Origin of the sequence: Virgibacillus necropolis (genome assembly GCF_044793635.1) — a bacterium.
In the GTDB taxonomy this organism is placed as follows: domain Bacteria; phylum Bacillota; class Bacilli; order Bacillales; family Amphibacillaceae; genus Virgibacillus_F; species Virgibacillus_F necropolis_A.
Genome location: NZ_CP084992.1, coordinates 2710560 through 2825902 on the forward strand (window position 1 = coordinate 2710560; position 115343 = coordinate 2825902).

Here is a 115343-nt window from a genome sequence, read left to right on the forward strand (position 1 = left end):
CATGATTACTTTTCTGGTATGCTGTCGCTAAAGCACAAAGGTGCACAGTATCCAACCATTGTAGGTAAATACTTGGGGAAAAGTGTACAGTCAGTTATTAATGTTGTATCTATCATATTAATGATTCTCGTTGCGGCAGCCTTTACAGCAGGACCTGCACAGCTAATGGCAGAGATAACACCACTAAGTTTTATGGCGTGTATACTTATTGTATTTGCCTATTTAGTGATTGCCGCTGTATTACCAATTAATAAGGTGATAGGAAAAATCTACCCAATTTTTGGAGCAATCTTAATTTTTATGGCTGTCTCGATTGGTGTCGGTTTGTTCTTTTTCGATAATCCTGTTCCAAATGTAACCTTAAGTAATCTTCATCCTGATAATTTGCCAATGTGGCCTCTTTTAATGGTTACAATTTCTTGTGGGGCTATATCTGGGTTTCATAGTACCCAAAGCCCAATCCTTGCCCGAACACTTAAAAAAGAAAGTGAAGGAAGGAAAGTCTTCTATGGCGCTATGATTGCTGAAGGTGTCATTGCCCTAATCTGGGCTGCTGCAGGAATGGCGTTTTTCGGTGGGACTGGGGGTCTTCAAGAAGCACTCAATGCTGGCGGTCCTGCTGGAGTAGTAAATGAAATCAGTATATCAACACTTGGTTCATTCGGTGGTATTCTTGCAATTCTGGGTGTGATTATTCTCCCTATCACTACAGGAGATACTGCACTTCGGTCATCCAGAATGATGCTTGCAGATTTAATAAAGCAGTTTACGAAAAAAGATGTAGTAGGCAAGTGGCCACTAGCTCTATTAATAATACCGGTGGCAGTGCCAACGTTTTTACTCACACAAATGGATTATAGCTTTCTATGGCGCTATGTTGGTTGGACTAACCAGGTTGTAGCAACGGTAATGCTGTGGACAGGGGCAATGTATCTGTTAAAACAGCATAAATTTCACTGGATTTGTAGTGTACCAGCATTATTTATGACGGCTGTTACCAGCACCTATATTTTTTATGCTCCAGAAGGCTTTAGTTTAGCGTACTCAACCTCTATGATTATTGGCTCAATTATTTGGCTTATAGTTGCACTGTGGTTTGTCAGACAACTTATCACACACAGAGCAGAGAAAGATGAGCAGCTGATTCATAAAAAGGCAGGGTAACGTCGTTATTCATATTTGTTTTAGTAAAAAGGTTTTGGAAGGAAGACGAGTTGATGATTAAAGCAATTCTATTTGACTTAGATGACACCCTGTTGTGGGATGAAAAAAGTGTAAAAGAAGCTTTTAAGGCTACTTGCGAACTTGCCAAGGCGAAGTATGCGATCAATCCTGAAATGTTAGAAGAAAGGGTACGGGAAAATGCGCGAAAGTTATACGCTTCCTATGAGACATACCCGTTTACGCAGATGATTGGAATAAATCCTTTTGAGGGACTTTGGGGTAATTTTTTCGATGAAGGTGAAGATTTTCGTAAAATGAAAAAAGTGGTTCCAACTTATCGAAAAGAAGCTTGGACAAAAGGGTTAAGTGATGTAGGGGTTAATGATTCTGAATTCGGAAATGAGCTAGCAGAAACATTTCCGATCGAACGTAAAAGAAATGCTTATATTTATAAGGAAACCTTTACCGTCCTGGAGCAGCTTAAAGGAAAATATCAATTATTATTGCTCACGAATGGTTCTCCTGCTCTACAACACACAAAATTGAATATAACACCAGAACTCAAGCCGTATTTTGATCATGTTGTGATTTCAGGTGGTTTTGGAAAAGGAAAGCCAGATCCGGCTATTTTTGAGCATGCACTTGAGCTTCTCTCTGTAAAGAGGGATGAAGCAGTGATGGTGGGAGATAATTTGATGACAGATATTCTTGGTGCATCCAGGGTGGGAATAACATCCATATGGGTGAATCGTCATGATAAAGCAAAAAGTGAAGTCATACCGACCTATGAAATAGCACACCTTAATGAGCTTTTACCGATTGTTGAAGAGATTGATCGTTCGTGAAAATATAGTGAAAGCACACAGCCGATGCTGTGTGCTTTTTATAGGGAATTTAATCGGCGGATAAATTATCATATCGGCCGATATATTTTGATATTGGCGGTTATTTTTCAATATTGGCAGTTATATTTTAAAAATGGCGGTTAAAGCCACTTCGACATAGATAGCTTTACCCATGTTTGACGTGCAGAAAAACCCTCACTGACCGAATTCTTACTTATAAATCTATTGCTGTTACGTCAAAAATTTCGTTCAAAGCTTTTAACTCTTCTAATCCGTCATTTTCTAAATGTTTGTCAATTTTGAGCATCATGATGGCTTCTCCGCCTTCATTTGATCGATCCACCTGCATTGTTGCAATATTGATGTTATGTCGTGCTAATAGACTTCCCATTCTACCAATTACACCTGGTTGGTCTTTATGATGAATGACTACTATATGGCCTTCTGGAGTAACATCAACACTATAATTGTCCACTTTCACTATTCTCGGACCTAAGCCGTTTAATAGAGTTCCTGATACGCGCCTCTTGCCTGACTTTGTTTTTATCTCCACTGTAAGTAGATTGGTAAAGCCCCTCGCCCTGGAGGTTTTATTTTCGTTCACTGTTATTCCTTTTCTTTCGGCTAGATAAAGGGCATTCACATCGTTTACATGGTCACCCAGGTGGCGCTTTAGTATTCCTTTTACCGTATTTCTGGTCAAGGGTGCTACGTCTACTTCTGATAAGGTACCAGAGTACGAGATGTTTACCTCTTCAACTACTTCTTGCGTAGAATCAATAAGAAACAATCCCAGCTTTTCTGCCATATTAAAATACGGTTCAATCCTGTTCATAATATCCTTTGGTACGGATGGAAGATTAACGGGATTTTGTACTAATCCCCCTGACAAAAAGCTGACGACATCGTGGCTGACATCAACAGCAACACTTTCCTGGGCCTCAAATGTGCTTGCTCCTAGGTGAGGAGTAGCGATCACTTCGGGTAATTCCAATAGTTTATTGTCGTGAAAGGGTTCTTCCTCAAAAACGTCCAGTGCAGCACCAGCTACCTTTTTGGAGATAATAGCATCGTATAATGCTTCCTCATCGATGATTCCTCCCCGGGCACAATTAATAATTTGCACACCTGTTTTCATGAGCTGGAATGCTTCGGAATTAATCAAATGCCTCGTTTCCTTCAACAAAGGAGTATGTACCGTAATGAAGTCTGCTTTTGTTAATACCTCCTCGATTGTACCGTAGCCAATTCCCATTTTATCCGCTTTTTCTTCGGTTAAAAAAGGGTCATATGCAATGACGTTCATCCGTTGTCCTTTCGCTCGGACAGTAACTTCTGTACCAATTCTACCCAAACCTATAACGCCTAGTGTTTTGTTCTTTAATTCAACGCCTACATACTTTTTTCGATCCCATTTGTGGTTTTTTAGGGCATGGTAGGCCTGTGGTATGTTTCTGGATAAAGACATGATCATGGCCATCGTGTGTTCGGCTGCAGAATTGGTATTTCCGTTGGGTGCATTGACTACGATGATTCCATGCTCTGTCGCTGCATCAAGGTCAATATTATCAACCCCAACACCAGCACGGCCGATAATTTTTAACCTAGAAGCTTTGCTGATGATTTCGCGTGTTACCTGGGTCTGGCTTCTTACCAATAAGGCATCGAACTCTTCAATTCGGTCAGCTAATTCTTCTGGGATCAAATCTGTGTCGATTACAATTTTCATATTTTCAGCATTCTGAAGTGGTTGTATACCTTCCTCGCTAAGTGGATCACTTATTAAAATATTAAACGCCATTAGTCAACCTCCTGTGATTAGAAAAACGCATCACGCATCTCGTGTATAGTAATTCTTCCATTGTTAAAAATTCAGGTGCAAATATGCTTCTTGAGCTGCCCGAGTTCCTGAACCAAGTTCAATCGGATTACCTATTTTTTTTAAGCCAATTTCAATTATACTTACAATTTGCAGCACATCTGCTGGCGAACAATAACCCATATGTCCAATACGAAAAATTTCGCCCTTCATATGCTGTTGTCCACCGGCCACAGCTAAGCCAAAATCTTCTTTTAGTATTTTTCTTAAATCCTCTGCTTGAAAATCTACCGGTTTAATTGCTGTTACGGTTGGGGAAGCAGCACGATCACTAGTAAGTAAAGGGATGTCCAGTCCGCTGAAAGCCGCTCTGGTCATTTTCGTCATTAACTGATGACGTGCGTATACCTGTTCTAGACCTTCTTCATCTAAAAGTTTAAGAACTTGCTCTAACCCAAACAAGAGTGACACAGCTGGAGTAAAGGGGGTAGAATCTTTTACTAAATTATCTCGATACTTTTTTAAATCTAAGTAGAAACGCGGTTGCTCGTTCTCCTCGATAACTTTCCAAGCCCGTTCACTTGCTGCAACAAAGGTTAAACCAGGAGGGAGCATCATAGCTTTTTGCGAGCCAGTCACCAATACGTCAATTCCCCATTCATCCATTTCTGTTTCAACAGCCCCAACACAAGAAACACCATCAACAACCACTAAAGCATCAGAGTTTTGGTGAACAACTTGCGCCAGCTCTTGAACTGGATTTAGTACACCCGTCGAAGTCTCGCAATAGGTAGAAAAGACAACTTTAATTTCTGGATGCTCTATAAGGTATTTTTTTATATTGTCGGGAGATATAGCTGCTCCCCAATCGACATCATACCGATGCGTTTTGATTCCATAAGCATTACATATTTTGACAAAACGATCGCCAAACGCACCTGTTACGATAATTAACACTTCATCTCCAGGCTTAACAGTGTTAACAACAGCTGTTTCCAATCCAGATGTCCCGCTCCCGGTAATAATCAGGACATCTTGCTCCGTTCCGAATATTGGCTTTAGTTTGGGCTTAATCCTATGTAACAAATCTTTCGTTTCCTGACCTCTATGTCCAATCATGGGTTGACTCATTGCCCGCTGTACACTTGGAGGAATTGGACTAGGGCCAGGAATACGTAGTAACTGGTGATCTGGTAGCATGATTGTATCTCCTTTTCCGAAGGGGGAACAGGTCACGTTCTGCAGATGCCTGACACCACCCAGAATTTGTTATAGTTGTATGTAAAAAAATACTTCTGCTTGGCTCATCATCTTTCGCTGATAGAGTTGAATTTTATTTAGCATAGCAGGTCTGTATTAGTTGTCAATATATACTGTGAATATTTTGAAAGTATTGTAAACGCTTAACCGACTAAGGATATTGACTTTTTATTATTACTCCGAAAAATTCACAAAATTCTAAGGAAACAGTATTAGATAAACTTCGCTATTCGTTATAGCTAATGCCGAGTTTGTCTTAAAAAAATAAATACATTGAACAATAAGAAAATTAGTCATATAATTGTTCGAAAGAAAGGTGGGATCCTAGATGAAAAAAGATTTACGTATAAAAAGTAATGTGTTTGAGGGGACTATGAAGGCTCCGAACCGTGCCATGCTTAGAGCGGTTGGCGTTTCTGACGAAGATTTTAAGAAACCAATGATTGGTATTGCAAGTACTTGGAGCGAGGTCACACCTTGTAATATACATATTGATGATTTAGCGATTAATGCAAAGGAAGGCGCACGTGAAGCAGGTGGGGTACCGCTAATATTTAATACGATAACTGTTTCAGATGGTATTTCTATGGGGACACAGGGAATGCGTTACTCACTTCCAAGCCGGGATGTAATTGCTGATTCGATTGAAACAGTGGTAGGTGCAGAAAACTTGGATGGCTTTGTTGCCATTGGTGCCTGTGATAAGAATATTCCTGGTTGTATGATTGCGATTGCGAACGCCGAAGTTCCAGCTGTTTTTGTTTACGGTGGGACAATTGCACCTGGTTCTCACAATGGCAAAGACATCGATATTGTATCTGTGTTCGAGGGTGTAGGTAAACATAATAATGGCGATATAAATGACGGTGAATTAAGGTCAATTGAATGCAGTGCATGTCCAGGTGCTGGAGCTTGTGGAGGCATGTACACGGCGAATACAATGGCATCAGCAGTTGAAGCTATGGGAATGAGTTTGCCCGGAAGTTCATCCAATCCAGCAGAATCAAGCGACAAATCAGCTGATTGTGTTGAAGCGGGTCAAGCTGTTTATCAGTTACTTGAAGAAGGTATTTATCCGAAAGATATCATGACGAAGGAAGCTTTTGAAAATGCGATCACGGTTGTAATGGCACTTGGAGGATCTACGAATGCTATCCTTCATTTGTTGTCCATTGCTCATGCAATTGAAGTTGATTTATCGATCGATGACTTTAATCGGATTCAAGAAAAAACGCCACATCTTGCTGATTTAAAACCGAGTGGTAAATTTGTTATGCAAGACCTTCACCGCGTCGGAGGAGTTCAGGCTGTTATGAAACTTCTTTATGAGGCAGGCTATCTTCATGGAGACTGTTTAACTGTAACAGGAAAAACTGTTGCTGAGAATTTAGCAGAGGCACCGTCACTTGAGGATGGTCAAAAAATAATTATGCCATTCGATAATCCTAAACGGGCGGACGGGCCATTAATTGTTTTAAAAGGTAATTTAGCGCCAAGTGGTGCAGTAGCGAAAGTTTCGGGCGTGAAAGTAAAACGCCATACTGGCCCAGCACGTGTATTTAACACGGAAAAGGAAGCGACTGCGGCTGTTATGGATAATAAGATTAATGATGGTGATGTGTTGGTCATTCGCTATGTTGGACCAAAAGGTGGTCCGGGAATGCCTGAAATGCTGTCGATTTCGGCTATATTGGTTGGAAAAGGATTGGATGAAAAGGTTGCCTTATTGACCGATGGCAGATTCTCAGGAGGAACACATGGATTAGTTGTTGGTCACCTTGCACCAGAAGCACAAGTTGGTGGTCCAATTGCATTATTAAAAGAAGGCGATAGCGTTACAATTGATTCTAGTGAAAAAGTAATATCTTTCGATGTTTCGGAAGAAGAATTGGAAATCCGTCGTAAAGATTGGGTTGCCCCAGCACTTTACAAAAAAGGTATTTTAGGAAAATATGCACATAATGTTTCCTGCTCATCAAAAGGTGCTGTAACAGACTTTTTAGACTAATTGATTATAAAAAATAACTCCGGTTACATACTGGAGTTATTTTTTTGTGGAAACTTTCATACACATAGCGAAATAAGATCCTAACATGATTTGAAATGTCTTGAAAATGTAATATTATTTTTTAATTTACAACTTTCCTTAAGCTATAGCCAATGTAAGCGTATTCAACTGTTTTGATTAATCTAAAGTATCAAAAAACTTTCAAAAAACCTGTTGACCGTTCCTTAAAAAAGTTATATGATTGTCGGCAATATCAAAAAACTTAAACAACTCGAAAGGAAAGAAATTCGAGGGAACGAAAAGTGTAAGTACAATTATTGAAATTTTGAAAATTAATATGATTAACTCGATGACGGGAAAAAAGGAACATGTTACATGTATTTACAGAGAGCTAGGGTTGCTGGAAGCCTAGTAATACATATTGTTCTGACATCATCCCTGAGTGCTAAGTTGAACGGACTTCTCTAATTAGACTTAGCCAGGTGCATTGACGTGTACCTGTTATCCATGCAGGCTGATTGTTAGCCTCAAAAGGTAGTATTCGTAAGAGTGCTATAAACCTGGGTGGTACCGTGAAAAGATAACTCTTTTCTCCCCAATAATTCTGGAAATATGCAGATTTATGGGAGAGAAGGGTCTTTTTTTATTAGTTTTTAATTTAGTTTTAATAAAAGGAGGTATAAAAAGTGAAAGTAGAGCTAAAGCATGAAATGAAAGGTACGAAAGATTTGACAACCGGTGCGGATCTACTAATTGAAACATTAGTTGATGCGGGAGTAGATACGTTATTTGGTTATCCAGGTGGAGCTGTCTTACCGATTTATGATGCGTTGTATCGCAAGAAAACTCCTTTTAAACATATACTTTCCCGACATGAACAAGGTTCTATTCATGCAGCGGAAGGGTATGCACGTGTTACTGGAAAACCTGGTGTGGTACTCGCAACCTCAGGTCCTGGGGCGACCAATTTAATTACTGGAATAACGGATGCAATGATGGATTCCTTGCCATTGGTAGTATTTACTGGTCAAGTAGCAAATAGCGTAATTGGAACAGACGCATTTCAAGAAGCGGATGTGATGGGGATCACTACCCCAATTACGAAATACAATTATCAGGTGAAAAACTTATCGGAATTACCAAGGGTAGTAAAAGAGGCGTTTCATATTGCTTCAACTGGACGGCCCGGACCAGTTGTTGTTGATATTCCAAAAAACATATCGGCAGAGGTTTCCTTGGAGAAATTTGAAAATGATTTTTATTTACCCGGATATCAACCGACTAAAATACCTAACCCATTACAGATTGTTAAGCTTGCTGAAGCTTTAAGTCGTTCAAAAAAACCATTACTACTAGCGGGTGCAGGGGTGTTATTTGCAAAAGGATCTGAAGAGCTGAAAGATTTCGCTGAAAAGTATCAGCTCCCAGTGGTAAATACTTTGCTCGGATTAGGAAGTTTTCCAGGGTCAAATTCACTTTCTTTAGGAATGGCTGGCATGCATGGAACGTACGCAGCAAATATGGCAATTTATGAATGTGATTTGTTAATAAACATCGGTGCAAGATTTGATGATCGTCTAACTGGTAACTTAGAACATTTTGCACCACACGCGAAGGTTGCCCATATTGATATTGACCCAGCGGAAATCGGGAAAAATATTTCAACCAATATTCCCGTTGTGGCCGATGCAAAAGAGGCATTACTGGCTTTATTAAAAAGCTCGATTGAAATTCCTGATCATCAAATGTGGAGTGAAAAATTACAGAGTAATAAAACAAACTATCCACTTTGGTACGACAGATCAAATGAAGTTGTTTCTCCTCAATGGTTACTTGAACAGGTTTATCGTGTGTCAGAGGGAGAAGCGATTGTTACAACAGACGTTGGACAGCATCAGATGTGGGCAGCGCAGTACTATACATTTGATAAACCACATCGATGGGTAACATCTGGGGGACTTGGAACAATGGGATTTGGTTTTCCAGCTGCAATTGGCGCTCAACTTGGCGCCCCACAGGATCTAGTTGTTTCTGTTGTTGGTGATGGTGGGTTTCAAATGACTTTTCAGGAGTTAGCCGTTATTAAAGAACGGAATCTCCCAGTTAAAGTAATTATTGTTAATAACCAGGCGCTTGGGATGGTGAGGCAGTGGCAGGAAAGTTTTTATGAAGAAAGGTATTCGGAATCTATTTTTCCAACAAATCCTGATTTTGTAAAGCTTGCCGAAAGCTATGGAATTCGTGGATTAAAAGTTGAAGATGAGGCTGATGTAGTTGGAATTCTGGAGGACGTATTTGCCTATAATGGTCCCGTTGTTGTAGATTGCCGTGTTGTTCAACTATCAAGTGTTTATCCGATGATTGCCCCTGGTAAAGGGATTCATGAAATGATAGGGGTGACAAAATGAAGCGCATTATAACGGCAACTGTTCAAGATCGAAGTGGGGTTCTTAATCGGATTACCGGAATGTTGCATAAGCGTCAGTTCAACATCGACAGCATTTCTGTCGGAAATTCAGAAACAGAAGGGCTGTCCAAAATGACATTTGTTGTGGATGTCAGTGACCATCAAAAGTTAGAGCAACTGACAAAACAATTAAACAAGCAAATTGATGTAATAAAGGTATCGGATATAACGGATAAGGCAATCGTTGCACGGGAGTTAGCACTTATCAAGGTCGGTGGCAGTGGTCATTTCCATGCGGAAATTCAAGGGATAATAGCACCGTTTCGAGCATCAGTAATAGATGTTAGCAAGGACAGCCTAACGATACAAATAACAGGTAAACCAGATAAAATTGAAGCTTTAATTTTATTGCTTAGACCATACGGGATCAAGGAACTGACCAGAACCGGTATTACAGCATTTTTAAGAGGAAAACAGCCCCACCATGTTACCGAGATAAACTCATCATCAGTTTAGAACATGAGTTAGCTATGTTAGATCTGTAGTACTGATAATGGAACCAAGTTACTTAGGCAGCCGCAGCCCGTATACACTAGGTTTTCCGCGGGCGGCTGGTATAATATTTGCCAATAACAGCATTCGTTAGTTGGAGGAATTGTCCAAAAATTCTTACGTAAATAGCTTTACCAGTCCAGGTGAGAGGAGGGCGGTGACTCCTGCGGGAACAGCACGTGTCCGAAGACCCCGCAGAGTGGTTTTCTCGAGGAGGCTGAGGCCGTGCCCGCGGAAAGCATCCGCCCGGAGCGATCCTGGACGGCAGCAATAGCACATGTCTTTGGAAATAAACCTAAAGTTACGTCGTAGTTTATTGATTTTGTGGTAGAAATAAAATTTTATAGAAAATCGCCAAAATAAAAAATACGGAGAGGAAGTTTATTATGTCAAAAGTACTTTATGAAAAGGATATTCAAAAAGAGGTTTTGCAAGAGAAGAAAATTGCGGTTGTAGGTTATGGATCACAAGGGCATGCACATGCATTGAATCTTCGTGAGAGTGGTTACGATGTAGTTGTCGGACTTAGACCTGGTAAATCACAGGAAAAAGCAGAAGATGACGGTTTTACAGTTTTATCAGTAGCTGAAGCTGTAAGTGAAGCAGAAGTAGTAATGGTGCTTTTACCAGATGAACTTCAACCCTCTGTCTATCATGAAAGTATCAAGCCCAATTTAAAAGCAGGTAATGCGATTGCTTTTGCCCATGGATTTAATGTTCATTTTAATCAAATCGTCCCTCCGTCAGATGTGGATGTATTCCTTGTAGCACCAAAGGGTCCTGGACATTTAGTGCGTCGGACTTATGAGGAAGGTGCAGGAGTTCCCGCATTGTATGGCGTTTATCAAGATGTTACTGGAAATGCGAAGGAGTTGAGCCTTGCATATTCACAAGGAATTGGTGCAGCTAGAGCAGGTGTCCTTGAAACAAGTTTTCAAGAAGAAACGGAAACCGATTTGTTTGGAGAGCAAGCCGTACTATGCGGTGGGGTTACAAGTTTAATTAAAGCAGGCTTTGAAACTTTAACAGAAGCTGGCTACCAGCCGGAAGTAGCTTACTTCGAATGTATGCATGAAATGAAGCTAATTGTTGATTTGTTATATGAGGGTGGACTCGAAAACATGCGTTATTCAGTATCAGATACAGCGCAATGGGGAGATTTTGTATCTGGACCTCGTGTAATCAACAATGAAACAAAAGATCGTATGAAAGAAATCCTTGCAGATGTGCAATCAGGTGAATTTGCAAAAGGATGGATCCTAGAAAATCAAGCCAACCGTCCTAAATTCAATGCTACTAATGCTAGAGAAAATCAACATCAAATTGAAAAAGTAGGAAGGGAGTTACGTGAGTTAATGCCTTTTGTAAAACAACCATTAAAATCTAAACAAAAGGATGTGAAAGTACATGTCCCAAATTAAGATTTTCGATACAACGTTAAGAGACGGTGAGCAATCACCTGGAGTTAATCTAAATCAACTAGAAAAATTGGAAATCGCAAAACAGCTCGAACGCTTTGGTGTAGACAGAATGGAGGCAGGCTTTCCTGCTTCCTCCAAAGGAGATTTTAATGCTGTAAAAACGATAGCAGATACAATAAAAGATACCTCTGTTACAGGATTGGCCAGAACAGTGAAGTCGGATGTTGATACTGCATGGGAAGCGTTAAAAGGTGCTGCAGAACCACGCTTACATCTTTTTTTGGCAACATCACCAATTCACATGACCTATAAGTTGAAGAAGACACCAGAGCAAGTTATTGATACTGCAGTAGATATGGTTCAATATGCGAGGCAAAAGTTTCCGCAAGTTGAATGGTCTGCAGAAGATGCAACAAGGTCTGATTGGAACTTTCTAGCACAAATTATCGAAAAGGTAATTGACGCAGGTGCAACAGTTATCAATCTACCTGATACGGTTGGGTATACTACACCAGTCGAATATGGAAAATTGTTCCGATTTATTAAAGAAACCGTACCAAACATTGATCGTGTTAGCCTCTCTTGTCATTGTCATAATGACCTAGGTATGGCCGTAGCTAATTCGATTGCTGCAGTGGAAAATGGTGCAACACAAGTGGAAGGGACAATTAATGGAATTGGTGAACGAGCTGGAAATGCTTCGCTTGAGGAGATTGCGGTAGCATTAAAAATTCGTTCTGATTACTACCCATTTACTACCAATTTAAGATTGAATGAGATTAAACGGACGAGTGACCTTGTCTCAAAATTAACTGGTATGTATGTGCAAGCAAATAAGGCAATCACTGGCCGCAATGCATTTGCACATGAAGCGGGTATCCATCAAGACGGGGTATTGAAAAATAAAGCTACCTATGAAATTATCACACCGGAAATGGTTGGTGTAACGTCAAACACATTATTCCTAGGAAAGCATTCTGGGCGTCATGCATTCAAAAACAAAGTAGAAGAACTTGGGTATGAACTTTCTGAAGAAAAAATTAAGGAAGCTTTCAATCTATTTAAGCTATTAACAGATCGCAAAAAAGAAGTTACAGATGATGACTTATTTACAATTTTAACAGAAATACAAACAGACACAGCTTCCGTTAATAAATACAAGTTGGAAATGTTCCAGGTGCAATATGGAACAGCAAATATACCAACTGCTACTGTGTTGTTGAAAACACCTGAGGGAGAAACGGTGCAAACGGCTTGTACTGGCCAAGGTAGTGTAGAAGCCTTGTACAAAACGTTAGATTCATTAATAACAGAGGAACTTCAGCTAGTAGATTACCAGCTTAATTCGGTTGGTCGTGGGAAAGATGCCCTCGCAGAATCACATGTGCAGCTTGTTATTAATGGGGTACCAATGAACGGCAGAGGAACGGCCCAGGATGTGATTGAGGCTTCCGCAAATGCATTTTTAAATGCGGTGAATCGCTATATTGTTCAGCAGGAAACTTCCAAAAAGAAACAGGTAGGAACAAAATCGTAAGCGCCTGCGTAGCGACAAAGGGGTCATATCTGTAGTTCAGTTAGCATAGATTAAGATTTTGTAAAAGAAGTAAAATCACAAAACAATTGAGGAGGGGAGATTATGAATAAACAAATTATTCTACTTCCAGGTGATGGTGTAGGAAAAGAAATTATGGAATCGGCGAAAATCGTATTAAATACGGTAGCTAGTGAGTTTGGTCATAGTTTTGCATTTCATCAGCATGCTATCGGTGGTGATGCCATTGATCAATTTGGTACACCTTTACCAGAAGATACCATTAAAGCATGTCAACAGGCAGATGCCATTTTGTTGGGTGCTGTAGGAGGGAATAAATGGGACTCCCTTCCAGGACATATGCGACCAGAAAAAGGCTTACTAGGGATTCGAAAAAACCTGGGACTGTTTGCCAATCTGCGTCCAGTTAAAGGCTTTGCTTCTTTACTCCATGCTTCCCCATTGAAAGAAGATGTAATTAAAGGTAGTGATATTTTAATCATTCGTGAGCTTACGGGAGGGCTTTATTTTGGTAAGCCAAGTGAACGTATCGCGAATGGGGATGCTGTTGTAGATACACTCTCCTATCATCGTAGCGAAATGGAACGTATTATTGAAAAAGCTTTTCAAAGTGCCCGATTAAGGAACAAACACTTAACATCGGTTGATAAAGCGAATGTCCTAGAATCAAGTCGACTTTGGCGTGAAATTGTTAACGAAAAAAGTAAAGATTATCCAGATGTGAAAGTAGAGCATTTACTTGTTGATGCCGCAGCAATGAAGCTTATTACTCAGCCTAACAGTTTTGATGTAATGGTTACTGAAAATTTATTCGGTGATATTTTAAGTGATGAGGCTTCTGTGTTAACAGGGTCACTCGGAATGCTACCGTCAGCAAGTATACGCTCAGATGGTGTTGGACTATATGAACCTGTACATGGGTCAGCCCCTGACATTGCGGGTAAAGGAATTGCTAATCCATTAGGCATGATCCTGTCTGTAGCATTAATGCTTAAGCACTCGTTTCAATTGGAAGAAGAAGCAGCTCAAATTGAGGATGCTGTAAATGAATGTCTAGAACAAGGTTATCATACACCGGATCTGCATATTAAGAATGGTAAGCTGGTGACCACGAAGGAAATGACAGAACTTGTAGTGGAAAACTTAACAACAAAAAGTGTTTCAAACAGCATTTGTAGTATGTATGTCTAAGTGTAGGGGTGTGATGAAATGGTAAAAGCTGAAACAATCATTACTAAAATTTGGAATAAACATATTGTCCACGCGGAAGCAGGAACACCGGATTTACTCTATATTGATTTGCATTTAGTTCATGAAGTAACCTCTCCTCAAGCATTTGAGGGGTTACGATTGAACAATCGAAAAGTACGACGCCCAGACCTAACCTATGCAACGATGGATCATAATGTTCCGACACGAGATCGGGAAGTTATTAAGGATCAAGTTTCCCAAAAACAAATGGAAACATTGAAAAAGAATTGTGTAGAGAATGGTATTACGTTAGCTGATATGTATCATCCAGACCAAGGAATTGTTCATGTAATTGGTCCGGAGCTTGGATTAACACAACCAGGAAAAACAATAGTTTGTGGAGATAGTCATACATCCACACATGGGGCATTCGGTGCACTCGCTTTTGGAATCGGTACAAGTGAAGTTGAGCATGTATTGGCTACCCAATCATTATGGCAGGAACGTCCAAAAACATTAAATGTACAGGTGGAAGGCGATCTAGGAACAGGGGTAACAGCTAAAGACTTAATCTTAGCTGTAATTGCAAAGTTTGGTGTACGCTTCGGAACTGGATATGTGATGGAATATACGGGCGAAGCGATTCGGAACTTATCTATTGAAGAGCGCATGACCGTTTGTAACATGTCAATTGAAGCAGGTGCCAGGGCTGGATTAATTAGTCCTGATGAGAAAACCATTGATTATCTAAAGGGCAGAGCCCATGTGCCAGAGGGCGATGCGTTTACAAAACTAGCTGATGAGTGGCTGGATCTCGCAACCGACGATGGTGCAACCTACGATAAAACAGTAACAATCAGAGCAGAGGAAATTGAACCACAAGTATCATGGGGTACAAATCCTGGTATGTGTGTACCAATTAGCGGGAGTACACCAGATTTAAATCAAGTAGATTATAAGGAAGATGTCGGGCGGGCATTGGAATATATGGGGCTGGAAGAAAATCAGCCAATTACATCGATTGAGATTGACCATGTATTTATTGGATCTTGCACAAATTCACGATTAAGCGATTTACAAAAAGCAGCGTCAGTTGTTGAAGGAAAGCAAGTTAACAAAAAAGTGAGAGCGATTGTCGTGCCTGGTTCATTCAGTATAAAAATGCAGGCTGAAAAAGAAGGATTGGATAAAACATTTACGGATGCCGGTTTTGAATGGCGTGAAGCTGGATGTAGCATGTGCTTAGCTATGAATGATGATATTGTTCCACCAGGTGGAAGATGTGCATCAACATCCAATCGGAATTTTGAGGGAAGACAAGGAAACGGATCACGCACACATTTAGTTAGTCCCGAAATGGCGGCAGCTGCTGCAATAGAAGGTCGCTTTGTGGATGTTCGTCAAATTGCAGGAGTGCTTAATTAGGAGGTGATATGTAATGGAAGCTATCAAAAAGCATAAGGGACTTGTTTATCCGTTAAATCGAACAAATGTTGATACAGATCAAATTATACCAAAGCAATTTTTAAAACGAATCGAACGAACCGGGTTTGGTCAATTTTTATTTTACCATTGGCGTTTTGACGATGAAGGCAATAAGCGAACTGAATTTAGTTTAAATAAAGAAGCCTATAACGATGCTTCAATATTATTAGCAGGCGAAAATTTCGGTTGCGGTTCCTCTAGGGAGCATGCACCATGGGCGCTGTTGGACTATGGTTTTAAAGTTGTAATAGCACCTAGCTTCGCGGATATATTTTATAATAATGCATTGAAAAACGGGATTATCCCAGTTCAAATGGAGCAAACACAAGTAAATCAATGGATGCAGCAAGCAGAAGAATCAACATTTGTAATAACTGTAGATTTAGAAGATCAATATATTGTTGATGCCAATCAAAATATAGTGCATTTTGATATCCCAGCATATCACAAGGAAAAATTGTTAAATGGTTGGGATGAAATAGCTTTAACATTGAAGCACCAGGATAAGATTAGCGCATATGAAATGTAGGGGGGTGCCTGTCACTTCCCGAATTTTGTTGTAATTTGTCGAAAAACGAGAGGTTACTGCATATGAAAAAGCTTAAACTATTAAAATGAGGAGAGTGAGTTAATTGGGGATTGCTTAACAGGTGAAACAGTTCATACTGCCATGGAGCGTTTAGCTCCTATCGTACACCGTACACCATTAATAACATCCGAGACAACAAATAAATTAGTTGGAAAGCACGTCTATTTTAAGATGGAAAACCAACAAAAAACTGGAGCATTTAAGTACAGAGGTGCAAGCTTTAAGCTCATGCAATTATCAAACGATCAATTAAAAAAAGGTGTTATAACTGCTTCAGCCGGAAATCATGCACAAGGAGTCGCCCATGCTGCCGCAAAATTAGGCACAAAAGCAACTATATTTATGGCAGAACAAACACCACTGGCAAAAGTAAACGCAACAAGAGCATATGGAGCAGACGTTGTTCTTAAAGGGGAAAGTTTTCAAGAAGCATATGAAGCTTCGTTAAAAAAACAACTTCAAAGTGGGGCAACCTATATTCATCCATTTGATGATTATGATGTTATGGCTGGCCAGGGCACAATTTCAATGGAAATGCTGAGGCAAGAAGATCGTATCGATACAATTATTGTACCAATTGGCGGTGGTGGCCTCATTAGCGGTATAGCAGTTGCTGCTAAACATGTGAACCGTAATATGAAGGTTATAGGAGTTCAGGCAAGTGGAGCGTCAGCTATGTATGAAAGCTACCATAATAATAGAGTGAAGAACCTTAAATCAGTATCCACAATTGCGGAGGGTATAGCGGTTAAACAGCCTGGAAAACACACCTTACCACTTATAAATAAATATGTAGATGACATCCTAACAGTTACGGATGAAGAAATTGCTTCTGCGATCGTATATATGCTTGAGCGTAATAAGACGTTAGTAGAGGGTGCTGGTGCTGCAGCATTAGCAGCGTTATTCACTCATAACAAGAAAATTAAATCTAGGCATTGTGGTGTAATTGTTAGTGGTGGAAATCTGGATATAGGAGCCCTTCCAAAAATTCAGCGTTTAGCTGGAAAGTTGCACTACACGGCTTAGTGGATTAAGTAAATGGAAAAACCCCTGAACTCTAAAAGAGCGCAGGGGTTTTTAAAAAGTGATAGTCGCTTACACTACATCAAGACTTACTTCACCAATACTGTCAAAACGTACTTCATATTTCCCTTTCTGAAGCTTGTTAGGCAAAATAAATGTACCGGAAGATATAATCATCCCTTTTTCAATCATACGTCCACTTTTAGCAAGCTCATCGATAAGCCATTTAATCGAATGAACAGGGTTACCAAGGACTTCGGATGAAGAACCAGTGGCGATTGATTCTCCGTCTAACAGTAATTCAGCTTTTATATTTTCTAATTGATTATAGGATAAGTCTTGTACAGGGGTTCCAATTACAATTTTTCCTGCCACAGCACTATCTGCAATAACCTGACCTAAAGTTAGCTTTGGAAACCAGTCTTTAAAGCGTGAATCGGGAATTTCAAGTCCTGGTGCGATGCTCATTTTTTGCAAAATCGATTGCTCATTATCTGCAGGAGATAACTCTTCCTTAGCGATAAACATTAATTCGATTTCAATTAAAGGTGAAAGCATTGTATCCAACTCAATCGTTCCATCGGAAAGACTCGTTTGTGTTAAAGCACCATAAAGTGGTGTTGTTGAATTAAATAGTTGTTGCGTTTCCCCACTCGTCAAGCTTATTTTATATCCAATGAGCTTGTCCTCTTTAACGTTTGCCTTCTTCTCGGTAATTAGATGTTGAACCTCATAAGCAGCTAATTTACCAATCTCCTCATGAATGCTTTGCTTGGAAATGGGTTGATTTTGGTCGTACGCATTGTATAAAGTTTCAACCAGATTTGCAGTGTTTTTCATCGATGAACCGCCTTTCTAAAATAGGTATGCTCTTGTACCTATTATAAAGGTGATGATCGAGTTGTGCTACCAGGTTAGGTATACACATTATTTATTTACTATAAATTTCAACCTTTTAGTGAAAAATCACATAAAAAAAGACTCCAGTCTAAACTGGAGTCACAAATCCTGAATATTCATATACTTAACTGAACTGACCGATTGTATTTCGCAATTGAGTTGCAACTGAAGAAGTGCCTGCATTAATCTCATCATTAGTGAATACTATTTTCACAAAGTTTTCATCCATATCCAGCGCTTCTGCAAACAATCCGCCAAGTCCTTTGGCACGACGATCAACCTGAAGGATAACTTCTAAACGACTTTCATTTAAAAAGAACATAGCTTCCAGCTCATCAAGGTCCCTGCGAAACTCATTTCCTGGTAAAAATTCAAATTCCTGTACATAATTATAACGTCTTGAATATTCCATTTCGACTTTACGCATACGAAAGCCAAGTTCATTGGTTAAGGCATCTATCACAACGTTCATGTTACGGTGTGGCTTTACATTGATATAGTCTCTATCATTCGGGTCGATTGCGTTTGGTACATCCACACCAGTCTGAATCCATACTTTTGTTTTACCTATTGTAGGTGGAGTATGTATAGGTAATGTAAATTGAAAATCTAATTCCTTATTTTCCCCAGCGTCGATTGTGAAGGAATTTCCTACAGTAAATGAATCTAGCTTCACCTTCTCATGTACTTTACTATCATTTACTTCACGTATTGCTTCAGTCATAACAAAAAGATTAATTTGATCTATTTCCTGCTCAGCGTTTCCACCTTGAATGACAACTTTCCCTCGAACTTCCTCGCCGGGTACAAGATATTCATTTTCCAGTTGTGTATCAACTTTTGCATTTCCGATGCCGACACTTGCTAACCACTTTTTTAACATAGCATTTCCTCCCCATATTAAGTTACTAACATAGCTAATATACGAAGAATGAATAAAAAAGTTTCACTAGAATAATATTATTTTTTTGAAGCCATATCTAGGATTACTGCTATTAATAGTACAACTACCCCCAGGATAAAAGACATCAGACCTAATAATCCAATTCCAATTCCTGTCCATTTACCAGTTAGAAGGCTTAGCGGTATCAGTACTACACCAGAAATTATGAGAATAATGGGAGGGAAGTATTTAACATATTTTCTCTTAGGAAAACCACTGTTTAGTAAAATAACTAAAACAATTGAAACTACTGCTAAACACCCGCCAATAAAAATAAAAAATTCCATAAAACCACTCCAACTATTAAGTTAATATTAAATTCATTTTACATAGGTGTATATATAGTTTATTGCCTTAATTTACTAAATAAAAACATATGTGGTCAAAAAAATATGCTTTGCAAAATGATGTTCATTCAGCAAAGCAATTGCACCAAAATCACGATAAATTAAGAATTTTTAAGGAGTTAGTTGTTGGTTATTTTAAGCAGTATCCATTTGATAATAAATCCAATCCCGATTCCAATTGGCAGAAAGATGATTGGGAGCCAAATAGGTCCTATTAATTTGCCCATAAAAGTAAACGTTGGTGAAAAAATTAAACCAACTGTTACAAAATAAGCAGAGAAAACAAATGGCAGAAAGGAATAGGGTTTATTTTCACCATCCGCGTCTTTATATGCATCCCATATAGCAAAAAAATACAGACAAGGATAAAACATCAGCCATAAATAATTTGTTTGATTGATGGTTTCTTCAATTTTCCCATTAAAACTTAATATGATGAGCTGGTTAAAGTTGGCCATCACATTCACTACAAATTCCAAAATAATAAGTACAATACCTTTTACATACCTTTTATTTAATAATTGACCAAACCCGGGTAATGCAACGCTCCATAGCAGTTTTTCTAATTTGTCTTTTGAAACTCCGGTTCCATTTTTCATTATGCCGGCCTTATTTGGCCAATTCCTTTCTGTCTGCAGCAATAGGTGGTTGCTCCATCCAATTGTTGTCAATCATGATTTTTGCACCATCATTAGAATACTTAGCTATTTCTGCCATTAAACGGGTATATTTCATACCTAAATCGTGTCTTGGACTTGAAGACATGGATAATCCGTATTGTCCAATTCCAAATCCAATAAGTGTTGTAATAAGAAACATCATTAACTTATCAGAAAACGGAGCTTTTGTTGAATTTGTTACCTCTGATGTAAGTATGATTCCATTAGATAGGTAGCTTTCATGTAAAATGGCTGTAAAAATTTCTTGGTGTTTTCCAGAAATTTCTCGACCTCTTTCGAAAAACTGCCTAACTTCCTTTAAGTTTGCTACTTGGCTAAACCCGGTTATTATTGCTTGTCCTAATGCGTTCCGATTTGCATTATATACGAGGTGTGAAATTTCAATTCCAAGTAATGGTCTTCGTTCACCAAACCACCCAGCCAAATAACTTCGATTGTTCACAAAATCGATTTGATCAGGCTTTGGAATATGTGGGGAACGTATATAAATTCCTTTTTCTTTCGCTAATTCCATCGTATTTTTATGAAGTTCTTGTGCATCACTTAATGTCCTTGTGTAATAGTCAATTACATCTTTTCGTTCAGAAAGTGATAAGGCGAGGCCGCGGGCAAGTAATGTAAACTTACTCATACTCAAAATAAAATCAAGGTAAAGTTTATCTGTAAACAGACGTGGTGCATCCAGATTTACATCTTTGTCTGTAAATCCTTGTGGTACAGGGTAATTTTCATTAATGAAAAGTGATGTTGTTTCATCATTATGTTTTTGTGTGAGTGATAACGCTAATTCCAGGACTGACTGAATTTGAGTATCTTCTATGTTTGAAAGAAAATATTTTATTCCACAAATCATCATCGTATCAACTTGATAAGATCCCCAAAGGCTGGAAATCTCAGACGATGTTAACTGGACATGGTTATGCTCAGTGTTTTCCATACAACTATTCCTTTCGTTATTTAGATTTTGCTAATTCATCGCGATCAATCATACGAGGTGGTTCTTCCATCCATTCGTTTTCAATCATTAGGTTGGCACCATCTTCAGAGTACAAACCAATTTCCGCACTCAATCGTGTGTAGTTTGCTGCAATATCCCTTCTTATACCTGCAGAGATACTAATTCCGTAAAAACCGATACTAAGCCCGATCATGCCAGTAACATGAAACATGATAAGTTTGTCGGAAAAAGGGGAGACTTTCATACTATCCGTTACCATTGAGTCAGAGCCCATTGGCGTTGGAACTTGTGAATCCTCTAAAACAGAGTTAAACACTTTTACATGCTTTTTGGCTATTTGGATTCCTCTTAATAAATACTCCTTAACATCTTTTGTTTGTACTACCTGGCTGAAACCAGTTAGTGTAGCAATTCCCAGGCTATTTCGTTGCATATTCGAGAATAGATGGGCAATTTCCGTAGCCATTAATGGTCTTCGTTCACCAAACCATCCTCTTAAAAAGCTTTGTTTTTTTACAAAATCCACTTCATTTGGTGTCGGAATATATGGTGGACGGGCATACAACCCTTTTGTTAGTGAAATCAATGTAGCCTTTTGGTGAAGTTCGTTATACTTACGTAATCCGTCTGAAAAAAATAAGTAAATATCTTCTCGAGTCGCTACGGTTACAGATGCGGCAAAGGAGTAGATTCCTAAAGACCCAAGCTGAAAAACATATTGCAAACAATAATTGTCAGAATATAGTCGAGGTGCGTCAACATTTACATCTTGATCTGTGAAACCAATAGGAACTGGCTTGTTTTCCTTCTCAAAAATGGCTTTCAGGTCCGTTAATTGTGACTGCGTTAAATCAAGGGCATTTTGAATAACCGGGCGTATTTCATTATCCTCTACTATATTTATAAAATACTTCAAAACCTTCGATGTTATGCTGGCATTCATATATGCGCCCCATATTTGCGATAGTTCCGAAGACGTTAAATCTATATTTTGATCCATTGCCATGTATCGTTTCCTCCCGGGTGTAATTTTTTTATTAGTTTGTCATAAATAACTTCACTTATACATCAGGTTTTTGTATAAAAAATACTGGCAATGGGAAAAAGTAAGGAAGCAATAAAGCTATTATATTTACAGCTTGAAAGAAGCGTACATCTTCTTAGATGTACGCTATTGTAACGTTTTGGAATTTTTTCAGTTGCCGGGGGATGTACGATGAACAAATGAATGGAACGTTGTTTAGAGCTTTTCATTATTTTTGCAAAATCAAGGGATTGATCATACACCAGCGAATAAAGGGGATATAAAGTTAATGAAAAGCTTTGAATATGGGGATGAAAAAATTAGCGATAGAGAAATCATGATTACTGTGCCCTCCTATGTGATTGGTGTAGTAATACTTACATTACCAAGGGACCTTGCAGCAGCTACTACCTCTGCTGATGGATGGATAGCTATACTCGGTGTCGGGTTATTTGCGGTTCTCTTTATATGGTTGCTGGCTAAACTGATGATTGGATTTCCAAATCAATCTTTCTTTACATTTGCATCTAGTATTTTTTCAAAGCCAGTAGCCATTGTTACTTTCTTATTGTTTGCAGTTATATGGTTAAATGTCACGGCAATTGAGGTTCGTCAAATTGCTGATATTTCAAAACTATATTTGCTTGATAAAACTCCTGTTGAGTTAATTGGACTTTGTTTTCTTCTTGTAGTAGTTTATGCTGTTTCAGGTTCCAGGGCAGGTTTGTTTCGATTAAACATGTTATTTTTACCTATTATTCTCTTTGTTACGCTAATTGTTTTAGTATTCAATATAGGGGAATTTGACCCAAATCAATTGTTGCCAATGTTTAAAACGGATAGTCAGGGATATCTAGAGGGGATGTACACAGGAATGACCATCTACTCAGGATTTATTATTGTTTTATTTTATGTTGGACTAGTAGATCATCCTAAGAAAACTCCTAAAAAGGCAGCGATTGGCATGTGTATACCGCTTGTATTGTATTTGATGCTTTATATTCTTTGTATTGGTGTTTTAGGTAATTCAGTAACAGCTAATCTACTTTACCCAACGATAGAGCTCGCAAAGAGTGTAGAAATACCAGGCGGATTTTTTGGGAGATTTGAGTCCATCTTTTTTGTAATCTGGATTATGGCTATTTTTAATACGACTACGATGGCATTTGATGTCGCGGTACTCTCACTTAGCTCTATTTTTAAGCATACAAAAAAAATCAAAATAATCTTCATATTAGCACCGATTGTATATAGCATAAGTATGCTACCGCAAGATAAATTGGAGTTAACTTCTTTTGGGTCAATTGTTTTTAATACGGCATTAATTTATAGCCTTTTCATTCCGTTAATGCTATTTGTTGTTGCTAAATTAAGGGGAGTGAAGCGGGTTAATAAATAGAAGATTCTATTTGTTTATCATTTTACTCATTTGTCTTTTCATTCTTATACGGTCAACCTGGTTCTGTATAAATAACACGGAATATGGGCAAAAGAAGGGAAGCAATCAACCGTTCAATTGAGGTGAATAAAATGAAACGGATTAAAAAGCAGAAATCAAAAAATACAGAAGAAGATTTCTCTATAGAGCTAGTAAAAGAGCTCGATAAGAACTTAGATAATCTAAAAAACATGTTGGATAAACCAAATGATTTAGTCATAAGGGAATTTACGGTTCGTGGTACTAACCATAAGTGTGCTGTTGTTTTTATTGATGGCTTGATAGATACGAACTTAGTAAATAATAATATCTTAAAAAATGTACAGATAGTAAACGAGCGAAAACAACTTCCTGATGACGTAACTGAGCTATTAGACGAAATTCATCGGGAGATTATATCCATATGTGATCTCAAAAAGGCTAAAACTTTGGACGATATTTCAAATGCTCTCTTATATGGCAGCACGATCTTTTACTTGGATGGAATAGATCAAGTGTTAATTATGGATACAAAAGGGTGGGAAACTCGCGCAATTGAAGAACCAATGTCAGAGTCAGTAATCCGCGGGCCGCGAGAAGGTTTTGTTGAAAATATACGAACAAACATGGTCCTTATTCGCCGTCACATACAAGATCCCAACTTACACTTTAAAACGCATCATGTTGGGCGTCGTTCGAAAAGGGTACTTGTTGTAGGTTATCTAGGTGGTGTTATTCATCCGGACTTTTTGAAAGAGTTGAACCGTAGACTTGAATCAATTGATATGGATGATGCACCAGAATCAGGCTACATTGAACAATGGATTGAAGATAGTTTTCTGTCACCATTTCCACAACTGCTTAACACAGAACGACCTGACACGGCTGCGGCCGCCATTGTACAGGGGAAGGCTATAATAATGCTGGATGGTACGCCATTTGTATTGATTGCTCCTTTAACACTTGGTAATGCATTTCAGTCGCCAGAAGATTATTATGAACGGTGGACAATTGGATCAGCACTGAGGGTTTTACGTTACTTTGCTGCATTCATAGCCATGTTTTTGCCCTCATTATATATCGCTCTCGTTTCCTACCATCAGGGAATGATTCCTTCAGAATTGGCGTTTTCCATAGCAGCCACTAGAGATGGTGTACCCTTTCCACCATTTGTGGAAGCCATCTTAATGGCAATAACTATGGAATTATTACGGGAAGCAGGGGCACGGTTACCGAAAACAATTGGACAAACAATTGGTATAGTTGGTGGTTTGGTAATCGGAGAAGCCGCAGTTCTAGCTGGTATAGTAAGCCCGGTTATGGTTGTAGTAGTTGCTCTAACTGCGATTGCTTCATTTGCGCTACCTGCATATAGTGTTGCAATTTCTTTTCGGTTGGTACGCTTTTTCTTTATGTTCTCAGCCGCTGTTCTAGGGCTTTATGGTATTATCCTTGTTTACATTATGATTAACATTCATATTGTAAATCTTAAAAGTATGGGAGTGCCATTCTCTAGCCCATTTGCCCCTACATTTCTGAAGGATTGGAAGGACCTTGTGCTACGCGCCCCAATTCCTACTTTGACTAAGCGTCCAGGTTATTTGAAACCAAGTGATAATACATCGGCAAATAAAGGAGATACAAAGTAATGAAAAGCTTTGAATATGGTGATGAAAAAATTAGCGATAGAGAAATCATGTTTGCTGTACCTTCCATGGTGATTGGTGTTGGGATCCTTTCATTACCTAGGGATCTGGCGGCCGCAACTACCGCTTCAGATGGGGTTGTCGCGATCCTTGTTGGGGGTGGATTAGCGGTTCTCTTTACATGGTTATTGGCTAAGCTGACTATTCGGTTTCCAAATCAATCGTTCTTCACGTTTTCATCTACCATTCTTTCAAAACCAGTGGCAGTCGTTATATCGTTATTGTTTGCTGTGATTTGGTTAGGTATTACGGCATTTGAGGTCCGCAGAATTGCTGATGTATCTAAGCAATATTTATTTGACCGCACGCCTGTAGAGGTGATAGCACTTTGCTTTCTTCTTGTTGTTATTTATGCTGTTTCGGGATCAAGGGCAGGGTTATTTCGATTAAATATGATGTTTCTACCGATTATTCTTTTAATCGCTCTAGTTGTTTTTGTTTTTAATCTAGGATTCTTTGATCCAAACCAATTATTACCAATGTTTGAAACAGACTTTAAAGGTTACGTTAAGGGGGTTCATACAGGTTTATTATCATACCTGGGATTTGTGGTTGTTTTATTTTACATTGGACTAGTTGACAATCCTAAAAACGCTCCTAAAAAGGCTGCAATTGGGATGTGTATACCAGTTGTTTTGTATGTAATGCTTTTTCTTCTGTGTATAGGTGTATTTGGTCATTCAGTTACGGCTAATCTACTTTATCCAACCATTGAATTAGCTAAGGGAATTGAAATACCTGGAGGGTTTTTCGAGCGGTTTGAATCTGTCTTTTTTATTATTTGGATTATGGCCATCTTTAATACAACTGCAATGGCATTGGATATTGTTGTACTTTCACTCAACTCTATCTTTAATCATACGAAAAAAATCAAAGTTATTATTTTAGTAGCACCGATTGTATTTAGCGTTAGTATGTTTCCACAGGACTTAATTGAGGTGACCAAACTTGGATCAATTGTCAGTAATGTAGCATTTTCATACACCATTTTTATAGGGGTGTTTCTATTTGTTATTGCCAAGTTAAGGAAGGTGAAGCCGGTTGGAAAATAGAAAAGTCTATTTACTCATTGTTAGCTCATTTATCTTCCTATTAACCGGTTGTTGGGATCAAGTACCTATTGAAGAACGTGGTTTTGTAATTGGAACAACTGTTGATTTAGCAGATAAGCAAGAATCGGAGAACTATAATCTACATGCGACAAATCAGATAGTAATACCTGCTGGATTAGGGAGTGCTGGACAATCTGGAAGTAGCCCAACTGCATATACCAATTTGTCAGCAAAGGGCAAGAGCTTATTCGAAATTTCCAGGAAAATCTCCACTTTTACGAGTCGTGTACCATACTATGAACACTTAAAAGTGATAGCTGTATCGGAAGAGGTAGCGAAAGAACCTGGTCTCTTTGCTAGTATCATGGATGCATTTATTCGTGATCAGGAGATGCGTCGATCCATTAAGGTAATTATTTCGGAAGGTGAAGCACATCAAGTACTTGAAGTAAAAACAAAAACGGAAAAACTTCCCGCGATTTATATTAATTCAATTTTAGAACACAGTGCCAGATCCTTAGCGATAGTTGATGCGGTAAAAATGGGGGATATACATCAATTTCTCTTGGATCGCAGCAGTTATGCTATTCCAAGGGTTTTAGTTTCTGATAATAAAGTAAAGGATAATGGGGTGGCGGTATTTCAAGGTTATAACAATAAAATGGTTGGTGTACTTACCGGTAAGGAAGTAAAAGGACTAAACTTAATTAAAAAGAAAAATCAGGGTGGGATAATTGAGTTTGAAATTGACGATCACTTGATGATTTATGAAATTCAAAATACAAAAAGTTCCATAAAAATAGATGTTAAGGATAAAGATAACATAAATATATCCATCAAGATTGATGCAGAGGGCGATATAGCAGAGATGTTTGGAAGCAAGACCCTTTTAGAACCAAAAAGGTTTAAAGAAATTGAAAAGACTATTAGTAAAAAAATCGAAAAACTTGCCAATAAATCACTGGAGAAAGCACAAAAGGAACTAAATGCGGATATATTCGGATTTGATACAAGGTTAAAACAAAGACATTATGATAAATGGCAGAAAATAAAGGATGACTGGCAAAAGGGTGAAAACTTATTTGCCAATTGCACGATTACAGTATCGGCAGAAGCCATTGTACGGGCAACTGGCGCTGCAGATAAAACAAAGAATAAGGAAATGAGTGAATAGTGCATGTGGGAAAAAATACTTGGAAATATGCCGGAAAACTTTGTGATTTTTTGCACTGCCTTAGCATTTCTCGTCCCGTTTTGTATCTATAAAGTTAACAAAAATCTGCATAAATACGGTGATCCCCCATGGAAAAAGTCTGAGGAGGATACAAAATTGTTTAAGAGTAAAAAAAAATAGCAATAAAGCCTTTCACGGATTCTTAGTGAAAGGCTTTTATTTTAACTGTTAGTCTGATATATCAACCATTCGCCTAATTTACCCTAGTGAAGTTTCTTCGTTGTTTACTTTCTAAAATAGTTGTGAATAATAATAGCTGTTATATGTTTTTTATGCAAAATTTCCTATTATTCTGCTTTTACTTACTGAGTCTTTTTTAGTATAGTTATAGTAAGGAAAAGTGTAGCAACTAGTTACCTTATGGAAGGGGTCTATATAATGATGCAAGATACAACTTTATATAATGAAAATATTAAAAGTGTTTTATCAAATATTAATCAGGTCATGATCGGAAAAGATGACGTGGCAAGGCTTAGCTTAGTCGCTTTGCTAGCGCAAGGTCACGTATTGCTGGAGGATGTACCTGGTGTTGGGAAGACCATGCTTGTCCGAACCCTTGCGAAATCTCTAGATTGTGATTTTAGAAGAATTCAATTCACCCCGGATTTACTACCTTCAGATGTTACAGGTATTTCAATTTATAATCCAAAAGAACTAGAATTTGAGTTTCGCGGTGGTCCCATCCTAGGAAATATTGTGTTAGCCGATGAGATTAACCGTACATCACCGAAGACACAATCGGCATTATTAGAAGGAATGGAAGAAAAAAGTGTTACGGTTGATGGAACAACTATTTCACTAAAACAGCCGTTCTTTGTCATGGCAACACAAAATCCAATTGAATATGAAGGTACATACCCTTTACCTGAAGCACAACTTGACCGTTTTCTATTAAAGCTTAAAATGGGGTATCCATCCTATGACAATGAGCTTGAAATGCTTGACCGCACGTCAATGGAACACCCAATTGATAATATAAAGGCAGTCATTAACAGGGAAGAGCTTGTGGAGATACAAGATGCTGTGAAGGATGTATACATAGATAAAAATGTACAAAAGTATATTATTAATCTAGTGACTGCGACTCGTAAACATTCATCTATTTATCTAGGTGTTAGTCCGCGTGGGTCTATCGCTTTGATGCGAGCAGCTAAAGCACTTGCTTATGTGTATTCACGGGATTATGTTCTTCCGGATGATGTGAAATACTTGGCTCCTTTTGTACTCTCTCACCGGATTATCCTAACTTCGGAAGCGAAATATGAAGGTATGATTAGTGATGATGTGATTGCATCCGTAATACAAAACACCTTTATCCCTATTCGAAAGGATTTTAATTGATGAAGGGTACGATCCTATTCCTCGGTAAGCTTATTTTTATCGTATTCATTTTTCTATTGTTGTTTTCTTATGCCATGTTTCAAGGTGGATTTGTAAGCTGGTTTCTGTTTTACGGATTTTTACCGATATTCATCTACCTGCTTGGAGTACTTCTTTATCCTATAAAAACGCTGAACGTTTCGCGAAAATTCTCGCACCATGTAGTTAGGGCGGGAGATACGGTTAATGTAGAAATTACGATGAAACGATCGTTTGCATTCCCTCTATATTATTGTATTTGTGAGGAAATATTTCCCGATTCGTTACATAAGGTTGATAATCGTACAGATAAATATCAGCATATGGAAGATCCTTCTCAGCTTAAAACAATAAGAAAAATAAAAAAGATAGTCTTTGCTGGGGTTAAGCGCGAATTTAAGTTATCGTATCAAATTGCGGAAATTCCACGTGGGGAACATCAATTATTTGCCCTTCGTTTACGGACGGGGGATCTGTTCGGTTTTATAAAAAAGGAACATGTTTTTACTGTATTTGATAATCTGGTAGCTTATCCAAACGAACATCAACTTCATATAACAGAAAGAATAAGCAGCTTTGAACAGGGATCAATTACAGCACAGAATGTAACGTTGAAAAATACAAACGTAGCTTCCGGGATTAGAGAATATATGCCTGGTGATAAGTTTTCCTGGATTGACTGGAAACAAACTGCCAGGAAGAATACTGTAATGACAAAAGAGTTTGAACAGGAAAAAAGCAACGACACTATGTTGATCCTAGATGGGTGTCATCATGAAAACATGAATGTATTAGCATTTGAAGCCGCAATCGAGATAAGTCTTTCATTGATGGAATCCATTCGTAAACAATCTTCACAAGTGGGCTTTATTTCCATTGGAGAAAAAAACACTTTTATTCCATTGCACCACGACCCAACGAAGAAAGCGTTTATCCGGCAGCATTTAACGCAAATACAACCAGGTGGAGAACAGCCATTTGCAGTGAAATTAAAAGAAGAATCTAAACGTCTAGCTTCTGGTGTGATTGTGATGATTATTACAACGAATCTGGACGAGAGATTTAAGCAAACCATTCAGCGTATGAAGCAACGAACAAAGCGCATTATCGTTTGTTTCATTGAATCTAGTAATTTGATTACAGACAAGCAATACAAGCTTATCCAACAGCTTGAATTTGAAGGAATCGTTATAAATGTAATGACCGAAAAGCAATTGATTCAAAATAGGATTGAGGTGCGAGTTGTATGAGCATAACAACAGAAACGAAAACACCTTTTATCTATAGTACTATTTTGTATATAGCAGGATTAATTTTATTTTTAGAATGGCTTTATCCAGTAAATGAAATTACGGATACTAGTAATTTAACTGTATTTATCCTTTACGCAGCATTTTGTTTCTTTATTACATTAACACAAATTAAATGGTGGATATCCTTTATCGTAAAAGGTGCAGGCTTACTATATGCTTTAAACGGATTATATTTTCAGGAATTAATTTTTAGTAAGGAATGGTTTTATCATTTGATTACGGAACTTTCCACGAATTTAGCAGCGCTAATAACACAGGACTGGTATAACCTGACACCGATGTTTCGTAGTTTATTGTTCTTGTTACTTATCTGGTTAATGAGTTATCTAATTTATTATTGGTTTGTTGCGATGAATCGCATATTCTTATTCGTAGTTTTAACATTTGTATATATAGCAGTTTTAGATACGTTTACAGTGTTCGATGCAGATTCAGCGATTGTTCGGATATTTATTATTTCTTTCATTGCCTTAGGTGTAGCAAGTTTTCTACGAGAAATGGACCGGGAATCGATACGATTTTTGTGGATGAAAAAAGCAGCAGTTTGGATGGTTCCGTTGATTGGCGTAGTCCTTCTATCATCAATAGTTGGATTTGCAGCTCCGAAGCTTGAACCGCAATGGCCTGACCCGGTTCCTTTTATTAAAAGTGCAGCTGATGGAGCTGGCAGTAGTATGGATACGGGATCAACTTTTCGAAGAGTAGGTTACGGAGAGGATGATACAAAGCTAGGTGGATCGTTTATACAGGATCAGACACCAGTTTTCCATGTGACTACTGCAGAAGAGCAATATTGGCGGATTGAAACGAAGGATGTTTACACAGGAAAAGGCTGGGTTAATTCAAGTAAGCCCGAATACATTAAACAAGATCCTAATAATATATCACTTAAAACGTTTGATGAGAGTGTAGAAACGGAAGAATTGAGAGCATTTTTTGAGTTTACCGGGAATGTTCAGATACCAAAAGTGATTTATCCATATGGAATTAATAAACTGAATACTGCAACGCCGATAGATTTACTATTGGATGAACATTCAGAAGAACTTGTAACGAAATTCAATGACCATGAATTCTTTCTTGATACTTATTCCATGACTTATGAATTTCCTTCGTTTGAGATTAATTCACTCCGAAATGCGAGTACAAAAGATCCGGGGAAAATTAATGAACAGTACACGCAATTGCCGGAGACGCTACCTGAACGTGTAGGTGAATTGGCTAAAGAAGTAACGGCAGAGGAAAAAAACCGTTATGATAAGGCTAGGGCAATCGAAACTTATTTTGGACAAAATGGATTTGCTTACAATACGAGTAATGTTCCTGTACCAGCTAAGGATCAAGATTATGTGGATCAATTTTTGTTTGAATCCAAGGTTGGGTACTGTGACAATTATTCCACATCGATGGTTGTCATGCTTCGTACATTAGATATTCCGGCAAGATGGGTGAAAGGATTTACAAGTGGGGAAAAAATAGAAGAAAATGTTGGGGGAGCAGGAACCTCACTTGATACTTATGAAGTCACAAATGCAAATGCACACTCATGGGTAGAGGTATATTTTCCTGGTAAAGGATGGGTTCCATTTGAACCAACACAAGGGTTCTCTAATCTTACGGACTTTCGAGTCGATTTGGATACTGAAGTAGAGGATAATACTACAACACCACCACCAGAACAAGAAAAGAAAGAAAAGCCAGAGCCTAAAAAGGAACAAGAAAAGGCTGCTGTAGATACAGTAAGTAAAAATGAAAACATAGAGATTAATTGGTGGTATGTTGGAATTGGTATTGTGGTGATTATGCTAATTGCATGGTTACTATTTATAAAACGTTACCACATTCAGTCCTATCTTTTTGAAATGCGGTTAAAGAAAAATAAAAATGAAAAGACGTATCAGGACGCCTATCACTTCTTATTAAAGCAATTGGCACATAATGGAATACCTAAAGAATCTGGCCAGACTTTAAGGGAGTATGCTAAAACGATTGATAGACGATATCAAACAATCTCAATGCGCAAGCTGACCAGCACCTATGAACAAATACTGTATACAAATTCAAGTAACTCAATCGAAATTGATGAAATGACCCAATTATGGAAAAATTTAATCAAACATATAAGGTCTTGACCAAGCAAATGAGTGTTAGTAGAATAGGGTAATGTAGAAAAGCGAAGGCGACTGATCTGGGGTGACACGCATAAGCAAGGAACCGAAGAGTGCATGCTCTTAGCACTCGAAGTGTTCCTTGCTTATGTCGCGAACCCCAAGGAGCCGTAGCTAGACAATAAGAAAAGCGAAGGCGCCCGTTTATTGGCGTATGTCCTGGAAGGGTCTGTATGAGATAAAGGAAACACGGAGAGCGTAGCGAACCGATGTTGACTTATCTCAAGGAAGACCCTGAAGGGCACTAGTCGATGGGCGTTGTAGCTAGACAGTTAAATAGAAGCCGTTCGTATATCCTCGGGTAATATGGTCCTGAAAGTATCTACCGGTGCACCGTAAACGCACTGACTATGAAGGCGAAATCTTATATTTATTATGTATATTTATGCCTAGATTTCTGCCTTTGTTGCAATACTATAAAGTAAACTACTTGATAGGTATTGGTATAATGGGGAAATCTAGGTTTTTTAATTCACTGAAAGAATGTATTAAATTTTTTAAGGAATTCAGTATAAGAAAAACTTCGACATTCACTATTAAAGACGGGGCGAATGGCGAGTTTTTTCTAATAAGGAGCGATGTCATGGAAACGGATGAAATGATTTTGGTATTGGACTTTGGTAGTCAATACAATCAATTAATTACAAGACGAATACGTGAACTTGGTGTATATAGCGAACTGCATTCACATAAACTCACTGCAGAAGCAATCAAACGAATGAACCCAAAGGGTATAATTCTTTCCGGTGGCCCACACAGTGTTTATGATGAAAATAGTTTTCGTTGCGATAAAGAAATCTTTGATCTGGACATTCCGATTCTTGGGATCTGTTATGGTATGCAGCTAATGACATTACATTTTGGTGGGAATGTTACCAAAGCGAAGAATCGTGAATATGGTAAAGCGCTTATCCAGCTTAACGATGAACCAGTACTATTTAAGGATACCCCGACAAATCAAACTGTTTGGATGAGTCATGGGGATAAAGTGTTGGAAGTACCGGAAGGGTTTCAAACGGATGCAACAAGTCCATCGACCCCAATCGCAGCCATGAGTAAGCCTGACAGTAAGTTATATGGTGTACAATTCCATCCGGAAGTTCGTCACTCAGAATTTGGTAACCATCTGTTAAAGCAATTTGTTTTTGATGTATGTAATGCCGATGGAGATTGGACAATTGAGAATTTTATCGAATTGGAAGTTGATAAAATTAGAGAAAAAGTAGGCAATCGTAATGTGTTATGTGCATTAAGTGGTGGAGTTGATTCATCAGTTGTTGCTGCACTCATACACAAAGCAATCGGTGATCAACTGACATGTATTTTTGTAGATCACGGACTTCTTCGTAAAAATGAAGCAGATGATGTGATGAAAGTCTTTAAAGATGATTTCCATATGAACATCATCGGGATTGATGCACAGGACCGGTTTTTATCGAAGCTTAAAGGCGTTAGTGACCCTGAGGAAAAACGTAAGATTATAGGGAATGAGTTTATCTATGTTTTTGATGATGAAGCGGGAAAACTAACAAATATGGATTTTCTTGCGCAGGGCACACTTTATACCGATATTATCGAAAGTGGAACAGAAACTGCACAAACAATCAAGTCGCACCATAATGTTGGTGGACTACCAGAGAATATGCAGTTTGAATTAATAGAACCATTAAATACGTTGTTCAAAGATGAAGTCCGTGAATTAGGATTGCAATTGGGACTCCCTGAATCGGTCGTTTGGCGCCAACCATTCCCAGGGCCTGGACTAGCTATCCGTGTACTCGGTGAAATAACTGAGGAAAAACTGGAGATCGTTCGAGAATCTGATGCTATCTTACGTAAGGTTATTGCAGAAGAAGGGTTAGACCGTGAAATCTGGCAGTACTTTACAGTGTTACCGGATATCCGAAGTGTAGGTGTTATGGGAGATGCACGCACTTACGATTATACAATTGGTATCCGTGCTGTAACATCAATTGATGGAATGACATCAGACTGGGCTCGTATTCCATGGGATGTTATGGAAAAGATTTCAACCCGAATTGTAAATGAAGTTCATCATATAAATCGTGTGGTGTATGATGTAACAAGTAAGCCGCCCGCAACAATTGAATGGGAATAATTGATTTAAAACGAACATTAAAGATGAAAATAACTTTAATGTTCGTTTTTTCATTGACATTAGTAGATGGTAATAGTACAATTTAATCAATTAAATAGTATGCGTATAATATAGGGGATATGGCCCAAGAGTTTCTACCAAACTACCGTAAACAGTTTGACTACGCAGAATAAGGCGAACAGGTAACTTGTTGCATGATACTTTTGCACATTTTTCTTATTGCTTTTTTCTGGACTGATTTATGGTAGCACTCTTGAGTAATCAAGTGTGCTATTTTGTTGTATTACTAGAAAAAGCAAGGAGGAAGAGTATTGAAAAAGTATTTCCGCTTTGAGGAGTTAGGGACAAACTATAGAACAGAATTTGTTGCTGGATTAACGACTTTTTTAGCAATGGCATATATATTATTTGTAAATCCAAACACACTTGCATTAGTCGGTGTGGAAAATTTACCTGAAGGTGTTACTAGAATTGATCAGGGTGCTGTCTTCACAGCTACCGCAATTGCTGGTGCGATAGGGTCCTTGTTTATGGGGATCATCGCAAAATATCCAATCGCTCTTGCACCTGGTATCGGTTTAAGCGCATTTTTTGCTTATACAGTAGTACTTGGGTACGGAATTCCTTGGCAAACTGCTTTATCTGGTGTATTAGTATCTGGACTTATATTTGTGGTATTAACGTTAACAGGATTGCGTGAAAAAATTATCAATGCAATTCCTGCCAATTTAAAGTTAGCTGTTGGTGTTGGAATAGGCTTTTTTATAGCCTTTATCGGATTTCAGAACGCCGGTATTATTGTCGGAGATGAGGCAACACTAGTAGCTATTGGAGATTTAACATCTCCAATGGTCATGCTTTCCATTTTTGGTCTTGTAATTTCCATTGTGTTATTAAGTTTGAATGTTAAGGCTGGTATCTTTTTTGGAATGTTATTGACAGCAATCCTCGGGATGATAACGGGGCTGATTTCTCCACCAACAGGAATTGATGGTATTGTTGGTGACGTTCCAAGCTTAGCTCCAACATTTGGACAAGCATTTGGTCATTTTGGTGACATTTTTTCAATGGATATGTTAGTCGTTATTCTTACATTTTTATTCGTTGACTTTTTTGATACAGCAGGAACGTTAGTGGCCGTAGCGACACAAGCTGGTTTAATGAAAGATAACAAATTGCCGCGTGCTGGACGTGCGTTGTTCGCTGATTCTACAGCAACAGTTGCAGGGGCGATAGTTGGTACATCAACAACAACGTCATATATTGAATCATCTGCAGGTGTTGGTGCGGGTGGACGGTCTGGATTTACCGCAGTGGTTACGGGTGGATTCTTTCTCCTCGCATTGTTTTTCTCACCATTACTAAGTGTTATAACAGCTGAAGTTACAGCTCCAGCTTTGATAATTGTCGGTGTATTAATGGCATCATCATTAAAGGACATTGATTGGGACCAGTTCGAGATTGCTGTCCCAGCGTTTTTGACAATCTTTGCCATGCCATTAACTTATAGTATTGCAACAGGTATCGCACTTGGATTTATTTTTTACCCGATAACCATGATTTTAAAAGGACGGTATAAAGAAATAAACCCGATTATGTATTTATTGTTCGTCATATTTATTTTGTATTTTATCTTTTTGAGTTAAATACAGATCTGTATAAAAAAAGTCTAATTCGCCTAAGAATTAGACTTTTTTAATTGCACGTAAGGAAAGTATAAATGTTTTAAGGAAATGCCGGTATAAGAAAAGCTTCGACATTCGCTATTAAAGACGAGGCGAATGCCAAGTTTTTCTAAGAGAAGGAAAGAAAGTATAAAACTTTGGCGTTAATCTGTCTAGCTCCAGCGCCTAGCCCCTCGAGGTTTTAAGTCAAATCTCTTTGTGATAAAAATCATCACTAAGAGATTCGTCTTAAACTTGTCGGGGCTGACCAAGGCGCTTGCGCTTTTCTTAGAATAAATATCCAAAAGTTTTATGTAATCCCATACTAAATTACTTCTAGTAACCGGATAGTTTACATAGGTGGTTAAAGGTATTTCAAAAAAATCAGATTAATTTAAATTTTCCGTTGACTTGGTAGCGCTTTCTCAATTATGATGAAATACATCTTTAAAATTAGCGATTCATATCAAAAAGAGAAGGGTTTGATGAGATGAAGGTAGAAACAATCGCAAATACGTATCAGTTTTTGTTAAATGGAGAATGGAGAGAGAGTTTATCGGGTAAAACGATTGAGAATCTGTCCCCATCTGACAACACACCGGTTGGCTTAGTACAGGCGATGAAGGAAAATGAAGCGAACCTTGCCGTATCAGGGGCAAAGGCAGCCCAAAAAGATTGGGCAAACATTTCATTTAGTGAGCGTGCTGAATTGCTTTATGCATGGGCAGACCAACTGCTTGAGATGAAAGAAGAACTAGCGGAAACCATCATGAAGGAAGTTGGAAAAGGGTATTCATCAGCAGAAAAAGAGGTCATACGTACCGCTGATTTTATTAAATATACCGCTGAAGAAGGCAAACGAATCCATGGTGAGTTGATCAATGGTGGAAGCTTTAACGCTGGAAGTGCCAGCAAACTCGCAATGGTACAAAGAGAACCTTTGGGCGTAGTTCTTGCCATTTCTCCTTTTAATTATCCTGTAAACCTGTCAGCTTCAAAAATTGCACCTGCTTTGATTGCTGGAAATGCAGTTGTTTTCAAGCCGGCGACACAAGGTGCAATAAGCGGAACGTTAATGATCAAGGCATTGGACAAGGCGGGGCTTCCTTCAGGGCTTGTCAATCTTGTAACAGGAAAGGGTTCTGAGATCGGTGATTATTTAACGACCCACCCTTTAATTGATATGATTAACTTTACAGGCGGATCTGAAACTGGTGAATACATTTCTAAAAAGGCATCGATGATTCCAGTCATACTTGAACTAGGTGGAAAAGATCCGGCAATTGTACTGAATGACGCGGATCTTGAAAAAGCGGCTGAAGATATCGTCGGTGGCGGGTTTTCTTATTCAGGTCAACGTTGTACCGCAATTAAGCGTGTCCTAGTATTAGATGAAGCGGCAGATACCTTAGTTGATAAACTGAAGAACAAAATCGAGGCTTTGAAAGTTGGGATTCCCGAAGATAACGCCACTGTAACTCCATTAATCAACGAGAAAGCAGCAGACTTTGTACAACAATTAGTGGATGATGCTGTCGGAAAAGGTGCCAATCCTCTTACAGATATCAGGCGCGTAGGAAACCTTGTTTCCCCCGTGCTGCTTGACAACGTAACAGTGGACATGGCTATTGCATGGGAAGAACCGTTTGGCCCGGTACTACCGATTATTCGTGTACAAAACATTGAAGAAGCGGTAAGTATTGCAAACGAGTCTATATATGGTTTACAGGCCAGTATTTTCACGAAAAATGTTGAACAAGCAATCCGTATCGGTAATGAGCTTGAAGTAGGTTCTGTTCAAATCAACGGCAAAACGGAACGAGGTCCGGATCACTTTCCATTCCTTGGTGTAAAAGGATCCGGTTTAGGCGTGCAAGGCATTCGCAAAAGTATTGAGTCCGTAACACGTGAAAAAGTAATTGTTCTAAATATGAGCTAGGGTTTAATAGTATTATAAGATGTGAAATTCATTCGTTTAACCTGTTACTACTGGTGCAAGCGAAGAAATTGATCTTGCTTTTTGGGCTTTAGTGAATCCTGGCGATAAAGTAATAATTCATGAACCAAGCTTTGTTGCCTATGACCCGATTGTCCAATTAGCCGTAGGTGTACCAATTCCAGTAGAGGCATCAGTTGGGAGTGAATTCAAATTGTTACCACAGCAATTGGAAGCGAAAATTACAGATAGAACCAAGCTAGTATTCATGATATGAAGGGGAGCCTTTTATGCGTTTCCTTCGATTCGTAAGTTGGGTCTGACCTCGGAGGAATTTGCGGAGGAACTGTTAAAAGAAGAAAAAGTGGCTGTCGTTCCCGGAAGTGTCTTTGGTCAAGGGGGAGATGGCCATATCAGGTGTTCATATGCTGCTTCCATGGATAATTTACAAAAGACGATTGAGCGGATGGATCGCTTTGTAGGAAAACGAATCTAATGTAAAACAGCCTGTTGAGCTAGGAAACTGCTCGACAGGCTATTTTTCTCAGTTACTATTGTTGACCTCTTTTCAATGCCTTTCCATATGGTAATAGATGATAAAGTGTCAGTAGAATAGTTCCTGTCATGGCGAAACATCCCATTACAGCATACAATAGATCTCCACCGTAGGAATCTATTAATGAACCACCAACAAGTGAACCTACAATTCCTGAAACACCAAAAAATACTGCGAAGAATACTAGGTGTCCGGTTGATTGTAGTAGCTTGGGAATTAACCGTGTAATATATTGAAAAGCAGATAGGTAAAAGACTCCGAACGTTATTCCATGTAAAAATTGAAGGGCAACGATATAGATTGGATCCTCAATCATTGCAAAGATAAACCATCTAATGCTATATAATACACCTGCAAAAATAATAAAAATCAATGTATGATATTTTCTAAACCATTTAGCAGCCAGCGCAAAAACGAGTGCTTCACTGGCAACACCGACGAACCAGGCCAATCCAATCAGGCCTTCACTACCCCCGAGTTGGGCTATGTATAATCCGATGTAACTATCATTTGCTCGGTGAGAAATCGTGATAAACATAATAATGGCGAGGAAAATAACGAACGGTTTATTTGTGATGATCTGGCTTACATCTTTTAATTGAATAGGTTCTGATTCCACATTAACGTCCGTTAAGCGGAACACAACCAATAAGGCAACTATGCCAAAAAATACGTACGGCCAAATCATATATTGTATTCCAATTGAAGATAGGATCTCGCCAACAATTAATGATGATGTAGCGAAGCCGATGGAACCCCACGTACGAATACTTCCGAACGAAACGCTGAGGTCATCCGCACGCCTTTGGGCAAGGCTGTCACCAAGTGCGCCAATTGGGGTAGTAAAGAAGTAAAATACAGCACCCATCAATATAATTGCAATTAATCCATTCATCTGGAAAAATAGTACACTACCAATGAGAAGACCAATGATACAGATTAAGAGTATTCGTTTGACCGTTTTATATTTATCACTCATATATCCCCAAAAAGGTTGTGCGAAAATGGATGCTAAAGGACCGACGGCTAGAACCCAGCCAATCTCTGTTCCGTTTAAGCCTTTATGTTTTAGATATAATGGCAAAAAACTAATAATAATGGTATTTGAAGCGTGAAAACTAAATAAAAGCATTTTTAGTGGAAGCAAGGAATTACTTTTGGCCAAAATGTTAACCTCCTAACAGCTGGACCTATTCAAAATGTTAGCCTTTCCTCTATTTTAGAGAAAGGCTGTTTTCGTAAAGATTGTTGCTTTTGAGAAAATAGATATAAACGACGTAACTGCTATGTTGATTTCCGCTGCGGACCGTTGCTTTCCGCGGGCACGGCTTCAGCCTCCTTGCCCCGGCAAGGGGTATGCCGACGTTGTCCGCAAAGGACGGTATTAGTCGACCCTCATTATCTACCACTCTGCGGGGTCTTCGGACACGTGCTGTTCCCGCAGGAGTCACCGCCCTCCGCTCACCTGGACTGGTAAAGCTGTTTACGTAAGAATTCCTTGTCATTTCTTTCAACTAATGAATGCTGTTATTGGCAACTATACCAGCAGCCCGTATACACGTAGACTCCTGCGGGAGGACAGGCATCGGTGAGACTACGCAGTGCGTTAGCACAAGGAGGCTCACCAGCCGCCCGCGGAAAGCGAAGTGTATACGGGCTGCGGTTGCCTAAGTAACTTGTTTCCATTATCAGTTCTACAGACCTAACTTAGATAGAAGTTATGTCACAGTTTATATCAACTATAAAGATGAAAAGCAACATTGTTACGAAAAGAGCCTAGAGAAAAGACTAGTTATTTTTCCAAACTTCTTCTATAAATTCATCCCGACCGGATTTTGCACGGTCTTCTTTGTACGCTTGTTCATTTGTTTTATAGAAATCCTGATGATAATCTTCCGCTGGATAGAAGGTTGTTGCTGGTAAAATTTTTGTGACAATCGGTTTCTTGAATTTACCGCTTTGTATTAATTTTTCTTTAAATGTTTCTGCAATAGATTTCTGATCATCGTTATGATAAAAAATAGCCGTACGATAAGAATCCCCACGATCTTGAAATTGGCCACCGTTATCGGTAGGATCGATTTGCTGCCAAAAAATTGTCATGATTTTTTCGTAGGCAATTATGGCTGGATCAAATGTAATTTCAACTGCTTCGTAATGTCCGGTTTCTCCCGTCTTTACGTCCGCGTATGTTGGATTTTCAACATGTCCACCACTATAACCAGAAACAACAGCATGAACGCCATCCCATTTATCAAATGGCTTCACCATGCACCAGAAACATCCCCCGGCAAACGTAGCTTTTTGCAATTGTGTCCCCATAAAAGATATCCCTCATTTGTATATTTTATAGAAGAGAATTATAATTTGTGTAAATGTAAGTCCAACAACTATATCACAAAAAGAGAGAGGGTGGCACGGTGAATGCTCCATATATACATAAGTTATTAACGGGTAAAGTAAAGCAAATTGGAAATCCTAACGCGACTGATCGCTTAAACAAACCATGGGAAAGTGGCATGTTTAAAAAGGAAGTGGCAGGGAATTGTTGGCTAAGCAAAACAGGCCTTAATAATGATGAGGTTGCAGATACCAAGAACCATGGTGGTCCTGAAAAGGCAGTATTTGCCTATCCAACTGGTCATTATCATTATTGGCAAAAAAAATTAGCTACCGATGAGATTGACATTGGAGCCATGGGAGAAAACCTCGCACTCAAGGATGCCGATGAGTTTTCTATTTGTATTGGGGACACGTTTGAAATTGGTGATGCAGTTATTCAAGTTGCCCAGCCCAGACAACCATGTTGGAAGCCGGCACGCAGGTTTCGTATAATGGATCTCGCACTACAAATTCAAAACAGTGGACGCACAGGTTGGTATTTTCGTGTATTAAAGGAAGGATATATTTCTAGTGGAAACTCGCTAACGCTAATTGAACGTTCCTATCCGCAATGGACGATTGCAGCATGTAATGAAGTGATGCATGTGTATAAGGATGATCTCCGTCAGGCCGACGCTCTTGCTTCTTGTAGTTTATTAGCTCCCAATTGGAAGCGGACATTACAAAAACGATTGCGCGGACAAAACTCCTCAGTAGAGAAGCGTGTATATGGACCAAACAAAGAAGATTGATGTGTATTGCATGAAAAATTAGTTGATATCATAAGATGATAAAAAATGGTAAATCATAACTGGAGGGTTCATTTTGCTTGAAAACGCGTATATTATGGTAGCAATTATTCTGATCATAAACGTTATTTACGTTTCCTTATATACACTTCGCATGATTTTAACATTAAAGGGTCGCCAATATATTGCAGCGTTTATTAGTATGTTTGAGATAGTTGTGTATGTGATTGGGTTAGGCTTGGTGCTTGATAATTTAGATGAAATACAAAATATTATTGCTTATGCATTAGGTTTTGGAATAGGTGTAATAGTTGGATCGAAGATTGAAGAAAAACTAGCACTAGGATACATTACTGTAAATGTTATTTCATCTGATCCAAACATTGAGTTTACACGAAAGCTACGGGATAAAGGTTATGGTGTAACAAGTTGGTTTGCGTATGGAATGGATGGGGATCGTTTAGCCATGCAAATTCTGACGCCAAGAAAATATGAATTAAAGCTTTATGAAACGATTAAAACGATTGACCCGAAAGCCTTTACGATATCGTATGAGCCAAAGCAGATTGTTGGCGGGTTCTGGGTTAAGCAAGTTCGTAAAGGAAGATTAGGTAAGAAAAACAATACAGGTGCAGGCGTGGAGTTTAAACCGAAAGACTAGAGACCAAATCGCTATTTTGCGGACACCAGGTCCATTATTTGTGACAAAATAGGTTAATTCCCAACGTTCGCGGACATAGGTTCCACTATTTTGTAAAAAAGCAGTGATTTCCTTGTGACTTTTTGCAAATAGGGTACTCAGTGTCCGCCTGGCTTTGAATTAGGGTCATTAAATAGAAATAACGGATTAAATGTCCGAATTTCTAGAATATTTCTACTGCAGCATAAAACTATTCACAACAAACAATACTGAGGCGTTTGCTCGCGGAAATCAACGTTGCGGCAATGTCGTAGTTTATTGATTTTGTGGCAAAAACAACAATCTTTTAGAAAGCAGCCTTTTATTTTAACTGGTCAACGAACACCCAGTTTCTAAAACGAATACATTACCTAGGAATGGATTTTTTCTAGGAGGAAAGATTAATGAGTTACTATTATTACGACACACCCTTTTCCCCCCAGCATCAAAAACAACAGCCTGGAATTGAATCGCTTATGGTCCCAAAGCCAATAATTGAGAACCCTAACTATAAAGGTTCAGGTAAGTTAAATGGTAAAGTTGCAATCATTACTGGTGGGGATAGTGGAATCGGTGCTGCCACCGCAATTGCTTTTGCTAAGGAAGGTGCAGATGTTGTTGTCCCTTATTATTATTCCTATGAGGATGCAGATGCTAACCGCACAAAACAAAGAGTGGAGGAGTTAGGGCAAAAATGTCTACTTATTGTTGGTGATTTGCGAGATCAACGGCACTGTCAATCCGTTATTAAACAAACGCTTAATCAATTTGGCAAATTAGATATATTAGTGAATAACCATGGTGTCCAATTTCCGCAAGATAGTCTGCTGGATATTACGACCGAACAGTGGGATGCCACATTTCAAACAAATATCTACGCGTTTTTTTACATGACAAAAGCTGCGATACCACACTTGCGAACTGGTAGTACTATTGTGAACACTACATCGATTGTCGCGTATGAGGGGAATGAAAAATTAATTGATTATACTGGGACAAAGGGCGCTATTTTAGGCTTCACACGGTCATTATCACAGAATGTCGTTGATCAGGGAATTCGAGTCAATGCCGTTGCACCAGGTCCGATTTGGACACCGCTAATACCTTCGAGCTTTTCGGCAGAATATATTGGAACAAAATTTGGTCTGGATGTGCCGATGAAACGCGCAGGCCAACCGTATGAGCTAGCCCCAGCATATGTTTATCTTGCTTCCGATGATTCTTCTTATGTTACTGGGCAGGTTATTCATGTAAATGGTGGAGCAATGGTAAGTTCATAATAACAAATACCATTGCGCGATTCGCAATGGTATTTGTTTAGACAGCAAGGAAAGTATAAACGAAAGTCTGTCTAGCTCCAGCGCCCAGCGCCTAGTGGACTTCCTTCACCTCCGTACGATAAGTCAACATCGGTTCGCTTTAGCTCACCGTGTTTCCTTTATCTCCTTCGGTTCAGTCCAGTCCATACGTCGCTTAACAGGCGCTTGCGCTTTTCTTAACTAATTTAATGCTTCCTTTTTATATGCTATAGAAGCACGCTTATTTCTTTTGGATGGTAGCATATTGAATAATATATTTAATGAAATCGCCGTGATACTGCCAGCAACAATGCCGTTACTTGTTAAAATTTGAAGGCTTGATGGTAAACTGGCGAACAATTCTGGTGCGATCGTCACCCCTAGACCGATACCAACGGAACAAGCAATAATCATGGAATTTTCCTGTGAGTCGGTAATAATGCCGCTCAGCATTTTAATTCCCTGGGATACAATCATTCCAAATAGGGCAATCATAGCACCACCTAAAACAGAGGGTGGGATGATGGTTGCAAGAGCAGCAATCTTTGGTAAAAAGCCAAGCGTTACCAGCATTAATCCTGTAATAAACGTGATTTTTCGAGAACGAACGTTAGACATCTGAACCAATCCGACATTCTGTGAAAATGTCGTGTATGGGAATGTGTTGAAGATACCACCTATTACCGATGCTAGACCTTCCGCACGGTATCCCCTTGCAAGTTGTTCTTTTTTGATGTCTTTTTCACAAATATCACCTAATGCAAAATAGACACCAGTGGATTCCACAAGTGAAACCATTGCTACGATAGACATGGTAATGACGGCAGACCATTCGATTGTCGGCATGCCGAAGTAAAATGGTTGTACCATTTGAAAGAGTGGTGCTTCTTGAACAGGCATAAAGTCGATTTTTCCGATAATAATTGAAACCAGTGTACCTGCCATTAAACCGAGCAAAATCGAGATGGATCGGATAAAACCAGTAGAAATACGATAAATAATTACAATTAATGCTAGCGTTCCAAATGCGAGTGAAATGTTGGACAATGACCCGAAGTCGCTTGCGCCTTTACCGCCTCCCATATTGTTGATTGCAACAGGGATTAGCGTGATTCCAATAACCGTTACAATCGATCCAGTTACAACAGGAGGAAAAAATTTTATAAGTCTACCAAAAATACCACTAATTAAGATGACGAAAATACCAGATGCAATGATAGAGCCGTAGACAGCTGATATGCCATATTGTCCACCGATTGCAATGATTGGTCCAACCGCAGTAAATGTACAACCGAGGACGACTGGAAGCCCAATCCCCGCAAAGCGGGTACTAATTGTTTGAAGTATGGTGGCAACACCACACATTAGAATATCAATGGAGACGAGATAGGTTAGCTCTTTTGAATTAAACCCTAGAGCCCCGCCGATAATGAGCGGGACGATTACCGCCCCTGCGTACATTGCTAGTAGGTGCTGAATTCCAAGTGTCGTTTCCTTAAACATATTTTTCATCATATAAGAACTTCCTCAAGAAATTCTACTTTCCCATTTGTTAAAGATGAAATAATTGCTAGTGACTCCACACGAATGCCACTTTCCCGAATAAGTTTCCCGCCTGGCTGAAAACCTTTTTCGATAACTATTCCCGCGCCTGCCGTAGCTGCTTTTGATTGTTCTACAATACGTAATAATCCGAGTAAGGCTTGTCCGTTTGCCAGGAAGTCATCGATGATTAGCACAATATCATCACTGTTAAGATAATCAATGGATACCGATATATCATTTGTTTCATTTTTCGTATATGAATGAACGCTAGCGGTATAAAGGTCATTCGATAATGTTAGGGACTTGCGTTTTCGGGCAAAGACTACTGGAACATCCAGAATTAAACCGGCCATAACAGCCGGAGCAATACCAGAGGATTCAAGAGTTAAAATTTTGGTAACCCCTGTGTCTTTGAATCGTGATGCAAATTCCGCGCCAACTTCCCGCATTAATTGTGGGTCAATTTGATGATTTAAAAATGAATCGACTTTCAGCACATTGTCTGAGAGCACGTTGCCTTCTTCTAATATCTTATTTTTTAATGCTTTCATGACGCATTCTCCTGTCTTTAGTGTATTGATAATAAAAAAACTCGAAGGCCGGTGCATCCATTCATGGTGAATGGGAAGCAACGTCCTTCGAGTGGTAACATCGAAAGTAATAGAAAAAATAATGCCATAAAAGTACAAGCATTTTTTCTTTCATTGCCACCCATAGTCGGTTTTTTTACGGTAAACCGGTAGAAACTTGCGGACCTTATTCCCGCGATTATATGAGTGAAGTGATATAGAATAAAAACAATTATAACACGCTGAAAAGAAAAATCAATGGAGGTTTTAAATATATTTTTCAATAAAAACCGAACATTATATGTGATTTTATATTAATCGTTCGATATTTATTGACGAAACCATGTATTTTTGATACTCTTAAACTAACAAATGAATACGGTTCCTCATATATTTACTGAGAATATGGCTCAGAAGTTTCTACCTAGCACCGTAAATGCTGGACTATGAGGGAGGATGAATCGTTGCACATGAGCAATGATCCGTTTTAATGTGCTAAAGATAAGTCTATTCATCTTCTCTCATACTGAGGGAGATGAATAGACTTTTTTAGCAGTTAAGAAAGTATAAATCCTTTCTTACTGCATAAGTGCAACTAAGGCTTTCGCCATTAAGGCTTGGCGATAAGCCAAGTTTTCTAAATTGTTCCTGGCTTCTTGGGAGAAACTAGGCGCGTACACTTTAATTAATAGAAGAGAAAGAGGGATTTTATGGCTGAGGTTGGCGTGATCATGGGAAGTATTTCAGATTGGGAAACAATGAAGCATACGTGTGACGTGCTTGACGAACTTAAAATTCCGTATGAAAAAGATGTGATTTCGGCTCACCGAACACCGGATAAAATGTTCGATTATGCAAAAACTGCTCGAGAACGTGGTTTAAAAGTAATCATAGCTGGGGCTGGTGGTGCAGCACATTTGCCTGGTATGGTGGCAGCGCAAACCACGTTACCTGTAATCGGTGTCCCAGTTCAAAGCAAAGCACTAAATGGACTTGATTCACTTTTATCCATTGTGCAAATGCCTGGCGGTGTACCAACTGCAACGGTTGCCATTGGAAAATCAGGGGCAAAAAATGCAGGGATACTAGCTACCCAAATGATTGGAGCTTTTGATCAAGAAGTAGCAGACAAGTTAACAGCATATCGAGAAAACATGCAAGCAAGTGTAGATGAAATGAGGGCTGATCTTGCAAAGAAATAACGTTATTTTACCCCCAAAAACAATTGGAATTATCGGTGGAGGTCAGCTTGGCCGAATGATGGCTATTGCAGCAAGGTATATGGGGTATCAGGTTGCTGTTCTAGACCCAACACCAAATTGTCCAACTGCGCAAGTTGCAGATAAACAAATTACAGCGGCTTTTGATGACATGGAAGCAATTAAGCAATTAACGGAAATAAGTGAAGTCATCACCTATGAATTTGAAAATGTTGATTTAGAAGCGGCTACTTATATAGAAGAAAAAGGGAAATTGCCACAAGGTTCGTTCGCGCTTGAAGTTACGCAAAACCGGGAAAAAGAAAAGCAAATCATGCATGACGCAGAACTTCCGATTCCTGAATTTTTCATTGTGAAAAATGGAGCGGAATGTGAGACAGCATTAGAAAATATAACGTATCCGGTTGTGATAAAGACTTGTCGTGGTGGGTATGACGGTAAAGGCCAAATCAAGCTGACAAGTGTGGCAGACGTTACCGAAGCGATGGAATTTGCTGATAAACACCAGCATTGCATCATCGAGCAATGGGTTACGTTTGATAAAGAAATTTCTGTTGTATTTACACGTTCACAAAGTGGTGAAATTGCGTTTTTTCCAGTTGGCGAAAATGATCACAAGGACCATATTCTTTATCAAACAACAGTACCGGCAACAATCAGTGATTTGGTTAAACATAAAGCAATTGATGCAACGATTAAGTTAGCAGAAAAGATGAATATCATCGGAACGTTTGCGATTGAAATGTTTGTAAATGGTGATGATATTTATTTGAACGAAATGGCACCACGTCCACATAACTCAGGGCATTATACGATTGAAGCGTGTAATATCTCGCAATTTGCACAGCACATTCGTGCGATTTGTGGATTGCCTTTAAAAAAAATAGAACTATTACAGCCAGCGGTTATGGTGAATATATTAGGTGAAGATATGGAGCATGCACTGCAGCACATGACGAACTCTAATGATGGATATATCCATCTCTATGGTAAGGATGCAGTTAAAGAAAAACGTAAAATGGGGCACATTACATTTATTGCAGAAAACGCAGAACAAGTTAACCAGCAAGTGACAACCTATGAGGGGGAAAAAGCATGATTGAACGCTATACAAGGGAAGAAATGGGAAGTATTTGGACAGAAGAAAATAAATTCAAGGCATGGCTCGAAGTTGAAATCTTAGCATGTGAGGCATGGAGTGAGCTTGGAATTATTCCGGCAGAAGATGTTGAGCAGATGCGTAAAGATGCATCCTTTAATATGGATCGCATTTATGAAATTGAACAAGAAACGCGCCATGATGTTGTAGCTTTTACCCGTGCCGTTTCTGAAACCCTTGGTGATGAGCGTAAATGGGTACATTACGGGTTAACGTCAACAGATGTTGTCGATACAGCACTTTCTTATCAATTAAAACAAGCAAACGAAATTATTCGCAAAGACATAGCAAATTTTGTACAAATTTTAAAAGATAAAGCTATCGAACATAAGCATACCGTCATGATGGGGCGTACACATGGTGTACATGCAGAACCTACCACTTTTGGCCTGAAGCTTGCATTATGGTATGAAGAAATGAAACGTAATTTAGAGCGTTTCGAACATGCTGCAGCAACGATTGAATTTGGTAAATTGTCCGGAGCAGTTGGAACGTATGCCAACATCGATCCATTTGTTGAAAAATATGTTTGTGAAAAGTTAGGACTAACACCTGCGCCAGTTTCGACACAAACACTGCAACGAGATCGTCATGCAGAGTATGTATCGACTTTAGCATTAATCGGTACATCGATTGAAAAATTTGCAACAGAAATTCGAGGATTACAAAAAACAGAAACACGTGAAGCGGAAGAGTTTTTTGCAAAAGGGCAAAAAGGATCGTCTGCAATGCCACATAAACGTAACCCAATTGGTTCGGAAAATATGACTGGTATGGCTCGTGTGTTACGCGGATACATGATGACATCTTATGAAAATGTTTCTTTATGGCATGAACGCGATATTTCGCATTCATCTGCTGAACGTGTCATTTTACCTGATGCGACAATCGCACTTAATTACATGTTAAATCGTTTTTCAAACATCGTAAAAAATCTAACCGTATTCCCGGAAAATATGAAACGCAATATTGATCGTACGCACGGGGTTATTTTTTCACAACGGGTTTTACTAACATTGATTACGAAAGGTATGGCACGTGAAGAGGCATATGATATCGTGCAGCCGACAGCAATGAAAGCATGGGAATCTGAAACGCACTTTAGACAATTAATCGAAAGTGATTCACGATTTACAAGCATGCTAACACAAGCTGAAATTGATGATTGCTTTGACTATACGTACCATTTGAAAAATGTTGATCAAATTTTTGAACGAATCGGATTAGCGTGAGGTGATGATGATGACGAAGGCTGAATTATTATATGAAGGAAAAGCGAAAAAGGTTTATCGTGTGAAGGAAAACCAGGATCAACTTGTTTTATCTTACAAAAATGATGCGACTGCTTTTAATGGAGTAAAGAAAGATAGCTTTGATGGTAAAGGCAGATTAAATAATGAAATTTCATCCTATATTTTTCATTATCTAGCAAAAGAAAATATGGAGTCGCATTTTATTGAAAAGTTAAATGAAACCGAACAACTTGTAAACGAAACAACCATTATTCCGCTTGAAGTGGTAGTTAGAAACGTCGCAACAGGAAGCATTACCAAGCGACTGGGAATTAAAGAAAAAACACCTTTCACAACACCACTTGTTGAACTTTTTTATAAAGATGATGCCTTAGGGGACCCACTAATTAATGATGAACACGCATTGTTTCTCTCAGATGCAACACGGTTGGAATTGGATGAAATCAAAGAGATGGCCTTAACGATTAATACCGTTTTACAAAAACTGTTCAGCGAAATTAATTTAACACTCGTTGATTTCAAGCTGGAATTTGGTCGGTTAAAGGATGGAAGAATTGTGTTATCTGATGAGATTTCACCAGATACATGCAGACTATGGGACCGCGATACACAAGAAAAAATGGATAAAGACGTTTTTCGTCAGGATTTAGGCGACTTACTACATGTATATAAAGAAATTCTACATCGACTGGAGGCAAGATCATGAAAAAAGTAACAGTATATATCACATTAAAGCAAGGGGTTCTTGACCCACAAGGAAAGGCAATCCAAACTTCCCTAAATTCTCTAGGGTACCAAGAGGTTCAAGAGGCACGTGTTGGTAAATTTATCGAGTTAAAAGTTGATGATAAAGAAGACCTGGATGAACGAATCAATGCGATGTGTGATCAACTACTCGCGAATCCAGTAATTGAAGATTTTCGTTTTGATGTGGAGGAGGCTGTTCAATCGTGAAGTTTGCCGTTATCGTTTTTCCAGGATCGAATTGTGACCGAGACATGTATCATGCAGTATGCGACATTATGAAGGAAGACACTGATTTAGTATGGTATGAAAACAGTAACCTTGAAAACTATGATGCGATTTTATTGCCTGGCGGATTTTCATATGGTGACTACTTGCGTTCCGGATCCGTCGCTGCAACATCAGCTATTATGAAACAAATTAAAACACATGCAGAAAAAGGTAAGCCAGTATTAGGTATCTGTAATGGGTTCCAGATTTTATTGGAGGCTGGACTGCTCCCGGGTGCAATGCTTCGTAATGAAAATCTAGCATTTATGTGCCACCAGGAGCCATTAAAAGTCGTAAACAATTCGACGATGTTTACCAGCAGCTATGAAAAAGACGCAGTTGTTCGTTATCCTATCGCGCATGGAGAGGGAAATTACTTTTGTGATGAGGATACGTTAAAAGAATTACAACAAAACAACCAAATCGTGTTCACATATGAAAATAATCCAAATGGTTCAGTTGCTGATATAGCAGGGATTATGAATAAAGAAGGAAATGTACTTGGAATGATGCCACATCCAGAACGGGCAGTTGAAGAGCTACTTGGCAGTGATGACGGTGTAAAGCTTTTTCAATCGATCGTGAACAATTGGAGGGAAACACATGTTGTTAACGCATGAAATCAACCCAGAGAAAATTGAATCAGAAAAATTGTACCAAGGCATGGGTTTAAGCGATGAAGAATTTAACATGGTTAAAACAATCTTAAAACGCCGCCCGAATTTTACAGAAACAGGAATCTTTTCTGTTATGTGGTCAGAGCATTGCAGTTATAAAACATCAAAGCCTTTATTACGTAAATTTCCGACAAAAGCGCCACATGTCCTTCAAGGACCTGGGGAAGGTGCAGGAATTATTGATATTGGTGATGAGCAAGCGGTAGTTTTTAAAGTAGAAAGCCATAATCATCCATCAGCGGTTGAACCATACGAGGGTGCAGCAACAGGTGTTGGTGGAATTATTCGTGATGTGTTCTCAATGGGCGCTCGTCCGGTTGCAATGATGAATTCCCTTCGCTTTGGAAACCTTACTACAGAACGTGTGAAATACCTTTTTAAAGAAGTTGTCCATGGAATTGCTGGTTATGGTAACTGTGTTGGCGTGCCAACAGTTGGTGGTGAAGTTCAATTTGATGATAGCTATCAAGATAATCCGCTAGTTAATGCGATGTGTGTTGGATTAATCGATCATAAGGATATCCAAAAAGGAATCGCTGCCGGAATCGGTAACACGGTTATTTATGCCGGAGCGGCAACAGGCCGTGACGGTATTCACGGAGCAACTTTTGCATCAGATGATTTAGCGGAAGATGCAAACAAGGATCGTCCAGCGGTTCAAGTTGGCGACCCATTTATGGAGAAGCTTTTAATTGAAGCGTGTTTAGAAGTTATTCATTGTGACTCACTTGTTGGTATGCAGGATATGGGGGCAGCAGGCCTTACATCGTCCGCTAGTGAGATGGCAAGTAAAGCTGGTACTGGAATGGAAATGAATTTAGATCTTGTACCACAGCGCGAGCAGAACATGAATGCATATGAATTAATGCTTTCTGAATCACAGGAGCGCATGCTACTTGTTGCGAAAAAAGGTCAAGAACAAGAAATTATTGATATCTTTGAAAAGTATGGATTACAAGCAGTTGCTGTAGGCGAAGTAATTGAAGAAAAAACATTCCGTTTGAAGCAGCATGGGGAAGTTGTTGCAGACATTCCTGTAGATGCATTGGCAGAGGAAGCGCCTGTATACAATATGCCATCAAAAGAAGCGGTATATTTCCAAGAATTCCAAAAGCAGGCCGAAGTCGTTCCAGCTGTTGAAGATCATGGCGATATGTTAAAACAATTGCTTCAACAACCGACTATCGCAAGCAAAGAATATGTTTATGATCAATATGATTCAATGGTACAAACTAATACGGTAGTAGCACCTGGCTCAGATGCTGCGGTTGTACGTATCAAAGGAACCAATAAAGCACTCGCAATTACGACAGATTGTAACTCACGCTATATTTATTTAGACCCTGAAACTGGTGGGAAGATAGCTGTTGCGGAAGCTGCACGAAACGTTGTTTGCTCCGGAGCCCGTCCTTTAGGTCTAACAGATGGGTTGAACTTTGGTAATCCGACAAATCCAGAAGTATTTTGGCAAATGGAAAAAAGTGTAGAAGGCATGAGCGATGCATGTAGCTTACTAGAAACACCAGTAATCAGCGGAAATGTTTCGCTATACAACCAATCACAAGGACAATCAATTTTCCCAACACCAGTTGTTGGTATGGTTGGATTAATCGAATCACTTGAGCATTTGACACCAAGCTACTTCCAAAATGATGGCGATCTTATTTATGTTATTGGTGAGTCGAAGCCTGAATTTGGCGGAAGTGAATTACAAAATGTTATCGATGGTAAATACTCCGGTAAGGCACCAAGTATTGATTTATCAGTGGAAAAAGAGAGACAAAATAAACTATTAACTGCGATTCATCAGGGACTTGTTGTATCTGCGCATGATCTTGCTGAAGGCGGTCTTGGCGTTGCACTTGCGGAAAGTGTTTTTTCGGAAAAAGGTCTTGGTGCTGACGTTTCAATTGAAGACGATGTGACAGTGGAATTATTCAGTGAAACTCAGTCTAGATTCCTTGTATCGATAAACCCTGAAAATAAGGCGGCATTTGAGTCAATGATGAAAGACGCTACGCAAATCGGTACGGTAACAGACAACGGAAAATATGTGGTGAAATCCAATGGTGAACAGGTAATTAACGAAGATGCTAAATCACTTCAATCATTATGGAAAGGAGCTATTCCATGCTTGCTGAAATCAAAGGCATAAACGAAGAATGTGGTGTTTTTGGAATATGGGGTCATGAAAAAGCAGCAGAAATCACTTACTACGGATTACACGCTCTACAACATCGAGGTCAAGATGGAGCAGGTGTCGTAACAAGTGATGGGGAAAAGCTAAAAGTGCATAAAGGACTCGGGCTTGTTAATGATGTGTTCAAACATGCTAAATTTGACGAACTTCAAGGCCGTACCGCAATTGGTCATGTGCGTTATGGCACACAAGGTGATGGCGGTTTCGATAATGTGCAGCCATTACTATTTCGTTCGCAAACTGGGAGTCTGGCTATTGCGCATAATGGCAACATCATGAATGGGCATAAGTTACGGGGACAACTTGAGGATCAAGGAAGTATCCTGCAAACGACATCAGATACGGAAGTACTGGCGCATTTGATTAAACGTAGTCTATCTGATGACTTTGAAGAATCTATAATAAGTGCACTTCGTAGTTTGGTAGGCGCATATTCCTTTGTCATTCTAAAAGAAGATGCAATGTATATAGCGGCAGATCCACGAGGACTTAGACCATTATCGATTGGCCGATTAGGGGATGGCTATGTTGCAGCATCTGAAACGTGCGCATTTGATTTGGTAGGAGCTAAATTTGAAAGGGACGTAGAGCCAGGTGAATTGATTATTATTGATAAAGATGGCCTTCGTTCAAAAAGTTTCCAAGAAAGAGAATCACGGACAATGTGTGCAATGGAATATGTATACCTTTCCAGACCTGATAGCGATATTAATAACGTGAATGTACATGCTTCACGAAAAAAAATGGGTGTCGAGCTCGCAAAAGAAGCATCTGTTGAAGCCGATGTTGTAACAGGTGTACCTGATTCAAGTATATCCGCTGCTATTGGATATGCAGAAGAAACTGGTATCCCATATGAAATAGGCATAATAAAAAATAGATATGTTGGGCGTACGTTTATTCAACCATCACAGGAATTACGCGAGCAAGGTGTGAAAATGAAGCTGTCACCAGTTCGTGGAATTGTGGAAGGAAAACGCGTTATCATGATCGATGATTCGATTGTTCGAGGAACGACAAGTAGACGAATTGTACGCATGTTAAAAGAAGCAGGGGCAAAAGAAGTACATGTTCGAATTGCTTCACCATCCTTACAACATCCTTGCTATTATGGAATTGATATGTCCACAAGAGACGAATTAATTGCAGCAAATAATACAATCGATGAAATCGCAGAAATAATTGGTGCAGATAGCCTGGCTTACTTGTCAGAAGAAGGACTTGAACGAGCAATTATCCGTGAAGACAAGGACGATCAGGGTATTTGCAAGGCTTGTTTTACAGGAAATTATCCTGTTAAAGAAAAAGGACAAAAGGAAATCGAATATACAAGATTGTAAATAGAAAAGCGGAGGCGCCTGACCAGCGACGTACAAATAGATAGGACTGTGAAAGTACGGTGAACTTTCCGAACATTCATCAGGACTAACTATTTGCTAGTCGCTAGAAGCCACAGCTAGACAGAAAGAAAAGCGGAGGCGACTGGTCAGAAGCGGACGCATAAGCAAGGAACCGAAGAACGCAAGGGCTTAAGCGTTCAGAGTGTTCATTGCTTATGACGGCAGCTTCTAGAAGCCGCAGCTAGACAAATAGAAAAGCGGAGGCGACTGGTCAGTACTGTCGCACTTGTTAGTAATACCATAAATGAAAATACTGTCCTAGCACTCGATCTGGGGCATTTATGTTAATTTAATCTAATGAAAAAAGGTGGGTCCTAAATGTCTGATGCGTATAGAGAAGCGGGAGTCGACGTTGAAAAAGGCTATCAAGCTGTTGATTTAATGAAAAAGCATATCGCCAAAACAAATCGGAAAGAGGTACTTGGTGGTCTTGGTGGATTCGCTGGATTGTTTGATTTAAGCGGTTTTAGCTATCAAGAGCCGGTGTTGGTTTCTGGAACAGATGGCGTAGGAACGAAGCTGAAGCTAGCATTTCAACTTGATAAGCATAATTCTATCGGGAAAGATTTAGTCGCTATGTGTGTCAATGACATTGTTGCACAAGGGGCGCGTCCTCTGTTTTTCCTTGACTACATTGCCTGTGGAAAAAATAATCCAGAAATGATTGAACAAATTGTTGCAGGTGTAGCAAACGGATGCGTCGATGCTGGTGCTGCATTAATTGGTGGAGAAACAGCAGAAATGCCTGGTATGTATCAGGATAATGAATACGATGTCGCGGGATTTGCGGTTGGTATCGCGGAAAAATCGAAACTAATCACCGGTGAACGTATTCAAGCGGGCGATGTTGTGATTGGTCTACCATCTAGCGGGATTCATTCCAATGGGTATTCATTGGTGCGAAAAGTTGTCGCTGATTTAGATCTTGCTGATTCGTATCAAGGACTATCTAAACCACTTGGCGCAACACTTTTAGAACCAACTAAAATATATGCAAAGCCCATGTCAAAGCTTACTAAAGAGATTGATATAAAAGGGATCTCACATATCACTGGTGGGGGATTCTATGAAAATATTCCACGAATGTTACCTGCTGGTTTAGGTGTGGAAATTGACCGTACTAGTTGGAATACACCTGAAATATTTACTTTCTTACAAAAGCAAGGAAATATTTCGGATCAAGATATGTTTGGTGTATTTAATATGGGTATCGGTATGGCGGTAGTTGTTGATCAGGACAAAGCGGATCTAGCGGTAGATATTTTGCAGGAAAATGGTGAATCTGCTGTTGTGATTGGTACTGTTTCAGAGCATGAAGGAGTTCGTTTTATAAATGAATAACATAAAAGCAGCTATCTTTGCTTCGGGTGCAGGTAGCAATTTTCAAGCAATTATGGAAGCAAATCAGGATAACGCGCTTGGTTGTGAAGTTGTGTTGGTAGTATGCGATAAGCCAGGCGCTGGCGTTATTGAAAAGGCAACTAACTTTGGTGTTACAGCATGCATAATAGATCCGAAAACTTTTCCTGGAAAAGAAGCTTATGAAAAAGAAGTAGTTTCAGCCCTGCAGGAGGCAGAAGTAGATTGGATCTTTTTAGCAGGTTATATGCGAATTGTTGGGCAAACGCTGCTTCAGGCCTACGAAGGTTCAATCATAAACATTCATCCTTCTTTACTACCTGCTTATCCTGGACTTGACGCAATCGGGCAGGCTTATCGAGCGAACGCTCACACAACCGGGGTAACCATTCATTTTATTGATGAAGGAGTCGATACCGGACCGATTATTGATCAGGAAGCATTGGAAATTTTACCTAGTGATACAGAGGAAACATTAAAACAGCGAATTCAGGAAATCGAACATCGATTATATCCTAAGGTTATTAAACATGTACTAAATAGATAAGAGCGGATGTTCAAAAAGTCCGGTAAAAATGACACATCGAATTTCTCGGTCCTTTTTATCCGCCTTTTTGAACACGCACTAATAGCGAGGAGTTTTTTCATGACGAAGCGTGCACTTATAAGTGTTTCTAATAAAGAAAATATCGAAGCTTTTGCAAAAGGTTTGATCGAACTTGATTATGAAATCATTTCGACTGGAGGAACATTAAAGGCTTTACAGCAATCGGGCGTTGATGCTAAGGCTGTAGAAGAAATTACGGCATTCCCTGAAATACTGGACGGCCGTGTAAAAACATTGCACCCTTATATCCATGGAGGGTTATTAGCTGACCGCCAAAACGATAAACATGAAGCTCAGCTTAATGAGCATAACATTACACCAATTGATTTGGTTATCGTTAACCTATATCCATTCCAGGAAACATTAGCAAATGAAAACACAACAGATGCAGACAAAATTGAAAACATTGATATTGGTGGCCCGACAATGCTTCGTGCAGCGGCAAAAAACTTCGCAAATGTTGCGGTAGTTGTTGATCCAGCAGATTATCCAGACATTTTGACCGCAATTGAACAGGGTGCATTAGATGAGGGTAAACGCCGCGAGCTTGCAGCGAAAGTATTCCGTCATACAGCACATTACGATGCGTTAATTGCTGGGTATTTTAATAAGCAAACAGGTGAAGATTATCCGGATACATATTCGGTTACTTATGAAAAAGTGCAATCCCTTCGTTACGGAGAAAACCCACATCAACAAGCAGCTTTTTATAAACAAGCGCAGAAATCATCGTATAGCTTAGCGACAGCCAAACAGTTGCACGGTAAGGAATTATCCTATAATAATATCCAAGATGCTAACGCGGCACTGGAAATAATTGCTGAATACACGGAGCCTACTGCAGTTGCTGTAAAGCACATGAATCCATGTGGAATAGGTTTGAGTGACTCAATCGTGAATGCTTTTGAAAAAGCTTATGCGGCAGATTCTATTTCAATCTTTGGTGGTATAGTGGCATGTAATCGTACGGTTGATGCAGATACGGCTATGTTATTACGAGAGATTTTTCTGGAAATAGTTATCGCACCAAGCTTTACGAAGGAAGCGTTGGATGTTTTAACCGAAAAGAAAAATATCCGATTACTTGAGGTTTCCATGGAGCAAGGAAATACTCAATCGCACAAAATCACAAGCGTTAATGGTGGATTACTGGTACAAGAGCAGGATAAAGGCATGGCTAGTAAGGATGAGTGGACATATCCTACGGAGCGTAAGCCATCTGAAGAGGAAGTTAACGATTTGTTATTCGCTTGGCGTGCGGTTAAACATGTGAAGTCCAATGCAATTGTTTTGGCAAAAGGTAACCAGACAATTGGAGTTGGTGCTGGTCAGATGAATCGAATAGGTGCTGCAAATATTGCGATTGAACACGCTGGGGATAAAGCCGCGAATTCGGTTATGGCATCAGACGCGTTCTTCCCAATGCCTGATACAGTCGAGGCGGCAGCAAAGTCTGGTGTTACAGCAATTATTCAGCCAGGTGGTTCCAAACGTGACCAGGATTCGATTGATGTGTGTGACCAACACGGAATCGCAATGGTTTATACAGGAATGAGACATTTTAAACATTAATCCTTATGAATGAGGAGTGGGAATATGAATGTACTAGTTATCGGCAAAGGTGGACGCGAGCATAGTATTTTGATGAAACTAGCCGAAAGCGAGCGCGTCGACAATCTCTACGCTGCACCTGGTAATGGTGGAATTACGCAGCATGCGACTTGTGTAGATATTAATGAGACGGAAATTGATAAACTAATCGATTTTGCTTTAACGAATCAAGTAGATTTAACGGTCGTTGGTCCGGAGAATCCATTATTAGATGGAATTGCAAATCGTTTTCAAGCAGAAGGACTAAAAGTTTTTGCACCGACAAAGGAAGCGGCACTGTTAGAAGGAAGCAAAAGCTTTGCCAAAGAGTTTATGCAAAAATATGATATTCCAACTGCAGGGTATGCAACATTTACAGATGCAGAAGCGGCAAAAAAGCATATTAAAGAAAGTGGCGCACCAATTGTGATTAAAGCAGATGGCTTAGCTGCTGGAAAAGGTGTTGTCGTAGCTGAAACGGTTGAGGAAGCAGTAGAGGCAGTTGACTCCATGTTAGTTGATAAGGCGTTTGCCGATGCAGGGGAAACGATTGTGATTGAGGAATGCTTAGTAGGTAAAGAGTTTTCACTTATGGCATTTGTTAATGAAGGAAATGTCTACCCAATGATTCCGGCCCGTGATCACAAACGTGCATTTGATAATGACGAAGGTCCGAATACTGGTGGGATGGGCGCGTATGCTCCGGTTGAAGATATAACTTCGGAAATAGTATCATTTACAACACGTGAAGTTTTGCAAAAAGCGGCAGATGGGATGATGGAAGAGGGATGTCCCTTTACCGGTATCTTATATGCTGGGTTAATGCAGACAGAAGATGGACCTAAAGTGATTGAGTTCAATACACGATTTGGTGATCCAGAAACGCAAGTCGTCCTGCCACTTTTAGAGAACGATTTGGCGCAGGTATTTTCAGATGTGTTAGATGGAAATGATCCACAATTACAATGGGAAGATAGTATTGCGGTTGGCGTAGTTGTTGCATCGAATGGCTATCCGGGGTCTTATGATAAAGGAGTTAGTCTACCAAATTTCAATCCATCGGAAAGCGCATATATCGTTCATGCTGGAACCAAAAAAGTAGAAGGAAAGCTAGTTTCCGATGGTGGACGTGTACTTTTAGTAGGGGCAAAAGAATCTTCCATTGCTGATGCAACTAGTGAGGTATATCAAACATTAACGGACTTGGATAACTCAAAAGGATTTTTCTATCGAAATGATATAGGCAAACATAGCTAAATTATTCGGTTAAATTCGGGTGGTGCCTGTGGTACCACCCGAATTTTGTTACACGTAATGTTTATCCTGTACTTAATTCCTTAAATTTCTTATAATTATGTTAAATGTAATAAAATAGTCACTTTTGTACGCCAAAACGTTAGTGTGCAAAAGTGAAAAATATGGTACGATTAAGAAAATATTAAATTGGAGAGTTGTTTTATGGTGGAGAATGGATACCATTGGCGAAATCGTGAGTTGCGTGAACATGTCGCAGTCATTGATGGCAACGTTGCCCCGACAAAGGTTTTAACAAATGGAGTTTACTTAAATGTGTATACAAAACAATGGTTAAAAGCAAATATATGGATCTTAAACGATAGAATCGTTTATGTGGGAGATAAATTACCAGAACAAACAAATGGCGTGGAGTTAGTAGATTGTGAGAGTCGCTATTTAGTACCTGGATATATTGAACCTCATGCGCACCCATTCCAGTTATACAATCCAGAAGAACTGGCAAAGCATGCTGCGAAATTTGGAACGACTACATTAGTCAATGATAATTTAATGTGGCTTTTTTTATTAGACAAAAAGAAAGCGTTTTCTTTAATGGAAGAGTTTAATAAACTACCAATCTCGATGTATTGGTGGGCACGCTTTGACTCTCAAACTGCATTACAGGATGAGGAAGAGATTTTTAATAGTGAAACCGTGCTTTCATGGCTGGAAAATCAGTCTGTTGTACAAGGCGGCGAATTAACTGCATGGCCTAGTTTGCTTAGGGGCGATGATCGGCTTCTCTACTGGATGCAGGAAGCAAATCGTTTAGGAAAGCCTGTCGAAGGTCATCTTCCTGGGGCATCTGAAGGAACGCTTAATAAGATGAAACTACTTGGAGTAACTGCAGATCATGAATCTATGACAGCAGAGGAAGTAATGACGAGACTTCGTTTGGGCTTCCAGGTTGGGTTACGCTATTCATCAATCCGACCAGATTTGCCAGAAATTCTGGAGGAACTTGTTTCTGAAGGTATCAATACGTATGAAAACTTGACAATGAACACGGATGGTTCTACACCAGCCTTTTATGAAGAGGGTTTAATGAATGTTTGTGTTGCCATTGCAATTGAAAAAGGTGTTCCACTTATAGACGCATATCGGATGGCAAGCTATAATGTTGCGAAGCATTTTAGGTTTGATGATGAGCTAGGAAGTATTGCACCTGGGAAAATTGCGCATATTAATATATTAGAAGATAAAGTAAATCCACATCCTGTCAGTGTATTAGCTGGTGGGCAATGGGTTAAAAAAGAACATGTAGAACAAACAATTAATAGTCAATTAGATTGGCAAAAACATAGCGTTGAACCTCTAACATTCGATTGGACGTTAACCGAAAATGATTTACAATTTTCAATTCCGATTGGACTCGATATGATAAATGAAGTGATCATAAAGCCATATGCAATTGAGACAGATGTTACGCTCGGTCAATTGCCTGAAACTAATAATGATGCATTTCTTTTACTAATTGACCGAAATGGAAAATGGAGGGTGAACACAACGATACGTGGGTTTACGAAACAATTGGGTGCAATCGCAAGTACTTATTCCACAACAGGCGATATAGTCTTTATCGGCAAAAATAAACAAGATATACTCCTTGCGTCAAATAGGCTTCAAGAGCTTGGAGGCGGAATCGTGGTGGTTCATGAAGGGTCTATTATCTTTGAACTTCCTCTTCCATTAGGTGGAATTATGTACGATGGTAAAATGGATGATTTAATTGTCAAAGAAAAAGAACTGAAACGTATTCTAAAAAGTTTTGGATATCCATACGGTGACCCGGTTTATTCTATATTATTTTTATCTGCAACACATTTGCCATTTATTAGAGTCACGCAACGTGGAATTATTGACGTGAAGAAAAAAGAAGTACTCTTTCCAGCAAACATGCGTTAACATATAATAATCTAAAGGGATGTGAAATAAATGAAAAGATCATTCTTCTATTTGATTATGGTCATCGCTATTCTGCTTGTAGGTTGTTCAAATGAGGAAAACAAAGCAACGAATAATGAAGACAAAGAAAACGCTGTAGGGGAAAAAGGGACACCAGATGTAGATGAGGCTGAAACAGCTGAATTTGTTTACCCATTAACGGGGTTGAAAGCAGATAAACAAGTGAAAAATCGTGCGATTGGAATTATGGTAAATAACCATACTAAGGCACGCCCGCAATCAGGTTTATCTAAAGCAGACATTGTTTTTGAGATACTAGCAGAAGGTCAGATTACGCGATTTCTAGCCTTATTTCAAAGTGAATTACCTGATGTGGTCGGTCCAGTCCGAAGTGCACGGGAGTATTATTTTGAATTAGCAAACGGTTATAATGCCTTATATGTCTATCACGGAGCAGCAAATTTTGTGAATGATATGATTAAAGAGCGTGGCATTGAGCATTTAAATGGTTCATTATATGACAATGATGGACATTTATTTAAACGGGAGAGTTTTCGCAATGCGCCACATAATTCCTATGTGAAGGTTGGTTCCATATATGAAGTAGCAAAGTCAAAGGGTTATCCGGTAAAATCGAAGGATAAACCATTGCCATTTTTGAACAGTGATGAGATTGAATCGATTGCTGGCGAGCCAGCATCGCATATTGAAATTGTCTATTCCGATCAACCAATGGAAATTGTAGAATATGATTATGATGCGAAATCAGGAAAATACAAACGATATAGCGATCGTGATCAAACAGTGGAATTAAATTCAAATGAAGCCATTTTATTAGATAATATTTTTATAGTGGAAACCGACCACAAGGTAATTGATGATGTTGGCAGGCGGGCAGTTGATCTTACCTCAGGCGGAGAGGGCTACTTAATTCAAAAAGGGAAAATTCAAAAGGTCGCTTGGAAAAATCAAGATGGAAGAATTATTCCAGTTAAAAACGGGAAGCCAGTCGGATTTGTTCCAGGAAAGACTTGGATCAACATCGTTCCGCCAAATACACCGGTTAATGTTACAAATTAAATGGGAGGGATCAACTTGCAAATTGATAAATTACGGGGAAAACAATTAGATCAATTCTTCGATGGGCTTCTTTCCTTAAACAATCGCGAAGAGTGCTATCAATTTTTTGACGATATCGCCACCATGAGTGAAATCCATTCGATTGCCCAGCGATTACAGGTAGCGAAAATGCTATCAGAAGGACTGACATATAGCGTTATTGAAAAAGAAACAAAAGCATCAACTGCCACAATATCCAGAGTGAGACGCTGTATCAATTATGGTAGTGACGGATATAAGTTGGTGTTGGATCGATTGGCGGAAGAAGAGGAGTAACAATTTTTGTCACAGCTGCGTTCGGCTGTGGCACTTTCTGCTTTTGGTGGCACTTATTAACTATGACTGGAAGCTATGCTTCGTGTAAAATTAAAAATAAATATCCACTGTCCTTTCAAAAATTTTATCCGCCAATCCCATGATATATCATCCGTTATTTATATCTGCCAATATTTAAATTTAACCGCCGTTTTTCAAATATAACCGCCAATCCCCGAATATATCAGCCAATCCCAACATATATCCGCCGTTCCATCCACCCACACATTTTTTTCACAAAAAGATTATCCTTTACCCTAAATTCATACACGGTTTTTTGCTATAATGAAATAATGAATATAACGATGGAGGATTTTTACCTTGCAAAACGCATTGAAGGATTTTAAACATATATTTAAACTTGATCCGGCGAAGGAAATTTCGGATGAGGATCTTGATAGAATTTGCGAATCGGGTACAAATGCGATTATTGTTGGTGGAACTGACGATGTCACATTGGATGGTGTACTGGACTTGTTATCACGCATTCGTCGTCACTCGGTGCCATGCATATTGGAGATTTCTAACCTGGAGGCCATCACACCAGGATTTGATCATTATTTTATTCCGATGGTCATGAACAGTCGCGACAAAAAATGGATGATGGATATTCAGCATCAAGCGATCAAACAATATAAAGATATCATGGATTGGGACGAGATTTTTGTGGAGGGATATTGCATTTTAAATGAAAATGCGAAGGCCTTCACACGAACAAACAGTCAATTACCTGATGAGACGGATGTGACAGCATACGCATATATGGCAGAGCACGTTTTTCATTTACCTATATTTTATATGGAGTATAGTGGTACTTATGGAGATCCAGCGCTTGTAAAAAAAGTAAGGGACCAGCTAAATAACACATTACTTTTTTATGGTGGCGGGATTGAAAATAACTTCCAAGCAGCGGAAATGAAAGAACATGCAGATACTATTATCGTTGGAAATATTATCTATACAGATTTAAAAAAAGCACTTAAAACGGTTAAAGCTGTTACAAAATCTTAAGGGCATTAGAACAGGGATAAAAATATAATAGGGCTGTTTTCTAAAAGATTGTTGTTTTTGTAGAAAATCTATAAACTGCGTCATAGCATACTGCTCCGGAAATACACTACGCTTTCCGCGGGCTTGCGCTGAGCCTCCTCGATCGCAAAGAACGCTCACTGCGGGGTCTCATCACTTCGCTTTCCCGCAGGAGTCTCCGTGTTTTTCCTTCGCTAACCTGGTGTCTGGAAGCAGTACTATATAGCCCCTTTCACTATTATGGCAGTTGATTTTCGCTGCGGACAGTTGACTCCTGCGGGAACAGCACGAGTCTGAAGACCCCGCAGCGGTGGTCTTCCGCGAGGAGGCTGAAGCCGTGCCCGCGGAAAGCAACGGTCCGAAGCGGAAATCAACCAGCAGGCAATATATATCAACTGCGAAGATTTAAAAGCAACAAAACTTACTTAAAGAGCCTATAATAAAAAAGTTAAATAAGGTGGTGTCGTTGTGAGTCAGACTATGGACGACTTACTAAAAGGATTAAATAATGAACAGCAACAGGCAGTAAAACAAACAGATGGGGCATTACTAATTATGGCTGGAGCGGGCAGTGGAAAAACACGCGTATTAACACATCGCATCGCTTATTTACTTAGTGAAAAAGAAGTGTCACCGAGAAGTATTCTGGCTATTACTTTTACAAATAAAGCAGCTCGTGAAATGAAGGCACGTGTCAGTAAACTAGTTGGACCTGAAAGTGAACAAATCTGGGTATCCACGTTTCACTCGATGTGTGTACGGATTTTACGCCGTGATATTGACCGAATTGGCTACAATCGGAATTTCACCATTTTAGATAGTGGGGATCAGCTTTCTGTTATTAAACAGATTCTAAAAAACCTCAATATTGATCCGAAAAAATTTGAACCAAGAGCAATGCTTGGGGCAATCAGTAATGCCAAAAATGAATTAATCACACCGGAAGAATATAGCAAGAATGTAGGCAACTTCTATGATCGTCAAATCGCTCAAATCTATGCAGCATATCAGAAAACACTTCAGAAAAATCAATCCCTCGATTTTGATGACTTAATCATGCAGACGATTCACTTGTTTAAACGAGTTCCAGAGGTGTTGGAAAGCTATCAACGCAGGTTTCAATATATTCATGTGGATGAGTATCAGGATACCAACCATGCACAATACTTCCTGGTTAAGCAGCTGGCTTCTCGTTTCCAAAACATCTGTGTTGTAGGGGATTCAGACCAATCCATTTACGGATGGCGCGGTGCTGATATTACCAATATTTTAACGTTTGAAAAAGACTATCCTTCAGCGAAGTCAGTCTTTCTGGAGCAAAATTATCGTTCAACGAAAGCGATTTTATCAGCTGCTAATAAAGTGATTGGGAATAATACAGGTCGTAAACCGAAGAATCTTTGGACGGAAAATGATGACGGGAAAAATATACATTATTTTCAAGGTGGAACCGAGCACGAGGAAGCATTTTTTGTTACTGATAGAATTCAGGAACTAACACGTGAACACGGCTATACGCCGAATGACATTGCAATCCTTTATCGTACGAATGCGCAATCCCGAGCAATTGAGGACACGCTAATGAAGTCAACTATTCCGTATCAAATGGTTGGCGGCACCAAGTTCTATGAGCGAAAAGAAATCAAGGATATGGTCGCATATCTGCGATTAATAACAAATCCAGATGATGATCTTAGCTTTGAACGAGTGGTGAATGTTCCAAAGCGTGGTATTGGGAAAACATCTGTTGATCGAATTCGTGCATATGGAGCAGAACATGGTCTTTCATTTTATGAAACCTTGAAGGAAATTGATTTTACAGGCGTTTCAAAAAAAGCTGCACAAACACTCGCGGAATTTGGCTCATTAATTGGTTCTCTCACACAGCAACAGGAGTTTTTGACCGCAACAGATATGGTTGAAGCGATTTTAAAACGGACAGGTTATGAAGAATCACTGAAAAGAGAAAATACAATCGAATCACAAAGTCGCTTAGAAAACTTAGAAGAATTTATGACAGTTACACAGGACTTTGAGGAAACGAGCGAAGAAGATAAAACGCTTGTTACATTTTTGACGGATTTAGCGTTGATTGCTGATATCGATAAGGTGGATGACGAAGAAGAAGTAACCGATGAAAAAATCACGCTGATGACGCTGCATGCTGCAAAGGGACTGGAGTTTCCGGTGGTCTTTTTAATAGGGTTGGAAGAAAACGTATTTCCACATAGTCGTTCCATGTTTGATGAAACTGAGATGGAAGAAGAACGCCGACTTGCCTATGTCGGAATTACCCGAGCAGAAAAAGAATTATATGTAACGCATGCAAAAATGCGTACACTATTTGGAAGAACAAACATGAATCCAATTAGCCGATTCATCAATGAAATACCGGTAGAACTGATCGATGGAATAGAAGAAGCACGGGAAGCTATGTTTGGCGCGCGCAAGCCTATTCAAGATAAGCCTGCACCGATTAAACGAAAAGCACAAAAGCTTCAAACAACCACTGGTGCGGAAAGTGAGACATGGTCGACTGGTGATAAAGCATCCCATAAAAAATGGGGCGTTGGTACCGTTGTGAAGGTTCAAGGCGAGAGCGAAGCAATGGAACTTGATATCGCCTTTCCAGCACCAACCGGTATTAAGCGGGTATTAGCAAAATTTGCTCCAATCACGAAACAATAGGAGGCGCCCCGAATAATGGATAAACAACAAGCACAAGAAAAAATCGCTTCATTAAGCGAATTGCTAAATCAATATAACTATGAGTACCATGTGTTGGATAAACCAAGTGTTCCAGATGCAGAGTATGACCAAAAAATGCAGGAACTCCGTGATTTAGAAGAGGAATTTCCTGAACTGGTTACACCTGAATCTCCAACGCAACGTGTCGGTGGGGAACCACTTGATGCATTCCGAAAAGTGCAACACAACGTACCGATGTTAAGCCTGGGCAATGCCTTTAATGAAGAAGATCTTCGTGACTTTAAACGTCGTGCTGCAGGTGGAACAGATACAAAGCTATCATTTGTTTGTGAATTAAAAATTGATGGCTTGGCAGTTTCCTTAACCTACAAGAACGGGAAATTCGTACGTGGTGCAACACGTGGCGATGGTACGACAGGAGAAGACATAACCAGTAACTTACGTACAATTAAAAGCATTCCATTAACCATTAGGGAAAAAGAAACCATTGAGATTCGTGGTGAAGCGTTTATGCCACATAAATCCTTTTTGGCATTAAATAAAAGGCGTGAGGAAAATGAAGAAGAACCCTTCGCGAACCCTAGAAATGCTGCAGCTGGTTCGTTACGTCAATTAGATCCGAAAATAGCAGCAAAAAGAAATCTGGATGTATTTTTATATGGTGTAGGAGAATGGGAAGCAGATGCTCTTTCTGCACATAGTGAACGTTTAGCGTATATGAAAGATCTCGGCTTCAAAACGAATCCTGAGTGGAAAAAGTGCGAAACCATTGAAGAAGTAATCGATTATGTAACGTTTTGGGAAAAAGAACGTCCAAATCTAAGTTATGAAATTGATGGGATTGTCATTAAAGTGGACAATCTCGATCAACAAGAAGAACTTGGATTCACTGCCAAAAGTCCACGGTGGGCGATAGCTTATAAATTCCCAGCGGAGGAAGTAATTACGACACTTCACGATATTGAATTAAGTGTTGGGCGAACTGGTGTAATCACCCCGACTGCAATACTAGAAGCCGTTCAAGTGGCGGGTACAACTGTAAAACGCGCTTCGCTGCATAACGAAGATTTGATCCGTGCAAAGGATATAAAACTTGGCGATACGGTGGTTATTAAGAAAGCAGGGGATATCATTCCAGAGGTTGTTCGTGTGATGGAAGAAAAGCGAACCGGTAAGGAAAAAGATTTTCACATGCCTGAAACTTGTCCTGCCTGCGATAGTGAACTTGTTCGTTTAGAGGAAGAAGTTGCGTTACGTTGCATTAATCCAAGCTGTCCCGCACAATTAAAGGAAGGCTTAATTCATTTTGTATCACGTAATGCGATGAATATTGATGGATTAGGAGAAAAGGTAATCATTCAGCTTTTCCAAGAAAAGCTGATTCAGACCATAGCTGATTTATATCGATTGAAACGTGAAGATTTACTGCACCTTGAACGAATGGGTGAGAAGTCAGTTGATAACCTTCTTCAAGCTATTGAAAAATCCAAGGATAACTCACTAGAGAAGCTGCTTTTTGGTCTTGGCGTTCGATTTGTGGGTGCAAAGGCTGCAAAAACATTGGCAGCTAATTTTGAAACGATGGAAAAATTACAACATGCATCCTATGAAGAGCTTATTAGCATCGATGAAATCGGCGAAAAAATGGCTGATTCGATTGCACAGTATTTTTCAGAAGAAGAAGTAGCAGATCTTATAAAAGAGCTTAACGAGCTTAATGTGAACATGACATATAATGGTCCAAAACAGCAAGATATAGTACAGGACACAATCTTTTCTGGTAAAACAGTTGTGTTAACTGGAAAGATGGAAACCTTCACCCGTTCCGAGGCAAAATCTGCTATCGAGAAATTGGGCGGTTCTGTTACCGGTAGTGTCAGCAAGAAAACGGATTATCTGATAGCTGGTGAAGATGCTGGATCAAAGCTGGACAAGGCTCAAAAGTTAGGTGTAACAATATGGAACGAACAACAGCTTAGTGAAGTCTTAGGTAATTAAGGAGTGGAGAATGTGAAAAAAATAGCTATTTGGTTTATGGGCGCACTTCTTTTCATGACGAGCTGTTCACCAAATATGAATGAAGATGAAGTAGTGAAAAAGGAAGATGAGAAGGCCGATCAAGAAACGTCCATCGTTCCTAGCTACCAGGTATCAAAAGAAAATTATAAAATGGTACTTCCGTATGAGCCAAGCGCTGCACGAGGGCTTATCGTCAGTCAGATGGGCAACCGGTTAGACATCGACGAAATGGAAGAAGGACTCAGACGTCATTCAAAGGAATACTTTGACCCAAGTAAGTATTATTTCCAAGCAGGCCAGAATCTATCGAAGGATTTACTTCTTAAATGGCTTGAAGAAGATTTAACAGATAAACAGATTGAAGAAATAGTGAACGAAAGAGTAGAGGAACGTAAGGATCTTGATAAACCTGTTAACGAAGAGATCATTAAGAATATAAAGGAAAATGTAATAGAAGAAGAAACCAAAGGACTAAATCCCAAACTAAAAAATAACCCGACGGAAAAGGATTATCGAAATAACCCAAGATATTTATCACATATCCTAGAACAAAATTTCTTGAAAAAGAATAAAGACAACTCGGTTGAATTAGCTGGTATATCCATAGGATTAGCGTTGAAATCAGAATATCGTTTTCAAACAGAGACTGGCGGTCCATATTACTATGAGAAAATCTCTAAAGAAGTAATGCTTAAACAAGGAAAGCAAATGGCGCAGACGATTCTTGAACGAATACGTAAGATAGAAGGTCTAGGGAATATACCAATCATGTTTGCTTTATATCGCGAAGAGTCTCAAGGATCCCCGGTTCCAGGGAACTTTGTTGTAAAGACTGGAGTGCAAGGTGGCGATATGTCAATTGGTGAATGGGATTCTATAAAAGAAGACTATATTTTGTTCCCATCTGATGAAGCCACAGAGAAATATTATGATGATTCACAGTTAGTTTCCGACTTCACCAATGAGGTTGCGCAATTTTTCCCAAACTATGTTGGTGTGATAGGGGAAGGCTTTTATATTGATGGAGAGCTTAAGAAGCTAACACTAGAAGTTCCTATAGAGTTTTATGGAAAAGGAGAGGTTATAGGGTTTACACAATATGCCTATGGACTTGTGAAAGAAATGTTTCCTGATTACTTTGACCTTGAAATCAATGTGACGTCAATTAAAAATATGGAAAGCACAATCTATAGAGATGCAGGCGCAAAGAACCCTACTGTTCATATTTTTAACTAGCAATAAACGCGATTAATGGATAAATAAATAATAAAAAAGATAGATTCATTGAACTGTTAATTTAATTCGGTTAAAATGATGGATGGAGATGCTCCTTCCATCATTTTAAAATGAAAACGCAATCATGCAAACAATGGAGTAATTCGATTAATTTCTTAAGGAGGTTTTTTTCATGGTAGTACCGTACAAACACGAACCTTTTACAGATTTCACAGTAGAAGAAAATCAGCAATTAATGCTAGAGGCTATCAAAAAGGTAGAAGCTGATCTTGGTGGAGAATATCCACTTATTATAGGTGGGGAACGTGTTACAACAGATGATAAAATTGTTTCTGTTAACCCTTCTAAAAAAGATGAAGTAATTGGTTATGTATCAAAGGCCAATAAAGAGTTAGCTGAAAAGGCAATGAAAGTTGCTGACAGCAAATTTGAGTCTTGGAGAAAATCAGCCCCTGAAATGCGTGCTGACATTTTATTCCGTGCAGCGGCAATTATACGCCGTCGTAAATTTGAATTTACCGCACACCTTGTAAAAGAAGGCGGAAAACCATGGAAAGAAGCAGATGCTGATACTGCAGAAGCAATTGACTTCTTAGAATATTATGGACGTCAGATGCTTGAATTCAAAGACGGAGTAAAAATTAATAGTCGCCCAATCGAATATAATCAATATAGCTATATTCCATTAGGTGTTGGTGTTGTTATCTCACCATGGAACTTCTTATTCGCAATTATGGCAGGTACAACATCTGCAGCAATGGTTTCAGGTAACACTGTATTACTTAAACCTGCAAGCTCAACACCTGTAATTGCATATAAATTTATGGAAGTACTTGAAGAAGCCGGTCTTCCGGATGGCGTAATCAACTACATTCCAGGACCTGGTAGTGAAGTTGGGGATTATCTAGTAGATCACCCACGCACTCGTTTTGTTAGCTTCACAGGTTCACGTGACGTTGGTACACGAATTTTTGAACGTGCAGCAAAAGTACAAGAAGGTCAAAACTGGCTAAAACGTACCATTATTGAAATGGGTGGTAAAGATACCATTGTAGTTGATAATGAAGCAGACCTAGAGCTTGCAGCACAGTCTATTGTTCAATCTGCATTCGGATTCTCAGGTCAAAAATGTTCTGCATGTTCACGCGCAATCGTTCATGAAGATGTATATGATCAAGTAGCGGATCGTGTAGCTGAACTAACGAAAGAATTAAGTGCTGGAGATCCATCTGATAACTCTCACTTTATGGGGCCAGTTATTGATCAAGCAGCATACGATAAAATTATGAATTATATTGAAATTGGTAAAGATGAAGGAAAATTACTTGCAGGTGGCACGGGAGATGACAGCAAAGGTTGGTTTGTAAACCCAACTGTATTCGCTGACTTAAATCCAGAAGCACGTATCATGCAAGAAGAAATCTTCGGACCTGTTGTTGGATTATCAAAAGCTAAAGACTTCGATCAAGCTATTGAAATTGCAAACAACACAGATTATGGTTTAACAGGTGCTGTTATTACAAATAACCGAGCACATCAAGAACAAGCACGTCAAGACTTCCATGTTGGTAACCTATACTTCAACCGTGGATGTACAGCGGCAATCGTTGGATACCAACCATTTGGTGGGTTCAAAATGTCAGGAACAGATTCAAAAGCAGGTGGACCAGATTACCTAATCCACCATATGCAAGGTAAAACTACTTCAGAAATGTTCTAATACAAAAGACCTAATACGACAAAAAACCTCTTTCCTGCAAAAAACTTTGCAGAAAGGGGTTTTTTGTCGTACATTTAGGAAAGTAGGAAAGTTTTTATGTGGTTAATAGGTGTTTTAACCCCTCGACTTTCCCAATATGAATTATCTGAAATTGTGTTATTATATAAATATACCAATTTTACAAGGTAGTTCATCCGAGTATATCAAAAAGGTGGGTATATAGATGGAGACTGGACCCTTTATTAAATTACAACGAATCAAACAAGGGATGACACAAGAGGAATTAGCAGAGGGTATTGTTTCCATGTCATACTTGTCAAAGATTGAAAACCAGAAGACAGAAGCCAGTCCTGAGGTAATCAGTCTATTGTGTACAAGACTTGGTGTACAACGAGATGATGATAAAGAGATTACAATCAAAGAGAAGTGCCAAGAGTGGTATGATCTGTTGTTTGAAACGAATGACAGAAAGATAATAACTGAAAAGTATGAGGAACTCGAAAGCTTACTTAGTAAAATTCATTCTGATAACTTAATATTATTTGAGATTCATAGAATTCGTTATTATCTAATACTTCATGAATTTGAGAAAGCATTAGAACAGATTAATCGAATGAATGAAGTTTCCAGCACATTTGATAATTTACATCAGTTTTATTGGTATAAATTTAAAGGTAATTACAGTTCTTTAGGTGGCGAGTTTAATCAGGCAATGAGAATGTATAAACTTGCCGAAGAAAAACTTAATCAAATTAAAATTGCTGATGAATATGTAGCAGATTTGCAGTATACAATTGCCATAACACATAGCAAACTAAGAAACACGTTAGAGTCAATAGAATACGCAAATAAAGCAATTGATACTTTTCAAATGCAATACAATTTTATTCGCTGCGCACAGTGCCATATCGTATTAGGAATATGCTATAGACGTATTGGAATGTATGATAAAGCTATTAAGAATCAGAATCTCGCAAAACATTTGGGAGAATTAAATCAAAATAAGCAAATCATACAATTAGCCAATCAAAACTTGGGATATTTATATACAGCTAAGGGTGAAGCGAAAGAGGCAATATATTATTATAATCAGGTAGTAGATGATGAACTAGTAAATACTGGTGAAAGGCTTGCAGCTCTCACATCTTTAATAAAGGAATATTATAAAATTTATAATTTCGATAAAACAAAAGAAATGATTGAGGCTGGGCTTGAAATATTAGATTTAACCAAACATGATGATGCATATAAGTTGTTCTATTATATTGTTCATACTTATAGTTATGCTATTAATCAGGAGGATGAGTTGTTTGAGCGCATGATCATTGATGAGTTTATTCCTTATTTGAGAAAGAACAAGGATTACGCCAATGTCGTGGTCTACGCTAACATGTTAGCAGCTCATTACGAACGATTAACTAAGTATAAAGATTCTGTAAAGTATTACAAGTTAGCTAATTTAGCTTATGAGGAATTAATTAACCTTTAAAGGAGGGATGAAATATGAAAAAGCTAGTAGCTTCATTTGCGCTAGGAACATTATTAGTGGGAGGCTTCCTATTCTCACAATACGATGCTCCAAATAGTACTGCTATGGAAGTTGAACCAAGCATTCTTTCAATTGGTAATTCAATCTTTTAGCTAGTTTGAGTTACTCAGTAATTTTTTTACCCTATTACTATATGATGAACTTGCCTGAAATAGTGTGGAAGCTATTCAGGCCTTTTTTTGTTGACTGGACGAAATCCCTGATTAGTTGCTTATACACTGACAACTCTGCTATTATCTATAGTATTGTAAGAGTTTTTTAATGGAGGTGCTTTAATTGGCAGATATTACAAATGAGGATGTAAAGCATGTTGCGCATTTGGCAAGGCTTGCGATTACAGATGAAGAAGCGGAAAAGTTCACGAAGCAATTAAGTAAGATCATTGATTATGCGGAAAGCCTTAATGAATTGGATACCGATCATATTGAACCTACAACCCACGTTTTGGATTATAAAAATGTATTACGTAAAGATGAGCCTAAACAATGGATTACACAGGATGAGGCGCTTAAAAATGCCCCAGATAAAAAAGATGGACATTTTCGTGTGCCATCTGTCATGGAGTAAGGAGGGAAACACATGTCATTATTTGATTACACAATAAAAGAACTTGAGCAAAAACTACATAACAAAGAGATTACGGTCACAGACCTTGTGAATGAATCGTACCAACAGATTGAAAAGGTAGATGACAAGGTACAAGCTTTCTTAACCCTTGATAAGGAAAGAGCGCTTGAAAAAGCTAAACAACTTGATTCAGAGAAACCAGACGTTGCTGAATTATTGTTTGGTATGCCTGTCGGCGTGAAGGATAATATTGTTACAAAAGACCTTCGTACAACATGCGCAAGTCAATTTTTGGACAACTTTAATGATCCTTTATATAACGCTACAGTAGTTGAAAAGTTAAACGATGCGAAAGCGGTTAATATCGGTAAGTTAAACATGGATGAATTTGCGATGGGATCATCAAACGAAAACTCAAGCTATGCTGCAACACGTAATCCTTGGAATACAGATTATGTTCCAGGTGGATCCAGTGGTGGGTCAGCAGCTGCAGTTGCGGCAGGAGAGGTATTATTTTCGCTTGGATCTGATACAGGTGGATCGATTCGCCAACCGGCAGCATTTTGTGGTGTTGTTGGCCTTAAGCCTACATATGGTCGTGTTTCCCGATTTGGTCTTGTTGCATTTGCATCATCACTAGATCAAATTGGACCTCTAACACGAACAGTTGAGGACAGTGCAAGGGTGCTGGAAGTTATTGCAGGACATGACAAAATGGACTCAACAAGTGCCGACGATGACGTTCCGAAATTTACGGAATCTCTTACTGGAGATGTAAAAGGATTAAAAATCGCTGTACCAAAAGAATACTTAGCTGAAGGTGTTACAAAAGAAGTTAAAGATTCTATTTTAGAAGCACTAAAAGTATATGAATCACTTGGAGCAGAATGGGAAGAAGTTTCACTGCCACATACGAAATATGCAGTCGCAGCCTACTACTTACTTGCGTCATCAGAAGCATCCGCAAACCTTGCGCGCTTTGATGGTGTTCGCTATGGCGTTCGTTCTGAAAATGCCACAAATATGTTGGATATGTTCAAGATGTCCCGTAGTGAAGGTTTTGGCGATGAAGTGAAACGTCGGATCATGCTTGGAACGTATGCACTATCATCCGGCTACTATGATGCTTATTATAAAAAAGCACAGAAAGTACGTAAGCTGATTAACAATGACTTTGCAAGCGTGTTTGAAAATTATGATGTTGTTATTGGTCCAACTACACCAACACCTGCGTTTAAAGTTGGCGAAAAAACAGATGATCCATTAACGATGTATACGAATGATATTTTAACAATTCCAGTCAACCTAGCAGGTATTCCAGGTATTTCAGTGCCATGTGGTTTTTCTGAAAATGGATTGCCACTTGGGTTGCAAATTATTGGAAAACATTTTGATGAAGAAACAATTTTCCGTGCAGCACATGCATATGAACAAGCAACAGATTTTCATACTAAACGACCTCAACTTGGAGGTGCAAAATAATGAATTTTGAAACAGTTATTGGACTTGAAGTTCATGTTGAATTAAAAACAGAATCAAAAATTTTCAGCCCAAGCCCCAACCATTTTGGTGCAGAGGCTAATACAAATGTAAATCCAATTGATTTAGGGTATCCAGGAGTGTTACCTGTAATAAATGAAGAAGCGGTTAACTTTGCTATGAAAGCAGCGATGGCACTAAATTGTGAAATCGCAACAGACACGAAGTTTGACCGGAAGAACTACTTCTACCCAGATAATCCAAAAGCATATCAAATATCCCAATTTGATAAACCAATCGGAGAAAATGGCTGGCTTGAAATTGAAGTTAATGGGAAGAAGAAACGCATCGGAATTACACGCTTGCACATGGAGGAAGATGCTGGGAAATTAACACATGGAGATGATGGGTATTCCTTGGTTGACTTTAATCGTCAAGGTACACCACTAATCGAAATCGTTTCTGAACCTGAAATGTCTTCTCCAGAGGAAGCATATGCTTATTTGGAAAAATTGAAGAATATTATCCAATATACAGGTGTGTCGGACTGTAAAATGGAAGAGGGTTCATTACGATGTGATGCGAACCTTTCCATTCGACCAATTGGGCAGGAGGAGTTCGGTGTCAAATCCGAGCTGAAAAACCTGAACTCCTTTAGCTTTGTACAAAAAGGTCTTGAATTTGAAGAAAAAAGACAAGAAAAAGTATTGTTGGCGGGCGGGGAAATTTTACAAGAAACACGCCGTTATGATGAAAAGACAAAAGAAACTATTTTAATGCGTATAAAAGAAGGTTCAGACGACTATCGTTATTTCCCGGAACCAGATCTTGTACACATTACGATTAATGATGAATGGAAAGAAAGAATTCGCAAACAAATTCCTGAGCTTCCTGACGCGAGAAAAGAGAGGTTTATCAAAGAACTTGAATTGCCGGAATACGATGCTGCAATCATCACGAATTCAAAAGAAATGGCAGACTTCCTCGAAGAAACAATTGCTCAGGGTGCTGATACAAAACAAGCGTCAAACTGGTTAATGGGTGCCGTATTTGAATACATGAACAAGCATCAAAAAGAATTGCACGATTTAGCAATAACTCCAAAAGGACTTGGGAAAATGATACGCTTAATCGAGGATGGAACGATTTCATCTAAGATTGCGAAGAAGGTATTCGCTGAATTAGTTGATAAAGGCGGAGATCCAGAGCAAATTGTTAAAGACAAAGGACTTGTTCAAATCTCTGATGAAGGACAATTACGCGAAATCATTACGAAAATCCTGGACGATAATGAGCAATCAATTATCGACTTTAAAAATGGTAAGGACCGTGCATTAGGGTTCTTAGTTGGACAAGTAATGAAACAAACCAAAGGTCAAGCAAACCCACCAATGGTGAATAAAATATTATTAGACGAAATGAATAAACGGTAAATTATAGGAATGAGGCTGCCTTGATTGTAATCAGGGCAGCCTTGTTTTTTTCTGACCTCAAAATTACTCCGTAGCTTAACAGAGTTGATACTTTGATCCCCTTTCGATTATAATTAATCGATAATTATTCAAATTCAATCAATTAAAATCCCAAAAAACTTTCACGAATAGTCTTTTCAAATTCATTTAAAAGGACTATGATAGTGTTTGTATGTGTAATGTAAATTTACTATTAAATTTGAAAGTGCAATGTTAAAGGAGGGGACGTCATGAAGCGGGCCCGAATTATATATAACCCAACATCAGGCCGAGAGGCATTTAAGAGAGAATTACCAACCGTATTAGAACGGTTTGAAATAGCAGGATATGAAACGTCTACCCATGCGACTACATGTGAAGGTGACGCCATAGAGGCTGCAAAAACAGCAGTTGAACGACGTTATGACCTAGTGGTTGCGGCAGGTGGCGATGGAACTATAAACGAAGTAATCAATGGTTTAGCCGAACAAGAAAATCGACCGAAACTTGGCATTATCCCAGTCGGTACAACCAATGACTTTGCTCGTGCATTGTGTATTCCGCGTGATATAAAAAAAGCTGTAGACGTTATTTTGGCTGATCAATCAATGTTTCTTGATATCGGACGAGTTAATGATCGTTATTTCATGAATATTGCTGGCGGAGGAAAACTAACAGAACTTACGTATGAGGTTCCTAGTAGATTGAAAACCATGCTCGGACAGCTTGCTTACTATATGAAAGGGATTGAAATGCTACCATCCCTTAAACCAACCAGGGTTAAGATTGAGTATGATGATCAGGTTCTTGACGAGGATATCATGTTGTTTTTAGTTTCGAACACGAACTCTGTTGGTGGATTTGAAAAACTAGCACCATCCGCAAAGTTTGATGATGGATATTTTGACTTAATTATCCTTAAAAAAATAAACCTTGCAGAATTCATTCGAATCGCAAGTCTGGCACTACGAGGAGCACATTTGGATGATAAGAACGTAATCTATACGCAGGCAAAAAAAGTAAAAGTGACACCAGAAGATAAAATGCAGTTAAACATTGATGGGGAATTCGGGGGCTTATTGCCTGGAGAATTTACCAACCTCAATAAACACATTGAATTCTTTGTAACAGATAAATTTATTGAAAAACAAGATTGCTAATTATAGCAGTCTTTTTTCATGCTCAAATACAATTGTGGTAAAATAGAAGATAACTATTTAAGCACGTAAAGGAAGGTATCCATGGCAAAACAACAAGTACCAGTAAATAAGAACGAGACCATACATTTAACATTTGAAGACTTAACCCACGAAGGAAATGGTGTGGGGAAAATTAATGGCTATCCATTGTTTGTTCCAAACGCATTACCAGGTGAAGAAGCAACGGTAAAGGTCGTTAAGGCAAACAAAAATTTTGGATTCGGAAAGTTGCTTGAATTAAATAAAATTAGCCCTGAGCGAATCGAACCTGTGTGTCATGTACATTGTAATGGATGCGGACTTCAGCATATGAGCTATAACCTGCAGCTTGGGATGAAAATGAATCAAGTAAAAAATGCAATGAAAAAAGTTGCACATCTTGAGCATGTTCCAGTACATCCAATCCTCGGCATGGATGAACCGTTGCATTACCGAAATAAAGTGCAGATTCCAGTTGGCGAAAAAAATGGTGAATTGATAACTGGATTTTATCAAAAACGTAGCCACCACATCATAGAAAATACCGAAACGTGTGTCACGCATAATGAAGTGATAAATGACGTTGTGAAAACGGTTAGAGACATTGCGAATCGTTTAGTGATTAAGGCGTATAACGAGCAAGCTCATAAAGGTGTTTTACGACACATTATGGTGCGAACCGGTGAAGAAACAAAGGATATCATGGTCGTTATCGTAACACGAACTGATAAACTCCCTAATAAAGATGAGCTAATCAAGGAATTAACGGAAACTTATCCGCACATAAAATCGATTATGCATAATGTGAATAATAAACGAACCAATGTTATTTTAGGTAACAAGACGAATCTACTCTGGGGCGACGAATATATTCATGATAAAATTGGCGATATTACTTTTGCGATCTCAGCGAAGTCGTTTTATCAAGTAAATCCCTCACAAACGAAAGTGCTTTATGACAAAGCTTTGGAATATGCAAAAATTGATAATGATGACGTCGTAATCGATGCGTATTGCGGTATCGGAACCATATCATTATTTTTAGCACAAAATGCTAAAAAAGTGTATGGCGTAGAGGTTGTACCTGAAGCCATAAGCGATGCAAAGAAGAATGCAAAGCTGAACGGGATTACAAACGCAGAATTTGTTGTAGGGAAAGCTGAGAAGGTTATGCCATGGTGGACTGCACAAGGATTGAAACCAGATGTGATTGTAGTAGATCCACCACGCAAAGGTTGTGACGAAGAGCTTCTAAATGCAATGATTGAAATGAAGCCGAAGCGGATTGTTTATGTGTCATGTAATCCATCTACATTAGCCCGGGATTTAAGAATTTTGGAAGATGGCGGATATGGTACGAAGGAAGTTCAGCCGGTGGATATGTTTCCACAGACAAACCATATCGAATCAGTTGCATTGATAGAAAGAGTTTTGTGACCAAACAATAAACATTTCTGATCAGTTTTATAAAAAGGTATAAGTGTAAAAGAAGCAGGGATATTTTTGCTTTTTAATTTTGGGATAAGGGTTTGACCTGGTATACCATAATGAGAGGGTTTGAATTTGAATATGATAGATAATTTTTGGCGTGATTTACCACGACCGTTTTTTATACTGGCACCAATGGAAGATGTGACGGATGTTGTATTTCGCCATGTAGTGAGTGAAGCAGCCAGACCTGATGTGTTTTTTACAGAGTTTGCAAACACGGTGAGTTATTGTCACCCAGAGGGGAATCATAGTGTGCGGGGGCGTTTGACTTTTACAGAGGATGAACAACCAATTGTAGCCCATATATGGGGGGATAATCCTGAATACTTTCGACAAATGAGTATTGGTATGGCGAAACAAGGGTTTAGGGGTGTGGATATCAATATGGGCTGTCCTGTACCTAATGTGGCATCGAAAGGGAAGGGATGCGGTCTTATCCGTCGTCCAGAAGTTGCAGCAGATCTGATACAAGCAGCAAAAGCAGGGGGATTGCCGGTAAGTGTGAAGACAAGGCTTGGTTACACTGATGTAGACGAATGGCACGACTGGCTAACAGACATATTGAAACAAGACATTGTTAATCTTTCCATTCATCTGCGTACAAAGAAGGAAATGAGCAAAGTAGATGCTCATTGGGAACTAATTCCGGAAATTAAGAAACTTCGTGACCAGGTTGCACCAGATACACTTTTGACGATCAATGGGGATATCCCTGATCGTCAAACTGGCTTGAAGCTCGTTCATCAATACGGTGTGGATGGGATTATGATTGGGCGTGGTATTTTTAATAATCCATTTGCCTTTGAAAAGCAGCCGAAAGATCATAGTAGTAAGGAATTGCTTGATCTCTTAAGGTTGCAGCTTGACCTCCATGATAAATATTCAACAGAATTAGAGCCACGTTCATTAAAACCTCTTCGTCGCTTTTTTAAGATATATGTCCGTGGGTTTCGAGGGGCGAGTGAATTAAGAAATCAATTGATGAGCACGGAGTCAACAGATGAAGTACGTGCATTGCTCGATAACGTTGAGTGAAGGAATGTTCATGGGAAGGAACAGTAGAAGCGTCCCAATTCAAGGTAAAAGTGAAGTTTTAAGGTGTAATCAAAAACACCTGGATATTATTGGAGGTTTATAAATGGATAATAATGATATATTAATGAGATTAAGATATGCCCTGGATATAAAAAATAAAGATATGATAGAAATTTTTAAACTTGGTGGCATTGACGTGTCAAAAGAAGAAGTAATAAAGATACTTACAAAGTCAGATGATGAAGATGACTGTGAGGATATAGCAGAAACTGAAGATCATATAAAATGCACGAATAGTATGTTAGAGTCATTTTTAAATGGCATGATTACTTTTAAAAGAGGACCACGGGAACCAAAACCTGGACAACCTAATAAACCAGATCGTTCTATAAAGAATCATTCAAGTGTTAATAACGTCATGCTAAAAAAAGTGAAAATAGCACTTACATTAACTAGTGAGGATATAATAGATATTTTAGATGAAGCGGGTGTCACGATAACAAAAGGGGAATTAAGTGCTTTATTAAGAAAAGAAGGACATAAGAATTACCAAGAATGCGGTGACAAATACGCTAGGAATTTCTTAAAAGGATTAGCTATAAAATTTAGGGTGTAAGGGATCATCAAAGCATATTGTATAACTAGAAAATCTTTTCTATAGAATTGTATATTATAAAAGAATATCAGCAATTAATAGAGGTTAGTAACGGAGAGATAAATAGCTTTTTTGTTTCATATCGCTAGGCGATATAACATATAAATTTATCAAAGACCTTCATATTTAATAGAAATGAAATTCGATATGCGACACGATATGCAACCAAAGAAGAGTGGGGAATGTAACCCACTGTTAGAAGGTGTGACTAAATCTTAGGGTAAAAGATGACGATTAGGTTTCTTTGTTCATTCGACATCGTATCGCTTGTAGCGGTAAGCGATACGGACAGAATTATGCTTGAAAAAATAGGAGTTTAATCGGTTGAGAACCTTGGTCAAAACAAGCATTATCCTTAATAGATTCCTCAAGAAAAGTGCTGATGATCGGCTCTTTTTTTGTTTGGCAGTTAAGAAAGTATAAACCCTTTCTTACTGCATAAGTGCAACTAAGGCTTTCGCCATTAAGGCTTGACGATTAGCCGAGTTTTCTAATAAGTAAGAAAGTATAAAACTTCGGCGTTTATCTGTCTAGCGCAAGCGCCCTAGCCCGCCTGAGGTTTAAGTCGAATCTCTTTGTGATAAAAATCATCACTAAGAGATTCGTCTTAAACTTGTCGGGGCTGACCAAGGTTCTTGCGCTTTTGTTCTTTCATATCGCTGGGCGATATAACTTACAAATTTATCGAAACACCTTATGATTTATAGATAAGGAAATTTGATATGCTGCATGATATACAATCCAATGAATGGTCTTTCTCTTCCAAAGGAGGTTGCAAAAAGTGGGGAGTGTAACACCCACTGTTTCAAACTATGACTAAACCTTAGATTGGTTATCTCTATTCAATCCCATCTAATCGTGTATATCGGCACGCGATACGGGTAGGATGATGCTTGATAAAATGGGGGATGGGAAGTTTGAGAACCTTGGTCAAAACAAGCATTATCTTTAATAGATTACTTAAGAAACTTGCAGATTGGCTCTTTTTTTATTTCATATCGGCGGGCGATATAACTTACAAATTCATCGAAAAGCCTTCAGATTTATAGATAAGTAAATTTGATATTCCACTAGATATAAAACCGAATTAACGGGCTTTCTCTTCCAAGTAGGAGGCAAAAGAAATGGGGAATGTAACCCCACTGTTATAAAGTAGGCTAAACCTTAGAGTGAAAAACGGCTTTTGGTATCTTTGTTCAACCCCATCTAATCGTGTATATCGGCACGCGATACGGACAGTCTTATGCTTCATAAAATGGGAGTTGGAAGGGGTTAAGAAGAACCTCAGTCAAAACAATCCTCATCCTGAACAAATTTCTCAAGAAACGTGCTGATGGGCTCTATTTGTGTGTTTCATATCGCTGGGCGATATGACTTGCAAATTCATAGAAAAACCTTCATATTTAATAGATAAGGATATTCGATATAAGATATGATATACAACCCAATGAACGATCTTTCTCTACCAAGGAAATGTGATTATAACTCCCACTGTTAAAAAAATTGAGTAAGTCCTAGAGAGAAAGGTTGTGATTGGGTTGTTTAATCCGACATCGATTCGCTTATAGCGGTACGCGATACGGGCAGGCTTATGCTTGATGAAATGGGGATTAGGGCGATTGAAAACCTTGATCAAAACAAGCATCATCCTTAATAAACTACTCATGAAAGGTACTGTTTGAATGTTCGTATCGCTAGGCGATATAACGTTGTAAATCCATCGAAAACAATCATATTTAATTGAAAAGGAGATCCGATATGCGACATGATATACAACCGAATGAACGGTCTTTCTCTACCAAAGAAGTGGCAGAAGAATTGGGGATTGCAACCCCCACTGTTAGAAAGTATGGCCAAATCTTAGAGCGAAACGGATATGAGTTTTTTAAAGATGGAGATCGGCGTATTTTTGTTAGATCGGACATCGAATCGCTTATAGCGATACGCGATACGGACAAGCCCCTAGACGATACAGCTAGATACCTTGTGTCTCAACAAAAAGAAAGATTAGAAGAATTCAATGAAACAGAGATAACGATACCCGATACATATGACAATTTACCCAACGATCCCAATCAGTTAAAAGAATCTTTGATGTTCTTAGCCAATGAATTAGCAGCCACACGTGAAATGAATGTCCAACTGAAAAACGATATGTCTCAGCTTAAAACAACGGTTTCCAGGCTACAGCAAGATCATCATGTTATAAGCTCTAATATTGGAAATTCAGCGCAAAAAACGCATGCTAGAATTGATAAATTAACTAAACAACATAATATCCATTATGAAACATTGCTGCAACAAGAAAAAGAAAAAAGCGAATTCTTACAGAAAGAAATACAAAATATGCGTGACGAACAGAAAAAAGAATGGCATTCACAAAATAGTTTTAATAAACGTTTAGAAGAAAAAGTGAAAAAACCTACAGGAAATTTGGAGAGGCTTTTGTCCATATTCCGTAAATAAAGTGCCTCTATATATAGGTGGCGCCCTACCAAACTGATTAAATATTTACGCTTGAATCTTATGTGGATTAATTGAATTTATATATTACGGACTAAGATACACTAGGTAAACACCACTACATCTTATTAATTAATTTCACTCTGTGGTTTCTGTACATGCTAAAAAAGAAATAATTTAGAAGAGACTCTGTCATTTAGGCAGAGTCTTTCGTCTTTATTTACAATCTTTTTAAAAGTTGTGGCATACTAAAACTTCATTATCGAATGTGTTGAATGACCGAATAAAACTATCAGTTTCGGGTATTAAAATAAGAGAGGAAAGATTTGAAGGGATTTCAGAGTGGAGGATAAATGTAATGAAGAAGATGAACAGAGGAGTGTTGACGGCACTATCGGCGATTGGACTGGCACAAGGAATGAAGATACTAACACACAAGCGAGTGACAGGAGAATGGGATCTGAAACAAGTAGCCACAACCGGTGGGATGCCAAGCTCACATTCAGCAGGTGTTTCAGCGTTATCAACCTACATAGCTGCACATAAAGGGTCGCGCCATACAGAAACCGCATTAGCAACAATATTTGGCGTGATTGTCATGTATGATGCGCAAGGAATCCGGCGTCATACGGGTGAAATTGCTAAGCTCGTCAACGATTTGGAAAATAACTTCGTAATGCTCTCTAAAGATTTTCCGAGCTTGGAATTTGTAGAAAGGGAAAAGGATTTGAAGGAGCTTTTAGGACACCAACCGTTAGAAGTTCTTGGTGGGGCAATTTTTGGTTCTGTGTTAGGATTTATTTCTGCAAAATATGAGAATAAATAGTCATAGTTTAATTATAAAATGATTTATTTTTTCATTCATAGAGGCAGGGAGTTTAATTAGAAAACTTGGCTTATCGCCAAGCCTTAATGGCGAAAGCCTTAGTTGCACTTATGCAGTAAGAAAGGATTTATACTTTCTTAACTGCTAAAAAATTTAAAAAATTGATCAAAGCTGATTAGCCAGCATTGATCAATTTTTTTCATATTTTTAGGTACATTGCAGGTGGTTTTGCCTGCTTATTTTCATTAATATTTAAAATAGTGAAACAAATAAATAATGTTTACGTCTAATAGTTATACATCATTTAAAAATGAAGGTGAGGGATAAATCAGTTTACAATGCTCGGAAAAACAATTTTGAGAGAAGTTTAGTAGACTATTAATGAGGAGCTGCCTGCTATGTGTGGATTTACAGGATTTATTGGTGATACAGAGGATGCCTCAATGGTTTTAGAACGAATGATGAACAAAATTACACATCGTGGACCTGACTCATCCGGAAATTTTGTTGAAGGGGATGCTGCTCTTGGTTTTCGGCGTCTAAGTATCATTGATTTAGATTACGGAAGTCAACCGCTTTACAATGAGGATAATTCATTGGTTTTGATATTTAATGGAGAAATTTATAACTTTCAAGAAATAAGAGAAGAACTCGTTTTAAAAGGCCATGTTTTTATAACGAATACGGATAGTGAAGTTATTATTCATGGTTATGAGGAATATGGAGAAAAATTAGTTGAGAAATTACGCGGTATGTTTGCTTTTGTAATCTGGGATCGAATAAATTTAAAGTTATTCTCAGCACGTGACATGTTTGGGATTAAACCATTTTACTATGCTCACATGGGAGGCACACTATTTTTTGGATCTGAAATTAAAAGTTTTCTACCTCATCCACATTTTAATAAGGTTCTGAATGAGGAGGCGTTGAAACCATACCTGACTTTCCAATATTCGGTTTTAAATGAGACCTTCTTTAAGGGTGTTTATAAATTACCAGCTGCTCACTACATGACTTACGAAAACGGGAACATAAAGATTAAGCGATACTGGACTCCAGAATTTAATCCTGGCGCACAGCCTTTAGAAGATATGGTCGAAGAAATCGATCATGTAGTAAGTGAATCGATACATGCACATAAGATCAGTGATGTAAATGTGGGATCTTTCTTATCAAGTGGTGTAGATTCAAGTTATGTCGCATCCGTATTAAGACCGAATAAAACTTTTACAGTAGGTTTTAGCGACCAAAACTTTTCCGAAATAGACAATGCATGTGAATTATCCGATGAGCTTGGTATTGAAAACGTGAAGGAAGTACTGAATCCAGATTTATGCTTAGATAAATTAGAGGACATTCAATACATGATGGATGAGCCACATTCCAATCCATCAATTGTACCGCTTTATTTCTTAGCAGAGCTTGCAAGCCATGATGTGACCGTTGTGCTTTCTGGGGAAGGAGCGGATGAATTGTTCGGTGGGTATGCGGAGTACAATACTAATCCCACCCTGAAAAAGTATAAAAAGCTCCCGTATTGGTTCCGCAAGCCATTAGGGCTAATTGCGAAGAATCTGCCTGAAATTAGAGGGAAGAATTTTTTAATTAAAGGTGGTCTTCCTGTAGAAGAGTGGTTTATTGGGCAAGCGAAAATTTTTCCTGAAAATGAGGCAAACAGCTTATTAAAAACTCCGTATGGTAACGGACCAACTGTAAAGGAAATTCTAAAGCCTTGTTACGACAAAGTCAAACATGAAGACGATTTGACAAAAATGCAATATATGGACTTACACCACTGGTTAGTGGATGACATTTTATTAAAAGCTGATAAGATGAGTATGGCGCATTCAATTGAACTTCGAGTACCGTTTTTAGATCGTAATGTAGCGGAAATAGCGGGAAAGGTTCCTACTAAATATCGTGTAAATGACCTGGACACGAAGTACGCATTTCGATTAGCTGCAGCCCGTACCCTTCCAAGGGAATCTGCCAATCGTAAAAAAATTGGGTTTCCCGTTCCTATTCGTAACTGGATTCGTATTGAAAAATATTATACAAAAATTAAGTTCTATTTTATGAATTCAGATGCTGCAAAGTTCTTCAATCAGGCTCAAATCATGAACCTGTTAAATGAGCACTACGAAGGAAAGGCAAACAATGCACGTAAGATCTGGACGGTTTTTATGTTCTTAATTTGGTATGAACAATACTTTAGCGAAAAAAATAGTCAGGATGCGGAAATTATTAAAAGTCGCCAAGGTAATGTAATAGAATTTATATGAATGTACATAGTGACTGGGGGATATCATTGTGAAAGGTGAAAATATTCATGTGCGAGAGTTTACTTTAGAGGATGCGGAAGCAATTCTTGCATTGCAAAAGAAAAATCGTGATTTTTTTGAAAAGTTCTCTATGGCACGCGAAAGTGATTACTATACAATAGAGGCTCAAATTGAGCGGATAGAAAAATTTCAAGAAGACTTTAAACAAGACAAGGATTATAACTTTGGGATATTTAAAAACGACGATAATCGTTTAATGGGAACAATCAACCTTTTTCAGGTAATCCGTGGATCATTACAAAGCGCTTATATAGGGTATTTTTTAGATAAACAAAATAATGGTAAAGGTTTTACCACAGAAGCTGTTAAATTAATTGTTGAATATAGTTTTGAAAAGTTGAAATTACATCGTATAGAGGCCGGAGTCATGCCACATAATATTGGGTCCATTCGTGTGCTAGAGAAATCGGGTTTTCATAAAGAAGGAATTGCCAAGAAAAACGTTAAGATAAACGGGAAATGGGAAGACCATCAGGTATTAGCTATTATTAATCCATTAGATTGAAGCTAAAAAAATTCTACCCAATCAACGGTTCTAAACTAAAATAATCCAATGCCTCATTAACATCATAAATATCGTATATTTTTTTCTCAAAACAAAATTGTATAACTAAATCAGAAGTATCACTGTCTGAGAAAGAGTAACCGGCTGAGCTTAATAGCTTAACGGTTTCTTTTTTATTTAACTCAAGGGATAAAGCAAGAGCAATAATGGTGTTTTTTCCAGGTCGGTAGTTTTGGTTGGAGCGTATTTTTGAAAAATGCTTACGGTCAATCCAGGCTTTATTATAAATTTCAGGATCACTCAAACCTTTCTCATCAATATAATTAAATAAGACCTGTTTAAATTCGGGTTTACGGTTATTTTTTATGAACTCATCCAGTTCATTTTCGCTAACCTCTTTAAGGACTTTACTTTCACTATACATTGGTTCGTTATAGACAACAAAACAATCCAAGCGACTTTCTACATACTCCTGCAACTCTGCCATTAGCTTCTTATCAAGCATCCTTTTCCCTCCCTAAATGTCGCTTTCCAGGCGACCATATAACAGATAAACTCAGCTACCATTATATCATGATATAAAACTTAGGAGGATGATTTATATGAATAAGAACTTGACAGAAATTATTTTTTTGCTTGATCGAAGTGGTTCGATGTCAGGGCTTGAAAAGGATACTATTGGAGGATTTAACGCTTTGGTCGAAAAACAATGTCGGCTAGAAGGGGAAACTATACTCACGGCAGCGATATTTGATGACCAGTATGAAATATTATGGAATGGTGTTGATGCAAACAAAGTTAAATTAACTGAAGAGAATTATTTTGTTAAAGGGACCACCGCTCTCCTTGATGCAGTGGGGAAGACCATTTTAGACGTTGGGCAAAGGTTGTCAAAAACTAGTGAAGAAAGAACACCTGGTAAGGTACTATTTGTTATTACCACGGATGGTATGGAAAACGCGAGCCGTGAATTTTCTCATCAGAAAGTAAAAGAAATGATTCGTCACCAGGAAGAAAAATATGGCTGGGAGTTTATCTTCATTGGTGCAAACATTGATGTGGTAAAAGAAGCGGATAATGTAGGAATTAGCATGGAAAATTCATATTGCTTTGAGGCAACCAGCGGTGGTGTGGATAGTATGTATTCTATGGTTAATGAGGAACTATCCACGAGAAGACAAACGGACTGACATCGAAAATGCTAAAATTGAGAAGAACAACAGCAATGATTAATACTAAAAGGATTATGCCGGTAAACAGTAGGGAGTTAGCACGTGAAGTGCTAGCTTCTTGAATATCTTTCCAATTTACTGGTTTAATGCCACTGAACCAAAATACTAAAATAGCGGACAACATGATTGAATTAATATTAATTAAGAGCAATAATAGTGGTTGAATAGCAGAATGCCACTCGGAAGCACCTACCATCATTCCTAAAACAATAGCAGGGGGTAATACTGCTAAAGAAATCATTACCCCCACTAATTGTCCATGTGATCTTTTAACAAAAGAAATGGCTCCTGCAGCACCAGCGGAAATTGCAACAACAATGTCTAGAAGGTGAACCGTTGTTTGAGCTAGAAATTCATTACTGTTAACAGGTAAGGGAAATAAATATCCGAATAAAGCCGCAATTGTGATTGGAATGGTAAGACCGTACATAGCAGTTTTAATTGATTGGCGAACCAACTTTTTTTCACCTAGAACGGAAGAAAACGAAACCCCCATTATAGGTCTAATTGATGGATCGATAATATTTGCTCCCAAAACTAAGGCAGGACTGTTTTGAATAATTCCAACAGTAGCGACAAGCGCAGCAAAAATTGTAAACCAAGAAAAACCACTGTTAATTTCACTTGAAGCTTTAACAACCGAAAGTAATTCCAGTCTGCTTGCCCTTTCAAATTGGTCTTTATTATCACTAGGTGTATTTTTTTCATTATATTTACTGGGGATGTATGCTTTGACTGAATATAGCATGGCATCAAATTGACTGTTTTTGTCAGAGGCTGCTTTCTCCAGGAAATTTAAAATTTTACCTGCATCTTGTTTTTTAACTAATATCCGAATATGTACTTCGTTGTTTTCATGTGAAATCCAATACGAAGTAAATGAGAACTTGTGTAATAATTCATTCTGATAGTTAAAATTTTGGGGTGCATATACCTCAATCAACTGAAGTTCCATATAGTTATCCCTCGATATTCCTAGAACTGTCTTTCACCTTCTTATTCTAACCGAAATTTCCAGATATAGTCTTGTTCAGATAATGTACCTAAGAATAAATATTGTGAGAAATGAGAAAAAGGGCTAAACTTAAATGAGTAACCGAAGTAGTTAGATATTTTGGAATGGCAGGTCTATGCTTTATTTGGTGTCAAAGTGGAGGGGGAAGAAAAAAGTGACTGAAAAAAACACATTGTTAGGAGCATATAAACAAACTGATTATCAGGTATCCGGTCATGGCGGTAGAAACATTCAAGTACTTAAAGACGCATTGGAGAATGTAGATGGCGAACTAGAAAGTGATATGTATGGAAGCGGCAAAATCATTGAAGAGTTCCAATATAAAATGGCTCATTATTTAGGAAAGGAATCTGCGGTATTTTTTCCAAGTGGTACCATGGCGCAGCAAATTGCATTGAGGATTTGGTGTGATGATAAGGGCGTGAAAAAAGTTGCGTACCATCCATTGTGTCATTTAGAGATTCATGAACAGGATGGGTTAAAAGAACTTCATCATATTGAAACTGTATTATTAGCTGATAAAGATCGAATTATTCAATTAGATGATGTCGTTAACATGAAGGAAGATATTGCATGCCTATTGCTTGAATTACCTCAACGTGAGATTGGCGGTCAATTACCGGATTATCAAACACTTGAAGATATCTCCGCTTACTGTCGTGATCATAAAATTAAGTTGCATTTGGATGGTGCTAGGCTTTTTGAAATCCTTCCGTATTATCAAAAGTCGGCCACTGAAGTTTGCGGTCTTTTTGACAGTGTTTATATTTCTGTTTATAAAGGAATAGGTGGAATCGCAGGGGCAATTCTAGCGGGTGGTAAAGACTTTACAGAGAAGTCAAAGGTATGGAAAAGGCGTCACGGTGGTGATTTAATCAGTCTTTATCCTTACATTGTTAGTGCGGATTATTATTTTGATCAACGGGAAGATAAAATGAATCAGTATTATGAGGATGCAAAAGAACTTGCTGGATTTTATAATCAATGCCATGCTGTGTCGACAACCCCTAATGTACCTGTATCTAATATGTTTCATGTCCATTTTGATGGTGCAAAAGAGGATATTGAATCCGTATTAATATCAATTTATAAAGCAACAGGAATTGGTTTAACTGGAAACATAAGAGGAACAAAGAATAAGGGATGCTATTATGAGGTTAGTATGGGGGATAAGTATTCGGCTATACCTAAAGAAAGCTTGAAAAAGGTATTTCAAATGCTCGATGAGAAATTGCTTAAAAACCATAAACAAAAGCGGTATGACCAATAAAAAGTCATGCCGCTTTTAAACTGTTTAGCGTACTCTAGATCTGGAAGGCGTGGATAACTGATGTGTATAATCAGCCACGTCCAGCTCCGACGTACAGGACGTACTAGTGCCGATAAAGCCACAGGACGTGGCGTTTTTATCGGCCAGCGCCCATTGCCTAGTGCCCTTCCTGCTTCTCGTAAACTCGGCGCAATAAAACATGGCTCCTCCTTACGATAACAGTTCGACATAGTCGAACGTCCTTAATCGCATACGCTCTTCGTGTTTCCTATATCTCAAAAGAAAGAAGGAGGTTCGATTAAGACCGCCACTTTGCGTGGCAACATCGAACTATTCACGTTGCGTGGGCACAGGCCATACGGCGGCCCGCAGGAGGCGGGTTGTGGCGACGTTGGCACAGGACGTGCCGGTTTTAGTCGCCCTTCCTTTATTCGGGCGCTTGCGCTTTTGCTCCTACTACAGCTTCGTTTTCGCTTTATCTTTCCTCAAAGCTTTATAAAAAGAAAAAACCATTAGTAGCATGATGAATGAGAATGGAAAAGCTGCTGAAATTAATGCATTTTGTAAAGCTTGCAGACCACCAGTATAAAGGAGTACAGCTGCTATTGCTGATTGTGCAAAGCCCCATACAAATTTAACTGATGTTGGGGGAGACAAAGAACCGTTTGTAGTTTGCATCCCTAATACAAAGGTGGCTGAATCTGCTGAGGTAATAAAGAACGTTCCGATTAACATGATGGCCAATATGGCTAGGATCACGCTAAACGGGAACTGATCAAACATTCCAAAAAGGGCTTGTTCAGCGGGGAGACCAGCAATATCTATACCGTTATTTTGTGCATGGATGCCCGACATTCCAAATGTTGCAAACCACAGAAAACTGACAACAGAAGGAACGATAAGAACCCCCGATAGGAATTCCCGGATGGTGCGTCCTTTTGATATACGGGCAATGAAAATCCCAACGAAAGGGGCCCAGGCAATCCACCAAGCCCAGAAGAAAACGGTCCAATCTCTAACCCACTGCCGCTCATCCTCAACATTCGGCGATATACGTAAACTCTCAGTAGGAAGACTTTGAACATACGCTCCAAGAGTATCTACAAAAGAATTTAAAATGTACAGAGTTGGTCCCAGTATTAACGTAGCAAAGAATAGGATTCCAGCTAGGGCCATATTTGCATTACTTAAGTATTTTATTCCCTTACTAAGACCTGAGTAGGCTGAAAACATAAATAAAACAGTTACGACAAGGATAATAACTAGCTGGACCCAAAACTCGTTATCGATCCCAAGCAGGTATGTGAACCCTCCATTTATCTGGGTAGCACCAAATCCAAGTGTAGTAGCTACACCAACTATGGTTGCAAACACGGCAATTATATCGACTGTCTTTCCCCATGGTCCCTTCATTTTGTCACCAAAAAGAGGTTCAAGTGTAGCGCTGATTAATCCAGGTTTTCCATGGCGAAATGTAAAATAAGCGAGCACCAAAGCGATTATGGCATATATCGACCATGCATGAATACCATAATGGAAGAATGTGATACGTAACGAGTCCTCAAGAGCCTCAACTGTACCAGGTTCAGCTGTAGGGGGAGTCTTAATATAGTGAGAGACAGGAGAAGCTACACCATAGAATACAAGCCCAATCCCCATTCCCGCACTGAAAAGCATGGCAAACCATGAGGAATAACTGAATTCTGGCCTGTCCTCTTGCTTACCAAGTCGAATCTTTCCATAAGGACTTATGATCAAGTATAAACAAAATATGACAAATAGAGTGACGATTAATAAATAATACCAGCTGAAGTGAACGGATATATAACCCATAATGTTACTGGAAATGTTTTCAAACATTGTTGGAGCCAGTACTCCCCAAAATGATAAGATTAATGTAATTGCCAATGTAATCCAAAAAACTGAAGTTACCTTTTTCATTGCGTACCACTCCTAAATCTCCTATATTAAATCCAGTTGACTTGTGTTTGTTGGGATTTATCTTTATAAGGACCGATTCTTACTATGGTTAGTATTTCTGAAATTAACGGTTTTATCCTATTTAGAAATTCCTCATTTTTCGCTTGTATACAGGGTGAAATATCCGCTGGTTATACAAATTTAAAACCAGCGGATACATTTATTTTTGTGTCATATTTTTTTGAGCCATTTTGACCATTTCTTTGACCATACTGCCACCAATTGGACCCCCAATTTTCCCTGCTTGTTCTGAGGTGAATTGGCCGTTGTTCCCTTTTTGTAAAGAAATGCCTTGTTCATTTGCAACTTCATATTTTACGGTGTCAGGATCAGCCATATTTACTTCATAGCCATTTGCTTTCATAACCTGTCCTTTTAATTGGTCTAAACTTTCCCGGGCTTCCGGTACCAAAATTTTATTCTTCCTAGCCATATATTTCACCTCCTCATGGAGTATGTTCCCCCAAAACTGAAGGTTCATCAATGGTCATTAACGGAATAGAAATGGTATCATGTATATATAGAATTAAATCTGCTAGTCAGTTATAGAAAGAGGATATGAAAATGAATAAAGAGGAGACTCCTTCCTCACAGGAGTTTGAAAAACGCACCATATCAGAGAAAGAAAATGTTTCTATTTTGAAGGATTTAAAAGAATTATTTAAAGCCATTGTATTGCTTTTAAATATACTACCCGTATTTACAGGATTTTGGCTAGCACTATATTTTACGCATGCATCTTTTATCGATTATTGGGGTGTGTTTTTGTTAACCATTGCAGGGAGTACAATGGTTATGGCTGGAGCACTACTTCTTAATAATTGGTACGATGTTGATATTGACAGAGTAATGGATAGAACAAAAAATCGTCCAACAGTAACAGGTACGATTTCCCTTAAAGCCGTTTTAATTATGGGAATTGTATTTACTGTACTTGGCTTTATTTTGTTGCTCTTTACAACGATTGAAGCAACCCTGTACGCATTCGTGGGGTGGTTTACGTATGTTATCTTGTATACAATGTGGTCAAAACGACGATACACACTTAATACAGTAATTGGAAGTATCTCTGGTGCAGTTACACCTTTAATTGGATGGGCGGCAATAGAACCGGCTTATCATATCGTGCCAATTGTATTATTTCTTATCTTGTTTATATGGCAGATGCCACATACATTTGCTATTGCTATAAAGAAATATGAAGAATATAAGGCTGCCGAAGTTGCGATGCTTCCGGTTGTTCATGGTTTTGACATTACAAAAAGACAGATGGTTGTCTACATCGCATGCTTACTTCCATTGCCGTTTTTCTTGGCCCAGCTAGGTACAACCTTCATTATAATATCTACGGTCCTAACCTTTAGTTGGTTAGCTGTGGGTATCAAAGGATTCTTTACAAAAGAGGATATGAAATGGGCACATGTGATGTTTATTTGGTCAGTGAATTATTTAGCATTACTTTTACTGATGATGATTATTGTTACATTGCCTATATTTAACTAAAAGGAGGCATTATGACATGATAGATATAAAAAAAGGCGAAAATAAATTTTTTGTTGGCGATAATGAAGCGAAACCTTTAGCGGAAATTACGTTTGTTCCAACAGATGGTGGAAAATTAATTATTGATCATACAGTTGTATCAGATGAGCTTAGTGGTCAGGGAGTTGCGGGTAAACTTGTGGAAAAGGTTGTTAGTTACGCAAGAGAAGAAGGAAAGAAAGTTATTCCTGAATGCTCTTATGCCAAGGGAAAAATTGATAAAACCCCTGAATTTCAGGATGTACTTGCTTAATTTGTAAAAATAATATGGTTAATGAAAAGCATCTACATATGGCTGTAGATGCTTTTAGCTATTATAGGGGATGGTCATTCACACGGCTATTCTAATATAATGGGGTAGATACACGCGGGAGAGGAACGTTATGCAACAAATCTTAAAAACAGTATATGAGGGCATCATGATTTTACTTGTGATGCTAACGCTTATCACACTCTGGAATGAAAACACATACAACTCAACAATAAACTGGATTGTGTGGGGTGTGTTTTTCATTGATTTTTTAGTTCGTTTGATAGCCACTAGGGAAAAGTGGAAGTTCATTAAGCAAAATCCATTTCTTTTAATTGCAATCATACCATTTGATCAGTTCTTCCAGGCAGCCAGAATCGTACGGATTATCTACCTGTTTCGGATTAAAACAATCACAAAATACTATATTTCACCATATATAAGGAAATTAACTTTTCAATCTAGAAGTTTGATAGTATCGGTAATTCTTGTATTATTATTTGTTGAATCCCTTGTTATTTGGAATCTAGAAGGGTCCATCCAAACATATTATGAGGCTTTATTCGTTTTATTTGGATATTTATTCTTTTTTGGTCATGATACTTTTATAATTGGGAATCCAATTTCAGTATGGACATTAACTGGAATATCCATTATTGGTATTGCGATTCAGGGATTAGCACTGCAGTGGGCTTTTAATAAAATCGAAACAGCCTTTATTAGTTTTAAAAAGAAACGATCTACCTCCCAAGAAGGGAAGGAAATAATATAAAGGAGTGCTATATCATTAAAAACTTCAAATTTTACTTAATGCCATTATTATTACTATTATTACTTTGCGCTTGTTCTGAAAAAACAACTACTTCTAGTGATGCAGTTATAAAGCAAGCTGAGCTGACACAGTTTGAGAAAAACCTTCTGGAATTAATGGATAATCGTTCTTTTGCTTATGATATTGACTTAAAAAATGACCAAGTATCAAAAATTACTGGGACGGTTGATTACTATGAAAATGGCGAATTTGTGCGTCAAATTAGTGAACTTAGTACAAAGATAATGGAAGAGGAACATAAGGAAGTAGTACGAATGGTTTTTATGCAACAACCTTAAAAGTGTTGACCAAGAACAGTGGATTACTTCAATAATGAGGGGTGGAAGTCAATCATCGGTAACAACCAAGAATGATATAGAGGAAAGAGAAAATATGGCCTCTGGATCAGGATCTATAAGCGAATTACCTTTAACAATAGGAGAGAAAGTAGTTGCCACTATTGTGTATACAGATGAAAAGGGAATGTCTATTCTAAATCATATTGAAACAGAAGAAGACCTGAAAATGGCTACAAATTATGAGCAGGTTTATGTTATTTCTGTTGAAATGAAATAATCTTTAGCTATTTAAAAAAAGCGAACGGCATCAACACCGTCCGCTTCTCCTATTTCACTTATTTCAAAAACCCAAACACTTCATTAGCTATATCTGTATTATCTATCAATCCGGAGAAAACCTCACTCTTCGGTCCGTAGGCATAAACCGGAACGTCGATTCCTGTATGCCCACTCGTCGTAAAGCCAACTCCAGCTCGATTATTAAACACTTCTGAGATTGCACCGTATAGTGTATCGAAATCATTCTTACTTGCAGCTTCTTTGATAGATGCAAGCTCCTCGTCAGTGAAGTCAAACGATACATATTCAGCTAATACATCTTCAACTGATTCACCATCGGTAATTTCTTGCGCCATGAATTCAGGAGTACGCTCAGCTGCTTTGATAGCCTCTGGATTAAAGTTGTATGCACCATCACGGCCAACCGAGAATCCTCCAGTAGAGTGGTCTGCGGTTAATACAACTTGTGTATGTCCATTTTCCTTAGCAAACTCAATTACAGTTTCAAAAGCTCTAGCGAAATCTTCCATTTCACTCATTGCAGAAACGGAATCGTTCGCATGTCCTGCCCAATCAATTTGACTTCCCTCAACCATAAGGAAAAATCCGTCCTTATCTTGGCTTAATTGTTCTAATGCTGCTGTAGTCATGTCCTCTAATGATGGTGTTGATTCTTTACGATCGATAGCTTTTGGTAGACCTACCGGCGCAAACAAACCTAGTAACTGATCATTCTCATTTTCTAGCAATTCCTCTGTGGAAGTTACATAGTTATAACCATCTTCTTTGAAATCATTTATAAGATTTCTGTCTTCACGGTCAAAATACGTCGTTCCACCGCCAAGAATAACATCAACTTTGTGTTTTCCATTTATCATGTCATCAAAATAATCATCAGCGATGTCATTGTAATTATGACGTGAAACATCATGTGCTCCAAACGCAGCAGGTGTTGCATGGTTTACCTGAGAGGTTGCTACCAGACCAGTAGCCATGCCGTTTTTCTTTGCAGATTCAAGTACTGTTCCAACTGGTTCTTTATCATTATCAACTGAGATTGCGCCGTTATATGTTTTTATTCCTGCAGCCATGGAGGTTGCTGCTGCAGCTGAATCCGTAACGTTTTCTTCGGAATCTTCGGGATATGTTTTCGCCATACCCACGAAATGTTTATCAAAAATAGTTTTCTCCATTTGCATTGTAAATGGATCATCCTGCATATAGCGATATGCAGTAGTGTAAGCAGGTCCCATACCGTCGCCAATCATGACGATTACATTTTTCACTTTTCCATTGTTGCCAGAATTGTGCTTTTGTTTTCCGCTATCAGCACTAGTATTTGTAGTGCTTATTCCAATAACACTTCCTGCAACCAACATAAAAATTGTTGCGATTACCCACACTTTTTTTCGCATGATCTTCCTCCTTGAATTTTATTAGTACTTTCATCTAACATGTTAAGTGATAAAATCATTAATAAGAATAGTAGATTAGTTGCGAATTTTGTAAAGTTTGTAAAGGAAATGTAAACGCTATTGATATTCTGTCGATAATTAGTAGTAACGTATGAGGAAAGTTAATACTAGCTTAATATAAGGCTTACAGGTGCATAAAAGATAGTAGATTTTATGCAGGGTCTAATATACTAGTAGTTAAAAAAAGGATTTTAAAACCGAATGTCGAATTTTATAGTATAAGGTTACTAAATTAATTACATAAGAGCGGGTGAGGAAGTTGAGTTACATAGATGAATTATTAACGGCAATACCAAAAGATCGAGTCTCTACAAATACAATTATTTTAGAGCAACACAGCAAAGACGAATCCTATCATAAACCAAGTCTACCGGATGCTGTTGTATATCCTGTAAATGCTGAAGAAGTAAGTGAAATTATGAAAATAGCAAGTAAACATAAAGCTCCTATCGTACCTTTTGGATTAGGTACTAGTTTAGAAGGTCATGTTATTCCGTATAATGGTGGAATTTCACTTGATTTCTCATTAATGGATAACGTGATTGAAGTGTTACCGGATGACTTTTTGGTCAAGGTACAACCTGGAGTAACCCGGTCAAAACTTAATCAGGAATTGAAGAAGTACGGTCTGTTTTTTTCCGTAGATCCTGGTGCTGATGCAACATTAGGTGGAATGGTAGCAACGAACGCAAGTGGAACAACTGCAGTCAAATATGGCATAATGCGTGATCAGGTCCGGGATTTAGAGGTTGTGCTAGCTGATGGAACGATCATGCATACAGGGACACTTGCTGCAAAATCGTCATCTGGCTATAACTTAAATGGTTTATTTACAGGATCAGAAGGCACGCTTGGGTGTTTTACCGAACTAACCTTACGCGTTTATGGAATTCCTGAAATGATTATGGCAGGAAGGGCTTCTTTCCATTCAGTTGATAAAGCCGTTGAAGCAGTAGTCAATATTCTTTCAGCTGGAATTCAAATAGCTAGAATAGAGTTGGTTGATGAGCTTTCGATGAAACAAGTCAACAAATTCAGTGATACAAACTATGATGAAATGCCTACGTTGTTTATCGAATTTCATGGCAATGAAGCTGGATTAATGCAGGATGTTGAATTTACGAAAGAAATACTAGCTGACCTAGACAATCATGAATTTGAATTTGAAAAAGATACCCAAGCCCGAAATCAATTGTGGGACGCACGGCATAACGTTGCTTATGCATTTAAGCATGGATTTCCTGGTAGACAGCTGATGACAACGGATGTTTGTTTACCCTTATCTGAATTAGCGGGAGGAATAGAATCTGCCCGAACGGAATTGGGAAAATATGACCTGAAAGGCGGTATAGTCGGACATGTAGGGGATGGAAATTACCATACAACCCTAATGATAGATACTGAGAATCAAGAGGAAGTTGAAAAGGCGGATAAATATAATAGACATATTGTGGAATACGCGCTTAAAAGAGGTGGGTCTTGCACAGGCGAGCACGGGGTCGGAATCGGTAAAATGAAATATCAATCACTGGAACACGGAAACTCATTACAGGTTATGCAGACAATTAAAAAAACACTTGATCCCAACAATTTATTAAATCCTGGGAAAATATTTTATAACGGATAATTGTTAAAGTCATTTATTTTAGGTACTATTAATAGGTAAAGAAATTCATACATTACATTTAAAAAAAGGAGTGCATCACATGTCCGTCATGGATTCTATTTTGGCCCATAACAAACAATTTGTGCAAGACAAAGAATATGAAAAATATCAAACTACAAAATTTCCGGATAAAAAGATAGTTATCGTTACTTGCATGGATACTCGTCTCTTGGAAATGCTTCCTCGTGCAATGAATCTGAGTAATGGCGATGCAAAAATTATAAAAAATGCTGGAGCTGTTATTTCCCATCCTTTTGGTAGTACGATGAGAAGTATTATTGTTGCCCTTTATGAATTGCAAGCTGATGAAGTGGTCGTAGTCGGACATTACGGGTGCGGAATGACCGGTTTAAATGCCGAACCGATTATTGAAAAAGCATTGAAACAAGGAATGGATCCTGCTGGCCTTGACGCTTTAAAATATGCAGGTATCGATGTAGAAAAGTGGCTTAAAGGCTTTGATGATGTTGAGGAAAACGTACAGAATAGTGTAGAAATCATCCGTCGTCACCCATTTTTACCTGCAAACACACCGGTTCATGGACTCGCGATTTCTCCTGAAACGGGTGAGTTAACCGTAGTGGAAAAACCTGAATGAAATTTGATTGACGTTACTGAGATTATATAATTGTGTAAGATTTTGGAACGGGCACTGCCTTTTAAATAAGGAGAGTGCCCGTTTTTCTTTTTAGCTAATGCTTTATGTAGTTTTTTTATGTTTTCATTATTAAAAACTTCTAATTAGGTTGTCTCGTCTAATTAGTAGGAGGGGAAAATGTGGAAGAATTTATCATTGAAAAAATTGAAATAGATGACAAAGAAACACTTATCGATGAAGTAATGAAAAATTACGGGCAGGAAATTCTACAGCTTGTTTATTCCTATGTACATAATAAAGCTATTGCTGAGGATTTGACCCAGGATATATTTGTGAAATGTTATAAAAACCTACATACCTACAAAAAGAAATCCAAATTCAAATCATGGTTATGGAGAATAGCAATTAATCATTGCAAAGATTATCTAAAGAGTTGGTACAACAAGAATGTTATTGTCTCTGAAGATTACTTGTCATACGAAGAATCCAAGAATAAAAGTTTAGAGGATACAGTAATTCAGGACGATGAGGATTATATGTTAACTTCTGCAGTGATGAAGCTTCCAGTGAAGTTTAGAGAAGTAATATATCTCTTTTATTTTGAAGAAATGCAAATCAAAGAAATTGCCGTGGTGACTGGCAACAATTCAAATACGGTAAAAACTCGACTAAAGCGTGCGAAGAAAATATTAAAAGAGCAATTAGGAGGAAAATAAATGGAGGAAGGTTTAAATAAGCTTCGAAATGCTATGAAAAATACAACATTTAGCCAGTTAGATTTTTCAGAACAACACATAAATGATATTCATCAAAAAATACAAAAACATGAAGAAAAAGAAGATGATATCCTTCTTTCTGTTATGCAGCTTCTGATACACGAAAAAACAGGTTATGAATTGGTGCAACATATAAGGGGGAGAGGTATACAAAAGTTTGAAGAAAATGAAGGGTTTCTGTATACATTCTTACATCGATTAGAGCAAAAAGGTTATTTGCTATCATCTTGGGACGAAGCTGAGAGGAAACTTTATAGATTAAATAACAAGGGAATTAAGCTCTTAAAAAAAGCGGAAAGAAATAGTTCAAAGAAAGGAATTGCTCTAGGCATAATGTTAGAGGTGAGACTATAGTGGATCAAGATAGAAAATCTTTTTTGGATGAGGTTATAAACCAAATTAAATCAACAGAAGCTAGAAAGTTTATTTCCAGTGAACTTGATCATCATCTAAAGAATGAAAAGAAAATATGGCTTGAGAAGGGGATGTCGGACACGGATGCTGAGGAAAGAGCAGTTAAACAGATGGGTAGTCCGATAAAGCTTGGTCAACATTTTAATAAAATACATCGCCCTCGGATAGATTGGTGGTTGTTCTTAACATTATTCGTAATTCTATTTTTGGGTTTTTACCTCTAATCTCAATTAACTTCGATAATCATTTTATTAAGAATAAAACTGTTATTACCGCGATTGGCATAGCAGTGACTCTAGGGTTAATGTTCTTTGATTACATCAAGTTAAAAAGGTATAGATGGCTTTATTACACATTTGGATTGACTATTTTAGTACTGCTTTTACTATTTCCAAATGCTACTGTAAATGGGGTTCCATATTTTGTTATAGGACCATTAACAATTACTAGCGTAATAAGTTTGCCATTTTTTTATCTAAGTTTAGCGTCATTTCTTGAGGGTGAAAGAATAAGTTTTTGGCTTATAGGGATCTTATTCATTATGCCAATTCCTTTTTTCTTTTTTGTTAATTTCATACCAACCATCATTATATATATCACAATGGTATTAGTCATGATTTATTGGAGTTCTATAGGTAATATAAATAAACTTCTATTTACATTCACTACATTTACTTTTACCGGAATATTATTTTGGTTTAACTCAAGCATTTATATAAAAGAAGTTATATTCTCGCAAGAAAATAGAAATGGGGTAGAATACCTCTTTCAGCTAAGCAAAAAGCTTTTGTTAGATGCGGGATGGCTTGGACATTCAGATAACATGAAAATTATTCCTTCAGCCCATACAGATCTTGTATTTGTGAATCTCACTTATCATTTTGGATGGTTGTTGTCACTCTTTCTTGTTGTTGTTCTTTTAATTCTTACAATGAGAATGATATTTATTATTCATAAAATAATAGATCCTTTTGGGAAAATGTTAATAGTTGGGGGAGTTGCTCTATTTACTGTTCAGTTTGTGTTTAATATTGGAATGATTCTAGGGTATTTCCCGATGATCTCTATATCATTACCATTTATAAGTTATGGTCTGATGCCAACATTATTGAACTCAATTATAATCGGTATCGTACTATGTGTATATCGCCGGAAAGATTTAATTTCAAAATTTAACCTTTAGAGTTAGCAAAGTTATTTAGCTTGAAACTAATAGCCGAGTTACTGTATCGGTTCATGATAGTTTTTATGGCAAAGGGGTACTTCAAATTTTTGAAGTACCCCTTTGCATTGGTAAATCTAATTATAGTTATTGGTCAATCTATCGATAATTATTTCTCCTAGTTCACATCATTACTATTAATCTTTCTTTTACTTCAATACCCATATGATATTCACACGTTTATCTTGCTATTTACTGGTTAAGAATGGTAGAAGGTTAATTATTTTCTAAAAATTCCTATTCATCTAAGCACAAGAATATTCAATGTAGTGCAAATGGTAGAAAAAGGAGGGGAATCAATGGGTTATAAAAAGAATAAACAACCTGTGTTCAATAATTTCACGGATAATATCGAGTATATGAAGAAAGAGCTTGGTGTTGGTGAGAGTTTTGATGCCATTCATCTTGACTTGAATTATGCGGAACGAGACATGGGTTTATTTTTAATAGATGGATTTGCAAAAGATAAGATATTGCATTTTTTAATGAAATTACTCGCAGATCTTGAGCCCGAACAGCTTGAACCTGATCCATTACTTAAATTAATGAGAACTTATCTTCCATATATTGAGTTGAGTACAGAAGACGATTTAGATAAAACTGTCTTTTGGGTGTTAAGTGGAGCGTCCGCACTCGTAGTTGATGGTATTGATAAGATTATCATTATTGATGCAAGAACATATCCAGTCCGCACTCCAAGTGAGCCAGATTTGGAACGCGTTACACGTGGCTCACGTGACGGTTACGTCGAGACCATCGTCTTTAATACTGCTCTAACAAGGCGACGTGTCAGGGACCCTTCTCTTCGGATGGAGTATATGTCGATTGGTAGACGATCACAAACCGATATTTGTGTGTCCTATCTCAAGGATATTGCAGATCCGGACATCGTAAAACAAATCAAAAGCTCTCTGGAAAAAATTGATACAGACGGGTTGCCTATGGCTGATAAAACGGTAGAAGAATATCTTACTGGTCGTGGTTGGAATCCGTATCCAACCGTTCGTTACACAGAAAGGCCAGATACCGCTGCTGTTCACCTGTATGAAGGCCATGTACTCATAATGGTTGATGGCTCACCAAGTGTAATCATTACACCAGCAACGTTTTGGCATCATATGCAACATGCAGAAGAATATCGGCAACGTCCAGTTGTAGGAGCTTATTTCCGATTTGTAAGGTTCTTTGCAGTTTTTATTTCACTGTTTTTATTGCCACTTTGGTATTTATTTGCCGAACAACAGTCATTGCTACCGGAAGCGTTGTCATTTATCGGTCCAAAAGAAGTATTAGCCGTTTCCTTATTAGTTCAGCTGCTTTTGGTTGAAGTCGGGATGGACATCTTGAGGATGGCCACGATCCACACGTCAAGTGCAATGGCCACATCGCTTGGTCTAATTTCAGCGGTAGTTATTGGACAAGTGGCAGTAGAGGTTGGGGTTTTATCAAATGAAGTCATTTTCTACATTGCGCTTGTAGCAATTTGTACCTATGCAACACCATCATATGAACTTGGACTGGCAAACCGAATTTCCCGGATCGCGTTTTTATTGGCCACAGCGGCATTTGGTGTTCTAGGGTATGTTGGTGGTATCGCCTTATGGACCATTCTACTTACGCGGTTAAATTCACTTGGCGTCCCTTATCTATGGCCAATTATTCCGTTTTCCTATCGTGCATCGAGGGATGTGTTCTATCGAGCACCGATGCCAGCGAAAAACAGGCGTCCCAAGGCATTGCACCCAGAGGATCCGGATCGATAGATGTTTGGCTGATAGTTTTGATTAACAATAAAAAAGGCGAACAGTGTCACTAGCACTGTTCGCCCTTTTTCTATCTATACCATTTTTTCAGTCAACTCCAAATAGTCGTTAATTGCTTCGATAGTCGGTTGAAGGGAAGCTTCCCAGAACTCCTTCTCAACAATATCTTTATTTAAGTATCTTTCTGCTAATTGTTCGACTGTCATTCTTCCTGAGTTACGTAATAATTCATCATATTGTTCAGGGAACTGATCTCCCTGTTCCTTTGCTAAAGCATAAATACCATTACTAAATAAATAACCAATGGTATATGGAATGTTGTAGAATGCTAAATCTGTATGATAAAAATGGGGGATGGTCATCCAGAAATATTTATTGTGTTCATCTACAACGTCTCCGTAAATATCTTTTGTCATGCTTTCCATTAAATCTGATAACTCGTCTGCGGTAAGTGGACCATGTTTTCTTTTTTCGTATAGCTTTTGCTCAAATTCAAACATAGCTGGAACGGTCACTTGGTATTTCAATCCATTTAAAATTTTCATTTCTAGTAAGGATAGTTTATCTTCTTCATTAGAAGCATGTTCAATAGCGGCATCTAGTACTAAATTTTCGGCAAATGTAGATGCTGTTTCTGCTACACTCGTACTGATTTCCTGTGTGAATGCAGGTTCATTCTGCATTATATAATTATGGTAGGCATGACCAAGTTCGTGGGCGATTGTCACAACGTCTTGGTAGCTCCCTGTGAACGTTAAAAATATACGACTTTCTTTTTTTAATGGCATAAATGCGCAGAATCCACCATGCATTTTTCCTTTCCGATCCTCAGCCTCAATCCAACCTTCATAAAATGCTTTTTCAGCAAAACTACCAAGCTTATCACTAAACTTATGAAATTGTGTAATCACTATATCAGCAGCTTCACTATAAGAAACCTTGTTGTCAGAGGTGAAGCTTGGCGTGTCCGTATCGTACCAACCCAATTTTTCCAGATTCATGACCTGCGCTTTACGTATTAAAAATGAATGTACAATATTTCTATTTTCCTTAATTGCTGATACCATCGTCTGTACTGTTTGTTCCTTAATTCTATTCTGCTCCATTGCTTCTTTTAAAACATTGTCCCAGCCGCGTTGCTTGTATACATCCAAGCGAAATCCATTGATCCGATTGAGAACAGTTGCAAATGAGTCTGCTTGTTTTTCACAGATCTCAATGATAGTCCGAGCTGTTTTCTGACGTACTGATCGATCACTTGAAAACATAGCATAACTCTGAGCCTGCCCAATCGACATTTCCTCTTTTTGACCATCTTTTTCAACCGGGATCCGTAAAGCACCCATCATTTGTTCGTAATAATCTTCCCATCCGTAGAAGCCGTTTATGGAAAGCTCATTGATCAACTTTTCCATCGCTATCGGTAATTTATCACCCATCTTTTGTTTACGTTCTTCTAAGTAAAATTGATATTCTTTCACTTCGTCATGTTGCAGCAAACCTTCCCATTCTGAATCGGAAAGTCTTGCTAATAATTCATCCATATCTATTTTTAAAGATTCGATATCAGCTTTAATTTTTTCACTTTCGTCTATCAGTTTGGTAACCTCTGGATCATCTACATTAACGGCGTATAAACAAACCAAGAACTCATCAAGTTCAAAAGCCGCACTAATGTATTCCTGCACTTCTTGAAAAAAGCCAACCAAATTGTTCGATTGATCAAGCGTTTGAATTTTCCCTTGTAATCCTGCCATATCCTGCTTTAAACCTGAAATTAACGCGTTTAACCTGTTTGATTCCTTCCCACCTGGATAAAGAGAATCAAGGTTCCAATTCTCACTAATCACTTTCTCCATCAATGATACCTCCCAAAAACTGTTAATACATATAATTATAGAGTATTTATAATTTTCATGCATCCACCTAGAGGCTGACTCGACATCGTTTTCGCGGATGAGAGTGATTGGCCCAAGTTCACATTCAAAGCTGCACATTAACCTAGTTAACGGACAATCAATTATAATAAGTTTATAATAGAGGAAAACGGTTGAATTAAATGAATGAAATTATAGTGAAACCACAACATGAGGTGTTTTAACAATGGAGAGATTAACGTTAGGTTCCCTATTAGATGTTATCGGGGAATTGTTTTCTGATGAAATATCGATTGCTGTATCAAATACAAGTGAATATATTTATTATCGCCCAAGTAAACGGGTTGATTTGAAGATTAGACCCGGAGATGTAATTAAGGAAGGGACTATAGCACATCAAGCATTAATTACGAAACAAAAAGTGTCTGAGTTTATCAATCGAGATATGTTTGGAGTTCCTTATCATGGAATGGCAGTTCCTTTTCATCATGAGGGTAAACTTGAGGGGTGTGTAACCGCAATTTACCCTGCATTTACAGAAGGAAAATCGGTTGTAGTCATCAAAACATCAGATGGATGGAAGCCGATCCCTTTTAATAATGTAAAATATTTAGAGGTGAAAGATCGTAAAACACATGTAGTTTCAGGTGACATTTCCGGCACACATAAAAAAGCTCTGCAAGAATTTGAGTACATGTTACCACGAGAATTGTTTGTCCGGTGTCACCGATCATTTATAGTAAATGTTAATCATATTAAAGAAATTTATCCTGATACACATTCCACGTTTCTGTTGGCTATGAATAACGGAGAAGAAATTCCTGTTAGTCAATCGTATTCGAGTTATTTTCGGAAATTACTTGGATTTTAGAAAATATGCTGGTTTGTACGCTGGATTTTATGCTTTAATCAATAATTCTCTATTCCCGTCCGTAATCTCCAATACGTATTGCTTATAAGTTAAAATAATTCTAAATACTTTTATGGAAGAGGGATTTTACAATGGAGAAAAGTAACTATGATCGTATAAAGGACCCTCGCATACAGGATCGTGTAGTTTCGGCCGAAGAAGCTGCATCTTGGATTCAAGACGGGATGACATTAGGGTTAAGTGGGTTTACACGTGCCGGTGATGTGAAAGCGGTTCCGACAGCTTTGATAAAGCGTGCTGAACATGAAACATTTAAGGTAAATGTTTTTACTGGTGCTTCGTTAGGATCTGATATTGATAAAATGTTCGCTGAAGTTGGCATTATTAATAAACGCCTGCCTTTCCAAGCAGATGCAACAATGAGGAAAAAAATAAACGAGGGTGAGCATTTATTCGTGGACCATCACCTGTCCCATACAGCAGAATTAGTCCGTTCAAATGTATTAGATTCTATTGATTACGCTATTTTGGAAGCGGTTTCTATCACGGAGGACGGTATGATCATACCGTCAACATCGATTGGAAATTCATCGATTTTTGCGGAGCACGCAAAAAATATTGTTATTGAGATCAATATGGCTCAACCGCAACAACTAGAAGGACTGCATGATATATACAGTCTTGAGAACCAGGGAGAACGCTCACCGATTCCATTAACAAAAACTGATGATCGAATAGGAGCACCAGGAATTCAAGTTGATCCAGAAAGAATAAAAGGGATTGTGTTTACGAATCAGCTGGATTCACCATCTACAATTGTCGCACCAGATCATGAAACAGAGATTATGGCAGAGCATTTAATAAAATTTCTACGTAAAGAGATTGTGGCAGGTAGATTAACAGAAAAGCTTGCACCAATACAATCAGGAATCGGTTCTGTTGCCAACGCAGTTCTTCATGGCATGATAGATTCTGAATTTAACGATTTAGAAGTCTATTCGGAAGTATTGCAGGATGCGGTGTTTGATTTAATTGACGCAGGCAAGGTTGATTTCGCCTCATGTTGTTCCATTACTTTGTCCGAAGAAAAGATGGAACAGGTATTTGGTAACTTTGAAAAATACCGTGATAAATTGATTATGCGACCACAGGAAATTTCGAACCATCCAGAAATTATTCGTAGGCTCGGTTTGATTTCAATCAATACAGCATTGGAGTTTGATATATACGGTAATGTCAATTCCACACATGTATCAGGAACAAAAATGATGAATGGAATTGGTGGTTCGGGTGACTTTGCCCGCAATGCTCGTTTAGCTATTTTTGTAACAAAATCCATCGCAAAAGGCGGGGACATATCAAGTGTTGTTCCGTTTGTGCCACATGTCGATCATACTGAGCATGATGTGGATGTCGTTGTAACCGAGCAAGGTTATGCGGATTTACGTGGTCTAGCTCCAAGAGAACGTGTTCCACTTATCATCGAAAACTGTGTACACCCGATATACCGTGAGCAGTTATGGGATTATTATAATGAAGCTCTTGAAAGAGGCGGGCAAACACCACATGTGATGGAGAAAGCTTTATCATGGCACACTAACTTTGCGGAAAATGGAACAATGCGTGAGCGTACATTGGAGACTGTTTAGGCTGGGATGAAGAATCGGTGATTAAATCAAGTTCACATTTCACTATTGACATTAATAACGAAAGAACGTACTATATCTCTAACTTTAATAACAATTAGCGTTGACGGAAATAAGTAGTGTAGATTCGTTGTTTCAGAAAGTCGATGGGTGCTGCGAATCGATACAAGGATCTAGATGAATTACCTTCCCGAGCTTCTTTTATGAAAGCCAAATGGTGATTAGTTTAAGACGGTTAAACCGATATCTTGTTTTAAGCGGAAGGCCTCGGTCTTCAACTTGGGTGGTAACGCGTGATATAGACACGTCCCTTGATTAGGGATGTGTCTTTTTGTATTTATAAGGGGGAAGAAAAATGAATTACATGGAACAATTAAATGACAAGCAACTGAACGAACTTGAGCGACAACATAATATTTTATCCTATGGGGTAAATGGTATTATTCCCGACCAGGAATTCAAACAAAAAATTGCGAAGTCCATAAAAAATAACAAACCATTAAAAGTTAAGCTTGGCTTAGATCCAACTGCCCCAGACATCCACATTGGGCATACAGTCGTGTTGAACAAGTTAAAACAGTTTCAGGAATTAGGGCATACCGTCCAGCTTATCATCGGTGATTTCACTGGTAAAATTGGCGATCCAACCGGAAAGGCGACTGCAAGAGTGGCTTTAACCGATGAGGAAGTTCGCTACAATGCACAAACTTATTTTGAACAGTTTGGAAAAATTATTGATATGGATGCTGTGGAACTTCACTATAATGCGAAATGGCTCTCTAAGATTGATTTTGTTGAAGTTTTGCAATTAGCAAGCAATGTAACAGTTGCAAGGATGCTGGAACGAAATGACTTTCATAATCGGTACAAGGCAAATAAACCTATTTACCTGCACGAGTTTTTCTATCCCGTGATGCAGGGCTATGATTCTTTAATGTTGGAATCAGACATCGAACTGGGTGGTACCGATCAGGAATTTAATGTATTATTCGGCCGTCAAATTCAAGAGCAGTTTGGAAAAGAAAAGCAAGTTGTCATGCTGCTTCCATTGCTAGAAGGATTGGACGGAGTAGAAAAGATGTCAAAATCCAAGAAAAATTATATCGGAATCGATGAGAAACCAAATGATATCTTTGGAAAAACGATGTCAATCCGCGACGAATTAATTGGTAAGTATTTTGAATTAGCATCGAATCTTTCCATTAAAGAAGTCGCTGAAATAAAGAGCCAGTTAGCAAATGAAACCCTGCATCCCCGTGATGCGAAAATACGTTTGGCTTTTTCCTTCGTGGAAATGTTGTGTGACACGGCTACTGCTGAGGAGAGTAAAAAATATTTCCTAACCGTTTTTCAAAAAAATCAAATGCCAGATGAAATTCCGGAAGTTCTATGGGAAAAGGAAGTAACTATAGGAATCCTGGATTTAATCGCCGACTTAAACCTGCTTCCATCAAAAAGTGAAGCACGTCGAATGATAAAAAATGGTGGAATTCGATTGAATCAGGAAAAAGTTGAGGATCCTAATTTTAAAGTAGAAATAAAAGATAACCTAGTGTTACAGGTTGGAAAGAGGAAGTTTATAAGGTTAAAGATAGTGGGATAATTCATGGGCTATATAGAGGTACATCATAGCACAAACGGGTTAATGATGGTATATTATAACTATAAACTACTGAAAAATTATAAAACACATTGGACGTCATAAATTGAATAGGCGGTGTAGTATATGGGAATTAATCGTGAACAATTGAAACGTATGATTGACCAAATTACGGAACAGGATGTAGTCGAAGTTTTTGATTTTGTGGGGTATTTAAACATGAAACGAGAAAAAGAAATGATAAATCAGTTGGATGTTGAAGCTCTTACAAAAGATAAAAATCTAGTTGACCAAGTTCAGAAAAGCCGTGAGGATCGTAAAAATAACCTTATGTATAGTAAAGAGTCGGGGTTAGAATACTTGAGGAGTATGGTTAAGGAGTTTGAACGTGAACAAAACTTATAATGTTTATTGGTCCCAGACGGCATTGGATGAACTAAGCAGTATACTTGCATATCCACCAGATGTGAAGGAAAGAATTTATTTAGATTCTTTTGACAGGTTATCCTATATGCCCAGCATTACTGCAAAACAAATTACTTCTGGTAACTTGGAGGGCTACTGGGTAAGAATGGGGCTTTACAAGACTATTCTTATTTTTGAAGTTGATGAAGGAAAAAGTGTAGTTTGGGTAGATGGCATTAGACATAAGCGAGAAAATGTTTATTGGAAACGGAGAAAGTAATTTTTCATCTAAGCAGATGATATTCAAGTACCATAAGATGGTATTTTGAAATCATCTGTTTTTTTTCAACCTGGAAAGAGAATTAAATCAATAACGAATGCAAATCATTCAGAAAATTCCTTCACAATAAAGCTTTTTTGATATAATATAGTAATCAGATTAATTTGAAATACGGAGGTAAACGCGGTGTAAAATAGAATGGATAACCAAACATAAAACTGAATATACACGAACTGAATTTGGGGTGTAAACATGTTACGGGAAAGAAATTTTCTCCTTTTATGGTTAGGTCAACTCGTTTCTATTTTCGGCGGGAGGTTTAGCGAACTCGTCATACCTTGGATAATATTAGAGGTAACCAGTTCACCAATTAAAGCCGCAATCGTTGCAATAAGTACACATATCGCCCCATTGCTTTTTTCTCTTCCTGTAGGTGTTTGGATAGAAAATCGTCCAAAGAAAAAAATAGCGATGTCAGCGGAATTGATTCGTGCGATTATGATGTCCTTTCTGGTTTTGGTCATTTACATTGATCAGTTTAACATTTTCGTTATTTCTTCTATTCTTTTTATCACAGGGATAGCAGGGTTATTTTTTACTATTTCCGTGAACACGATATTGCCAGGAATTGCTGGTCGAAAGCGACTGGTGGAAGCACATAATCATATGGAAGCGGCTGACGCCATTAGTACATTGATTGGTCCTTTATTAGCTGGTTTCGTACTGACAGCAATAGGCGCTGCAGCGACGCTCGGAATTGATGCATTTTCATTTTTACTATCCTTTATAGGGATTGCTTGTTTAACAATTAAGGAAAAAGTACCTGAGAAAAATTTGCAGGCAAACAAGAAAGACTCATGGAAACAAATATTGTATGGCATTAAACTGTTGTTTTCAACAAAGATTCAGCAGTTTATCACGCTTAATCACATGGTTTTGAATTTTAGTACGCATGCCATTAGCCTGCTTGCAATCGTGTATGCAAACCAAGTGCTGGGATTAACCGCTACCCAGACTGGAATTCTATTGTCAGGTGCTGGTGCAGGTAATATTGTCGGGATTTTCCTGATGAACCGAGTAAAATACATGTACTGGAATAAGCTTTATGGAACAATTTTATTCGTGTCAGGAGTAGGAGTTATTTTAATTGCGCTTTCACCTAATATGTGGAGTGCTTTTGCAGGGATGTTCTTATTTGATGGTGCACTTTCAATGGCTTTTGTCATCAATGGGGCAGCGAGACAAACCGTCACATCCGATATCTTCTTAGCTCGAGTTAGTAGTGGTGGCTTTCTTCTGGCAGGAATTGTGATTATAACTGCGAATGGATACGCAGGAATTGTTGCTGAACTATTTAATCCAGTGTTGGCATTATTGGTATGTGCTGTCATTTTACTGGTTAATAGCTATTTATCGTTTATACAAAAGGATTTGAAAAAATCACTTTCCTCTTTTGGAATAGATTAAAAGCAGAATAAGTGAGGTATCAAATTTATGTAAACCTACCTTTTTTCATCTAATTAAAAATGATAAAAGGGGTAGTGAAAATGAAAAATCATTCCTTTCGTTTCCTATGGTTAGGTCAGGCGTTAGCTAATTTTGGTGATGTTTTTTACATCGTTGGGCTTATATCGATTTTATATTCGGTTTCTGAGTCAGTTTTTTATTTAGCATTGCTACCGTTTATTGTTACTCTTGGTCGCTTCTTAAGTGGATTCGTTTCACCAGTTTTATTTAACAGATATAAATTGAAATCACTATTAGTAGGTTCACAGATTAGTAAGACGGTTATTTTGTTCGGGCTTGCTACTTGGGTGAGTTGGCAGGCCACACCAACTATTTGGCTGCTACTTGTTTTTATTTTCACGATTGCATTTTTAGATGGATTGGCATTTCCGGCAACTAGGGCAATGCTGCCTAGATTGGTAGAAAAGGAAGAAATAGTGAAGGCAAATAGCTTTCTTTCCGTTGTCGACCAAACCATTCAACTAGGTGGATGGGCACTTGGAGGCGTAATTGTTGCGATGATTGGCGGGCAACACGTTATTTGGATCACTTTTTTCCTGTTTGTTGTTTCATCTATTATGATGCTTCGTATAGTAGATCAGACTCCTTTCCGTGTGGAGGAGGACGAAAAAAATAAGCTACATTACGTTTTACAGGAAGGGTGGAGAATTATCTGGCGGTCACCACTATTTCGCAGTATTCATGTCGTAATATTTATGGAAACTATCGCTAATGTGGTGTGGATCGCTGCAATTGTTTATGTTTTCGTTACTGAGGTTTTGCAAAAAACAGAAGCATGGTGGGGCTATATGAATGCTTCCTTTTTCGTTGGTTTAATAATTGGTGGAATTATATGTTCCAAGTTTTCGCAAGCGATTGAGAGACATTTAAAAAAACTGATGATCCTTTCTTCTTTTGGTATCAGCATTGTTACCTTTTTGTTTGGTCTTAATTCGATTGCATGGATCGCTTTAATGCTATCTGTCGTTGTTGGGGTCATCGAACAGGTGAAATCAATATCCTATGAAACCTATATACAAAAGACTGCAACAACAGAAGAACTACCCAAGCTATATGGTGCTCAAGGCGCGTTAGTTTCTATTACATTCGGACTTTCCTCCTTGTTGATGGGGGCGGTTGCTGAGCTATTTGGAGTGAGGTATGTGTTTTTGATCGCAGGTGTATTGTTAGCAGGAGCGGCTATATTATTGACTTTGAATAGAAGATACTTCACTGAAAAGCTAACGCAGTAAGTAATAGAGGGCTGCATCAAGTTGGTGCAGCCCCTTATAAATTTTCGAAAAATATATGGAGGTTTTAGAATGACTAATTTTAACGATTCATACGAAAGCTTTAAAAAAGCATGGGGTAATTTTTCAATCGGTGACATGAAAGGTTTTATATCAAAAGACTATGCTGCAAGGGAAGTTCGTGATGGCGAAATAGTAGATTTTGGTTATGAGGAATCTGTTGAGGGCTGGACTCAGGCTTTCGATTACTTCAGCGATAAAGTTGCTGAATGGCACTTAAACGACATAGGTTTTATTCCTGTTAAAGATGATGAAATGGTAGCTATTCTATCTGCTACTTTAACCGTTGACGGAAAAACGATGGAAACAGCTAATCTGTTTTTTGACACGTTTAAAAAAACAAGCGAAGACGGTTGGTTAATGATGAGAAGTTATATTGAAACTGGAGTTCCTTTGGACAAGTTGGATGACGTCCGTGTATAGAAAAGAAGACTGACAGAGCAAAGCAGGGGGTATTAGAAGTCGGGAGAAAAAGGACCGAATTAGGGAGAGACACATTACTTAAATTGAACACATCTAAGGTTATGGTTATCATGGATGTATAAAGACTACTAGTTCAAGACCAAACGCCAAGGCCTATAGTGAAAAATATACAGATGCAGGCGTGGTGGAAAAAGAGATGAAAACAAAGTATTTAGGATAGAAAAAGGAGATTGCTAAAATGAATAGATTGAATCTTTTAACACTTGGAGTGGAGGATATTGGAAAGTCACTGAAATTCTACAGAGATGGATTAGGTTTTGGAACATCAGAGAATAGCGAGAGTCCAGTAGTTGTTTTCTTTAACAATGCCGGTACAAAATTAGCCTTATATCCGATAAATGAGTTAGCAAAAGATATAAACAAAAATGAACCGCCTGTAAAAGGGAACTTTTCTGGAATAACACTCGCATACAATGCTAAAACAGCTGAAGAAGTTGATGAAGTAATGGAACAAGCTAAAAAAGCAGGGGCTACCATTGTGAAACCGCCAGAGCGTGTTTTCTGGGGAGGATACAGCGGTTATTTTGCAGATCCAGATGGCTATCATTGGGAAGTAGCTTTTGGGGATAACTGGGAGTTTGATGAAAACGACATGTTAATTATTGAGTAAATTGGAGGAAAAAGATGAGTAAAGGTTTGATTCATCATGTTGAATTGTATGTATCTGATCTGAAACGTTCCGTTGAATTTTGGGGTTGGTTGTTGGAGGACCTGGGTTACCATGCTTATCAGGAATGGGACGCTGGACGAAGTTTTAGACTTGGTGACTCCTACATCGTTTTTGTCCAAACCGAGGAGCGGTTTCTTGATGTACCGTACCACCGACGTAGGGTTGGACTAAATCATCTAGCATTTCATGCGGAATCACGTGAACATGTGGATGCTATTACAAATAGATTAAGAGAGAAAGACATGGCCATTTTATATTCGGACAAACATCCGTTTGCTGGGGGAGATGATTATTATGCCGTGTATTTTGAGGACCCAGATAGGATTAAAGTAGAATTGGTGGCTCCCAAATAGTGTGTATTATATGGCAAAAAGCTTTTTAGTCAATAAGTGTTAAATGGGGTGCTTCTTTTGCAAATCAAAGGAATTAATCATCTTTTATTTTCTGTTTCCAATTTGGAAAAGTCTATTGAATTTTATCAAAAAGTTTTTCGAGCTGATCTCTTGGTTAAAGGAAATAGCACAGCTTATTTTGATTTGAACGGATTATGGCTCGCACTAAATCTTGAAAAACATATTCCTCGTAATGAGATTAGAGAGTCCTATACACATATGGCATTTAGTATTGATGAAAGGGAATTCGATGAGGCATGTAGGCATCTTGAAAAACTGAATGTAAACATTCTTAACGGAAGAAAAAGAAATAGTCAGGATAAGCAGTCCATTTATTTTACGGATCCTGACGGGCACAAGTTTGAATTTCATACAGGTACCTTACAGGATCGGATGGAGTACTATGAAAAGGATAAAAAGCAT

102 protein-coding genes, 4 riboswitches and 1 other annotated feature (2 of these 107 cut by a window edge) are annotated in these 115343 nt (G+C 38.4%); of the genes, 84 read left to right on the plus strand and 18 right to left on the minus strand.

The window, feature by feature from the left end; genetic code table 11:
* On the plus strand, positions 1-1164 hold the 3' portion of the coding sequence (locus LG329_RS13195; protein WP_404451276.1) for a carbon starvation protein A. Its footprint begins 282 nt before the window's first position; 1164 of the gene's 1446 nt are visible here — the last part of the coding sequence; its start codon lies off the left edge, out of view; the stop codon is at positions 1162-1164.
* 53 nt (positions 1165-1217) lie between these two features.
* Positions 1218-2009 (plus strand): HAD family hydrolase, encoded by a 792-nt coding sequence (locus LG329_RS13200; RefSeq protein WP_404451277.1) that lies wholly within the window; start codon positions 1218-1220, stop codon positions 2007-2009.
* Positions 2010-2223: 214 nt separating this feature from the next.
* Here LG329_RS13200 and serA read toward each other — a convergent pair whose 3' ends face one another.
* Both serA and LG329_RS13210 read right to left on the minus strand, forming a co-directional pair.
* The gene (gene serA, locus LG329_RS13205) at positions 2224-3810 is read right to left on the minus strand and encodes a phosphoglycerate dehydrogenase (protein WP_404451278.1); all 1587 of its coding nucleotides are present in this window, start codon (positions 3808-3810) and stop codon (positions 2224-2226) included.
* A 63-nt stretch (positions 3811-3873) separates the two neighbouring features.
* Positions 3874-5028 (minus strand): pyridoxal-phosphate-dependent aminotransferase family protein, encoded by a 1155-nt coding sequence (locus tag LG329_RS13210; RefSeq protein ID WP_404451279.1) that lies wholly within the window; start codon positions 5026-5028, stop codon positions 3874-3876.
* Between the two features lie 388 nt (positions 5029-5416).
* On the opposite strand from LG329_RS13210, the gene ilvD reads away from it, so the two are divergent.
* From ilvD to ilvA, 9 genes are all read left to right on the plus strand, one after another.
* On the plus strand, positions 5417-7096 hold the full coding sequence (gene ilvD / locus LG329_RS13215; protein WP_404451280.1) for a dihydroxy-acid dehydratase: 1680 nt from the start codon (positions 5417-5419) through the stop codon (positions 7094-7096).
* Positions 7097-7806: 710 nt separating this feature from the next.
* Complete coding sequence (ilvB, locus tag LG329_RS13220; protein WP_404456665.1) at positions 7807-9504, plus strand: biosynthetic-type acetolactate synthase large subunit; 1698 nt, start codon at positions 7807-7809, stop codon at positions 9502-9504.
* Positions 9501-10019 (plus strand): acetolactate synthase small subunit, encoded by a 519-nt coding sequence (gene ilvN, locus LG329_RS13225; protein ID WP_404451281.1) that lies wholly within the window; start codon positions 9501-9503, stop codon positions 10017-10019. The genes ilvB and ilvN overlap by 4 nt, the downstream gene beginning before the upstream one ends.
* A gap of 422 nt (positions 10020-10441) precedes the next feature.
* Positions 10442-11476: a ketol-acid reductoisomerase gene (ilvC, locus tag LG329_RS13230; protein ID WP_404451282.1), complete on the plus strand. Its 1035-nt coding sequence runs from the start codon at positions 10442-10444 to the stop codon at positions 11474-11476.
* The gene (locus LG329_RS13235; protein ID WP_404451283.1) at positions 11463-13013 is read left to right on the plus strand and encodes a 2-isopropylmalate synthase; all 1551 of its coding nucleotides are present in this window, start codon (positions 11463-11465) and stop codon (positions 13011-13013) included. Before ilvC ends, LG329_RS13235 begins: the two co-directional genes overlap by 14 nt.
* 102 nt (positions 13014-13115) lie before the next feature.
* The gene (leuB, locus tag LG329_RS13240) at positions 13116-14222 is read left to right on the plus strand and encodes a 3-isopropylmalate dehydrogenase (RefSeq protein WP_404451285.1); all 1107 of its coding nucleotides are present in this window, start codon (positions 13116-13118) and stop codon (positions 14220-14222) included.
* Positions 14223-14240: 18 nt separating this feature from the next.
* Complete coding sequence (gene leuC / locus LG329_RS13245) at positions 14241-15647, plus strand: 3-isopropylmalate dehydratase large subunit (protein WP_404451286.1); 1407 nt, start codon at positions 14241-14243, stop codon at positions 15645-15647.
* 13 nt (positions 15648-15660) lie between these two features.
* The gene (gene leuD, locus LG329_RS13250) at positions 15661-16236 is read left to right on the plus strand and encodes a 3-isopropylmalate dehydratase small subunit (RefSeq protein ID WP_404451287.1); all 576 of its coding nucleotides are present in this window, start codon (positions 15661-15663) and stop codon (positions 16234-16236) included.
* Positions 16237-16377: 141 nt separating this feature from the next.
* A complete protein-coding gene (gene ilvA / locus LG329_RS13255; RefSeq protein ID WP_404451288.1) occupies positions 16378-17325 on the plus strand; it encodes a threonine ammonia-lyase in 948 nt (315 codons plus the stop codon).
* A gap of 69 nt (positions 17326-17394) precedes the next feature.
* On the opposite strand, the gene LG329_RS13260 is transcribed toward ilvA, so the two are convergent.
* The 6 genes from LG329_RS13260 to LG329_RS13285 form a co-directional block, all read right to left on the minus strand.
* Positions 17395-18162: a 2-keto-4-pentenoate hydratase gene (locus tag LG329_RS13260; protein ID WP_404451289.1), complete on the minus strand. Its 768-nt coding sequence runs from the start codon at positions 18160-18162 to the stop codon at positions 17395-17397.
* Positions 18163-18346: 184 nt separating this feature from the next.
* Positions 18347-19105, minus strand: a complete 759-nt coding sequence (locus LG329_RS13265; RefSeq protein WP_404451290.1) for a sporulation protein — start codon at positions 19103-19105, stop codon at positions 18347-18349.
* Between the two features lie 77 nt (positions 19106-19182).
* Positions 19183-19452, minus strand: coding sequence for a hypothetical protein (locus LG329_RS13270; protein ID WP_404451291.1), 270 nt, complete (start codon positions 19450-19452; stop codon positions 19183-19185).
* A 179-nt stretch (positions 19453-19631) separates the two neighbouring features.
* Positions 19632-20111: a hypothetical protein gene (locus tag LG329_RS13275; protein WP_404451292.1), complete on the minus strand. Its 480-nt coding sequence runs from the start codon at positions 20109-20111 to the stop codon at positions 19632-19634.
* Between the two features lie 10 nt (positions 20112-20121).
* Positions 20122-21129, minus strand: a complete 1008-nt coding sequence (locus tag LG329_RS13280) for a DUF3231 family protein (protein ID WP_404451293.1) — start codon at positions 21127-21129, stop codon at positions 20122-20124.
* Between the two features lie 16 nt (positions 21130-21145).
* Entirely contained in the window at positions 21146-22156 is a 1011-nt protein-coding gene (locus tag LG329_RS13285; RefSeq protein WP_404451294.1) for a DUF3231 family protein, read from the minus strand.
* Positions 22157-22463: 307 nt separating this feature from the next.
* Here LG329_RS13285 and LG329_RS13290 point away from each other — a divergent pair, with 307 nt between their 5' ends.
* From LG329_RS13290 to LG329_RS13345, 12 genes are all read left to right on the plus strand, one after another.
* Positions 22464-23573, plus strand: coding sequence for an endospore germination permease (locus tag LG329_RS13290; RefSeq protein ID WP_404451295.1), 1110 nt, complete (start codon positions 22464-22466; stop codon positions 23571-23573).
* 131 nt (positions 23574-23704) lie between these two features.
* Positions 23705-25240, plus strand: coding sequence for a spore germination protein (locus tag LG329_RS13295; RefSeq protein ID WP_404451296.1), 1536 nt, complete (start codon positions 23705-23707; stop codon positions 25238-25240).
* On the plus strand, positions 25240-26349 hold the full coding sequence (locus LG329_RS13300) for an endospore germination permease (protein ID WP_404451297.1): 1110 nt from the start codon (positions 25240-25242) through the stop codon (positions 26347-26349). The genes LG329_RS13295 and LG329_RS13300 overlap by 1 nt, the downstream gene beginning before the upstream one ends.
* Positions 26339-27523: a Ger(x)C family spore germination protein gene (locus tag LG329_RS13305; protein ID WP_404451298.1), complete on the plus strand. Its 1185-nt coding sequence runs from the start codon at positions 26339-26341 to the stop codon at positions 27521-27523. The genes LG329_RS13300 and LG329_RS13305 overlap by 11 nt, the downstream gene beginning before the upstream one ends.
* Positions 27524-27961: 438 nt before the next feature.
* A complete protein-coding gene (locus LG329_RS13310; RefSeq protein WP_404451299.1) occupies positions 27962-28924 on the plus strand; it encodes an AAA family ATPase in 963 nt (320 codons plus the stop codon).
* The gene (locus LG329_RS13315) at positions 28924-30192 is read left to right on the plus strand and encodes a DUF58 domain-containing protein (protein WP_404451300.1); all 1269 of its coding nucleotides are present in this window, start codon (positions 28924-28926) and stop codon (positions 30190-30192) included. The genes LG329_RS13310 and LG329_RS13315 overlap by 1 nt, the downstream gene beginning before the upstream one ends.
* Positions 30189-32387 carry a DUF3488 and DUF4129 domain-containing transglutaminase family protein gene (locus LG329_RS13320; protein ID WP_404451301.1) on the plus strand — a complete coding sequence of 733 codons (2199 nt, stop codon included), beginning with the start codon at positions 30189-30191 and terminating at the stop codon, positions 32385-32387. The genes LG329_RS13315 and LG329_RS13320 overlap by 4 nt, the downstream gene beginning before the upstream one ends.
* Before the next feature lie 303 nt (positions 32388-32690).
* A riboswitch (purine riboswitch) is annotated at positions 32691-32794 on the plus strand.
* A gap of 212 nt (positions 32795-33006) precedes the next feature.
* Positions 33007-34542, plus strand: coding sequence for a glutamine-hydrolyzing GMP synthase (gene guaA, locus LG329_RS13325; RefSeq protein ID WP_404451302.1), 1536 nt, complete (start codon positions 33007-33009; stop codon positions 34540-34542).
* 81 nt (positions 34543-34623) lie between these two features.
* Positions 34624-34725: riboswitch (purine riboswitch) on the plus strand.
* Positions 34726-34853: 128 nt separating this feature from the next.
* Positions 34854-36188 carry an NCS2 family permease gene (locus tag LG329_RS13330; protein WP_404451303.1) on the plus strand — a complete coding sequence of 445 codons (1335 nt, stop codon included), beginning with the start codon at positions 34854-34856 and terminating at the stop codon, positions 36186-36188.
* A gap of 508 nt (positions 36189-36696) precedes the next feature.
* A complete protein-coding gene (locus tag LG329_RS13335) occupies positions 36697-38145 on the plus strand; it encodes an NADP-dependent glyceraldehyde-3-phosphate dehydrogenase (protein WP_404451304.1) in 1449 nt (482 codons plus the stop codon).
* 91 nt (positions 38146-38236) lie between these two features.
* On the plus strand, positions 38237-38419 hold the full coding sequence (locus LG329_RS13340; RefSeq protein WP_404451305.1) for an aminotransferase class I/II-fold pyridoxal phosphate-dependent enzyme: 183 nt from the start codon (positions 38237-38239) through the stop codon (positions 38417-38419).
* A 36-nt stretch (positions 38420-38455) separates the two neighbouring features.
* Entirely contained in the window at positions 38456-38638 is a 183-nt protein-coding gene (locus LG329_RS13345) for an aminotransferase class I/II-fold pyridoxal phosphate-dependent enzyme (protein ID WP_404451307.1), read from the plus strand.
* Between the two features lie 55 nt (positions 38639-38693).
* Here LG329_RS13345 and LG329_RS13350 read toward each other — a convergent pair whose 3' ends face one another.
* Positions 38694-39863: an MFS transporter gene (locus tag LG329_RS13350; protein WP_404451308.1), complete on the minus strand. Its 1170-nt coding sequence runs from the start codon at positions 39861-39863 to the stop codon at positions 38694-38696.
* A 623-nt stretch (positions 39864-40486) separates the two neighbouring features.
* The gene (gene msrA / locus LG329_RS13355; RefSeq protein ID WP_404451309.1) at positions 40487-41020 is read right to left on the minus strand and encodes a peptide-methionine (S)-S-oxide reductase MsrA; all 534 of its coding nucleotides are present in this window, start codon (positions 41018-41020) and stop codon (positions 40487-40489) included.
* A gap of 98 nt (positions 41021-41118) precedes the next feature.
* On the opposite strand from msrA, the gene LG329_RS13360 reads away from it, so the two are divergent.
* The 3 genes from LG329_RS13360 (at position 41119) to LG329_RS13370 (ending at position 43788) form a co-directional block, all read left to right on the plus strand.
* Positions 41119-41832 carry an MOSC domain-containing protein gene (locus LG329_RS13360; RefSeq protein WP_404451310.1) on the plus strand — a complete coding sequence of 238 codons (714 nt, stop codon included), beginning with the start codon at positions 41119-41121 and terminating at the stop codon, positions 41830-41832.
* A 73-nt stretch (positions 41833-41905) separates the two neighbouring features.
* Positions 41906-42490 carry a DUF2179 domain-containing protein gene (locus LG329_RS13365; RefSeq protein ID WP_404451311.1) on the plus strand — a complete coding sequence of 195 codons (585 nt, stop codon included), beginning with the start codon at positions 41906-41908 and terminating at the stop codon, positions 42488-42490.
* A gap of 422 nt (positions 42491-42912) precedes the next feature.
* Positions 42913-43788 (plus strand): SDR family oxidoreductase, encoded by an 876-nt coding sequence (locus LG329_RS13370; protein ID WP_404451312.1) that lies wholly within the window; start codon positions 42913-42915, stop codon positions 43786-43788.
* Between the two features lie 219 nt (positions 43789-44007).
* On the opposite strand, the gene LG329_RS13375 is transcribed toward LG329_RS13370, so the two are convergent.
* Complete coding sequence (locus LG329_RS13375; protein WP_404456668.1) at positions 44008-45318, minus strand: nucleobase:cation symporter-2 family protein; 1311 nt, start codon at positions 45316-45318, stop codon at positions 44008-44010.
* A complete protein-coding gene (locus LG329_RS13380) occupies positions 45318-45902 on the minus strand; it encodes a xanthine phosphoribosyltransferase (protein ID WP_404451313.1) in 585 nt (194 codons plus the stop codon). The genes LG329_RS13375 and LG329_RS13380 overlap by 1 nt, the downstream gene beginning before the upstream one ends.
* 143 nt (positions 45903-46045) lie before the next feature.
* Positions 46046-46147: riboswitch (purine riboswitch) on the minus strand.
* 139 nt (positions 46148-46286) lie between these two features.
* A riboswitch (purine riboswitch) is annotated at positions 46287-46387 on the plus strand.
* Between the two features lie 243 nt (positions 46388-46630).
* Here LG329_RS13380 and purE point away from each other — a divergent pair.
* The 33 genes from purE to LG329_RS13545 all read left to right on the plus strand — a co-directional run bounded on the left by purE (position 46631) and on the right by LG329_RS13545 (position 87288).
* On the plus strand, positions 46631-47122 hold the full coding sequence (purE, locus tag LG329_RS13385) for a 5-(carboxyamino)imidazole ribonucleotide mutase (protein ID WP_404451314.1): 492 nt from the start codon (positions 46631-46633) through the stop codon (positions 47120-47122).
* Positions 47109-48239 carry a 5-(carboxyamino)imidazole ribonucleotide synthase gene (gene purK, locus LG329_RS13390; RefSeq protein WP_404451315.1) on the plus strand — a complete coding sequence of 377 codons (1131 nt, stop codon included), beginning with the start codon at positions 47109-47111 and terminating at the stop codon, positions 48237-48239. Before purE ends, purK begins: the two co-directional genes overlap by 14 nt.
* On the plus strand, positions 48236-49531 hold the full coding sequence (gene purB / locus LG329_RS13395; protein WP_404451316.1) for an adenylosuccinate lyase: 1296 nt from the start codon (positions 48236-48238) through the stop codon (positions 49529-49531). The genes purK and purB overlap by 4 nt, the downstream gene beginning before the upstream one ends.
* Positions 49532-49541: 10 nt before the next feature.
* Positions 49542-50258 carry a phosphoribosylaminoimidazolesuccinocarboxamide synthase gene (gene purC, locus LG329_RS13400; RefSeq protein ID WP_404451317.1) on the plus strand — a complete coding sequence of 239 codons (717 nt, stop codon included), beginning with the start codon at positions 49542-49544 and terminating at the stop codon, positions 50256-50258.
* Complete coding sequence (gene purS / locus LG329_RS13405; protein ID WP_404451318.1) at positions 50255-50506, plus strand: phosphoribosylformylglycinamidine synthase subunit PurS; 252 nt, start codon at positions 50255-50257, stop codon at positions 50504-50506. The genes purC and purS overlap by 4 nt, the downstream gene beginning before the upstream one ends.
* Entirely contained in the window at positions 50503-51186 is a 684-nt protein-coding gene (purQ, locus tag LG329_RS13410) for a phosphoribosylformylglycinamidine synthase subunit PurQ (RefSeq protein WP_404451319.1), read from the plus strand. Before purS ends, purQ begins: the two co-directional genes overlap by 4 nt.
* Positions 51170-53398 (plus strand): phosphoribosylformylglycinamidine synthase subunit PurL, encoded by a 2229-nt coding sequence (purL, locus tag LG329_RS13415; RefSeq protein ID WP_404451320.1) that lies wholly within the window; start codon positions 51170-51172, stop codon positions 53396-53398. Before purQ ends, purL begins: the two co-directional genes overlap by 17 nt.
* A complete protein-coding gene (gene purF, locus LG329_RS13420) occupies positions 53374-54783 on the plus strand; it encodes an amidophosphoribosyltransferase (RefSeq protein ID WP_404451321.1) in 1410 nt (469 codons plus the stop codon). The genes purL and purF overlap by 25 nt, the downstream gene beginning before the upstream one ends.
* A 378-nt stretch (positions 54784-55161) precedes the next feature.
* Complete coding sequence (purM, locus tag LG329_RS13425; protein WP_404451322.1) at positions 55162-56184, plus strand: phosphoribosylformylglycinamidine cyclo-ligase; 1023 nt, start codon at positions 55162-55164, stop codon at positions 56182-56184.
* Positions 56177-56749 (plus strand): phosphoribosylglycinamide formyltransferase, encoded by a 573-nt coding sequence (purN, locus tag LG329_RS13430; protein WP_404451324.1) that lies wholly within the window; start codon positions 56177-56179, stop codon positions 56747-56749. The genes purM and purN overlap by 8 nt, the downstream gene beginning before the upstream one ends.
* Positions 56750-56848: 99 nt before the next feature.
* Positions 56849-58381 carry a bifunctional phosphoribosylaminoimidazolecarboxamide formyltransferase/IMP cyclohydrolase gene (gene purH, locus LG329_RS13435; RefSeq protein WP_404451326.1) on the plus strand — a complete coding sequence of 511 codons (1533 nt, stop codon included), beginning with the start codon at positions 56849-56851 and terminating at the stop codon, positions 58379-58381.
* Positions 58382-58405: 24 nt separating this feature from the next.
* Positions 58406-59656 carry a phosphoribosylamine--glycine ligase gene (gene purD, locus LG329_RS13440; protein ID WP_404451327.1) on the plus strand — a complete coding sequence of 417 codons (1251 nt, stop codon included), beginning with the start codon at positions 58406-58408 and terminating at the stop codon, positions 59654-59656.
* 201 nt (positions 59657-59857) lie between these two features.
* Positions 59858-61600: an adenine deaminase C-terminal domain-containing protein gene (locus tag LG329_RS13445; protein WP_404451328.1), complete on the plus strand. Its 1743-nt coding sequence runs from the start codon at positions 59858-59860 to the stop codon at positions 61598-61600.
* 30 nt (positions 61601-61630) lie between these two features.
* Positions 61631-62680, plus strand: coding sequence for a DUF3048 domain-containing protein (locus tag LG329_RS13450; protein WP_404451329.1), 1050 nt, complete (start codon positions 61631-61633; stop codon positions 62678-62680).
* Between the two features lie 15 nt (positions 62681-62695).
* Positions 62696-62995, plus strand: coding sequence for a YerC/YecD family TrpR-related protein (locus LG329_RS13455; RefSeq protein WP_404451330.1), 300 nt, complete (start codon positions 62696-62698; stop codon positions 62993-62995).
* Between the two features lie 360 nt (positions 62996-63355).
* Positions 63356-64045, plus strand: coding sequence for a heptaprenylglyceryl phosphate synthase (locus LG329_RS13460; protein WP_404451331.1), 690 nt, complete (start codon positions 63356-63358; stop codon positions 64043-64045).
* A gap of 486 nt (positions 64046-64531) precedes the next feature.
* On the plus strand, positions 64532-66751 hold the full coding sequence (pcrA, locus tag LG329_RS13465; protein WP_404451332.1) for a DNA helicase PcrA: 2220 nt from the start codon (positions 64532-64534) through the stop codon (positions 66749-66751).
* A 15-nt stretch (positions 66752-66766) separates the two neighbouring features.
* Positions 66767-68770, plus strand: a complete 2004-nt coding sequence (gene ligA, locus LG329_RS13470; RefSeq protein WP_404451333.1) for an NAD-dependent DNA ligase LigA — start codon at positions 66767-66769, stop codon at positions 68768-68770.
* A 12-nt stretch (positions 68771-68782) separates the two neighbouring features.
* A complete protein-coding gene (locus LG329_RS13475) occupies positions 68783-70027 on the plus strand; it encodes a CamS family sex pheromone protein (protein WP_404451334.1) in 1245 nt (414 codons plus the stop codon).
* A gap of 172 nt (positions 70028-70199) precedes the next feature.
* Positions 70200-71747 carry an L-glutamate gamma-semialdehyde dehydrogenase gene (pruA, locus tag LG329_RS13480; protein ID WP_404451336.1) on the plus strand — a complete coding sequence of 516 codons (1548 nt, stop codon included), beginning with the start codon at positions 70200-70202 and terminating at the stop codon, positions 71745-71747.
* A 223-nt stretch (positions 71748-71970) separates the two neighbouring features.
* Entirely contained in the window at positions 71971-73236 is a 1266-nt protein-coding gene (locus LG329_RS13485) for a helix-turn-helix domain-containing protein (RefSeq protein ID WP_404451337.1), read from the plus strand.
* A gap of 14 nt (positions 73237-73250) precedes the next feature.
* Entirely contained in the window at positions 73251-73388 is a 138-nt protein-coding gene (locus LG329_RS13490) for a hypothetical protein (RefSeq protein ID WP_404451338.1), read from the plus strand.
* Positions 73389-73572: 184 nt separating this feature from the next.
* Positions 73573-73863: an Asp-tRNA(Asn)/Glu-tRNA(Gln) amidotransferase subunit GatC gene (gatC, locus tag LG329_RS13495; RefSeq protein WP_404451339.1), complete on the plus strand. Its 291-nt coding sequence runs from the start codon at positions 73573-73575 to the stop codon at positions 73861-73863.
* A gap of 12 nt (positions 73864-73875) precedes the next feature.
* Complete coding sequence (gene gatA, locus LG329_RS13500) at positions 73876-75345, plus strand: Asp-tRNA(Asn)/Glu-tRNA(Gln) amidotransferase subunit GatA (RefSeq protein ID WP_404451340.1); 1470 nt, start codon at positions 73876-73878, stop codon at positions 75343-75345.
* Complete coding sequence (gene gatB, locus LG329_RS13505; RefSeq protein ID WP_404451341.1) at positions 75345-76775, plus strand: Asp-tRNA(Asn)/Glu-tRNA(Gln) amidotransferase subunit GatB; 1431 nt, start codon at positions 75345-75347, stop codon at positions 76773-76775. Before gatA ends, gatB begins: the two co-directional genes overlap by 1 nt.
* Positions 76776-77044: 269 nt before the next feature.
* The gene (locus LG329_RS13510; RefSeq protein ID WP_404451342.1) at positions 77045-77953 is read left to right on the plus strand and encodes a diacylglycerol kinase; all 909 of its coding nucleotides are present in this window, start codon (positions 77045-77047) and stop codon (positions 77951-77953) included.
* Between the two features lie 81 nt (positions 77954-78034).
* Positions 78035-79408, plus strand: a complete 1374-nt coding sequence (gene rlmD, locus LG329_RS13515; RefSeq protein ID WP_404451343.1) for a 23S rRNA (uracil(1939)-C(5))-methyltransferase RlmD — start codon at positions 78035-78037, stop codon at positions 79406-79408.
* A gap of 132 nt (positions 79409-79540) precedes the next feature.
* A complete protein-coding gene (locus tag LG329_RS13520) occupies positions 79541-80497 on the plus strand; it encodes a tRNA dihydrouridine synthase (RefSeq protein ID WP_404456671.1) in 957 nt (318 codons plus the stop codon).
* 103 nt (positions 80498-80600) lie between these two features.
* The gene (locus LG329_RS13525) at positions 80601-81113 is read left to right on the plus strand and encodes a DUF1456 family protein (RefSeq protein WP_404451344.1); all 513 of its coding nucleotides are present in this window, start codon (positions 80601-80603) and stop codon (positions 81111-81113) included.
* 1797 nt (positions 81114-82910) lie between these two features.
* Positions 82911-83618: a hypothetical protein gene (locus LG329_RS13530; protein WP_404451345.1), complete on the plus strand. Its 708-nt coding sequence runs from the start codon at positions 82911-82913 to the stop codon at positions 83616-83618.
* Between the two features lie 355 nt (positions 83619-83973).
* Positions 83974-84441: a divergent PAP2 family protein gene (locus LG329_RS13535; protein WP_404451347.1), complete on the plus strand. Its 468-nt coding sequence runs from the start codon at positions 83974-83976 to the stop codon at positions 84439-84441.
* 398 nt (positions 84442-84839) lie between these two features.
* Entirely contained in the window at positions 84840-86723 is a 1884-nt protein-coding gene (gene asnB / locus LG329_RS13540) for an asparagine synthase (glutamine-hydrolyzing) (protein ID WP_404451348.1), read from the plus strand.
* 25 nt (positions 86724-86748) lie between these two features.
* Positions 86749-87288 carry a GNAT family N-acetyltransferase gene (locus tag LG329_RS13545; protein ID WP_404456674.1) on the plus strand — a complete coding sequence of 180 codons (540 nt, stop codon included), beginning with the start codon at positions 86749-86751 and terminating at the stop codon, positions 87286-87288.
* 13 nt (positions 87289-87301) lie between these two features.
* Here the strand turns inward: LG329_RS13545 and LG329_RS13550 are convergent, their stop codons facing one another.
* Complete coding sequence (locus tag LG329_RS13550) at positions 87302-87793, minus strand: hypothetical protein (RefSeq protein WP_404451349.1); 492 nt, start codon at positions 87791-87793, stop codon at positions 87302-87304.
* 97 nt (positions 87794-87890) lie between these two features.
* Between LG329_RS13550 and LG329_RS13555 the strand changes: the two genes are divergently transcribed.
* Positions 87891-88478: a VWA domain-containing protein gene (locus LG329_RS13555; protein WP_404451350.1), complete on the plus strand. Its 588-nt coding sequence runs from the start codon at positions 87891-87893 to the stop codon at positions 88476-88478.
* On the opposite strand, the gene LG329_RS13560 is transcribed toward LG329_RS13555, so the two are convergent.
* Positions 88441-89475, minus strand: a complete 1035-nt coding sequence (locus LG329_RS13560; RefSeq protein ID WP_404451351.1) for a TIGR00341 family protein — start codon at positions 89473-89475, stop codon at positions 88441-88443. The genes LG329_RS13555 and LG329_RS13560 overlap by 38 nt on opposite strands.
* Before the next feature lie 214 nt (positions 89476-89689).
* Between LG329_RS13560 and LG329_RS13565 the strand changes: the two genes are divergently transcribed.
* The gene (locus tag LG329_RS13565) at positions 89690-90805 is read left to right on the plus strand and encodes a threonine aldolase family protein (protein WP_404451352.1); all 1116 of its coding nucleotides are present in this window, start codon (positions 89690-89692) and stop codon (positions 90803-90805) included.
* Positions 90806-91261: 456 nt separating this feature from the next.
* Here the strand turns inward: LG329_RS13565 and LG329_RS13570 are convergent, their stop codons facing one another.
* Both LG329_RS13570 and LG329_RS13575 read right to left on the minus strand, forming a co-directional pair.
* Entirely contained in the window at positions 91262-92746 is a 1485-nt protein-coding gene (locus LG329_RS13570) for a BCCT family transporter (RefSeq protein WP_404451353.1), read from the minus strand.
* A gap of 199 nt (positions 92747-92945) precedes the next feature.
* Positions 92946-93218 carry a small, acid-soluble spore protein, alpha/beta type gene (locus LG329_RS13575; RefSeq protein WP_404451354.1) on the minus strand — a complete coding sequence of 91 codons (273 nt, stop codon included), beginning with the start codon at positions 93216-93218 and terminating at the stop codon, positions 92946-92948.
* Positions 93219-93349: 131 nt separating this feature from the next.
* On the opposite strand from LG329_RS13575, the gene cyoE reads away from it, so the two are divergent.
* From cyoE to LG329_RS13600, 5 genes are all read left to right on the plus strand, one after another.
* Positions 93350-94288 (plus strand): heme o synthase, encoded by a 939-nt coding sequence (gene cyoE / locus LG329_RS13580; RefSeq protein WP_404451355.1) that lies wholly within the window; start codon positions 93350-93352, stop codon positions 94286-94288.
* Between the two features lie 16 nt (positions 94289-94304).
* On the plus strand, positions 94305-94580 hold the full coding sequence (locus LG329_RS13585) for a GNAT family N-acetyltransferase (RefSeq protein ID WP_404451357.1): 276 nt from the start codon (positions 94305-94307) through the stop codon (positions 94578-94580).
* Positions 94581-94710: 130 nt separating this feature from the next.
* The gene (locus LG329_RS13590; protein WP_404451358.1) at positions 94711-95349 is read left to right on the plus strand and encodes a transporter; all 639 of its coding nucleotides are present in this window, start codon (positions 94711-94713) and stop codon (positions 95347-95349) included.
* 38 nt (positions 95350-95387) lie between these two features.
* Positions 95388-95687 (plus strand): hypothetical protein, encoded by a 300-nt coding sequence (locus LG329_RS13595; RefSeq protein WP_404451359.1) that lies wholly within the window; start codon positions 95388-95390, stop codon positions 95685-95687.
* Between the two features lie 34 nt (positions 95688-95721).
* Positions 95722-95964 (plus strand): hypothetical protein, encoded by a 243-nt coding sequence (locus LG329_RS13600; protein ID WP_404451360.1) that lies wholly within the window; start codon positions 95722-95724, stop codon positions 95962-95964.
* A 58-nt stretch (positions 95965-96022) separates the two neighbouring features.
* On the opposite strand, the gene LG329_RS13605 is transcribed toward LG329_RS13600, so the two are convergent.
* Positions 96023-97381 carry an alkaline phosphatase gene (locus tag LG329_RS13605; RefSeq protein ID WP_404451361.1) on the minus strand — a complete coding sequence of 453 codons (1359 nt, stop codon included), beginning with the start codon at positions 97379-97381 and terminating at the stop codon, positions 96023-96025.
* Between the two features lie 328 nt (positions 97382-97709).
* Between LG329_RS13605 and LG329_RS13610 the strand changes: the two genes are divergently transcribed.
* The 7 genes from LG329_RS13610 (at position 97710) to LG329_RS13640 (ending at position 103880) form a co-directional block, all read left to right on the plus strand.
* The gene (locus LG329_RS13610) at positions 97710-99068 is read left to right on the plus strand and encodes an FAD-binding oxidoreductase (protein ID WP_404456677.1); all 1359 of its coding nucleotides are present in this window, start codon (positions 97710-97712) and stop codon (positions 99066-99068) included.
* A gap of 79 nt (positions 99069-99147) precedes the next feature.
* Positions 99148-99705 (plus strand): beta-class carbonic anhydrase, encoded by a 558-nt coding sequence (locus LG329_RS13615; RefSeq protein ID WP_404451362.1) that lies wholly within the window; start codon positions 99148-99150, stop codon positions 99703-99705.
* A 179-nt stretch (positions 99706-99884) separates the two neighbouring features.
* Positions 99885-100421: a sigma-70 family RNA polymerase sigma factor gene (locus tag LG329_RS13620; protein ID WP_404451364.1), complete on the plus strand. Its 537-nt coding sequence runs from the start codon at positions 99885-99887 to the stop codon at positions 100419-100421.
* Positions 100422-100835, plus strand: coding sequence for a PadR family transcriptional regulator (locus LG329_RS13625; protein ID WP_404451365.1), 414 nt, complete (start codon positions 100422-100424; stop codon positions 100833-100835).
* Positions 100835-101119, plus strand: coding sequence for a permease prefix domain 1-containing protein (locus LG329_RS13630; protein WP_404451366.1), 285 nt, complete (start codon positions 100835-100837; stop codon positions 101117-101119). Before LG329_RS13625 ends, LG329_RS13630 begins: the two co-directional genes overlap by 1 nt.
* Positions 101068-102078 carry an FtsW/RodA/SpoVE family cell cycle protein gene (locus LG329_RS13635; RefSeq protein ID WP_404451367.1) on the plus strand — a complete coding sequence of 337 codons (1011 nt, stop codon included), beginning with the start codon at positions 101068-101070 and terminating at the stop codon, positions 102076-102078. Before LG329_RS13630 ends, LG329_RS13635 begins: the two co-directional genes overlap by 52 nt.
* 338 nt (positions 102079-102416) lie before the next feature.
* Positions 102417-103880, plus strand: coding sequence for a spore germination protein (locus LG329_RS13640; RefSeq protein WP_404451368.1), 1464 nt, complete (start codon positions 102417-102419; stop codon positions 103878-103880).
* A gap of 74 nt (positions 103881-103954) precedes the next feature.
* Here LG329_RS13640 and LG329_RS13645 read toward each other — a convergent pair whose 3' ends face one another.
* The gene (locus tag LG329_RS13645) at positions 103955-105739 is read right to left on the minus strand and encodes a M3 family oligoendopeptidase (protein WP_404451369.1); all 1785 of its coding nucleotides are present in this window, start codon (positions 105737-105739) and stop codon (positions 103955-103957) included.
* 244 nt (positions 105740-105983) lie between these two features.
* Between LG329_RS13645 and LG329_RS13650 the strand changes: the two genes are divergently transcribed.
* The 11 genes from LG329_RS13650 to fosB form a co-directional block, all read left to right on the plus strand.
* The gene (locus LG329_RS13650) at positions 105984-106628 is read left to right on the plus strand and encodes a LytTR family DNA-binding domain-containing protein (RefSeq protein WP_404451370.1); all 645 of its coding nucleotides are present in this window, start codon (positions 105984-105986) and stop codon (positions 106626-106628) included.
* A 131-nt stretch (positions 106629-106759) separates the two neighbouring features.
* A complete protein-coding gene (locus LG329_RS13655) occupies positions 106760-108277 on the plus strand; it encodes an acetyl-CoA hydrolase/transferase family protein (protein ID WP_404451371.1) in 1518 nt (505 codons plus the stop codon).
* A 91-nt stretch (positions 108278-108368) separates the two neighbouring features.
* Positions 108369-108589 (plus strand) — a binding site (T-box leader).
* A 40-nt stretch (positions 108590-108629) separates the two neighbouring features.
* Positions 108630-109877, plus strand: a complete 1248-nt coding sequence (gene tyrS / locus LG329_RS13660) for a tyrosine--tRNA ligase (protein WP_404451372.1) — start codon at positions 108630-108632, stop codon at positions 109875-109877.
* Positions 109878-110000: 123 nt separating this feature from the next.
* Positions 110001-110279: a hypothetical protein gene (locus LG329_RS13665; protein ID WP_404451373.1), complete on the plus strand. Its 279-nt coding sequence runs from the start codon at positions 110001-110003 to the stop codon at positions 110277-110279.
* Positions 110263-110559, plus strand: a complete 297-nt coding sequence (locus tag LG329_RS13670) for a type II toxin-antitoxin system RelE/ParE family toxin (RefSeq protein WP_404451374.1) — start codon at positions 110263-110265, stop codon at positions 110557-110559. The genes LG329_RS13665 and LG329_RS13670 overlap by 17 nt, the downstream gene beginning before the upstream one ends.
* Before the next feature lie 252 nt (positions 110560-110811).
* Positions 110812-112026 carry an MFS transporter gene (locus LG329_RS13675; protein ID WP_404451375.1) on the plus strand — a complete coding sequence of 405 codons (1215 nt, stop codon included), beginning with the start codon at positions 110812-110814 and terminating at the stop codon, positions 112024-112026.
* 80 nt (positions 112027-112106) lie between these two features.
* Positions 112107-113318, plus strand: a complete 1212-nt coding sequence (locus tag LG329_RS13680; protein ID WP_404451376.1) for an MFS transporter — start codon at positions 112107-112109, stop codon at positions 113316-113318.
* 69 nt (positions 113319-113387) lie between these two features.
* Positions 113388-113798: a flavoprotein gene (locus LG329_RS13685; RefSeq protein ID WP_404451377.1), complete on the plus strand. Its 411-nt coding sequence runs from the start codon at positions 113388-113390 to the stop codon at positions 113796-113798.
* Positions 113799-114036: 238 nt separating this feature from the next.
* A complete protein-coding gene (locus tag LG329_RS13690) occupies positions 114037-114468 on the plus strand; it encodes a VOC family protein (protein WP_404451378.1) in 432 nt (143 codons plus the stop codon).
* A 14-nt stretch (positions 114469-114482) separates the two neighbouring features.
* Entirely contained in the window at positions 114483-114881 is a 399-nt protein-coding gene (locus LG329_RS13695; protein WP_404451379.1) for a VOC family protein, read from the plus strand.
* A 57-nt stretch (positions 114882-114938) separates the two neighbouring features.
* A protein-coding gene (gene fosB / locus LG329_RS13700; RefSeq protein WP_404451380.1) for a metallothiol transferase FosB crosses the window boundary here: on the plus strand, positions 114939-115343 show its 5' portion. Its footprint extends 18 nt past the window's final position; the window shows 405 of its 423 coding nt (coding positions 1-405); its start codon is at positions 114939-114941; its stop codon lies beyond the right edge, outside the window.

Bases quoted from the DNA above. Each gene is read 5' to 3' on its own strand.
- LG329_RS13200 (WP_404451277.1), top strand. From the start codon at position 1,218: ATGATTAAAGCAATTCTATTTGACTTAGATGACACCCTGTTGTGGGAT.
- serA (WP_404451278.1), bottom strand. From the start codon at position 3,810: ATGGCGTTTAATATTTTAATAAGTGATCCACTTAGCGAGGAAGGTATA.
- LG329_RS13210 (WP_404451279.1), bottom strand. From the start codon at position 5,028: ATGCTACCAGATCACCAGTTACTACGTATTCCTGGCCCTAGTCCAATT.
- ilvD (WP_404451280.1), top strand. From the start codon at position 5,417: ATGAAAAAAGATTTACGTATAAAAAGTAATGTGTTTGAGGGGACTATG.
- ilvB (WP_404456665.1), top strand. From the start codon at position 7,807: ATGAAAGGTACGAAAGATTTGACAACCGGTGCGGATCTACTAATTGAA.
- ilvN (WP_404451281.1), top strand. From the start codon at position 9,501: ATGAAGCGCATTATAACGGCAACTGTTCAAGATCGAAGTGGGGTTCTT.
- ilvC (WP_404451282.1), top strand. From the start codon at position 10,442: ATGTCAAAAGTACTTTATGAAAAGGATATTCAAAAAGAGGTTTTGCAA.
- LG329_RS13235 (WP_404451283.1), top strand. From the start codon at position 11,463: ATGTCCCAAATTAAGATTTTCGATACAACGTTAAGAGACGGTGAGCAA.
- leuB (WP_404451285.1), top strand. From the start codon at position 13,116: ATGAATAAACAAATTATTCTACTTCCAGGTGATGGTGTAGGAAAAGAA.
- leuC (WP_404451286.1), top strand. From the start codon at position 14,241: ATGGTAAAAGCTGAAACAATCATTACTAAAATTTGGAATAAACATATT.
- leuD (WP_404451287.1), top strand. From the start codon at position 15,661: ATGGAAGCTATCAAAAAGCATAAGGGACTTGTTTATCCGTTAAATCGA.
- ilvA (WP_404451288.1), top strand. From the start codon at position 16,378: ATGGAGCGTTTAGCTCCTATCGTACACCGTACACCATTAATAACATCC.
- LG329_RS13260 (WP_404451289.1), bottom strand. From the start codon at position 18,162: ATGAAAAACACTGCAAATCTGGTTGAAACTTTATACAATGCGTACGAC.
- LG329_RS13265 (WP_404451290.1), bottom strand. From the start codon at position 19,105: ATGTTAAAAAAGTGGTTAGCAAGTGTCGGCATCGGAAATGCAAAAGTT.
- LG329_RS13270 (WP_404451291.1), bottom strand. From the start codon at position 19,452: ATGGAATTTTTTATTTTTATTGGCGGGTGTTTAGCAGTAGTTTCAATT.
- LG329_RS13275 (WP_404451292.1), bottom strand. From the start codon at position 20,111: ATGAAAAATGGAACCGGAGTTTCAAAAGACAAATTAGAAAAACTGCTA.
- LG329_RS13280 (WP_404451293.1), bottom strand. From the start codon at position 21,129: ATGGAAAACACTGAGCATAACCATGTCCAGTTAACATCGTCTGAGATT.
- LG329_RS13285 (WP_404451294.1), bottom strand. From the start codon at position 22,156: ATGGCAATGGATCAAAATATAGATTTAACGTCTTCGGAACTATCGCAA.
- LG329_RS13290 (WP_404451295.1), top strand. From the start codon at position 22,464: ATGAAAAGCTTTGAATATGGGGATGAAAAAATTAGCGATAGAGAAATC.
- LG329_RS13295 (WP_404451296.1), top strand. From the start codon at position 23,705: ATGAAACGGATTAAAAAGCAGAAATCAAAAAATACAGAAGAAGATTTC.
- LG329_RS13300 (WP_404451297.1), top strand. From the start codon at position 25,240: ATGAAAAGCTTTGAATATGGTGATGAAAAAATTAGCGATAGAGAAATC.
- LG329_RS13310 (WP_404451299.1), top strand. From the start codon at position 27,962: ATGATGCAAGATACAACTTTATATAATGAAAATATTAAAAGTGTTTTA.
- LG329_RS13315 (WP_404451300.1), top strand. From the start codon at position 28,924: ATGAAGGGTACGATCCTATTCCTCGGTAAGCTTATTTTTATCGTATTC.
- LG329_RS13320 (WP_404451301.1), top strand. From the start codon at position 30,189: ATGAGCATAACAACAGAAACGAAAACACCTTTTATCTATAGTACTATT.
- guaA (WP_404451302.1), top strand. From the start codon at position 33,007: ATGGAAACGGATGAAATGATTTTGGTATTGGACTTTGGTAGTCAATAC.
- LG329_RS13335 (WP_404451304.1), top strand. From the start codon at position 36,697: ATGAAGGTAGAAACAATCGCAAATACGTATCAGTTTTTGTTAAATGGA.
- msrA (WP_404451309.1), bottom strand. From the start codon at position 41,020: ATGGGGACACAATTGCAAAAAGCTACGTTTGCCGGGGGATGTTTCTGG.
- LG329_RS13370 (WP_404451312.1), top strand. From the start codon at position 42,913: ATGAGTTACTATTATTACGACACACCCTTTTCCCCCCAGCATCAAAAA.
- LG329_RS13375 (WP_404456668.1), bottom strand. From the start codon at position 45,318: ATGAAAAATATGTTTAAGGAAACGACACTTGGAATTCAGCACCTACTA.
- LG329_RS13380 (WP_404451313.1), bottom strand. From the start codon at position 45,902: ATGAAAGCATTAAAAAATAAGATATTAGAAGAAGGCAACGTGCTCTCA.
- purE (WP_404451314.1), top strand. From the start codon at position 46,631: ATGGCTGAGGTTGGCGTGATCATGGGAAGTATTTCAGATTGGGAAACA.
- purB (WP_404451316.1), top strand. From the start codon at position 48,236: ATGATTGAACGCTATACAAGGGAAGAAATGGGAAGTATTTGGACAGAA.
- purC (WP_404451317.1), top strand. From the start codon at position 49,542: ATGACGAAGGCTGAATTATTATATGAAGGAAAAGCGAAAAAGGTTTAT.
- purS (WP_404451318.1), top strand. From the start codon at position 50,255: ATGAAAAAAGTAACAGTATATATCACATTAAAGCAAGGGGTTCTTGAC.
- purL (WP_404451320.1), top strand. From the start codon at position 51,170: ATGTTGTTAACGCATGAAATCAACCCAGAGAAAATTGAATCAGAAAAA.
- purF (WP_404451321.1), top strand. From the start codon at position 53,374: ATGCTTGCTGAAATCAAAGGCATAAACGAAGAATGTGGTGTTTTTGGA.
- purM (WP_404451322.1), top strand. From the start codon at position 55,162: ATGTCTGATGCGTATAGAGAAGCGGGAGTCGACGTTGAAAAAGGCTAT.
- purN (WP_404451324.1), top strand. From the start codon at position 56,177: ATGAATAACATAAAAGCAGCTATCTTTGCTTCGGGTGCAGGTAGCAAT.
- purH (WP_404451326.1), top strand. From the start codon at position 56,849: ATGACGAAGCGTGCACTTATAAGTGTTTCTAATAAAGAAAATATCGAA.
- purD (WP_404451327.1), top strand. From the start codon at position 58,406: ATGAATGTACTAGTTATCGGCAAAGGTGGACGCGAGCATAGTATTTTG.
- LG329_RS13445 (WP_404451328.1), top strand. From the start codon at position 59,858: ATGGTGGAGAATGGATACCATTGGCGAAATCGTGAGTTGCGTGAACAT.
- LG329_RS13450 (WP_404451329.1), top strand. From the start codon at position 61,631: ATGAAAAGATCATTCTTCTATTTGATTATGGTCATCGCTATTCTGCTT.
- ligA (WP_404451333.1), top strand. From the start codon at position 66,767: ATGGATAAACAACAAGCACAAGAAAAAATCGCTTCATTAAGCGAATTG.
- pruA (WP_404451336.1), top strand. From the start codon at position 70,200: ATGGTAGTACCGTACAAACACGAACCTTTTACAGATTTCACAGTAGAA.
- LG329_RS13485 (WP_404451337.1), top strand. From the start codon at position 71,971: ATGGAGACTGGACCCTTTATTAAATTACAACGAATCAAACAAGGGATG.
- LG329_RS13490 (WP_404451338.1), top strand. From the start codon at position 73,251: ATGAAAAAGCTAGTAGCTTCATTTGCGCTAGGAACATTATTAGTGGGA.
- gatA (WP_404451340.1), top strand. From the start codon at position 73,876: ATGTCATTATTTGATTACACAATAAAAGAACTTGAGCAAAAACTACAT.
- gatB (WP_404451341.1), top strand. From the start codon at position 75,345: ATGAATTTTGAAACAGTTATTGGACTTGAAGTTCATGTTGAATTAAAA.
- LG329_RS13510 (WP_404451342.1), top strand. From the start codon at position 77,045: ATGAAGCGGGCCCGAATTATATATAACCCAACATCAGGCCGAGAGGCA.
- rlmD (WP_404451343.1), top strand. From the start codon at position 78,035: ATGGCAAAACAACAAGTACCAGTAAATAAGAACGAGACCATACATTTA.
- LG329_RS13520 (WP_404456671.1), top strand. From the start codon at position 79,541: ATGATAGATAATTTTTGGCGTGATTTACCACGACCGTTTTTTATACTG.
- LG329_RS13525 (WP_404451344.1), top strand. From the start codon at position 80,601: ATGGATAATAATGATATATTAATGAGATTAAGATATGCCCTGGATATA.
- LG329_RS13530 (WP_404451345.1), top strand. From the start codon at position 82,911: ATGCGACATGATATACAACCGAATGAACGGTCTTTCTCTACCAAAGAA.
- LG329_RS13535 (WP_404451347.1), top strand. From the start codon at position 83,974: ATGAAGAAGATGAACAGAGGAGTGTTGACGGCACTATCGGCGATTGGA.
- asnB (WP_404451348.1), top strand. From the start codon at position 84,840: ATGTGTGGATTTACAGGATTTATTGGTGATACAGAGGATGCCTCAATG.
- LG329_RS13550 (WP_404451349.1), bottom strand. From the start codon at position 87,793: ATGCTTGATAAGAAGCTAATGGCAGAGTTGCAGGAGTATGTAGAAAGT.
- LG329_RS13555 (WP_404451350.1), top strand. From the start codon at position 87,891: ATGAATAAGAACTTGACAGAAATTATTTTTTTGCTTGATCGAAGTGGT.
- LG329_RS13560 (WP_404451351.1), bottom strand. From the start codon at position 89,475: ATGGAACTTCAGTTGATTGAGGTATATGCACCCCAAAATTTTAACTAT.
- LG329_RS13570 (WP_404451353.1), bottom strand. From the start codon at position 92,746: ATGAAAAAGGTAACTTCAGTTTTTTGGATTACATTGGCAATTACATTA.
- LG329_RS13575 (WP_404451354.1), bottom strand. From the start codon at position 93,218: ATGGCTAGGAAGAATAAAATTTTGGTACCGGAAGCCCGGGAAAGTTTA.
- cyoE (WP_404451355.1), top strand. From the start codon at position 93,350: ATGAATAAAGAGGAGACTCCTTCCTCACAGGAGTTTGAAAAACGCACC.
- LG329_RS13585 (WP_404451357.1), top strand. From the start codon at position 94,305: ATGATAGATATAAAAAAAGGCGAAAATAAATTTTTTGTTGGCGATAAT.
- LG329_RS13590 (WP_404451358.1), top strand. From the start codon at position 94,711: ATGCAACAAATCTTAAAAACAGTATATGAGGGCATCATGATTTTACTT.
- LG329_RS13595 (WP_404451359.1), top strand. From the start codon at position 95,388: ATGCCATTATTATTACTATTATTACTTTGCGCTTGTTCTGAAAAAACA.
- LG329_RS13600 (WP_404451360.1), top strand. From the start codon at position 95,722: ATGAGGGGTGGAAGTCAATCATCGGTAACAACCAAGAATGATATAGAG.
- LG329_RS13605 (WP_404451361.1), bottom strand. From the start codon at position 97,381: ATGCGAAAAAAAGTGTGGGTAATCGCAACAATTTTTATGTTGGTTGCA.
- LG329_RS13615 (WP_404451362.1), top strand. From the start codon at position 99,148: ATGTCCGTCATGGATTCTATTTTGGCCCATAACAAACAATTTGTGCAA.
- LG329_RS13625 (WP_404451365.1), top strand. From the start codon at position 100,422: ATGGAGGAAGGTTTAAATAAGCTTCGAAATGCTATGAAAAATACAACA.
- LG329_RS13640 (WP_404451368.1), top strand. From the start codon at position 102,417: ATGGGTTATAAAAAGAATAAACAACCTGTGTTCAATAATTTCACGGAT.
- LG329_RS13645 (WP_404451369.1), bottom strand. From the start codon at position 105,739: ATGGAGAAAGTGATTAGTGAGAATTGGAACCTTGATTCTCTTTATCCA.
- LG329_RS13650 (WP_404451370.1), top strand. From the start codon at position 105,984: ATGGAGAGATTAACGTTAGGTTCCCTATTAGATGTTATCGGGGAATTG.
- LG329_RS13655 (WP_404451371.1), top strand. From the start codon at position 106,760: ATGGAGAAAAGTAACTATGATCGTATAAAGGACCCTCGCATACAGGAT.
- tyrS (WP_404451372.1), top strand. From the start codon at position 108,630: ATGAATTACATGGAACAATTAAATGACAAGCAACTGAACGAACTTGAG.
- LG329_RS13665 (WP_404451373.1), top strand. From the start codon at position 110,001: ATGGGAATTAATCGTGAACAATTGAAACGTATGATTGACCAAATTACG.
- LG329_RS13675 (WP_404451375.1), top strand. From the start codon at position 110,812: ATGTTACGGGAAAGAAATTTTCTCCTTTTATGGTTAGGTCAACTCGTT.
- LG329_RS13680 (WP_404451376.1), top strand. From the start codon at position 112,107: ATGAAAAATCATTCCTTTCGTTTCCTATGGTTAGGTCAGGCGTTAGCT.
- LG329_RS13685 (WP_404451377.1), top strand. From the start codon at position 113,388: ATGACTAATTTTAACGATTCATACGAAAGCTTTAAAAAAGCATGGGGT.
- LG329_RS13690 (WP_404451378.1), top strand. From the start codon at position 114,037: ATGAATAGATTGAATCTTTTAACACTTGGAGTGGAGGATATTGGAAAG.
- LG329_RS13695 (WP_404451379.1), top strand. From the start codon at position 114,483: ATGAGTAAAGGTTTGATTCATCATGTTGAATTGTATGTATCTGATCTG.